94 protein-coding genes, 1 pseudogene and 1 riboswitch are annotated in these 98,611 nt (G+C 67.8%); of the genes and pseudogenes, 49 read left to right on the top strand and 46 right to left on the bottom strand.

Annotated features, from left to right (window positions below; translation table 11 throughout):
• The 6 genes and pseudogenes from pqqE to GRF61_RS03570 form a co-directional block, all read right to left on the bottom strand.
• Positions 1-1,123, bottom strand: a pseudogene (gene pqqE, locus GRF61_RS03595) (pyrroloquinoline quinone biosynthesis protein PqqE); the annotation flags it as partial.
• Positions 1,124-1,302: 179 nt separating this feature from the next.
• Positions 1,303-1,557, bottom strand: coding sequence for a pyrroloquinoline quinone biosynthesis peptide chaperone PqqD (pqqD, locus tag GRF61_RS24715; protein ID WP_248281094.1), 255 nt, complete (start codon positions 1,555-1,557; stop codon positions 1,303-1,305).
• A 176-nt stretch (positions 1,558-1,733) separates the two neighbouring features.
• Positions 1,734-2,498 (bottom strand): pyrroloquinoline-quinone synthase PqqC, encoded by a 765-nt coding sequence (pqqC, locus tag GRF61_RS03585; protein ID WP_211165720.1) that lies wholly within the window; start codon positions 2,496-2,498, stop codon positions 1,734-1,736.
• A 64-nt stretch (positions 2,499-2,562) separates the two neighbouring features.
• On the bottom strand, positions 2,563-3,474 hold the full coding sequence (gene pqqB / locus GRF61_RS03580) for a pyrroloquinoline quinone biosynthesis protein PqqB (protein WP_169149340.1): 912 nt from the start codon (positions 3,472-3,474) through the stop codon (positions 2,563-2,565).
• Between the two features lie 57 nt (positions 3,475-3,531).
• Complete coding sequence (pqqA, locus tag GRF61_RS03575) at positions 3,532-3,606, bottom strand: pyrroloquinoline quinone precursor peptide PqqA (RefSeq protein ID WP_133592210.1); 75 nt, start codon at positions 3,604-3,606, stop codon at positions 3,532-3,534.
• 233 nt (positions 3,607-3,839) lie between these two features.
• Positions 3,840-4,742, bottom strand: coding sequence for a LysR family transcriptional regulator (locus GRF61_RS03570; protein ID WP_169149348.1), 903 nt, complete (start codon positions 4,740-4,742; stop codon positions 3,840-3,842).
• Between the two features lie 211 nt (positions 4,743-4,953).
• On the opposite strand from GRF61_RS03570, the gene GRF61_RS03565 reads away from it, so the two are divergent.
• The 3 genes from GRF61_RS03565 (at position 4,954) to GRF61_RS03555 (ending at position 7,969) form a co-directional block, all read left to right on the top strand.
• A complete protein-coding gene (locus tag GRF61_RS03565; RefSeq protein WP_169149339.1) occupies positions 4,954-5,649 on the top strand; it encodes a haloacid dehalogenase type II in 696 nt (231 codons plus the stop codon).
• Between the two features lie 91 nt (positions 5,650-5,740).
• Entirely contained in the window at positions 5,741-7,345 is a 1,605-nt protein-coding gene (gene aceB, locus GRF61_RS03560; protein WP_169149338.1) for a malate synthase A, read from the top strand.
• Positions 7,346-7,648: 303 nt separating this feature from the next.
• The gene (locus tag GRF61_RS03555) at positions 7,649-7,969 is read left to right on the top strand and encodes a hypothetical protein (RefSeq protein WP_169149337.1); all 321 of its coding nucleotides are present in this window, start codon (positions 7,649-7,651) and stop codon (positions 7,967-7,969) included.
• Between the two features lie 82 nt (positions 7,970-8,051).
• Here the strand turns inward: GRF61_RS03555 and GRF61_RS03550 are convergent, their stop codons facing one another.
• Positions 8,052-9,611 carry a hypothetical protein gene (locus GRF61_RS03550; RefSeq protein ID WP_169149336.1) on the bottom strand — a complete coding sequence of 520 codons (1,560 nt, stop codon included), beginning with the start codon at positions 9,609-9,611 and terminating at the stop codon, positions 8,052-8,054.
• A gap of 442 nt (positions 9,612-10,053) precedes the next feature.
• On the opposite strand from GRF61_RS03550, the gene GRF61_RS03545 reads away from it, so the two are divergent.
• The 9 genes from GRF61_RS03545 (at position 10,054) to GRF61_RS03505 (ending at position 19,009) form a co-directional block, all read left to right on the top strand.
• Positions 10,054-10,254: a hypothetical protein gene (locus GRF61_RS03545; RefSeq protein WP_169149335.1), complete on the top strand. Its 201-nt coding sequence runs from the start codon at positions 10,054-10,056 to the stop codon at positions 10,252-10,254.
• Positions 10,255-10,406: 152 nt separating this feature from the next.
• A complete protein-coding gene (locus GRF61_RS03540; RefSeq protein WP_169149334.1) occupies positions 10,407-11,345 on the top strand; it encodes a nucleoside recognition family protein in 939 nt (312 codons plus the stop codon).
• 175 nt (positions 11,346-11,520) lie between these two features.
• Positions 11,521-11,892: a CidA/LrgA family protein gene (locus tag GRF61_RS03535; protein ID WP_169149333.1), complete on the top strand. Its 372-nt coding sequence runs from the start codon at positions 11,521-11,523 to the stop codon at positions 11,890-11,892.
• Positions 11,889-12,623: an LrgB family protein gene (locus GRF61_RS03530; RefSeq protein ID WP_169149332.1), complete on the top strand. Its 735-nt coding sequence runs from the start codon at positions 11,889-11,891 to the stop codon at positions 12,621-12,623. The genes GRF61_RS03535 and GRF61_RS03530 overlap by 4 nt, the downstream gene beginning before the upstream one ends.
• A gap of 113 nt (positions 12,624-12,736) precedes the next feature.
• Positions 12,737-14,302 carry a hypothetical protein gene (locus GRF61_RS03525; RefSeq protein WP_169149347.1) on the top strand — a complete coding sequence of 522 codons (1,566 nt, stop codon included), beginning with the start codon at positions 12,737-12,739 and terminating at the stop codon, positions 14,300-14,302.
• 162 nt (positions 14,303-14,464) lie between these two features.
• Positions 14,465-16,513: an elongation factor G gene (gene fusA / locus GRF61_RS03520; RefSeq protein WP_169149331.1), complete on the top strand. Its 2,049-nt coding sequence runs from the start codon at positions 14,465-14,467 to the stop codon at positions 16,511-16,513.
• 5 nt (positions 16,514-16,518) lie between these two features.
• Positions 16,519-16,782 carry a DUF4212 domain-containing protein gene (locus GRF61_RS03515; RefSeq protein ID WP_169149330.1) on the top strand — a complete coding sequence of 88 codons (264 nt, stop codon included), beginning with the start codon at positions 16,519-16,521 and terminating at the stop codon, positions 16,780-16,782.
• Positions 16,783-16,949: 167 nt separating this feature from the next.
• On the top strand, positions 16,950-17,210 hold the full coding sequence (locus GRF61_RS03510; protein WP_169149329.1) for a DUF4212 domain-containing protein: 261 nt from the start codon (positions 16,950-16,952) through the stop codon (positions 17,208-17,210).
• A gap of 11 nt (positions 17,211-17,221) precedes the next feature.
• Positions 17,222-19,009, top strand: coding sequence for a sodium:solute symporter family protein (locus tag GRF61_RS03505; protein WP_169149328.1), 1,788 nt, complete (start codon positions 17,222-17,224; stop codon positions 19,007-19,009).
• A gap of 125 nt (positions 19,010-19,134) precedes the next feature.
• Here GRF61_RS03505 and icd read toward each other — a convergent pair whose 3' ends face one another.
• Together icd and GRF61_RS03495 are read right to left on the bottom strand one after the other, a co-directional pair.
• Positions 19,135-20,379: an NADP-dependent isocitrate dehydrogenase gene (gene icd, locus GRF61_RS03500; protein WP_169149327.1), complete on the bottom strand. Its 1,245-nt coding sequence runs from the start codon at positions 20,377-20,379 to the stop codon at positions 19,135-19,137.
• A gap of 292 nt (positions 20,380-20,671) precedes the next feature.
• The gene (locus GRF61_RS03495) at positions 20,672-22,906 is read right to left on the bottom strand and encodes an NADP-dependent isocitrate dehydrogenase (protein ID WP_169149326.1); all 2,235 of its coding nucleotides are present in this window, start codon (positions 22,904-22,906) and stop codon (positions 20,672-20,674) included.
• Positions 22,907-23,453: 547 nt separating this feature from the next.
• Here GRF61_RS03495 and aceK point away from each other — a divergent pair.
• Positions 23,454-25,223 carry a bifunctional isocitrate dehydrogenase kinase/phosphatase gene (gene aceK / locus GRF61_RS03490; protein ID WP_169149325.1) on the top strand — a complete coding sequence of 590 codons (1,770 nt, stop codon included), beginning with the start codon at positions 23,454-23,456 and terminating at the stop codon, positions 25,221-25,223.
• A gap of 28 nt (positions 25,224-25,251) precedes the next feature.
• Here aceK and soxB read toward each other — a convergent pair whose 3' ends face one another.
• From soxB to soxY, 5 genes are all read right to left on the bottom strand, one after another.
• Positions 25,252-26,973, bottom strand: a complete 1,722-nt coding sequence (gene soxB, locus GRF61_RS03485; protein ID WP_169149324.1) for a thiosulfohydrolase SoxB — start codon at positions 26,971-26,973, stop codon at positions 25,252-25,254.
• 102 nt (positions 26,974-27,075) lie between these two features.
• Positions 27,076-27,693: a sulfur oxidation c-type cytochrome SoxX gene (soxX, locus tag GRF61_RS03480; protein ID WP_211165716.1), complete on the bottom strand. Its 618-nt coding sequence runs from the start codon at positions 27,691-27,693 to the stop codon at positions 27,076-27,078.
• Between the two features lie 10 nt (positions 27,694-27,703).
• Positions 27,704-28,498: a sulfur oxidation c-type cytochrome SoxA gene (soxA, locus tag GRF61_RS03475; RefSeq protein WP_169149322.1), complete on the bottom strand. Its 795-nt coding sequence runs from the start codon at positions 28,496-28,498 to the stop codon at positions 27,704-27,706.
• A gap of 91 nt (positions 28,499-28,589) precedes the next feature.
• Entirely contained in the window at positions 28,590-28,901 is a 312-nt protein-coding gene (gene soxZ, locus GRF61_RS03470) for a thiosulfate oxidation carrier complex protein SoxZ (protein ID WP_169149321.1), read from the bottom strand.
• Positions 28,902-28,922: 21 nt separating this feature from the next.
• Entirely contained in the window at positions 28,923-29,390 is a 468-nt protein-coding gene (gene soxY, locus GRF61_RS03465; RefSeq protein WP_169149320.1) for a thiosulfate oxidation carrier protein SoxY, read from the bottom strand.
• A 370-nt stretch (positions 29,391-29,760) separates the two neighbouring features.
• On the opposite strand from soxY, the gene GRF61_RS03460 reads away from it, so the two are divergent.
• A complete protein-coding gene (locus tag GRF61_RS03460) occupies positions 29,761-30,060 on the top strand; it encodes a c-type cytochrome (protein ID WP_169149319.1) in 300 nt (99 codons plus the stop codon).
• 14 nt (positions 30,061-30,074) lie between these two features.
• Entirely contained in the window at positions 30,075-31,349 is a 1,275-nt protein-coding gene (locus tag GRF61_RS03455) for an NAD(P)/FAD-dependent oxidoreductase (RefSeq protein WP_169149318.1), read from the top strand.
• Between the two features lie 85 nt (positions 31,350-31,434).
• On the opposite strand, the gene GRF61_RS03450 is transcribed toward GRF61_RS03455, so the two are convergent.
• The 3 genes from GRF61_RS03450 to coaBC are packed head-to-tail and all read right to left on the bottom strand — an operon-like array spanning position 31,435 to position 33,544.
• Complete coding sequence (locus GRF61_RS03450) at positions 31,435-31,863, bottom strand: NUDIX domain-containing protein (RefSeq protein WP_348982336.1); 429 nt, start codon at positions 31,861-31,863, stop codon at positions 31,435-31,437.
• Position 31,864: 1 nt separating this feature from the next.
• Positions 31,865-32,314, bottom strand: coding sequence for a dUTP diphosphatase (gene dut, locus GRF61_RS03445; RefSeq protein ID WP_133591984.1), 450 nt, complete (start codon positions 32,312-32,314; stop codon positions 31,865-31,867).
• Positions 32,315-32,332: 18 nt separating this feature from the next.
• A complete protein-coding gene (coaBC, locus tag GRF61_RS03440; protein WP_169149317.1) occupies positions 32,333-33,544 on the bottom strand; it encodes a bifunctional phosphopantothenoylcysteine decarboxylase/phosphopantothenate--cysteine ligase CoaBC in 1,212 nt (403 codons plus the stop codon).
• Positions 33,545-33,589: 45 nt separating this feature from the next.
• Here coaBC and radC point away from each other — a divergent pair, with 45 nt between their 5' ends.
• The 3 genes from radC to rpmG all read left to right on the top strand — a co-directional run bounded on the left by radC (position 33,590) and on the right by rpmG (position 34,839).
• Positions 33,590-34,273 carry a DNA repair protein RadC gene (gene radC / locus GRF61_RS03435; protein ID WP_169149316.1) on the top strand — a complete coding sequence of 228 codons (684 nt, stop codon included), beginning with the start codon at positions 33,590-33,592 and terminating at the stop codon, positions 34,271-34,273.
• A 119-nt stretch (positions 34,274-34,392) separates the two neighbouring features.
• A complete protein-coding gene (gene rpmB / locus GRF61_RS03430) occupies positions 34,393-34,629 on the top strand; it encodes a 50S ribosomal protein L28 (RefSeq protein WP_133591978.1) in 237 nt (78 codons plus the stop codon).
• 42 nt (positions 34,630-34,671) lie between these two features.
• Positions 34,672-34,839, top strand: coding sequence for a 50S ribosomal protein L33 (gene rpmG / locus GRF61_RS03425; protein ID WP_004335521.1), 168 nt, complete (start codon positions 34,672-34,674; stop codon positions 34,837-34,839).
• Positions 34,840-34,987: 148 nt separating this feature from the next.
• Here the strand turns inward: rpmG and GRF61_RS03420 are convergent, their stop codons facing one another.
• Positions 34,988-35,191, bottom strand: a complete 204-nt coding sequence (locus GRF61_RS03420; RefSeq protein ID WP_107493706.1) for a cold-shock protein — start codon at positions 35,189-35,191, stop codon at positions 34,988-34,990.
• 395 nt (positions 35,192-35,586) lie between these two features.
• Between GRF61_RS03420 and clpS the strand changes: the two genes are divergently transcribed.
• From clpS to rraA, 4 genes are all read left to right on the top strand, one after another.
• Complete coding sequence (clpS, locus tag GRF61_RS03415) at positions 35,587-35,895, top strand: ATP-dependent Clp protease adapter ClpS (protein WP_133591977.1); 309 nt, start codon at positions 35,587-35,589, stop codon at positions 35,893-35,895.
• Positions 35,896-38,172 carry an ATP-dependent Clp protease ATP-binding subunit ClpA gene (gene clpA, locus GRF61_RS03410; protein ID WP_169149315.1) on the top strand — a complete coding sequence of 759 codons (2,277 nt, stop codon included), beginning with the start codon at positions 35,896-35,898 and terminating at the stop codon, positions 38,170-38,172.
• 172 nt (positions 38,173-38,344) lie between these two features.
• Positions 38,345-38,908, top strand: a complete 564-nt coding sequence (locus GRF61_RS03405) for a hypothetical protein (RefSeq protein ID WP_169149314.1) — start codon at positions 38,345-38,347, stop codon at positions 38,906-38,908.
• A gap of 162 nt (positions 38,909-39,070) precedes the next feature.
• On the top strand, positions 39,071-39,556 hold the full coding sequence (rraA, locus tag GRF61_RS03400; protein WP_169149313.1) for a ribonuclease E activity regulator RraA: 486 nt from the start codon (positions 39,071-39,073) through the stop codon (positions 39,554-39,556).
• A 93-nt stretch (positions 39,557-39,649) separates the two neighbouring features.
• Here rraA and GRF61_RS03395 read toward each other — a convergent pair whose 3' ends face one another.
• The 5 genes from GRF61_RS03395 to GRF61_RS03375 all read right to left on the bottom strand — a co-directional run bounded on the left by GRF61_RS03395 (position 39,650) and on the right by GRF61_RS03375 (position 44,321).
• Positions 39,650-40,831 (bottom strand): ABC transporter substrate-binding protein, encoded by a 1,182-nt coding sequence (locus GRF61_RS03395; RefSeq protein WP_169149312.1) that lies wholly within the window; start codon positions 40,829-40,831, stop codon positions 39,650-39,652.
• A gap of 106 nt (positions 40,832-40,937) precedes the next feature.
• Positions 40,938-41,654, bottom strand: coding sequence for an ABC transporter ATP-binding protein (locus GRF61_RS03390; protein WP_169149311.1), 717 nt, complete (start codon positions 41,652-41,654; stop codon positions 40,938-40,940).
• Positions 41,651-42,400 (bottom strand): ABC transporter ATP-binding protein, encoded by a 750-nt coding sequence (locus GRF61_RS03385; protein ID WP_169149310.1) that lies wholly within the window; start codon positions 42,398-42,400, stop codon positions 41,651-41,653. Before GRF61_RS03385 ends, GRF61_RS03390 begins: the two co-directional genes overlap by 4 nt.
• A complete protein-coding gene (locus GRF61_RS03380; RefSeq protein ID WP_282447112.1) occupies positions 42,397-43,398 on the bottom strand; it encodes a branched-chain amino acid ABC transporter permease in 1,002 nt (333 codons plus the stop codon). Before GRF61_RS03380 ends, GRF61_RS03385 begins: the two co-directional genes overlap by 4 nt.
• Positions 43,399-43,400: 2 nt before the next feature.
• Positions 43,401-44,321 carry a branched-chain amino acid ABC transporter permease gene (locus GRF61_RS03375; protein ID WP_169149308.1) on the bottom strand — a complete coding sequence of 307 codons (921 nt, stop codon included), beginning with the start codon at positions 44,319-44,321 and terminating at the stop codon, positions 43,401-43,403.
• Between the two features lie 575 nt (positions 44,322-44,896).
• Between GRF61_RS03375 and GRF61_RS03370 the strand changes: the two genes are divergently transcribed.
• From GRF61_RS03370 to GRF61_RS03350, 5 genes are read left to right on the top strand one after another with little or no spacing between them, the layout of a single operon-like run.
• Positions 44,897-45,844, top strand: coding sequence for a PDR/VanB family oxidoreductase (locus GRF61_RS03370; protein ID WP_169149307.1), 948 nt, complete (start codon positions 44,897-44,899; stop codon positions 45,842-45,844).
• 29 nt (positions 45,845-45,873) lie between these two features.
• Positions 45,874-47,226 carry an aromatic ring-hydroxylating dioxygenase subunit alpha gene (locus tag GRF61_RS03365; RefSeq protein WP_169149306.1) on the top strand — a complete coding sequence of 451 codons (1,353 nt, stop codon included), beginning with the start codon at positions 45,874-45,876 and terminating at the stop codon, positions 47,224-47,226.
• Positions 47,213-47,749 (top strand): aromatic-ring-hydroxylating dioxygenase subunit beta, encoded by a 537-nt coding sequence (locus GRF61_RS03360; protein WP_169149305.1) that lies wholly within the window; start codon positions 47,213-47,215, stop codon positions 47,747-47,749. Before GRF61_RS03365 ends, GRF61_RS03360 begins: the two co-directional genes overlap by 14 nt.
• Positions 47,750-48,364, top strand: a complete 615-nt coding sequence (locus tag GRF61_RS03355) for a cysteine hydrolase (RefSeq protein WP_169149304.1) — start codon at positions 47,750-47,752, stop codon at positions 48,362-48,364. It abuts the gene before it with no gap.
• Positions 48,361-49,194 carry an SDR family oxidoreductase gene (locus GRF61_RS03350; RefSeq protein WP_169149303.1) on the top strand — a complete coding sequence of 278 codons (834 nt, stop codon included), beginning with the start codon at positions 48,361-48,363 and terminating at the stop codon, positions 49,192-49,194. Before GRF61_RS03355 ends, GRF61_RS03350 begins: the two co-directional genes overlap by 4 nt.
• A gap of 79 nt (positions 49,195-49,273) precedes the next feature.
• On the opposite strand, the gene GRF61_RS03345 is transcribed toward GRF61_RS03350, so the two are convergent.
• The 5 genes from GRF61_RS03345 to GRF61_RS03325 all read right to left on the bottom strand — a co-directional run bounded on the left by GRF61_RS03345 (position 49,274) and on the right by GRF61_RS03325 (position 53,320).
• On the bottom strand, positions 49,274-49,654 hold the full coding sequence (locus GRF61_RS03345; RefSeq protein ID WP_169149302.1) for a type II toxin-antitoxin system RelE/ParE family toxin: 381 nt from the start codon (positions 49,652-49,654) through the stop codon (positions 49,274-49,276).
• The gene (locus GRF61_RS03340) at positions 49,651-49,941 is read right to left on the bottom strand and encodes a type II toxin-antitoxin system Phd/YefM family antitoxin (protein WP_169149301.1); all 291 of its coding nucleotides are present in this window, start codon (positions 49,939-49,941) and stop codon (positions 49,651-49,653) included. Before GRF61_RS03340 ends, GRF61_RS03345 begins: the two co-directional genes overlap by 4 nt.
• A gap of 113 nt (positions 49,942-50,054) precedes the next feature.
• Positions 50,055-51,629 carry an NAD(P)/FAD-dependent oxidoreductase gene (locus GRF61_RS03335; RefSeq protein WP_169149300.1) on the bottom strand — a complete coding sequence of 525 codons (1,575 nt, stop codon included), beginning with the start codon at positions 51,627-51,629 and terminating at the stop codon, positions 50,055-50,057.
• A gap of 237 nt (positions 51,630-51,866) precedes the next feature.
• On the bottom strand, positions 51,867-52,238 hold the full coding sequence (locus tag GRF61_RS03330; protein WP_211165714.1) for a hypothetical protein: 372 nt from the start codon (positions 52,236-52,238) through the stop codon (positions 51,867-51,869).
• Positions 52,239-52,288: 50 nt separating this feature from the next.
• Entirely contained in the window at positions 52,289-53,320 is a 1,032-nt protein-coding gene (locus GRF61_RS03325; protein ID WP_169149298.1) for an AraC family transcriptional regulator, read from the bottom strand.
• Positions 53,321-53,901: 581 nt separating this feature from the next.
• Between GRF61_RS03325 and aceA the strand changes: the two genes are divergently transcribed.
• Both aceA and GRF61_RS03315 read left to right on the top strand, forming a co-directional pair.
• Complete coding sequence (gene aceA, locus GRF61_RS03320; protein ID WP_169149297.1) at positions 53,902-55,203, top strand: isocitrate lyase; 1,302 nt, start codon at positions 53,902-53,904, stop codon at positions 55,201-55,203.
• A 164-nt stretch (positions 55,204-55,367) separates the two neighbouring features.
• A riboswitch (glycine riboswitch) is annotated at positions 55,368-55,463 on the top strand.
• A gap of 228 nt (positions 55,464-55,691) precedes the next feature.
• On the top strand, positions 55,692-56,306 hold the full coding sequence (locus GRF61_RS03315; RefSeq protein WP_169149296.1) for a trimeric intracellular cation channel family protein: 615 nt from the start codon (positions 55,692-55,694) through the stop codon (positions 56,304-56,306).
• A 42-nt stretch (positions 56,307-56,348) separates the two neighbouring features.
• Here the strand turns inward: GRF61_RS03315 and GRF61_RS03310 are convergent, their stop codons facing one another.
• Entirely contained in the window at positions 56,349-56,744 is a 396-nt protein-coding gene (locus GRF61_RS03310; RefSeq protein WP_211165713.1) for a hypothetical protein, read from the bottom strand.
• A 277-nt stretch (positions 56,745-57,021) separates the two neighbouring features.
• On the opposite strand from GRF61_RS03310, the gene GRF61_RS03305 reads away from it, so the two are divergent.
• The 3 genes from GRF61_RS03305 to GRF61_RS03295 all read left to right on the top strand — a co-directional run bounded on the left by GRF61_RS03305 (position 57,022) and on the right by GRF61_RS03295 (position 63,956).
• On the top strand, positions 57,022-59,565 hold the full coding sequence (locus tag GRF61_RS03305) for an EAL domain-containing protein (RefSeq protein WP_169149295.1): 2,544 nt from the start codon (positions 57,022-57,024) through the stop codon (positions 59,563-59,565).
• A 142-nt stretch (positions 59,566-59,707) separates the two neighbouring features.
• Positions 59,708-62,356, top strand: a complete 2,649-nt coding sequence (locus GRF61_RS03300) for an EAL domain-containing protein (protein ID WP_211165712.1) — start codon at positions 59,708-59,710, stop codon at positions 62,354-62,356.
• Between the two features lie 55 nt (positions 62,357-62,411).
• The gene (locus GRF61_RS03295) at positions 62,412-63,956 is read left to right on the top strand and encodes a diguanylate cyclase (RefSeq protein WP_169149294.1); all 1,545 of its coding nucleotides are present in this window, start codon (positions 62,412-62,414) and stop codon (positions 63,954-63,956) included.
• Positions 63,957-64,149: 193 nt separating this feature from the next.
• On the opposite strand, the gene GRF61_RS03290 is transcribed toward GRF61_RS03295, so the two are convergent.
• Positions 64,150-64,677 (bottom strand): Spy/CpxP family protein refolding chaperone, encoded by a 528-nt coding sequence (locus GRF61_RS03290; RefSeq protein ID WP_133591931.1) that lies wholly within the window; start codon positions 64,675-64,677, stop codon positions 64,150-64,152.
• Between the two features lie 190 nt (positions 64,678-64,867).
• On the opposite strand from GRF61_RS03290, the gene GRF61_RS03285 reads away from it, so the two are divergent.
• From GRF61_RS03285 to GRF61_RS03275, 3 genes are all read left to right on the top strand, one after another.
• Complete coding sequence (locus GRF61_RS03285) at positions 64,868-65,635, top strand: response regulator (RefSeq protein WP_133591929.1); 768 nt, start codon at positions 64,868-64,870, stop codon at positions 65,633-65,635.
• Positions 65,632-66,963: an ATP-binding protein gene (locus GRF61_RS03280; RefSeq protein ID WP_133591927.1), complete on the top strand. Its 1,332-nt coding sequence runs from the start codon at positions 65,632-65,634 to the stop codon at positions 66,961-66,963. Before GRF61_RS03285 ends, GRF61_RS03280 begins: the two co-directional genes overlap by 4 nt.
• Before the next feature lie 238 nt (positions 66,964-67,201).
• The gene (locus tag GRF61_RS03275) at positions 67,202-68,074 is read left to right on the top strand and encodes a LysR substrate-binding domain-containing protein (protein WP_169149293.1); all 873 of its coding nucleotides are present in this window, start codon (positions 67,202-67,204) and stop codon (positions 68,072-68,074) included.
• 248 nt (positions 68,075-68,322) lie between these two features.
• Here the strand turns inward: GRF61_RS03275 and GRF61_RS03270 are convergent, their stop codons facing one another.
• Together GRF61_RS03270 and glpK are read right to left on the bottom strand one after the other, a co-directional pair.
• Entirely contained in the window at positions 68,323-69,885 is a 1,563-nt protein-coding gene (locus tag GRF61_RS03270) for a glycerol-3-phosphate dehydrogenase/oxidase (protein WP_169149292.1), read from the bottom strand.
• Between the two features lie 220 nt (positions 69,886-70,105).
• A complete protein-coding gene (gene glpK / locus GRF61_RS03265; protein ID WP_169149291.1) occupies positions 70,106-71,599 on the bottom strand; it encodes a glycerol kinase GlpK in 1,494 nt (497 codons plus the stop codon).
• Between the two features lie 285 nt (positions 71,600-71,884).
• On the opposite strand from glpK, the gene GRF61_RS03260 reads away from it, so the two are divergent.
• From GRF61_RS03260 to GRF61_RS03245, 4 genes are all read left to right on the top strand, one after another.
• On the top strand, positions 71,885-72,820 hold the full coding sequence (locus GRF61_RS03260) for a branched-chain amino acid transaminase (protein ID WP_246034744.1): 936 nt from the start codon (positions 71,885-71,887) through the stop codon (positions 72,818-72,820).
• 97 nt (positions 72,821-72,917) lie between these two features.
• Positions 72,918-73,826, top strand: coding sequence for a DMT family transporter (locus GRF61_RS03255; protein WP_169149290.1), 909 nt, complete (start codon positions 72,918-72,920; stop codon positions 73,824-73,826).
• Between the two features lie 59 nt (positions 73,827-73,885).
• A complete protein-coding gene (locus tag GRF61_RS03250; RefSeq protein WP_133591919.1) occupies positions 73,886-74,248 on the top strand; it encodes an STAS/SEC14 domain-containing protein in 363 nt (120 codons plus the stop codon).
• Positions 74,245-75,099: a sulfurtransferase gene (locus GRF61_RS03245; RefSeq protein WP_169149289.1), complete on the top strand. Its 855-nt coding sequence runs from the start codon at positions 74,245-74,247 to the stop codon at positions 75,097-75,099. Before GRF61_RS03250 ends, GRF61_RS03245 begins: the two co-directional genes overlap by 4 nt.
• 117 nt (positions 75,100-75,216) lie before the next feature.
• On the opposite strand, the gene murI is transcribed toward GRF61_RS03245, so the two are convergent.
• Both murI and tyrS read right to left on the bottom strand, forming a co-directional pair.
• Positions 75,217-76,026: a glutamate racemase gene (murI, locus tag GRF61_RS03240; protein WP_169149288.1), complete on the bottom strand. Its 810-nt coding sequence runs from the start codon at positions 76,024-76,026 to the stop codon at positions 75,217-75,219.
• The gene (tyrS, locus tag GRF61_RS03235) at positions 76,023-77,222 is read right to left on the bottom strand and encodes a tyrosine--tRNA ligase (RefSeq protein WP_169149287.1); all 1,200 of its coding nucleotides are present in this window, start codon (positions 77,220-77,222) and stop codon (positions 76,023-76,025) included. The genes murI and tyrS overlap by 4 nt, the downstream gene beginning before the upstream one ends.
• Positions 77,223-77,301: 79 nt before the next feature.
• Between tyrS and GRF61_RS03230 the strand changes: the two genes are divergently transcribed.
• Positions 77,302-78,636 (top strand): M23 family metallopeptidase, encoded by a 1,335-nt coding sequence (locus GRF61_RS03230; RefSeq protein ID WP_169149286.1) that lies wholly within the window; start codon positions 77,302-77,304, stop codon positions 78,634-78,636.
• A 70-nt stretch (positions 78,637-78,706) separates the two neighbouring features.
• On the opposite strand, the gene erpA is transcribed toward GRF61_RS03230, so the two are convergent.
• From erpA to rplM, 3 genes are all read right to left on the bottom strand, one after another.
• Positions 78,707-79,057, bottom strand: a complete 351-nt coding sequence (gene erpA / locus GRF61_RS03225) for an iron-sulfur cluster insertion protein ErpA (protein WP_169149285.1) — start codon at positions 79,055-79,057, stop codon at positions 78,707-78,709.
• Positions 79,058-79,297: 240 nt separating this feature from the next.
• Positions 79,298-79,690, bottom strand: a complete 393-nt coding sequence (rpsI, locus tag GRF61_RS03220; RefSeq protein ID WP_133591907.1) for a 30S ribosomal protein S9 — start codon at positions 79,688-79,690, stop codon at positions 79,298-79,300.
• A 14-nt stretch (positions 79,691-79,704) separates the two neighbouring features.
• A complete protein-coding gene (gene rplM / locus GRF61_RS03215; protein WP_169149284.1) occupies positions 79,705-80,133 on the bottom strand; it encodes a 50S ribosomal protein L13 in 429 nt (142 codons plus the stop codon).
• Positions 80,134-80,670: 537 nt separating this feature from the next.
• Here rplM and GRF61_RS03210 point away from each other — a divergent pair.
• Entirely contained in the window at positions 80,671-81,090 is a 420-nt protein-coding gene (locus GRF61_RS03210) for an OsmC family protein (protein WP_169149283.1), read from the top strand.
• A gap of 40 nt (positions 81,091-81,130) precedes the next feature.
• On the opposite strand, the gene coq7 is transcribed toward GRF61_RS03210, so the two are convergent.
• The 4 genes from coq7 to GRF61_RS03190 all read right to left on the bottom strand — a co-directional run bounded on the left by coq7 (position 81,131) and on the right by GRF61_RS03190 (position 83,840).
• The gene (gene coq7, locus GRF61_RS03205) at positions 81,131-81,751 is read right to left on the bottom strand and encodes a 2-polyprenyl-3-methyl-6-methoxy-1,4-benzoquinone monooxygenase (protein ID WP_169149282.1); all 621 of its coding nucleotides are present in this window, start codon (positions 81,749-81,751) and stop codon (positions 81,131-81,133) included.
• Positions 81,748-82,314 carry a CNP1-like family protein gene (locus tag GRF61_RS03200; RefSeq protein ID WP_248281088.1) on the bottom strand — a complete coding sequence of 189 codons (567 nt, stop codon included), beginning with the start codon at positions 82,312-82,314 and terminating at the stop codon, positions 81,748-81,750. The genes coq7 and GRF61_RS03200 overlap by 4 nt, the downstream gene beginning before the upstream one ends.
• A 101-nt stretch (positions 82,315-82,415) precedes the next feature.
• Positions 82,416-82,964, bottom strand: a complete 549-nt coding sequence (locus GRF61_RS03195) for a CBS domain-containing protein (RefSeq protein ID WP_248281087.1) — start codon at positions 82,962-82,964, stop codon at positions 82,416-82,418.
• A 312-nt stretch (positions 82,965-83,276) separates the two neighbouring features.
• Positions 83,277-83,840 carry an RNA pyrophosphohydrolase gene (locus tag GRF61_RS03190; protein ID WP_169149281.1) on the bottom strand — a complete coding sequence of 188 codons (564 nt, stop codon included), beginning with the start codon at positions 83,838-83,840 and terminating at the stop codon, positions 83,277-83,279.
• A 163-nt stretch (positions 83,841-84,003) separates the two neighbouring features.
• Between GRF61_RS03190 and GRF61_RS03185 the strand changes: the two genes are divergently transcribed.
• The 3 genes from GRF61_RS03185 (at position 84,004) to GRF61_RS03175 (ending at position 86,898) form a co-directional block, all read left to right on the top strand.
• Positions 84,004-85,749, top strand: a complete 1,746-nt coding sequence (locus GRF61_RS03185) for a proline--tRNA ligase (RefSeq protein ID WP_169149280.1) — start codon at positions 84,004-84,006, stop codon at positions 85,747-85,749.
• A gap of 23 nt (positions 85,750-85,772) precedes the next feature.
• Entirely contained in the window at positions 85,773-86,411 is a 639-nt protein-coding gene (locus tag GRF61_RS03180; RefSeq protein WP_169149279.1) for a lytic transglycosylase domain-containing protein, read from the top strand.
• 124 nt (positions 86,412-86,535) lie between these two features.
• Positions 86,536-86,898 carry a PilZ domain-containing protein gene (locus GRF61_RS03175; RefSeq protein WP_169149278.1) on the top strand — a complete coding sequence of 121 codons (363 nt, stop codon included), beginning with the start codon at positions 86,536-86,538 and terminating at the stop codon, positions 86,896-86,898.
• Positions 86,899-87,053: 155 nt separating this feature from the next.
• Here GRF61_RS03175 and GRF61_RS03170 read toward each other — a convergent pair whose 3' ends face one another.
• Complete coding sequence (locus tag GRF61_RS03170) at positions 87,054-87,518, bottom strand: Lrp/AsnC family transcriptional regulator (protein WP_248281089.1); 465 nt, start codon at positions 87,516-87,518, stop codon at positions 87,054-87,056.
• A 157-nt stretch (positions 87,519-87,675) separates the two neighbouring features.
• Here GRF61_RS03170 and GRF61_RS03165 point away from each other — a divergent pair, with 157 nt between their 5' ends.
• On the top strand, positions 87,676-91,335 hold the full coding sequence (locus GRF61_RS03165) for an indolepyruvate ferredoxin oxidoreductase family protein (RefSeq protein ID WP_169149276.1): 3,660 nt from the start codon (positions 87,676-87,678) through the stop codon (positions 91,333-91,335).
• Between the two features lie 105 nt (positions 91,336-91,440).
• Here GRF61_RS03165 and GRF61_RS03160 read toward each other — a convergent pair whose 3' ends face one another.
• From GRF61_RS03160 to GRF61_RS03150, 3 genes are all read right to left on the bottom strand, one after another.
• The gene (locus GRF61_RS03160; RefSeq protein ID WP_169149275.1) at positions 91,441-91,722 is read right to left on the bottom strand and encodes a pentapeptide MXKDX repeat protein; all 282 of its coding nucleotides are present in this window, start codon (positions 91,720-91,722) and stop codon (positions 91,441-91,443) included.
• Between the two features lie 73 nt (positions 91,723-91,795).
• Positions 91,796-92,605, bottom strand: coding sequence for a molybdopterin-dependent oxidoreductase (locus tag GRF61_RS03155; RefSeq protein WP_169149274.1), 810 nt, complete (start codon positions 92,603-92,605; stop codon positions 91,796-91,798).
• Between the two features lie 19 nt (positions 92,606-92,624).
• The gene (locus GRF61_RS03150; RefSeq protein ID WP_169149273.1) at positions 92,625-93,242 is read right to left on the bottom strand and encodes a cytochrome b/b6 domain-containing protein; all 618 of its coding nucleotides are present in this window, start codon (positions 93,240-93,242) and stop codon (positions 92,625-92,627) included.
• 152 nt (positions 93,243-93,394) lie between these two features.
• Between GRF61_RS03150 and GRF61_RS03145 the strand changes: the two genes are divergently transcribed.
• Entirely contained in the window at positions 93,395-94,120 is a 726-nt protein-coding gene (locus GRF61_RS03145; protein WP_169149272.1) for a response regulator transcription factor, read from the top strand.
• Positions 94,117-95,577, top strand: coding sequence for a HAMP domain-containing sensor histidine kinase (locus GRF61_RS03140; protein WP_169149271.1), 1,461 nt, complete (start codon positions 94,117-94,119; stop codon positions 95,575-95,577). The genes GRF61_RS03145 and GRF61_RS03140 overlap by 4 nt, the downstream gene beginning before the upstream one ends.
• 191 nt (positions 95,578-95,768) lie before the next feature.
• Here the strand turns inward: GRF61_RS03140 and GRF61_RS03135 are convergent, their stop codons facing one another.
• Positions 95,769-96,410: a polymer-forming cytoskeletal protein gene (locus GRF61_RS03135; RefSeq protein WP_248281086.1), complete on the bottom strand. Its 642-nt coding sequence runs from the start codon at positions 96,408-96,410 to the stop codon at positions 95,769-95,771.
• A 352-nt stretch (positions 96,411-96,762) separates the two neighbouring features.
• On the opposite strand from GRF61_RS03135, the gene GRF61_RS03130 reads away from it, so the two are divergent.
• Both GRF61_RS03130 and GRF61_RS03125 read left to right on the top strand, forming a co-directional pair.
• The gene (locus GRF61_RS03130; RefSeq protein ID WP_169149270.1) at positions 96,763-98,214 is read left to right on the top strand and encodes an ATP-binding protein; all 1,452 of its coding nucleotides are present in this window, start codon (positions 96,763-96,765) and stop codon (positions 98,212-98,214) included.
• Positions 98,204-98,584 (top strand): hypothetical protein, encoded by a 381-nt coding sequence (locus GRF61_RS03125; protein WP_169149269.1) that lies wholly within the window; start codon positions 98,204-98,206, stop codon positions 98,582-98,584. The genes GRF61_RS03130 and GRF61_RS03125 overlap by 11 nt, the downstream gene beginning before the upstream one ends.
• Positions 98,585-98,611: the final 27 nt, after the last annotated feature.

Genomic DNA, 98,611 nt, shown 5'->3' with positions numbered 1-98,611 from the left:
CTGCGGGAGCGGGCGGGGTCGCGGAACAGCAGCGGCGCAACGGCTGGCGGCCGGGGATGGTTGGCCTGCGCCACCGCTTCCAGCACGAGACCATGATCTGGCGAGCGGGCGCAGGCGGGATCGGCGGCGGCGGGGTCGCCGGCGAGTTGCCAGGCCTGGCAGCGGCAGCCGCCAAGGTCCTTCTCCTTGTCCGGGCAGCGACGGCAGGGATCACGCATCCAGCCATCGCCACGGTAGCGATTGAAGCCTTCGGAGCGGTACCAGATGTCGGCCACCGCCTGCTCGCGCACATTGGGAAAGGCCAGGCCGGGCAGCATGCGGGCGGTATGGCAGGGCAGGGCAGCGCGGTGCCGTCGGGCGTGACGGTGAGGAAGACCTTGCCCCAGCCGTTCATGCACTTCTTCGGCCGCCCTTCGTAATAGTCCGGCACGACGAAGAACAGCCGCATGCGCTCGCCCAGGCGGGCGCGGTAGTCGGCGACGGTGCGTTCGGCGCGCTCCAGCTGGGCGCGGCTGGGCAGCAGGTGGTCGCGGTTGTGCAGGGCCCAGGCGTAGTACTGGCTGTTCGCCAGCTCCAGGTACTCGGCCTCGACTTCGATGGCGAGCTCGATGATGCGATCCAGATGGTCGATGTTGAGGCGGTGGATGACGCAGTTCATCACCATCGGCCAGCCCTGGGCCTTGATCAGCGCGGCGACACGGCGCTTGAGGTCGAAAGTGCGGGTGTGGGAGAGGAAGTCGTTCACCTCGCGGCTGGCGTCCTGGAAGGAGAGCTGGACATGGTCCAGCCCGGCGGCGCGCAGCGCCCGCGCCCTGGCCTCGGTGAAGCCGACGCCGGAGGTCAGCAGATTGGTGTAGTAGCCCAGCCGATGGGCCTCGGCGACCAGGATTTCGAGGTCATCGCGCAGCAGCGGTTCGCCGCCGGAAAAGCCGCATTGCACGCTGCCAGCGGCGCGCGCCTCGCGCAGCACCCGCAGCCAGTCCTCGGTGCCCAGCTCGGCGCCGGTGTGGGCAAAATCCACCGGGTTGTAGCAGAAGGCGCAGTGCAGCGGGCAGCGGTAGGTGAGCTCGGCGAGCAGCCATAGCGGCGGGCCGGGCTGCGCGGGGGGCGGAATCATGTCCATCTGCTGGGGCTCCTGTTCTGCGATGTCGGAATAGTGGAAGAGCAGCTGCCCGCCGACTCCGGGTGCCTTTCAGCGCTCGAACTTCGACAGGCTCATCTCGAATGGGGCTGGCTCAGTTCCAAGCCACAGGCGGCCAAAGCGGATTGCGCCCCGTGGCGCCAGCCGCCCTGCCCCGCGCCTCATCCGCCCTGCACCCAGCCGCGCTCGCGGGCGTGGCCGAGGAAGACCGCCACCTCCGCCTGCAGGCCGGTGGTGTCGAAGGCGGCTTCGAGGTCGGCGGTCAGCGCGGCGGAGTCGCGGCTGCCGTCGCAGCGGAGCAGGATCTCTCCCGCGCTGCGGTTGAGCTTCACCATGCCTTCCGGGTAGAGCAGCACCCAGGCCTGCTGCGCCTCTTCCCATTGCAGGCGGAAGCGGGGCGACAGGCGGGGAGCCAGGCCCCTTGCCGGAGAAGGCGCGGCGACAGCCGGTTGGCCGGCGAAGCCCGCGGCGGACAGGGCCACATCGCCGCTGCCCGGCGCGCCCTCCCGCGCCGGCACCGCCTCGCCGGCGGCTACCTTCAGCGCAGCGCCTTCGCGCGCCGCCTCCCGGTCAGCCGGAAAACCCGCCGCGCTCATGCCTTCGCTCCCTTGATCTCGATCTCGCACTGGTCGAGCAGGATGGCGTCGGCCAGCGCCCACAGCACGTCCAGCTTGAAGCGCAGGATGTCCACCGCCCGCTCCTGCAGCGCGCGGCTCTGGCCGAAGTAGTCCAGCGTGAAGGCGAGGCCGTGGTCCACATCCCGGCGCGCCTGCTGCAGGCGCTTGCGGAAATAGGCCAGGCCTTCCGGCTTCACCCAGGGGTAGTGCGCCGGCCAGAGGTCGATGCGCTGCTGGTGGATGTGGGGCGCGAACAGCTCGGTGAGGCTGCTCGCCACCGCCTCCTGCCAGGGCTGGCGGCGGGCGAATTCGACATAGGCATCCACCGCGAAGCGCGCCGCCGGCACCACCCGGCGCAGCGACAGCAGTTCCTCGCGGACTATGCCCACCGCTTCGGCCAGCGCGATCCAGGCCTCGATGCCGCCGGGGTCGTCGCCGCGGCCGTCGTGGTCCAGGATGCGCTGCACCCACTCCCGGCGGATCTCGCGGTCCGGGCAGTTGGCGAGGATGGCGGCATCCTTGCGCGGGATGGCGAGCTGGTAATAGAAGCGGTTCGCCACCCAGCCCTGCAGCTGGGCGCGGCTCAGCCGACCCTCGGCCATCAAGCGGTGGAAGGGGTGATGGATGTGGTAGCGGGATTCATGGCCGCGGAGGCGGGCCTCGAAGGCGGCCCGGCTCAAGGGCGGTTCATTAGCGCTGCCCTGATGCAGCGCGGGTGCGGCCAGCGTGGCGGTGTCCATCATCTGCGTTCTCCCTGGCGGTAATCGCGCCGACCGGCTCCGTGGGACGCCGCCCTGCTCCGGCTCACAGCGTGATCTCCATGCCGTCCCAGGCCAGCTCCACCCCGCGGGCGGCGAGTTCGGCATGTTCCGGGCTGTCTTCGTCCAGCACCGGGTTGGTGTTGTTGATGTGGATGAGCACCTTGCGCGTGCTGTCCGGCAGCCGCGCCAGCCACGCCAGCATGCCGCCGGCGCCGGACAGCGGGAGATGGCCCATCTCCCGCGCGCGACGGCTGGAGACGCCAAGGCGGATGAGCTCATCGTCGGTCCACAGCGTGCCGTCCACCAGCACGCAGTCGGCCTCGCGCATCGCGCCCCACACTGCCGGCGTCATCTCCCCCAGGCCGGGGGCGTAGAACAGCCGGCGGCCATTGGCGGCAATGAGGCTGATGCCGACGTTGTCGCCCTCGCGCGGGCGGTCGCGGTAAGGCGAATACGGCGGCGCATTGCTGTGCAGCGCCAGCGCGGACAGCGTCAGCCCCGGTACGCCGTCCACCGCCACCTCGCGCGCCAGCGGCAACTCGTGCCAGTCCAGCCCGCAATAGGCGGAGAGCAGGGGGAACAGCGGATAGGCGCCGCTCAGATCCTCATGCACCGCGGCGGTACACCACAGCGCGTGCGGTTGCAGGTGCTCGCGCAGCATCAGCAGGCCGGTGCTGTGGTCGATCTGGGCGTCGATCAGCAGGATGGCGGCGATGGCGCTGTCGCGCAGCGCACGCCCCGGCTGCAGCGCGGGAAAGCCGCGCAGTTGCTGCAGCACGTCCGGCGAGGCGTTGAACAGCAGCCAGTGCTCGCCATCGCCGCTGGCGGCGATCGAGGACTGGCTGCGCGCCCTGGCCCGCAGCGTGCCGCCGCGCAGGCCGCTGCAGTTGCGGCAGTTGCAGTTCCACTGCGGAAAACCGCCGCCGGCGGCGGCACCGAGGATGCGTATCTTCATCGCGGATGGATTCCGGATGCCCCGGCGCCGCGTTGGCCGCGCCGCCGGGGCGCTCGCTCAACGGGTGGCGATGTACATGGTGATTTCGAAGCCGAAGCGGAAATCGACTGCGCTCGGGGTTTCCCATTTCATGGCGGTTCTCCTGTCGGTGGATGGCGGACCTGGGCGGTCCGGCGGCGGCCCGGTTGAGCCGACGCGAACAGAAGCATGCGCGCCAGCCCGGCAGGCTGGCGTCCGCAAAAACCTGAAGCTGGGATCGTGATTTTCGGGAACGAGGGGGCCTGATCTTCGCCACGCCGGAGAGCAGCGATAAGGCCGGGGGCGCTCCCTGGCTCAGCGCCGCCACTGCCCGGCAGCTCGGCGCCTCAACCTGCCTGCCGCCAGTAATCCGCCCTGCCGTAGCGGTTCTTGAAATGGTCGATCAGCAGCCTCACCCGCAGCGCCAGCTGGCGGCGCTGGGGAAAGACGGCGTAGATGCCGGTGACCGGCGCGGCAAATTGGTCCAGCACCGACACCAGCCGGCCGGCGCGCAGGTCGGCTTCCACCTCCCACAACGAGCGCCAGGCCAGGCCCTCGCCGGCCAGCGCGGCGTCGTGCAGCACCGCGCCGTCGTTGCACTCCAGGCGGCCGCTCACCCGCACCGCCACCACGTCACCGTCGCCGGTGCGGAACAGCCAGCCGCGCTGCTGGCCGAGCGACAGGCAGGTGTGGCGGATGAGGTCATCCGGCGTCACCGGCACGCCGCGGCGGGCGAGGTAGTCGGGGCTGGCGACCACGACCCGGCGGTTTTCCGCCAGCCGTACCGACACCAGGCTGGAATCCGCCAGGCCGCCGATGCGGATAGCGCAGTCTATGCCCTCGTTGGCGAGGTCCACCAGGCGGTCGGTGAGGTCCAGCGTGCAGCTCACCTCCGGGTTGGCTTCCAGGAATTCCCGCACGAGCGGCGCCACATGGCGGCGGCCGAAACCGGCCGGCGCCGAGATGCGCACATGGCCGCTGGCCTTGACGCCGCCCAGCGTCACCGAGGCTTCGGCGTTGGCAAGGTCGTGCAGGATGCGCTGGCAATCTTCGAGGAAGGCGCTGCCCTCGAAGGTGAGGGCAATGCTGCGGGTGGTACGCACCATCAGCTTCACGCCCAGGCGCTGTTCCAGCGCGTCCAGCCGGCGGCCGATCACCGCCGGCGTCACCCCTTCCAGCCGGGCGGCGGCGGAGAGGCTGCCGCGGGTGGCGACGTTCACGAAGCTCTCGATCTGCTTGAGATGGTCCATCTTGTACCAGAAGTAAAAGATCAATTGATCTTAGCGCATCTTCTGTATCGAACGCGTGCGCAATAGACTTGGCCTCAATACGGGGTGAGAGGAGACGCTACCCCCAGACGAGCGGACCGCCGCGGGACGATCTCCCGCCGCCGGCGCCGCCCCCAACAAGAACGAACCGGCGGGCCCACGAGGCCCGGCATTGCAAAGCTCGGACATCGCCATGACTGCTGCGCCCCGCCTGAAAGCCGTTGTCTTCGACGCCTTCGGCACCCTGTTCGACGTCTATTCCGTCGGACTGCTGGCGGAGCAGCTCTTCCCCGGCAAGGGCGAGGCGCTGGCGGCGCTGTGGCGGCAGAAGCAGATCGAGTACTCGCAGCTGCGCACCCTGGCCGGACGCCACCGTCCGTTCTGGGAGCTGACGCGCGACGCCCTCGATTTCGCCGCCCGCAAGCTGGGCCTGGCGATGTCCGAAGCAGCCGGTACCCAGCTGCTGAACCAGTATTCCTGCCTGTCGCCCTTCCCGGAGAACGCGGCGGCGCTGCGCGAGCTGAAGGCCATGGGCGTACCCACCGCCATCCTCTCCAACGGCACGCCGCAGATGCTGGAGGTGTCGGTGCGCAGCGCCGGGCTGGCAGGCCTGTTCGACCATGTTTTGTCGGTGGAGAAGGTGGAGCGCTACAAGCCGCATCCGGACGCCTACGCGATGGGCCCGGCGGCGCTGGGCTGCGAGGCACGGGAGATCCTGTTCGTTTCCGCCAATGGCTGGGATGCGGCCGGCGCCACCTGGTTCGGCTATACCACCTTCTGGATCAACCGCGGCGGCCAGCCGGCCGAGGCGCTGGACGTAAGCCCCCACGGCAGCGGCGACAGCCTGGGCGACGTCGTCGAATTCGTACGCAAGCGGCGGCCCGGCTGAGCCCGCCGCCCTGAAACAGCAAAGCGGCACCGGCGGCCACCGCCGGCGCCACCCGAACATCGAATCAACCGGAACGACAAGGAGCATGACCATGAGCCAGACCCTGGACCTGCCGCAAGGCCTGCAGATCAACGCCCCGCTGCATCCCCGCTTCGACCAGATCCTGAGCCGCGACGCGCTGGAACTCGTCGCCAAGCTGCACCGCGCCTTCGAGCCGCGCCGCCAGGAACTGCTGAAGGCCCGCGTCGCCCGCCAGGCCCGCATCGATGCCGGCGAGTTGCCGGATTTCCTGCCGGAGACCAAGCACATCCGCGAAGGCGACTGGAAGGTGGCGCCGCTGCCCAAGGCGCTGGAGTGCCGCCGGGTGGAGATCACCGGCCCGGTCGAGCGCAAGATGATCATCAACGCCTACAACTCGGGCGCTGATTCCTACATGACCGACTTCGAGGACTCCAACAGCCCGAACTGGTACAACCAGATCCAGGGCCAGGTGAACCTCTACGACGCCATCCGCCGCGAGATCAGCTACACCAACGAAGCCGGCAAGGTCTACAAGCTCAACGACAAGATCGCCACCCTGCAGATCCGCCCGCGCGGCTGGCATCTCGACGAAAAGCACGTGCTGGTCGACGGCCAGCGCGTCTCCGGCGGCATCTTCGACTTCGCGCTGGTGTTCTTCCATAACGCCAAGGAACAGATCACCCGCGGCGCCGGCCCCTTCTACTACCTGCCGAAGATGGAGTCGCACCTCGAAGCCCGGCTGTGGAACGACATCTTCGTGATGGCGCAGGACCACATCGGCCTGCCGCAGGGCACCATCAAGGCCACCGTGCTGGTCGAGACCATCCTCGCCACCTTCGAGATGGAAGAGATCCTGTACGAACTGCGCAACCACTCCGCCGGGCTGAATGCCGGGCGCTGGGACTACATCTTCTCCTGCATCAAGAAGTTCAAGAACAACAAGGACTTCTGCCTGGCCAACCGCGGCGCCATCACCATGGAAGTGCCCTTCATGCGCTCCTACGCGCTGGCCCTGGTGCAGGCCTGCCACAAGCGCGGCGCCCCGGCCATGGGCGGCATGAGCGCGCTGATCCCGATCAAGAGCGACCCGGTCGCCAACGAAAAGGCGCTGGCCGGCATCCGCCACGACAAGACCCGCGACGCCAACGACGGCTACGACGGCGGCTGGGTGGCGCACCCGGGCCTGGTGCCCATCGCCATGGAAGAGTTCGTGAAGGTGCTGGGCGACAAGCCCAACCAGTGGGAAAAGCAGGTGAGCGGCAACTACGGCCCGAAGGACTGGATGAACTTCCAGCCGGAACAGCCCATCACCGAAGCCGGCGTGCGCAACAACATCAACGTCGGCATCCACTACCTCGGCAGCTGGCTGGCCGGCAACGGCTGCGTGCCCATCCACAACCTGATGGAGGACGCCGCCACCGCCGAGATCAGCCGCTCGCAGATCTGGCAGTGGGTGGTGAGCCCCAAGGGCAAGCTGGATGACGGCCGCAAGGTCACCGCCGAGATGGTGCGGGCGATGATCCCGGAAGAGCTGGCCAAGGTGAAGGCCACCGTGACCGCCGCTGGCGAGAAGACGGAAACCTACGAGCAGGCGGCGGCGATCTTCGAGGAAATGAGCCTGTCGGCCAACTTCCCCGAGTTCCTCACCCTGCCGCTGTACGAAGCGATGGAGTAATAGCCTCGCCCGGCCCACGCGAGCGGGCCGGCTTGGAACAATGGGCGCACCCGCAATGGGTGCGCCCTTTTTTTGCGCCCGCGCGCCACCGCCCGTCTTGCCCCCGGGGTGAGCGACAGGCACAAAGCCGGCGATTCGGCGTCATCCGGCATTTCCGGGGGTGCGCGGCGGGAAAAGGCCTGCGGCATTTGTCGCGAATGGCACAGGCGCGTTGCGCCCCGTCCTGAAGAATCAGCGGCTTACGGACTGGCGCGGAAATTGATTCAGGCGCCCATCCTGTTTACATGAAGACCGGAGGCACCCATGTCCGAAGTCATCCAGTTCCCCCTCCAGAATCAACAGAAGCGTTCGGACCTCGAAGCCGTCATCGACACGGCCCTGAGCACCATCCCGGAAAAGGAGCGGGAGAAGCTCCGGTTCGAGCTCATCAAGACGGTGGACAGCTATGACGCCTTCTTCACCGAGTGGTCGCTCAGCCTGCCGAGCGACGGCAACGAGACGTTGAAGAAGCAGATCTACGACATCGCGCATCAGGAACATGAAAGGAAGATGCGCCTGCTCGCGGACATCATCCGGCTCAAGATCCAGGTTCTGGTCGCCCAGTACCATCGGCGACGGCCTTGAACGCCGGGGTCCAGTACCCCGGCGCTGGCCATGCGCGGAGCAGCCGCGGCCGCAGCCTTGGCTCGGCCCGGCCGCGCGCGCCTCAGGGGCAGACCTTGGTCGTCGGCCGGTTGTTACGGTCCACCACCGTGTCCTGTGCCAGCGAGAAGTAAGGATCGCAGGCCGGCGCCGTCTGCCCGGTGGTCAGCGTCACCGTGGCGGAGGGGCTGCCCTCGGCACCACTGCCATCCACCGGCCGCAGCTGGTAGCGATAGCTGGACTGCGGCGCCAGACCGCCATCCACCCAGGAGGGCCCGTCCACCGGCGTGGCCGTCAGCGGCTGCAGCGGGCCATCCATTCCGGTGCCACGGTAGAGCCGGTAGCCAGTGGCGCCCTCCACCGGCGACCACGCCAGCGCGACCTGGCTGGCGGAGGCATCCAGCACCTGCAGCGTCGGCACCGTGGTGGGGCTGACGCCCACCGTTCCGCTGCCGCCGCTCGCCAGCCGCTGCACCATGCGCCAGATGGCGGCGATCTGGGTGCCGTCCTTGGTCGCATAGTGGCCGGCGGCCTGGTAGCCGAAGTCGCCGTAGCCCCACCAGTCCCAGCAGCCCTGCGGATTGAAGGGCGTGAGCGGCACCGCGGTGGTGGCCGCCGTCTGCGGGTAGAGCACCACGATGCGGTTGGCGTCCGCCCATTCGTTGAAGCCTGCGCCGGTGACGAAGGCGGTGCCGATGTTGCCGGACTGCTGCTGGCAGCCGTGGAAGGCGACATGCAGCCGGCAGGGCTGGCCGGCGGCGCAGGCAGCCGGCAGGTAGAGGTAACCGCCATCGGCCATCGAGGCGCGGATGGCCGGCAGCGAGCCGCCGTCGCGCTGGATGTAGGGCCGCTGGTCGAAAGCCAGCACCTGCCCGCCCAGGCTGCCGCTGGCGGTGCGCTGCAGCGGGCCGTAGAAGAGTTGCAGCGCCACGCCGGCGGCGTCGTAGGCGGCACTGCCGGATGCGCTGGCGGCCGGGCACTGGTTGATGAAATTGCCGCCGGTGATGGCGCAGGGGTTGCAGCTGGCCCCCTCGGCCACCGCCGCACCACTGCCACCCGCCGCGCAACTGGCGGAAATCTGCGCATGGGCCGCGCGCAACTCGTCCTTGTAGAAGATCTGCCCCGCCGGCACGAAACCGCCATACCAGCTCTGCAGCGCGTCGCTCACCGGCCGCTTGACGATGCCATCGTTATAGCCGTGGAAGATCCACACCCGCTGCTGCGCCAGGTTGGCGCTGTCGTCTATCAGCCCGCGGGCGCCCCAGGCGCGCACCGCGGCGCTCATCTGCGACAGGTCGGTAGCGGTGATGGGCACCGCCGGATAGCTGGGATCGCCCTGCATGCAACGGGCGATGGCACGGCTCACCCCTGCCCCCGCCCAGGAATCCTGCCCGGCGCAGAAATAGGGCCCGCCTGCGGTGGCGGCCACGCCGGTGACGGTCGCCGAATGCGCGGTACCGAACTGCACCGCCATGAAAGCGCCGGAAGAAATGCCGGACACGGTGGTCTGGCCCAGGTCCAGATTCAAGGCCGGCAGCGGCTCCGCCGCGGTGGCGGCGGCGCTACCCAGCAGCCATATCAGGGCCAGCCCGGAAAGCGCCCGGGCATGCGGATTGGTCTTCATTCCACGTCTCCTTGTTGCACCGCAAAAGATGCTGGAAACATAGTTTGAGGACCCGCGGGGAGCAAGGCACTTCATCCATTCGTATTGATTTCGCCACCCGTTTTGGGGAATGCGATTGGGCTGAAGAACGAAAGTTCTACGCCGTCGGTGCAACACCGGGGCGCTTTCACAGTCACTCATCCTTTGGCCTTGCGCCGCCTGGGAGCGGGCAAGGGCGCAAGCCGCCCCCGCTACGCCGGGCAGGCCGCTTGCAGGAAGAAGCGGTAGGGCTGCCGCTCGCCGCTACGCCTTATTGTGGAATTCCACACGGGCGCGCAGCGGGCAGGAGGTCTAAGCTAGAGCTGAATTTGTGCATTGCACAAAGCCCCTCGGGCGGCCGGCGGCGACTGCCGGAAAGTCATAGAGGGGCATAAGAAGACAAGATCCCGACAGGAGAACCGTTATGGACCGCTGGAGCAAAATTACCGAATTCCTGGCCTGTGGCGTGCTCGTGCTGCCCCTGGTCATCGGTTTCGGCATGCGCAGCTTCGAAGCCTTCGCGCTTACCCTCGCGCCGATGCTGCTGATGCTGATCACGGTGACGCTGGGCGCCCCGGCGGTGCCCGCTCCGGTGGACGACGACGAGCACCGCAAGGACGACTGAGCCCGCACCCCGTCGCCTCACAGCGGTACGCCGCCAACGGCGCCGGATTCCGGGCGCCCCGGCACCAGCCTTCCCCGCGGCCGCCCACCGGCTCGCGTTGAGGCCGCCCTGCGGTTAGCATCTGCTGCCCCGCAAAAGAACAACAAGGCCGCATGGACCTGCTGACCGACATCATCCTGCGCGCCGGCCGCTCGGCCATCGAACTCTCCCTCTTCGTGTTGCTGCCGGTGATGGTGGTGATGCTGTCGCTGATGCGGCTGCTGGAAGCGAAGGGCGTGCTCGACTGGCTGGTCGCCCGCGTTGCCCCCCTGCTGCGCCCCGCCGGCCTCACCGGGCTGGGCGTATTCGCCGCGCTGCAGATCAACTTCGTCAGCTTCGCCGCGCCGGTGGCCACGCTGACCATGATGGAAAGCCGCGGCGCCTCCGACCGCCACCTCGCCGCCACGTTGGCGATGGTCATGGCGATGGCGCAAGCCAACGTCACCTTCCCGATGGCCGCCATGGGCCTGCAGTTCGGCCTCACCCTGCTGCTGTCGGTGCTCGGCGGGCTGGTGGCCGCGGCCGCCACCTACCACGGCTTCGGCCGCCGCCTGTCCACCGCCGAGGGCACGGTGGACGAAACCCTGCACCACCACGTGGCGGACAGCGCCAAGGGCGTGCTGGACGTGATCAACCGCGCCGGCGCCGAGGCCTTCAAGATCGCGGTGGGTGCCATTCCCATGTTGGTGCTGGCGCTGGTCGCGGTGATGGCGCTGCGCGCCACCGGCGCCATCGATGCCCTCAAGGATGTATTGACGCCGCTGCTGGCGCTGCTGGGCATCGACCCGGCGCTGATCCTGCTCAGCCTCACCAAGTACATTGCCGGCGGCACCGCGATGATGGGCGTGATGGACGAGATGCTGAAGAGCGGCACCACCACCGTCGCCACGCTGAACCACAGCGCCGGCTTCCTCACCCACCCGCTGGACGTGGCCGGCGTGGCCATCATGATGTCCGCCGGCCCGCGGGTGGCGGCGGTGTGGAAACCGGCCGCGCTGGGCGCGGTGGTGGGCATCGTGGTGCGCACCGCTGGGCATGTGCTGCTGACCTGATCCGCGACCTGGCCGCTGCCTGGGGCAGCCTGCCTGGCGCCACCAGGCCGAGGCTGCAGGCAGCGCCAACAACCGCGCAGCGCCGATGCCGTACTGCAGCATTGGCCGCCGCATCGGCTATGCTCGCTTACCCCCGGCGAACCTCCCCGCGCCGGGCCGACAAGCGAGATAGACCATGCTAGGCGCTCTCACCCTGCTGCTGTTGTTCCAATTGATAGGCGAAGTGATCGCCCGCGCGCTGGCGCTGCCCATTCCCGGCCCGGTGATCGGCATGGGCCTGCTCTTCCTCGCCTTGCTGCTACGCGGCGGGCCGAGCGAGGAATTGCGCACCACCTCCGGCACGCTGCTGATGCACCTCTCCCTGCTGTTCGTGCCCGCCGGCACCGGCATCGTGCTCTACGGCGACCGTCTGGCCGCCGAATGGCTGCCGCTGACCGCCGCGCTACTGGGCAGCACCGCCCTCGCCATCGCCGTTACCGCGCTGGTGCTGCGCGCGCTGATGCGCCGCCGGGAAACGCCGCGCGCCAGTGGGGAGGCCCGGCCATGAGCCACAGCCTCAGCGAAATCTGGGTCTATCTCTCCGCCACGCCGCTGCTCGGGCTCACCCTCACCCTGCTCGCCTACCAGGCCGCCTTCTGGCTCTACCGCCGCGCCGGCTTTCATCCGCTGGCCAACCCGGTGCTGCTGTCGGTCAGCTTCATCGCCGTACTGCTGCTGGTCACCGGCATGCCGTACAAAACCTATTTCGACGGCGCGCAATTCGTGCACTTCCTGCTCGGCCCGGCCACGGTGGCGCTGGCGATTCCGCTCCATGCCCAGTGGCCGAAGCTGAAGGCGATGGCCGGGCCGCTGGTGATCGCGCTGGTGGCCGGCTCGCTCACCGCCGCGCTGTCGGCCTACGCCATCGGCGCGCTGCTTGGCGCCAGCCGGGAATCGCTGATGTCGCTGGCGCCCAAGAGCGTCACCACGCCGATCGCGATGGCGGTGGCCGAAAGCCTGGGCGGCCTGCCCTCGCTCACCGCGGTGCTGGTGATCACCACCGGCATCCTGGGCGCGGTCGGCGCGCGCTACCTCTACCGTCTGCTGCGCATCGACGACCATGCGGTGCGCGGCTTCGCCATCGGCATCGCCTCCCACGGCATAGGCACCGCCCGCGCCTTCCAGGTGAGCGAACAGGCCGGCGCCTTCGCCGCGCTGGCGATGGGATTGAACGGCCTGCTCACCGCCGTGTCCCTGCCCTGGCTACTGCCCTGGCTGGAAAGACTGCTGGGCCGCTGAGCCCCTCCCCGCCGACCGACCGCTACCCAAGGAGCCTCCGCGTGGCCACTGCCCAGCACCGCAACACCCTCTTCCGCTGGTTCGACCGCAACATCCTGGAACTGGGCCGCGAAATGCGGCTGTCCTACCTGCCGCCGCTGATGGTGTATTGCGCCTACGGCATCTCCACCCTCACCGGCATCGTCGGCACCTTCTTCATCAAGGACTACCTGGACCTCTCCGCCGCCTTCATCGCCGCCCTCGGCTTCTGGGCGGTGATCCCCTGGGCGCTGAAGATGCCCATCGGCCACCTGGTGGATCTGCTGTGGCGCTACAAGGCGGGGCTGGTCTACCTGGGCGCGCTGCTGATCGCCGCCAGCCTGCTGATCATGATCGGCCTGCTCGGCCAGCCTGAGGCAATGACGGCAGTGATGCCGGCCAGCGCCTGGTTCGTGCTCTCCACCCTGCTGGCGCCGGTGGGCTACGTGATGCAGGACGCGGTGGCCGACGCGATGACGGTGGAAGCGGTGCCGCGGCTGGATGAGCGTGGCCAGCCGCTGCCGGCCGAGGACATCCGCCTCATGCACACCACCATGCAGATGCTGGGCCGGGTCGCCATCATCGGCGGCAGCGTGCTGGTGTCCCTCGCCAACGTCGTCATGTTCCAGGGCGCGGCCGGGCTGGGTGAAGCGGAGAAGGTAGCGATCTACCTGCGCATCTACGAGTTCGCGCTGGCGATTCCGCTGCTGTCCATCAGCGGCGTGCTGCTCGCAGGCTGGCTCAAGCGCAGAGAGGCCCAGCGGCTACGGGCGCTGGGCCGCAGCGAGGCGGAGATCGCCCGCGCAGTGCACGAGCCGGAAGAAACCACCTCGCCCAACTGGTGGGTACTGGGCGGCAGCGCGGTCTTCGTCACCCTCACGCTGAGCCTGGGCCTGTCAGACTTCGAATACAGCCAGGAAGCCATCTTCCTCGGCTCCTTCGCCGTCATCGCCTTCCTCATGCGCCGCCTGCTGGGCGAGCTGGAACCGGCGGCGCGGCGCACCCTGCTGGGCACCGCCATCGTCATCTTCGTGTTCCGCGCCATGCCGCTGCCGGGCGCCGGCGCCACCTGGTGGATGATAGACGTGCTCGGCTTCGACCAGTCCTTCCTCTCCCGCCTGGACCTCATCACCAGCGGCCTCACCCTGGCCGGCCTGTTCCTGTTCCGCCGCTTCATGGCGGAGCGCTCCATCGCCTACATCGTCGTCTTCCTCACGCTGGCGACTACGCTGCTGTCGGTGCCCATCATCGGCATGTTCCATGGCCTGCACGAATGGACCGCCGCCCACACCGGCGGCGTGGTGGATGCACGCTTCATCGCCATCGCCAACACCGCGCTGGAATCGCCGCTGGGCCAGGTTTCCATGGTGCCGATGCTGGCCTGGATCGCGAATTCCGCACCGCAGCACCTGAAGGCCACCTTCTTCGCGGTGATGGCCTCCTTCACCAACCTGGCGCTGTCTGCCTCCCAGCTCGCCACCGAGCACCTCAACCGCATCTACATGGTCACCCGCGAGGTGAAAGATACCGCCGGCACCGTCACCACCCCGGCGGATTACAGCGAACTCGGCGGCCTGCTGCTCACCATCGCGGTGCTCACCCTGCTGCTGCCCCTGGCTGCGATCTGGCTCACCCGCCGGGCCGGCCTGAAGAGCGCCTGAGCAGCCAGCCGCTGCCGGCAGCGGCTGCCGCAGCGCAACACGCCGCCGCCCGGCGGCCGGAACTTTGATCCCGCGCATTGCCTGCGCAGGGGCGTCGGACGGACACTGCGCGCATAAACAAGAAGACTCACAAGAAAACACGCGCACGTCGGGAGACCAGCCATGACGCCCAATTCCGTCCACGACATCCGCAACATCGCCTTGCTCGGCCCCGCCGGCGGCGGCAAGACCAGCCTGCTGGAAGCCCTGCTCGCCGCCGGTGGCGAGATCGGCAGCGCCGGCAGCGTGGAGCGCGGCGACACCGTGTCCGACCATGACGTACAGGAGAAGGCGCTGGGCCACTCGCTCAACGCCACCCTGGCCCACCTGGAATGGGCCGGCCACTGGATCAACCTGGTGGACGCCCCCGGCCTGCCCGACCTCGCCGGCCGCGCGCTGGCGGTGCTGCCGGCGGTGGAGACCGCCGCCATCGTCATCAGCGCCAGCGCCGGGGTGGACAGCGCCAGCCGCCGGCTGATGGCCGCCGCCGCGGACAAGTGCCGCCTCATCATCGTCAGCAAGATGGACACCGCCGGCGCCGACTGCGCCGCCACCCTGGGCGAGATCGTCGCCGCCTTCGGGCCCGAGTGCCTGCCGCTCAACCTGCCGGCGGCCGACGGCCAGGACGTGGTGGACTGCTTCTTCGCCCCGGACGCCGCCGCGGCCACCGCCTTCTCCAGCGTCAGCGCCGCCCACGAAGCCATCGTCGATCAGGTGGTGGAGCTGGACGAGGCGCTGATGGCCGCCTACCTGGAGCAGGGCGAGAGCCTGACGCCGGACCAGCTGCACGCCCCCTTCGAACAGGCCCTGCGCGAAGGCCACCTGGTGCCGGTGTGCTTCGTCTCCGCCCGCAGCGGCGCCGGCGTGCGCGAACTGCTGGACATCCTCGGCCGGCTGATGCCCGACCCCACCGAAGGCAATCCGCCGCGCTTCCTCAAGGGGGAAGGCGTGGCGGCAACGCCGGTGGTGGTCGCGGCCAGCGCCGAGGGCCACGTGCTGGCCCATGTGTTCCAGATCGCCAACGACCCCTACCGCGGCAAGCTGGCGCTGTTCCGCATCCACCAGGGCCGCATCACGCCCAACTCTCAGCTCTTCATCGGCGACGGCCGCAAGCCCTTCAAGGTCGCCCACCTGCTGCGCCTGCAAGGCCGCAACGCGGTGGAAACGCCGCTGGGCGTGGCCGGTGACCTGTGCGCCGTGGCGCGGGTGGACGAGATCCACCACGACACAGTGCTGCACGATTCCCATGACGAGGACGCCTTCCACCTCGCCGCGCCACCCTACCCGCAGCCGGTGCACGGCCTGGCGCTGATCGCGCGCAAGCCGGCGGACGAGCAAAAGCTGGCCGAGGCGCTGGCCCGGCTGGTGGACGAAGATCCCTGCCTGGAAGTGAGCTTCGACCCGCGCAGCCGCCATACCGTGGTGCGCGGCCTGGGCCGCCAGCACCTGCAGATCGTGCTGGAGCAGCTCGCCAGCCGGTGGAACCTGCAACTGGACACCGCGCCGCCGGCGGTGCCCTACCGCGAAACCATCAGCATCAGCGCCGAGGCCCGCTACCGCCACAAGAAGCAGAGCGGCGGCGCCGGCCAGTTCGGCGAAGTGGCGCTGCGAGTGGAGCCGCTGGCACGCGGCGCCGGCCTGGAACTGGCGGACGAGGTGAAGGGCGGCACCATTCCCACCCACTTCATGCCGGCGGTGGAGAAAGGCGTGCGCCAGGCACTGGCCGAAGGCGCCCACGCCGGCTTCCCGCTGCAGGATCTCAGGGTGGTGGTGACCGACGGCAAGCACCATGCGGTGGACTCCAACGAAGTCTCCTTCGTCACCGCCGCCCGCCATGCGCTGATCGAGGCGGTGCGCGCCGCCCGGCCGCAGGTGCTGGAGCCGCTGCTGGAGTTGACGGTGAAGATCGCCGACGCCCAGTTCGGCGAGGTGAGCGCCGAGCTCGCCGGCCGCCGCGGCCGCCTCACCGCCACCGACAGCCCCGCGCCCGGCTGGACCACGCTCTCCGCCCGGGTGCCGATGGCCGAGCTGGACGGCTTCGAGGCCAGGCTGAAGGCCATCTGCGGCGGCGAGAGCGAGTTCGCCCTCAGCGCCGCCGGCTACGAGGCCGCCCCCGCCGAGATCCAGGACCGCCTGGCCCAGGCCCACAAGGGCGCCAGCCCGCAACACTGACCGCCATGACGCTGACCGCCAGACACCGCGCCTACTGGCGCCGCAACCTCACCCTGACGCTGAGCCTGCTCGCCCTGTGGTTCCTCGTGTCCTTCGTGCCCGGCTACTACGCCACCGCGTTGAACGACATCGTCTTCCTCGGCTTTCCGCTGGGCTTCTATGTCTTCGCGCAAGGCACGCCGCTGGTTTATCTGCTGATCATCGGCGTCTACGTACTGGCCATGAACCGCCTGGATAAGCACTACGGCGTAGGCGAACACCGGCGTTAATCAAATAGAAAAATTAAATAAAACAATCAGATTTTTATAAGGAACTTGTAAGCTTTCTCTTCCAATACTGCGCAAGTCCGTCCGCTGCGACCGGTTCAACAGGATTCCACGCCCTTCGTTGCGGCACGGGCCTTCCACACCGAAGAACGCATAAGAGGAGACAAGCAATGGAAAAGCCCAATGGAGGGGAAGCTTACTGGCGGGCAACGCTGGGTTTGCTGACCACCGTACTGGTCCTGTGGTTCATCGTGTCCTACGGCTTCGGCATTCTGCTGCGGCCGATTCTCGATGGCATCCACCTCGGCGGTTATCCGCTCGGCTTCTGGTTCGCCCAGCAGGGCTCGATCTACGCCTTCCTGGCGCTGATCTTCTGGTACGCGGCGCGCATGAACAAGATCGACCGCGAACACGACGTCCACGAAGACTGAGGGATAGGCACATGGACCTGAAACTGCTCACTTACATCATCGTCGGCCTGTCCTTCGTCCTCTACATCGGCGTTGCCATCTGGGCCCGCGCGGCCAGTACCGGCGAGTTCTACGTCGCTGGCGGCGGGGTGCACCCGGTGGTGAATGGCATGGCGACGGCGGCCGACTGGATGTCCGCCGCGTCCTTCATCTCGATGGCCGGCCTCATCGCCTTCCTCGGCTACGGCGGGTCGGTCTACCTGATGGGCTGGACCGGCGGCTACGTGTTGCTGGCGGTGCTGCTTGCGCCCTACCTGCGCAAGTTCGGCAAATTCACCGTGCCGGAATTCATCGGCGACCGCTATTACTCCCGCACCGCCCGCATCGTCGCCGTGGTCTGCCTGATCTTCATCTCCTTCACCTATGTGGCGGGGCAGATGCGCGGCGTTGGCATCGTGTTCTCCCGCTTCCTGGAGGTGGACATCACCACCGGCCTGATCACCGGCATGGGCCTGGTGTTCTTCTACGCGGTGCTCGGCGGCATGAAGGGCATCACCTACACCCAGGTGGCGCAATACGTGGTGCTGATCTTCGCCTACACCATCCCGGCGGTGTTCATCGCCCTGCAGATCACCGGCAACCCTCTGCCACAGCTGGGCCTGGGCGGTACGGTGGAAAGCGGCGAACCCTTCCTGCACAAGCTGGACACGGTGGTGCAGGAGCTGGGCTTTGCCGCCTACACCTCGTCCAGCATGTCGACGATCAACATCTTCGCCATCACCTTCGCCCTGATGGCGGGCACCGCGGGCCTGCCCCACGTGATCGTGCGCTTCTTCACCGTGCCCAAGGTGAAGGACGCGCGCTCGTCCGCCGGCTGGGCGCTGGTCTTCATCGCCATCCTCTACACCACTGCGCCGGCGGTGGGCGCCATGGCCAGGTACAACGTCCATGCCACGGTGAACAGTGCGGTCACCGCCAGCGGGGGCGACCTGTTCGCCACCGATTCGGCGCTGCTCTATGAGGCCCGGCCAGAATGGATGCGGCGCTGGGAGCAGACCGGCCTGCTGAAGTTCGAGGACAAGAACGGCGATGGCCGCATCCAGTACTACAACGACAAGAACACCAGCGCCGGCTTCACCGCCCGGGCGGAGGCCGCAGGCTGGAAGGGCAACGAGCTCACCGTGGATAACGACATCATGGTGCTCGCCAACCCCGAGGTCGCGGGCCTGCCGAACTGGGTGATCGCGCTGGTGGCGGCAGGCGGCATCGCCGCCGCGCTGTCCACCGCGGCGGGGTTGCTGCTGGTGATCTCGGCGGCTATCTCCCACGACCTGCTGAAAGGGGTGTTCATGCCGCACATCTCGGAGAAATCCGAGTTGCTGGCGGGCCGCCTGGCGGCTGCAGTGGCTGTGATGATCGCCGGCTACCTCGGCTACAACCCGCCAGGGTTCGTCGCCCAGGTGGTGGCCTTCGCCTTCGGCCTTGCCTGCGCCTCGCTCTTCCCCACCATCCTGCTGGGCATCTTCAGCAAGACGATGAACAAGGAAGGCGCGATCAGCGGCATGCTCGTCGGCCTGGGCTTCACCTTCGGCTACATCCTCTACTTCAAGGGCATCTTCATCACGCCGATGGCGGAAAACATTCCGGCCAACTGGCTGTTCGGCATCTCGCCCGAAGGGATAGGCATGGTGGGCGCCATCCTCAACGTGGTCGTCGCCCTGGTGGTGTCCAAGCTCACCGCGCCATGCCCGGACCACATCCAGCATATGGTGGAGGACATCCGCACGCCGCGCGGCTCCGGGCTCGCCCACAGCCACTGATACCCGCAGGCTTGCCCTGAGCACAGCCCCGCCGGCCACCGGCGGGGCTTTTCACTTTCCACCGGCGCAATGAAGAAGGCCGCCCTGGGCGGCGGCCTTGCCGGTTTGCGCCACCCAGGCGCGTTCTACATGCGCGCGATCATCGCGTCACCGAAGGTGGAGCAGCTGACTTCGGTGGCACCTTCCATCAGGCGGGCGAAGTCGTAGGTGACCACCTTGTCGCCGATGGCGTCTTCCATGGACTTGATGACCAGGTCCGCTGCCTCCTTCCAGCCCAGGTGGCGCAGCATCATCTCGGCGGAGAGGATGAGCGAGCCGGGATTCACCTTGTCCTGCCCGGCGTACTTGGGCGCAGTGCCGTGGGTGGCCTCGAAGCAGGCGTACTTGTCGGAGATGTTGGCGCCCGGTGCGATGCCGATGCCGCCCACCTGGGCGGCGAGCGCGTCGGAGATGTAGTCGCCGTTGAGGTTGCAGCAGGCGATCACGTCGTACTCCGCCGGCCGCAGCAGGATCTGCTGCAGGAAGGCATCGGCGATGGCGTCCTTGACGATGATCTCCCGCCCGCTCTTCGGATTCTTGAAGCGGCACCACGGCCCGCCGTCGATCGGCTCGGCGCCAAACTCCTGCTGCGCCACCTCGTAGGCCCAGTCGCGGAAGGCCCCTTCGGTGAACTTCATGATGTTGCCCTTGTGCACGATGGTGACGTTGCGGCGGTCGTTGTCGATCGCGTACTGCATCGCGGCGCGGAACAGGCGGGAGGTGCCTTCGCGCGACACCGGCTTGATGCCAATGCCGGAGGTGGCGGGGAAGCGGATCTTCTTCACCCCCATCTCTTCCTGCAGGAAGCGGATAACCTTCTTCGCCCCATCCGACTCCGCCGCCCACTCGATGCCAGCGTAGATGTCCTCGGTGTTCTCGCGGAAGATCACCATGTCCACCTTGCTCGGGTCGCGCAGCGGCGAGGGCACGCCGTTGAAGTAGCGCACCGGGCGCACGCACTGGTACAGGTCCAGTTCCTGGCGCAGGGCGACGTTGAGGGAGCGGATGCCGCCGCCCACTGGCGTGGTCATCGGCCCCTTGATCGAGACGGCGTATTCCTTCAGCGCGTCGAAGGTCTCCTTCGGCAGCCACTCGTCCGGGCCGTAGAGCCGGGTGGCTTTCTCGCCGGCGAACACTTCCATCCAGTGGATTTTCTTGCTGCCGCCGTAGGCCTTGGCCACCGCCGCGTCGATGACCTTGAGCATCACCGGCGTGATGTCCACGCCGATGCCGTCGCCTTCGATGTACGGGATGATGGGTTCGTCGGGTATCGGCTGTCCGGGGACGATCTTGCTGCCAGCCGCCGGAACCTTGACATGAGATGCACTCATTGCTGCCCCTCCTGGTGTGCGCGTTGGACAAACGGATTTGCCTTTGCGACCGTCGGCCGGCGATGTCCATCCCTGTACGGGATTTTTCTTGCTGATCGGCCGGAGCCGCCTTGACCGGACTGCGTTTCGATTATCCATGAAACGCCGGCAGGGCCAACGCAGGGGGAAACCCGGGCAAGGCCAGGGGAAGCGGAAAAGAAAAACGCCGGGACCAGCCCGGCGTTCTCCCTTTCACGGCAGGAGGCGCGCCTAGGTCAGCGCGCTTCCAAGCCGTTGATTGCTGTGCAGCGTATCAGGCACCCACCGTTGCCAGCGCGGCGTTGAAGGTAGTGCTGGGGCACATCACCGCCTTGCACTTGGCCACATCCACCTGGTAGTAGCCGCCGATGTCCACCGGCTTGCCCTGCACCGCCTTCAGTTCGGCGACGATGTTCTGCTCGCCTTCTTCCAGTGCCTTCGCCAGCGGGGCAAAGTGGGCGGCCAGCGCGGCATCCTCCGTCTGCGCGGCCAGCGCCTGGGCCCAGTACAGGGTCAGGTAGAACTGGCTGCCGCGGTTGTCCAGCTCGCCGGTACGGCGCGAGGGGGACTTGTCCAGGTCCAGCAGCTTGCCGGTGGCCTCATCCAGCGTCTTGGCCAGGATCTTGGCCTTGGCGTTGTCGTTCTTGATGCCGAGGTCTTCCAGCGATACCGCCAGCGCCAGGAACTCGCCCAGCGAATCCCAGCGCAGGTGGTTCTCTTCCACCAGTTGCTGCACATGCTTGGGCGCGGAGCCGCCGGCGCCGGTCTCGTACATGCCGCCACCGGCCATCAGCGGCACGATGGAGAGCATCTTGGCCGAGGTCCCCAGTTCCATGATGGGGAACAGGTCGGTGAGGTAGTCGCGCAGGATGTTGCCGGTGACCGAGATGGTGTCCAGCCCGCGGGCGACGCGTTCCAGGGTGAAGCGCATGGCACGCACCTGGGACAGGATCTTGATCTCCAGGCCCTTGGTGTCGTAGTCCTTCAGGTAGGTCTCGACCTTCTTGATCAGCTCGTTCTCGTGCGGACGGTAGGGGTCCAGCCAGAACACCGCCGGCATGCCGGAGTTGCGGGCGCGGGTGACGGCCAGCTTGACCCAGTCGCGGATGGGTGCGTCCTTCACCTGGCACATGCGCCAGATGTCGCCGGCCTCCACGTTCTGCGTCAGCAGCACTTCGCCGGTGGCGAGATCGGTGATGTTGGCGATGCCGTCTTCCGGGATCTCGAAGGTCTTGTCGTGGGAGCCATACTCCTCGGCCTTCTGCGCCATCAGGCCGACGTTGGGCACGGTGCCCATGGTCTTCGGATCGAAGTTGCCGTGCCATTTGCAGAAGTTGATCATCTCCTGGTAGATGCGGGCGAAGGTCGACTCCGGCATCACCGCCTTGCAGTCGTAAGGCTTGCCGTCGGCACCCCACATCTTGCCGCCCTGACGGATCATGGCCGGCATGGAGGCATCGACGATGACGTCGTTGGGCGAATGGAAGTTGGTGATGCCCTTGGCGGAGTCCACCATGGCCAGCTCGGGGCGATGCTCCTGGCAGGCATGCAGGTCGCGGATGATCTCGTCGCGCTTGGACTCGGGCAGGGTCTTGATCTTCTCGTAGAGGTCGACCATGCCGTTGTTGACGTTGATGCCCAGCTCGTCGAACAGCTTGCCGTGCTTCTCGAAGGCTTCCTTGTAGTAGATCTTGACGCAGTGGCCGAAGACGATGGGGTGTGAGACCTTCATCATCGTCGCCTTCACGTGCAGCGAGAACAGGATGCCGGCTTCGCGGCAATCCTCGAGTTCCTTCTCGTAGAACTCGCACAGCGCCTTCTTGCTCATGAACATCGAGTCGATGATCTCGCCGGCCAGCAGCGCGACCTTGGGCTTGAGCACGATGGTTTTGCCGGAGGCGGTGATCAGCTCCATCTTCACGTCGCGCGCCTTGTCCAGCGTCATCGACTTTTCGCCGTGGTAGAAGTCGCCGTGGTGCATGTGGGAGACGTGGGTCTGCGACCACTGCTTCCATTCACCCATGGAGTGCGGGTGCTTCTTGGCGTAGTTCTTAACCGCCAGCGGCGCGCGGCGGTCGGAGTTGCCTTCGCGCAGCACCGGGTTCACCGCGGAACCCAGGCACTTGGAGTAGCGCGTCTTGATGGCCTTGTCTTCGTCGGTCTTCGGGTCTTCCGGAAAGTCCGGCACCTTGTAGCCCTTGGTCTGCAGCTCCTTGACCGCAGCCTTGAGCTGGGCCACCGAAGCGGAGATGTTGGGCAGCTTGATGATGTTCGCATCCGGCTGCAGCGTCAGCGCGCCCAGTTCAGCCAGGGTGTTGGGCACCTTCTGTTCGTCGGTCAGGAATTCGGGAAACTCCGCCAGGATGCGGCTGGCCAGCGAGATGTCGGCTTCCTCGACGTTGATGCCGGCGGGAGCGGTGAAAGCGCGGATCACCGGCAGGAAAGCGGCGGTCGCCAGCATCGGCGCTTCGTCGGTGATGGTGTAGAAGATGGTCGGCTGCTGCGACATTGCTTGTTTCTCCCTCATGGTCTGGGTGCGCTGATCGAACGATGGCGCGGACGGGCGGTGGCCCGGGGGCGCCAGCGCGTCGAAAGACATGGGGAACGCGGGCCCGGCATGGAGAGCGCGCTCACCCGCGACTGTCTCCCGCCCTGTGCGCAGCCACTTCCGGCACGCCCGCGGCTTGTCTGCCTCCGCGGTGCCTCGCGACTCCCAACCGACTTTTCGAGCGCCGCATTATAGCGCCGCGACCCGGCGTGCACGCCAGAAGTAAAACAGGCTTTCACAATATGAAAAAATACAGAAGATAAAAGATATAAGACTTCCCGGACCAAGTATCAAAAAATGCACCGACCGGAGCCATCAAGTCCTTGTTTTTCCTCTGCTAAGCGGCCTCCGCCCAGCCCCGCCACGCACCGGCCGGGCCGCGCCCTCCGTTCGTCCCCCCGGCCTTTCAAGCACGCCTGCGGGCCAGCGAACAGGGCCTCTTGCGCCGGCTGTTGCCAGCGCCTCGCGGCTGCGTATCCTGTGCGCATTGCCCCAGGGGAAAGCCGAGATGGACGCGCCCTACAGGAATAGCCCGGTGTCGCTCGCGATCGCCCAGGCCCTCATCGAAGGCTTCAACAAGCACTACCGCATCTTTCGCGAGACCTCGCGGCGAGCCAAGGAATTCTTCGAGGCCGCCGAATGGCAGGCCCAGCTGGACGCGGTGCGCGACCGGGTGCAGTTCTACGACGACCGGGTGGACGAGACGGTGCAGCGCCTGCACCGCGAGTTCCATGCCGACTCGGTGGACGACGCCACCTGGCAGCAGGTGAAGCACCATTTCATCGCCATGCTGATCAAGCACAAACAGCCGGAGCTGGCGGAGAGCTTCTTCAACTCGGTGTGCTGCCGCATCCTGCACCGCACCTATTTCAACAACGACTACCTGTTCGCCCGCCCGGCCGCCTCCACCGAGTACATCGAGTCCTACCCGCCGGTGTATTCCAGCTACTACCCGCGCGACCGCGGCCTGGCCGGCACGCTGCGGGACATCATCGAGGACTTCGACTGGCAGCGCCCCTTCGAGAACCTGGAGCGGGACATCCGCTACATCCTGCGCACCGCCCACCAGCACCTGGGCCACTGGCCGAAGATGGAGGTGAATTGCCAGCTGCAGGTGCTGTACGCCGCCTTCTACCGCAACAAGACGGCCTACATCATCGGCAAGGCCATCAACGGCTACCAGGAATACCCCTTCACCCTGGCGGTACGGCACAACGCCCAGGGCCTGCTCTACATTGACACGGTGCTGCTGGACGCCTGGCGCATATCGGTGCTGTTCTCGCTGTCGCGCGCCTACTTCATGGTGGACATGGAGGTGCCTTCCGGCTACGTGCAGTTCCTGCGTTCCATCATGCCCAACAAGCCGCGCAGCGAGCTCTACACCATGCTGGGCCTGGGCAAGCAGGGCAAGACCATGTTCTTCCGCGACCTGCTTGCCCACCTGCGCCATTCCAACGATCAGTTCATCGTCGCGCCCGGCATACGCGGGCTGGTGATGCTGGTGTTCACGCTGCCGTCCTACCCCTATGTGTTCAAGGTGATCAAGGATGTGTTCGGCAGCACCAAGAACGTCGACCGCGCCACGGTGAAGCGCAAGTACCTGCTAGTGAAGCAGGTGGACCGGGTGGGCCGCATGGCGGACACGCTGGAGTTCTCCTACGCGGCGCTGCCGCTGTCGCGCTTCCATCCGGAGCTGCTGGAGGAGTTGCGCCAGCTGGCGCCTTCCTGCTTCGAGATCGAGGGCGACAGCCTGGTCATCAAGCACCTCTACATCGAGCGCCGGATGACGCCGCTCAACCTCTACCTGGAGCAGGCCAACGACGAGGAGGTGGAGCATGCGGTGCGCGAGTATGGCAACGCCATCCGCGAACTGGCCATCGCCAACATCTTCCCCGGCGACATGCTGTGGAAGAACTTTGGCGTCACCCGCTACGGCCGCGTCGTGTTCTACGACTACGACGAGATCGAGTACATGACCAGCATGCACTTCCGCCGCATTCCGCCGGCGCCCTACGAGGAGATGGAATTGTCCGGCGAGCCCTGGTACACCGCCGGGCCGATGGACGTGTTCCCGGAGGAATTCGCCACCTTCTTGCTCGGCCAGCCGCGGGTGCGCAAGGCCTTCCTCAAGCACCACGCCGACCTGCTGCAGCCGGACTTCTGGCGCGCGGCGCAAGACAAGATACGCAGCGGTTATGTGGAGGACTTTTTCCCCTACCCGGTGGAGCTGCGCTTCTGCAATCTCTTTCCGCGCCGGCGGCCGCTTCCGGCGGACTGAGCCCGCCAGCTCATCTGGCCGGCCATTCTCAGATCAAGCCGGGATTGCCCGCCACGCCCTTCAGTACCGGCTGGGTCGGCGTGACCAGCGGCACCACCCCGCGGCCGCGCAGGTAGCGCGCCACCACCTCCCACACCGGCTCGCCGGCCTCCCGCGCCTCTTCCGCCACCGGCGCCCAGCCGGCCACGGTGTAAAGCTTGTCCGCCTCCAGCGGCTTGCCGTCCAGGCGCATGTCGCTGATGCGCCGGCCCATGGCCGCGCCCGGTTCGCAGGCGTACTGCAGCCCGCCCACCCGCACCATGTCGCCGCCCTGCTGATAGTAGGGATCGGGGTTGAAGAGGTTGTCGCAGACGTCTTCCAGCACCGTCTTGATCATCGCGCCGGTCATGCGCGTCACCGTGGTCCAGGGATAGGTGATGGCGGTCTGGTCCATCAGTTGCTCCATGGTCAGGGTCTCGCCCGGCAGCAGCGTGGTGCCCCAGCGGAAGCCGGGGGAAAAGGCGATCTCCGCCTCCTTCTCCGCCATCAGCGCGTCCAGCAGCAACTGATCCCAGGAGCCGTTGAAGTTGCCGCGGCGGTAGAGCAGGCCCTCGGTATGCGCCAGCGGCTCGGCCAGGCGCCCGGCGAAGGGCGCGCGCACCCGCTGGATGAAGGCGGCCATCTCGGCATCCGCCGGCAGCAGGTCGGCGAACACCGGCAGCAGGCGGTAGCGGAAGTCGGCCACCCGGCCGTCCTTCACCTCGAAGTCCATCACGCCGAGGAACTTGCCGTTGGAGCCGGCGTTGGTCACCAGCGTGCGGCCGCCGGGGTTGGCCACCACCACCGGCGCCGGCACGCCGTCATGGGTGTGGCCGCCGAAGATGGCGTCGATGCCGCTGACGCGCGAGGCCAGCTTGAGGTCCACATCCATGCCATTGTGCGACAGCAGCACGACCACCTGGGCGCCCTCGGCGCGCGCCTGCTCCACCGCCTGCTGCAGGCTCTGTTCCTGGATGCCGAAGCTCCACTCCGGCGTCAGCCAGCGCGGGTTGGCGATGGGCGTATAGGGAAAGGCTTGGCCGATGATGGCCACCGGCACCCGGTTGATCTCGCGGATCACATAGGGTTTGAACACCGGGTCTTCGAAATCGGTGGTGCGCACGTTCTGCGCCACGATGTCGATGCGGCCGGCGAAGTCCTTCTCCTCCACTTCCTTGACACGCTCGGCACCGTAGGTGGATTCCCAGTGCAGCGTCATCACGTCCACTCCCAGCAGCTTGGCGGCGTCCACCATGTCTTGGGCGCGGGTCCACAGCGCGGTGGCGGAACCCTGCCAGGTATCGCCGCCATCCAGCAGCAGCGCGCCCGGGCGACTCGCCTTCAAGCGCTTGACCAGGGTAGCGAGCTGGGCGAAGCCGCCGACCTTGCCGTAGTTACGCGCCGCCTCGGTGAAATCCAGGCAGGTGAAGGCGTGAGCCTCGGCGCTGCCGGGCGGAATGCCGAAGCGCTTGAGCAGGTGCTCGCCCACCAGGTGCGGCGCCTGCCCGGCCATGGCACCGACGCCCAGGTTCACCGAGGGCTCGCGGAAGCGCAGCGGCAACAGCTGGGCGTGGCAGTCCGTCATGTGCAGCAGGCTGACGTTGCCGAAGCGCGGCAGGTCGTAGAAGGCCTCGCCGGCCCGCGCCGCCTCCGCCCCGCCGTTGTGCAAGGCCAGCCCGCCGGCGGCGGCCACCGCCAGCAGTTGCAGGAATTCTCGGCGATGCATGGACATGGGCGGGCTCCGCGGGCCTGCGGCCTGCATCGGCCACAGCAGAAGAACGGGAATGAAAAAAGGCGGCGCTCCGCGAGAAGCACCGCCGCTGGCCGGGCTAGCTTACTGGTTGACCGGCGAAGCCGGGTCGAACAGGTAGGCCATCACATGCTTGATCTGGGCTTCGCTGAGGATGTGGGCGTCGCCCATGCGCGGCATCTGCGAGCAGGCGTTGTAGGCCTTGGCGTTCCACAGCTTGCCCCAGGTGTACTTGACCATGCCTTCGTCGCTGCCGCGCAGCTTGCCGTAGCGGTGCAGGCTGGGGCCTATGGTGCCGAAGGAGAGTTCCTGCGGCGCCAGCTGGTGGCAGTTGTAGCAGCCGCCGCCGTTGCTCTCGCCGGCCTTGTCTGTCCAGGTGAGGCCGCGGCCGCTCTGGGCGATCTTCTCGCCCTCCTTCCAGTCGCCGAAGAACTTGCCGTCGTCCGGCCAGCGCACCGTCTGCATCTGCTCGGCCTCGATCTGCTTCATGGCCGCGGCCGAGGGCGGCACCAGGGCGGAACAGGCTTTCTGGAAGTCCAGCTGGAGCTGGCGGTATTTGCTGGCGATGCCGTTCTCCTTGAAGGAGGACTGCATCATCTCGCGCGTCTGCGCGTCGTAGTCTTCGCCGGCGGCGGCGCTCAGGCCGGCGGTGGCGGCCAGCAGGGCGGCAAGCGCCGGCCGCAGGATGGAAACAGCTTTCATCGTGGGCACCTCAACGCTTGAGTCCGGGGGTTTGCAGCACGCCGCCCTGGGCGGTCGCCGCCATGTACACCGACAGCGCCACCGTCACTTCGGAGGCGAACTCCGGCTCGGCGGTGCGCTGCTGGCGGAAGCAGTCGTTGAGGCGGTGCTGCATGGTCCAGAACTGGCTGTTGGACACCCGGTAGGCCGGCCAGCTGCCCCAGGCGGCAATGGCACCTTCCTTGTGGGTGAGGTTGGGCAGGTCCTGCAGGCGGATGCGCTTGCCGTCCTCGCCATGGCAGGTGGAACAGGAGAAGTCCATCGGTCCGCTGCGGTAGTAGAAGGCGCGCTTGCCCAGCTCGTACATGCGGCGGGTCTGCGGGTTGGCGAGATCCAGCTGGATCTTCTGGCCACGAGAATGGGTGACGACGTAGGCGGCCAGCGCATCCATGGTCTTGCGCTCGCCCTTGTTCCAGTCGCCGTCCACCACCGCGGAGGCGGGAATGCCCTGCAGGGTTTCCATGCAGGTGAGGAGGCGGGATTCGAGGTCCTGCACCCGGCCGGTATCAGCGAAATAGCGCGGCATGCGGGCGAAAGCGCCGTCCACCACGCCCGGCCCCTGGCCGAGGTCGCATTGCTCCAGCGTGGCCTTCTTCGGCCCGCGCGGCGTCTTCCACAGGCTTTCGCCTTCCATCTCGAACAGTTCGGCGGGATTGCCGTCGGCGATCATCTCGCGGTACTTGGCGATCTCGTCGGCGGTGGATTGCGCCTGTGCGCCGCCCGCCAGCACCGCCGCCAGCGCGGCCATGCCCAGGGTCTTTCTCATCGTGCTTATCTCCGGGGACGGATTGATCTAGTTTTGAGCGGACCGGCAAGAGTCCGCGGCGCTGCCGGCCTGCCGCCGGCGCGCGGTCCCGTCAGGCGATCAGGGCTTCGTCGCTACGGCTGTCGCCCTTGTTGTCCACCCAGCTGACGACGATCTTGTCACCCTTGGCCCCGCCCTGGAACTTGAAGGACAGGTAAGGGTTGGTGGACACGGACGGGCCGAACTGGGCCAACAGCACCACCTTGTCGTTGTGCTTGGCCGTGAGCTCGGTAATGAAGTGGGCCGGCACCAGGGCGCCGGACGAATCCTTGCGCTGGCCGGTTTCCATGACGTGGGACATGAGCACGCGCACTTCGGTAAAACCGTCCTTCACCGCGGCGCGGATACGCATCGGGTTTGCCATTCTCTTTCTCCTGTGCCCGGTTCAGCCGCCGCAGCCGCCGAGGGTGACCTTCACTTCCTTCTTGGTCACGTAGAACTTGCCGTCCGCCTTCACTACCGCGTAGATGTCGGAGGTCTGGCCCATCTTCACCCGCGTCTGCACTTCGGCCGCGGTACCGGCGGGAATCTCGAACTTGGCCGCCAGCAGGTTGGGGTTCTTTTCGATCAGGATGGCGATCTGCTCGGTGTTGGGCAGTTTGCTGACCACGCCCACCGGCACCACCGCGCCGTTCTCGGCGATGTCCGGCGTGTTCAGCTGCACCTCGGCGCTGTCGCCCGGCTTGCCGGCACCCAGTGCCGCCAGCGCGCTTTCCAGGTTCTTGGCCTCGAAGGCGCTCTTGTTCCAGGCCGCTTCGGCCAGTTCCGGCTTGATCAGGCCGGCCGCCACCAGCAGGCCGAAAATGCCCAGCCCGCCGCCCGCCTTCAGGGTGTCCCTGCGCTTATGGTCCATCTGCTTCTCCTGTTCATGGGCACGTTTTCCCTTCGGCCGCCAGGGCCCCGGCCAGTGCCGGCAGGAAACGTCAAACGCAGCATTTTACCTTAGCGTCGCAAGCAGTTTTCCCGTCCTCCCCGCTCGCGTTCCGCGCAGGGAGGCGAGCGGGTTCGGAAAAGCCGGCAATCAATGCCTTTCGCATAGCAAAAGCATGCCACTCGCCCGTCGGCAGCATGGCCCTGGCCTTCCCCACTCGGCGGCGGAGAACGCCTGCGCGCCGGGCTTGTCGGAGCCAGGCCGGCGCACAGCCGGCCCGACCGGGCCATACCGCCGGGATATACTCGCAGCCCACCGTTGCGCCCCGATTCAGGAGAACCAGGAGAAACCGATGAAGCTCCACACCATGCTGGGCGCCGCACTCTGCGCCCTGGCCGCCGCATCAGTCCAGGCGCAGGACCCGCAGCTGGCGCGCAACCTGGCGGCCACCTGTGCCGGCTGCCACGGCACCGAAGGCGCCAGCACCGGCGCGATGCCGCGGCTGGCGGGTCAGTCCCGCGCGGAGCTGCTGCAGAAAATGCAGGACTTCAAGGCGGGCAAACGGCCGGCGACCATCATGCACCAGATCGCCAAGGGCTACTCCGACGAGCAGATCGCACTGATCGTCGATTACCTGTCCATCCGTAACTGAGCCGGAGCACAGCCATGTCGAGCAGACGCAACTTCATCAAGTCCGCCGCCGCGCTGGCCGGAAGCACCACCCTTGCCAGCCTCTCGGCCTGCGCTGGCGGCGGAGCCCGCAATGCCGGCCATGTGGTCATCGTCGGCGGCGGCTATGGCGGCGCCACCGCCGCCAAGTACCTGCGCATGTGGAGCCAGGGCAGCGTCGCCGTCACCCTGGTGGAGCGCAACCCGGTGTTCATCTCCTGCCCCATCTCCAACCTGGTGGTGGGCGGCGTGAAGCAGATGGGCGATATCACCGTCGGTTACGAGGCCCTGCGCAACCGCTGGGGTGTGCGGGTAGTGCAGGACGAGGTCACTCACGTCGACGCCGCCCGCCGCCAGGTGCACACCGCTGCCAACGGCACGCTGAGCTATGACCGCCTGGTGCTCTCCCCGGGGGTCGACTTCATCCCCGACGCGGTCGCCGGCCTGGACGGCCAGCAGGAGCGCATTCCCCACGCCTGGAAGGCCGGCCGGCAGACGGTGCTGCTGCGCCAGCAGCTGGAGGCGATGAAGGATGGCGGGGTGTTCGCCATGCACATTCCCAAGGCGCCCTACCGCTGCCCGCCCGGCCCCTACGAGCGCGCCAGCGTGGTGGCCGACTATCTGCGCCGCAACAAGCCGAAGTCCAAGGTGCTGGTGTTCGACGCCAACCCGGAAATCCAGTCCAAGAAAGCGCTGTTCACCACCGCTTTCGCCGAGTACGGCGCACTGCTGGAGTATCACCCCAACAGCGAGCTGCGCAGCGTAGACGCCGCCAGCCTCAGCGCCGAGCTGGAGTTCGACAGGATCCGCGCCGATGTCCTGAACGTGATTCCGCCGATGCGCGCCGGCGACATCGCCCGCAACGCCGGCCTGCCGTTGCTCAATGAGCGCTGGGTGGAGATCGACTGGCTGAGCTACGAGGCCAAGGGCGTTCCCGGCGTGCATGTGCTGGGCGACGCGCTGTTCCCCGGCCCCGCAATGCCGAAGTCCGGCCACATGGCCAACCAGCACGCCAAGGTCGCCGCCGCCGCCATCCTCAACCTGCTCGCCGGCGAAGCGCCCAACCCGGCGCCGGTGGTAATGAACACCTGCTACAGCTTCGTCGATGCCAAACGGGTGATCCACATCGCCTCGGTACACCAATACGACGCAGAGAAGAAGCAGCCGGTGCCGGTTGCCGGCGCTGGCGGGGTGTCGACCGCGGCCAGCGAACTGGAAGGGGAATACGCGCTGTCCTGGGCACGCAACATCTGGGCAGACATGCTGGGCTGACCGGCAGACTGCTCCAGGCGCGCTACACGCGTGGAAAGGGCCGGCAGTGCCGGCCCTTCTGCTTCATCCCGCCGCCGGGCCGCGCCTACCAGCCCAGTTCCAGCATCCACGGCGCCTGCGGCTGGCTCAGCGCAACGCGCACGTAAGACACGGTTTCCGCCGGCAATGCGGCCGCGTCGCACCAGACCAAGCAGTCGCACTTGTCCGGTTCCAGGATCTGCGGCTCGCCCTGCCATACGCGGGCGCGCAGGAAGAAATCGATGCGGTTGCTGTCGGAGCGGCGATGCACCACGCCCACCCACTCCAGCGCTTCGGCCTGCACCCTCAGGCCGGTCTCCTCGGCAAGCTCCCGCGCCGCCGCGGCGCGCACCGACTCGCCCTCCTCCACATGCCCGCCCGGCAGGCTGTAGAGGCCATCGAAGAAGCCTGTACCGGCGCGGCGCATCAGCAACACCCGGCCGCCGCGCTCACAGGCGACATGGACGCCGGTCGGGATCCCGGCATGCCGCCGCACCTCAGTGCTTGCCGGTACTGCCGAAACCACCAGCCCCCCGGTCGCTCGCCGCGAAATCGTCCACCACGTTGAATCCCACCTGCAGCACCGGTACCACCACCAATTGAGCGATGCGCTCCATCGGCTGGATGGTGAAGGCGTCCCGGCCGCGGTTCCACACCGAAACGAAGATCTGGCCCTGGTAGTCCGAATCGATCAGCCCGACGAGGTTGCCGAGCACGATGCCGTGCTTGTGGCCCAGGCCGGAACGCGGCAACACCATCGCCGCCAGCCCGGGATCGGCCAGGTGGATGGCCAGGCCGCTGGGGACCAGCGTGGTCTCGCCCGGATGCAGCACCACCGGCGCATCCAGGCAGGCCCTCAGGTCCAGGCCGGCGGAACCGGCTGTGGCGTAGGCCGGCGGATGCGACTTGAGGCGGGGGTCGAGAAGCTTGACGTCGATGCGATGCATTTGGGTTCCTTGGTTGCGTCAGACCACCTTGCCGGACGCGCCGCGCGCATCCAGCAAGGCAGCGAGATGGGTGACGATGTGCTGCGCCAGCTCGGCCTTGGGCGCCCGCGGCAGCGGATGGCGGCCGGCATCGTCGTACAGGATGATGGTGTTGTCGTCGCCGCCCAGCCCATCGCCCACCAGGTTGCCGACCAGCAGCGGCAGCTTCTTGTTGCGGCGCTTGCCTTCGGCATAAGTATCAAGATCGCGGCTCTCGGCGGCAAAGCCGACGCAGAAAGGCGCGTCCGGCAGCGCAGCTACCTCGGCCAGGATGTCCGGATTCGGCGTCAGCGCCAGGCTGCGGTCGGCCGCGGATTTCTTGATCTTGTGCTCGGCCGATTCCGCCGGCCGGTAATCCGCCACCGCGGCCACACCGATGAAAACGTCGGCACCCGGCAGGGCAGCCAGCACCGCGTCGCGCATCTGCAGCGCGCTGGCCACCGGCAACCGCCGCGCACCTTGCGGCACGGGCAGGGCCACCGGGCCGCTGACCAGCACCACCTCCGCCCCGGCGCGGGCACAGGCGCCAGCCAGCGCATAACCCATCTTGCCGGAGCTGCTGTTGGTGATGCCCCGCACCGGGTCTATTGCCTCGAAGGTGGGGCCGGCGGTGAGCACCACCTTGCGCCCCGCCAGCTGCTTGGGCGTGAAGAAGGCTAGTGTGCGTTCCAGCAGCTCCTCCGGCTCTTCCATGCGGCCCATGCCGATCTCCCCGCAGGCTTGGTCGCCGGCAGCCGGGCCGAACAACACTGCGCCGTCGGCGACGACGGTGGCGGCATTGCGGCGGGTTGCCGGGTGCTCCCACATCTGCCGGTTCATCGCCGGCGCCAGGAGCAGCGGACAGTCGCGCGCCAGACACAGCGTCGAAAGCAGATCGTCCGCCCGCCCCTGCGCCAGCTTGGCGATGAAGTCGGCCGTCGCCGGCGCCACCAGGATCGCGTCGGCGTCCCGGCTGAGGTCGATGTGCGCCATGCCGTTGTCCATGCGGGAGTCCCACAGGTCGGACCACACCGGATTCCCGGACAGGGCCTGGAAGGTCGGCGCACCGACGAAGTGCGTACCAGCCTCGGTCAGCACCACATGCACCTCGGCGCCAGCCTTGCCCAGCAAGCGCACCAACTCCGCCGCCTTGTAGGCCGCCACGCCGCCGGTCACTCCCAGAACCAGTTTCTTGCCTTGCAGATCAATCATGACATTCAGCTAAAATCGGCAGTTATACCCAAACAGGATAAGTCGATGGCGATCACGGACTGGCCCGAAGCGGAAAGACCGCGGGAAAAGCTGCTCAGCCGCGGCTCAGATGCCCTCTCGGATGCGGAGCTGCTCGCGCTCTTCCTGCGCGTCGGAGTGAAAGGCCGCAGCGCGGTGGACCTGGCCCGCGACCTCATCGCCCATTTCGGCACGCTTACGCGCCTCTGCGCAGCAGGCGCCGAGGAGTTCTCCGCCATCCCCGGCATGGGGCTGGCGAAGTATGCCCAACTGCAGGCGGTCATGGAACTGGCCCGCCGCGCCCTCAACGAACGCCTCAGCGAGCGGGACATCTTCGATTCGCCCTCCGCCGTGCGCGAGTGGCTGCAGCTGCGGCTGGGCCACCTCCCTCACGAAACCTTCTGCGTGCTCCTGCTGGACGCCCGTCACACATTGATCGAGGCGGTGGATCTATTCCGGGGAACGCTCACCCAGACCAGCGTCTATCCGCGTGAGGTGGTGAAGCTAGCCCTGTCGCGCAACGCCGCCTCAGTCATTCTCGCCCACAACCACCCCTCGGGCTCCGCCGAACCCAGCACCGCCGACCAGGTACTCACCCGCACACTCACCGAGGCGCTTGGCCTGGTGGATGTGCGGGTCCTGGACCATTTCATTATCCCGGCCCACGGCCGCCCCTACTCTTTTGCCGAGCACGGGCTGCTGCGCAACTGAGTTCAGGTGCGGAAAACAGGCGCCGGACATGAGGCATGTCGTTCGAGGACTTGCCTTTCCCTGATGACCTACGGTATATTCGAACGCTTTTCGCAATCCGAATTCCCCTGGAGCATCGTATGGCTCGCGTCTGCCAAGTGACCGGTAAAGCACCGATGGTGGGAAATCACGTTTCCCACGCCAACAACAAAACCAAGCGCCGTTTCCTGCCCAACCTGCAAAACCGCCGGTTCTGGAGCGAGAGCGAAAACCGCTGGATCCGCCTGCGCGTTTCCAATGCGGGTCTGCGCACCATCGACAAGAAGGGCATCGACGTCGTCGTTGCCGAGCTTCGCGCCCGCGGCGAGAAGCTGTAACCGCGGGCCCGCCCCGCCGTACCGAACAGAACGGAGAAAGCCATGGCCAAAGGCATCCGCGAAAAGATCAAGCTGGAATCCACCGCCGGCACCGGTCATTTCTACACGACCTCGAAGAACAAGCGCACCACCCCGGGTAAGCTCGAGTTCAACAAGTACGACCCGGTTGCGCGCAAGCACGTGCCGTACAAGGAAGTCAAGCTGAAGTAAGCCGCACCCGGCGGGCACTGCCCGCCCAGCAGCACCTACGGCATACGCCGTACGCACTCCAGAAAAAGAAGAAGGCCGCCGGTTCCCCGGCGGCCTTCTTCTTTTTCTGGCAGACCGTTGCCTGTAGGCGACGGCCCCGCCGAGACGGTCAGGCCTTCTGGATGTTGGAAGCCTGCTTGCCCTTGGGCCCCTGCGTGACCTCGAAGGAAACCTTCTCGCCTTCCTTCAGGGTCTTGAAGCCACTCATGTTGATGGCCGAGAAGTGCGCGAACAGGTCTTCGCTGCCATCGTCAGGGGTAATGAAGCCGAAACCCTTGGAATCATTGAACCACTTAACAGTGCCAGTTGCCATATTGCCCTAATCCTTAAAGTTACTTGGTACAAGACCGGGTCCCTCCCGGCCGATGCTTCATGTCAAGTCAAGCGCAACCAGCACTGCCGATTCGGACCGAAGGGACGGCCACAACAAACAGAACCAGCGCATTACGTCTTGAACGATGCACCGGCTAGCTTTTACGCACTTGTCAGCACACCGTCAACGATTTCTTTCCAGTCTCATAATTCTGCGCTGCACCAATACGGCGGCTGGATTCACGCCGTTTTGATGGCACGTTTCTGGCTTTGAAAAGAGCGGCAGAACCTCGCTGCGGCACCGCATTCAGGGGTGTTGCAAATTGCCGGAATACCCCCAAATAGGTCCCGTGGCGGCGTGTTGCACTCTGCTTCGACTTGATTAGAATGGTCCGCATGGCCACGCATAAACAAGACGATTTCGTGTTGGAAGCGCAACGGACGCGCACCCGTCCGCCGCCGATGTACAAGGTGCTTCTGTTGAACGATGACTTCACACCCATGGATTTCGTGATCGTCGTCCTCCAGAAATATTTCGGCATGGACCGCGAACGTGCCACGCGGGTCATGCTCCAAGTCCACAGAGAGGGCATGGGGGTGTGCGGTGTCTTCCCCCGGGACATCGCCTCGACCAAGGTTGAACAGGTCGTCTCCTATGCCCGCCAGCACCAGCATCCGCTGGCATGCGTGATGGAGGAAAACTGAATGATCGCGCAAGAGCTTGAAGTCAGTCTGCATATGGCCTTCGTGGAGGCTCGGCAGAAGCGCCACGAGTTCATTACCGTGGAGCATCTGCTGCTCGCCCTGCTCGACAATCCTTCCGCCGCCGAGGTTCTGCGCGCCTGCGCAGCCAACCTGGACGAACTGCGGCGCGAGTTGACCAACTTCATCAACGAGCACACGCCGAAGGTCGAGGGTAGCGAGGAAATCGATACCCAGCCGACCCTTGGCTTCCAACGTGTAATCCAACGCGCGATCCTCCATGTGCAGTCCTCGGGCAAGAAGGAAGTGACCGGCGCCAATGTGCTGGTCGCGATCTTCGGCGAGAAGGATTCGCACGCGGTCTATTTCCTGCAGCGCCAGAACATCTCCCGCCTCGACGTGGTGAATTTCATCTCTCACGGCATCGCCAAGACGCCCCAGCACGGTGCGGGCACGCCTTCCGGACGCAGCGAGTCCGAGCAGGGCGAGCAGGAGCATGAAGAGAAGGCCCCGGGGGGGGCGCTGGAGAACTACACCCAGAACCTCAACCAGCAAGCGCTGGTGGGCAAGATCGATCCGCTGATCGGCCGCGAGAAGGAAGTCGAGCGCGTCATCCAGACCTTGTGCCGTCGGCGCAAGAACAACCCGCTGCTGGTCGGCGAGGCCGGCGTCGGCAAGACGGCGATCGCGGAAGGCCTGGCCCGCCGCATCGTCGAAGGCCGCGTGCCGGAGATCCTGGAAAATGCGCAGGTCTACTCCCTGGACATGGGCGCCCTGCTGGCTGGCACCAAATATCGCGGCGACTTCGAGCAACGTCTCAAGGCGGTGCTGAAGCAACTGGTCGAGAACCAGGATGCCATCCTGTTCATCGACGAGATCCATACGCTGATCGGTGCTGGCGCCGCCTCCGGCGGTACGCTGGATGCCTCCAACCTCCTGAAGCCGGCGCTGTCCTCCGGCCAGTTGAAGTGCATCGGTGCGACGACCTATACCGAGTTCCGCCAGATCTTCGAGAAGGATCACGCGCTGTCGCGGCGTTTCCAGAAGGTCGACGTGGTCGAGCCCTCGGTGAATGAGACGGTGGAAATCCTGAAGGGGTTGAAGAGCCGCTTCGAGGAGCACCATGGCGTCAAGTACTCCAGTTCGGCGCTGTCCAGCGCTGCGGAGTTGTCGGCCAAGTACATCAACGATCGTCATCTTCCCGACAAGGCCATCGATGTGATCGACGAGGCGGGCGCGGCCCAGCGCATCCTGCCGAAGTCCAAGCAGAAGAAGACCATCGGCAAGAACGAGATCGAGGAGATCGTCGCCAAGATCGCCCGCATCCCGCCGCGCACCGTGTCCAACGACGACAAGGCCGCGCTGAAGACGCTGGACCGCGACCTGAAGAACGTGGTGTTCGGCCAGAACAACGCCATCGATGCGCTCGCCAAGGCGATCAAGATGTCTCGCTCCGGCCTGGGCAACCCGCAGAAGCCGATCGGCTCCTTCCTGTTCTCCGGCCCCACCGGGGTTGGCAAGACGGAAGTGGCCCGCCAGCTTGCCTATACGCTGGGCATCGAGTTGGTGCGCTTCGACATGTCGGAATACATGGAGCGCCACGCGGTGAGCCGGTTGATCGGCGCGCCTCCGGGCTACGTCGGTTTCGACCAGGGCGGCCTGCTGACCGAGCAGATCACCAAGAAGCCGCACTGCGTGCTGCTGCTGGACGAGATCGAGAAGGCGCATCCGGACATCTACAACATCCTGCTGCAGGTCATGGACCACGGCACACTGACCGACAACAACGGCCGGCAGGCGGATTTCCGCAACGTGATCGTGATCATGACCACCAATGCCGGTGCGGACGTGATGCAGAAGTCGGTGATCGGCTTCTCCGCCAAGCGCGAGGTCGGCGACGAGATGTCGGAGATCAAGCGGATGTTCTCGCCGGAGTTCCGCAACCGGCTGGATGCCATCATCCCGTTCAAGGCGCTGGACAACGAGGTCATCCTGCGGGTGGTGGACAAGTTCCTGATGCAGTTGGAGGCCCAGCTTCACGAGAAGAAGGTCGAGGCCCACTTCTCCGAGGAGCTGAAGACTTGGCTGGCAGAGCGAGGCTTCGACCCTTTGATGGGCGCCCGGCCGATGGCCCGCCTGATCCAGGACACCATCCGGTCGGCACTAGCGGACGAGCTGCTGTTCGGCCGGCTGGTCAATGGCGGCAGGGTCACCATCGATCTGGACGACGAGCAGAAGGTCAAGCTGGTATTCGACGAGACCGAGGCGGTCACTGCCTGATCCCGCGTCGAAGTTCTGGCACAGCGAACGACACAGCCCCCCTCCGGGGCTGTGTTTTTTTGTGCCCTATTCTTTCCCATCACCTCCCCTGCCCGGCCCATTCCCTTTCCCCTGGCGCGGTTATTGCAGGAACGCTTGGTATTTCTTAACCCAAACCAAGCAGGAGTGTCAGATGCTGTTCGACCGCTATGAGCAACAAGGGCTGCTGTTCAACATGAACTTCAAGGAAGCCACCAGCGAGGCTGGCAAGGCCGCCTACCGGGGCGAGCTTGTCCTGGTCGAAGGCGAGGTTGGTGACGCTGCGGGCCGCCGCAAGCCGCCCACGGTAGTGATGCGTGGCGCGGTGCTGCTGTCCGATGGCGACAAGGTCATCATGGCCGGCGGCATGCTGAACGACATCGATGAAGTGCCGCTCTTCTTCCAAAAGTACGGTGCCGATCTCACCCCCAGCAGCAAGCTGCTGTTCTTCGTGGTGAACGTCGCGAAGCCGCTGTTCACCGAGTTCAACGGTAGCTCCGCCACGCTGATCCCGCTGCAGGACGGCATGGTGTGGAATGAGCTGATCGACGAGCTGAAGCTGGAAAAGGGCGACTTCAAGGGCCAGTCCGCCGCCGACAAGGTGCTGACCGTGGCTGCCGCTTTTGGCGACTACGCGCCCAAGTACCCGACGGTGGGCTGGGACGAAGTGGTGGCCACCAAGACCGACGCGGTGCGCGAGGCGCGCGGTCCGGTCTGAGTCCTGCGCGCGACTTGTCGCGTTCGGCCCTGTCGGCTGTCCTACAACGGACGGCCGGCAGGCCGCACGAAGCTCCCGCAGCATCCGTTATGATGCGGACGCCCCGGCGCCGCCGGGTCCGGAGCCGCTTCCGGTTTGTCCCCGCCTCATCACGGAGCCAGCATGTCCCTCGCCATTCAGACCGCAGATCTGTGCGACGCCAACGAAGACAAGGTCAGCGTCGTCGCCCCCATGTTCCGCAGCTTCGGCGGCCGCAGCGCCTTCTGCGGCCCCATTTCCACCCTCAAGCTGTTCGAGGATAACGCCCTCGTCCGCACCGCCCTCGCCTCGCCCGGCAACGGCCGCGTGCTGGTGATCGATGGCGGCGGCTCCCAGCGCTGCGCCCTGGTCGGCGACCAGCTTGGCGAACTGGGCGTGAAGAACGGCTGGGCCGGTGTGGTGGTGTATGGCTGCATCCGCGATTCCAAGATGCTGGGCGGCATGGACCTGGGCGTCTTCGCCCTCGGCACCCACCCGCGCAAGTCCATCAAGCGCAAAGTCGGCGAGGTCGACATACCTGTCACCTTCGGTGGCGTCACCTTCGTGCCCGGCCACTACCTGTACGCGGACGAGGACGGCGTCATCGTTTCCGCCGAAGCCCTGCTGTAAGAAGGACGAAGGACGCGGAGCCTTGCGGCCACCGCGCCCATCTTGCGAAAAACACCGGCGCGGCAGTGCGGCCGCGCCATCTCCCTGCAGGGATCAGCCGCCCATCTTGCACTCGCCGGCGAAGGGGTCCTTGTAGCCCTGCACCACAGTGCCCACCGTCTTGTTGGTGATCTTGCCGTCCGCGGTCTTGTAGACCTCACGCATGTACAGATCGTGGATGGGGTACTGGTTGTTGTTGAAGCTGAACTTGCCGCGTACCGACTGGAAGTCCGCCGCCTTCAGCGCCTTCTGGAAGGCCGCATGGTCTTCGATCTTGCCGCCGACCTTCTTCACCGCGCTGTCGATCAGCAGGGCGGTGTCATAGGCCTGGGCGGCATACATGGTCGGCGTGCGGCCGTAGGTCTTCACGAAGTCGGCGACGAAGCGCTTGTTCGCCGGGTTGTCCAGGTCGGCCGCCCACTGGGAGGAGTTGTACAGGCCGACGATGGACTCACCCACCGCCTTGATGGTGTCTTCGTCTGCCGAGAAGCCGGGGGCGAGCAGCGCCATCTGCTTGTTGAGGCCGGCGCCGTCGAACTGCTTGATGAAGTTCACGCCCATGCCGCCCGGCAGGAAGAAAAACACCGCATCCGGCTTGGCGACGCGGATGGTCGCCAGCTCGGCGGCATAGTCCAGCTGGCCGAGCTTGGTGTAGATCTCTTCGACGATCTCGCCCTTGTAGAGGCGCTTGAAGCCATCCAGGGACTCGCGGCCGCCGGGGTAGTTGGGTGCGATCATGGCGACGCGCTTGTAACCCTTGTCGGTGGCGAACTTGCCCATGGCCGCCGGAATGTCTTCGTTCTGCCAGGCCACGGCGAAGAAGTTGGGGTCACACTTTTCCCCGGCGTAATCGCGCGGACCAGTGTTCACCGACAGGTAGGGCACATTGGCCTGCAGGATGCCCGGCAGCACCGGCAGCAGCACGTTGGAGAAGACCACGCCGGTCACCAGGTCCACCTTGTCGCGCTTGAGGAAGCGCTCCACCGTCTGGCGGCCGGTCTGCGGGTTCTGCTGGTCATCGACCACGTCCAGCTTCACCGGCAGGCCACCCAGCTTGTCGCCGGAATGGGTCAACGCCAGCTTGAAGCCGTCGCGCACGTCGGAGCCAAGGGAGGCCCCGGGGCCGGACAGGGTGGTGAGGAAGCCGATCTTGATCTCGTCGGCCGCCAGCGCCGGGGCGCAGGTCAGGCCAAGCGCCAGCAAGGCGGCGGCGGTACGGGTAAGCGTGCCTTTCATCGTGAATCTCCGTGGGGGGTTTGGGATGCGGAACGGCGGATGAAGAACGGCATGGCAGCGCGTCTCGTGGATCGCGCCGTCCCTGCCACCAAAGCCGGGCGCGTGTTCATACGCCCATGTAGCGGTGCCACAGGCTGCGGTCCGCAGCCAGTTCTGCAGACGAACCCGACCACACGATGCGGCCGCGCTCGACGATGAGGTGGCGGTCGGCCAGCTGCACCAGCCGATCCACATACTTGTCCACCACCAGCGTGGTTTGCCCCTGCTCCTTGAGCAGCGCCAGGCAGCGCCAGATCTCGTCGCGGATCACCGGCGCCAGGCCTTCGGTGGCCTCGTCCAGGATCAGCAGCCGGGGGTTGGTCGACAGCGCCCGGCCTATGGCCAGCATCTGCTGCTCGCCGCCGGAGAGCTGGTTGCCGAGGTTCTCTGCGCGCTCCTTCAGGCGCGGAAAGAGGGCGTAGATGCGCTCCAGCGTCCAGCCGTCGCGCAGGTCGTTGCGGTTGTCGGCGAAGGCCACCAGGTGTTCCCGCACCGTGAGGTTGGGGAAGCAGTGGCGGCCTTCCGGCACGATGGCCACGCCCATGCGGGCGATGGCATCCGGCCGCTGGCCGCCGATGGGCTTGCCGAGGAAGCGGATGTCGCCACGGCTGGGCGCGAGCAGGCCGACGATGCTCTTGATCGTGGTGCTCTTGCCCATGCCGTTGCGGCCCAGCAGGCCGACGACCTCGCCCGGCTGGATCTCGAAATCCAGCCCGAACAGCACCTGGCTGCCACCGTAGCCGGCCTGCAGGCCGGAACAGGAAAGAAGGGCTTCGTGCTTCATGCCTCCACCTCCGAACCGAGATACACCGCCTGCACTTCCGGATGAGACTTGATCTGCTCGGCATTGCCGCTGGCCAGCACCTTGCCGTACACCAGCACCGAGATGCGGTCGGCCAGCTTGAACACCGCGTCCATGTCGTGCTCGATCAGCAGGATGGCCATGTCGCGGCGCAGGAGCTGGATCAGCTCCACCATGCGCGCGGATTCATCCGGCCCCATGCCGGCCATCGGCTCGTCCAGCAGCAGCAGCTTGGGATCGGCCGCCAGCGCCAGCGCCACGTCCAGCTGGCGCTGCGCGCCGTGCGGCAGGCTGCCGGCGATGCGGTCCAGCTCGCCGCCCAGGCCGACACGGCCGGCCAGTTCCACCGCGCGCTCGGCCAGCGCCGTCTCGCCATCCCGCCGCCCCAGCGGCAGGAAGCTGCTGCCGCGATGCGACTGCACCGCCAGCATCAGGTTGCTGAGCACGGTGGCCTTCTTGAACAGATTGGTGACCTGGAAGCAGCGCGACAGCCCCGCCCGCACCCGCTTGTGCGGCGGCATGCCGGTGAGATCGACGCCATCCAGCACGATGCTGCCGCCATCGGCCGGCAGCATGCCGGAGATGAGGTTCACCAGCGTGCTCTTGCCGGCGCCGTTGGGGCCGATCAGCGCGTGCACCTCATTGGGCGCGACGTCGATGGACACATTGTCGGTAGCGCGCAGGCTGCCGAACTGCTTGACCAGGCCACGAGTGGAAAACAGCGTCATGCCGACCTCCGCAGCAGGTAGAAGATGCCGCCGCGGCCTTCGCCCTTGCCCGCCGGCGAACGGTGGAACAAGGTGCCCAGCCCTTCCGGCGCGAACAGGATGATGGCGATCAGCAGCGCGCCCAGCGGCCAGTGCCAGTACTCGGTGCTCATGCGCAGGGTCTCTTCCAGCGACACCCACACCGCGGCGCCGATGACGCCGCCCCAGCGATGCCCCAGCCCGCCGAGCACGACGATGACGATGAGCACCGCCGACTGCGACCAGTGCATGCTGCTCGGGCTGATGAAGCTGTTCTGCGTCACCATCAGCGCGCCGCCCAGCCCGGCCACCGCCGCGGCGATGACGAAGGCCTGGAGCTTGAGCAGGAATACCGGATAGCCCAGCGCCATCATGCGCGACTCGTTGTCGCGGATGCCGACCAGCGCCTGGCCGAAGCGCGAACCCACGCTGCGGTGGAAGAACAGGAAGCAGGCCGCGCACACCGCCAGCACCACCCAGTACAGCGTGGCATCGTCCGCCGCATCCAGTCCGAAGCCCAGCACCGGCCGGGAGTACAGGTTGTAGCCGTCGTCGCCGCCATACACCCGCAGCGACACCGCCAGGTAATAGAGCATCTGGGCGAAAGCCAGGGTGATCATGATGAAATACACCCCCTTGGTGCGCAGCGACACCGCGCCGATCAGCAGCGCAGCCACCGCCGCCGCCAGCATCGCCCCGCCCCACAGCGCCCAGGCGTTGGTGATGCCGGCCTCGGTCATTGCCACCAGCGCATAGGCGCCGACGCCGACGAAGCCGGCATGGCCCAGCGCCACCATGCCGCCGTAGCCCATCAGGTAGTTCAGGCTGGTCGCGATCAGCATCACGATCAGCATGCGCATCACGAAGCCGGTGTAGTAGTCCAGGCCGAAGTGCGGCGCCACCGCCGGGAACACCGCCAGGCCCAGCAGCACCAGCGCCGGTCCGGCGACGGCCATGGGATTCTTCTCTGTCGTCGTCATGCTCATCCCCTGGCCGGGAACAGGCCGCCCGGCTTGAAGCAAAGAACCACTGCCATCAACACATACATGGCGATGCCGGCCAGCGCGGGGCCGACGTCGGCGGCCAGCGCCGGCGCCATCACCTCGCGCAGCAGCGGCGGCACGAAGGCGCGGCCGGCGGTATCCACCACGCCAACCAGCATGGCGGCGACGAAGGAGCCGCGCACCGAGCCGATGCCGCCGATCACGATCACCACCAGCGCCGGAATCAGAATGCCCTCGCCCATGCCGATCTGCACCGAAGTCAGCGGCCCCATCAAAGCTCCGGCCACGCCGGCCAGCGCGGCGCCGATCACGAACACCAGGGTGAATACCGACTGCACCCGCACGCCCATCAGCTCGGCCATCGGCCGGTCCGAAGCGCCGGCGCGCACCAGCATGCCCAGCCGGGTGTGGTTCACCACGAAGTACAGCGCCAGCGCCGCCACCACGCCCGCCACCAGGATCAGCAGGCGGTAGGAGGGATAGGGCAGATCCGGCAGCAGCTGCACCGGGCCAGCCAGCGCGGCCGGGGTGGAGGCCATGATGGGCGAGGCGCCCCACATCCACTTGACGAAGTCATCGGCGAGCAGGATCACGCCGAAGGTGGCCACCACCTGGTTGAGGTGGTTGCGCTTGTAGAGGCGGCGCATCAGCGTCACCTCCAGCAGCGCGCCGATCAGCATGGTGACCACCACGCCGCACAGCACCGCCGCCACGAAGGAGTGGCTGGCCTCATGCACGGTGGCGGCAATGTAGGCACCGAACATGAAGAGGGTGCCGTGCGCCAGGTTCATCGTATCCATGACCCCGAACACCAGGGTCAGGCCCGCCGCGAGCAGGAACAGCATCAGGCCGTAGCCGATGCCGTTGATCAACTGCTCGATAATGAAAATGCTGTCCATACCGTTCTCCGCCGCGCCCGCCGTCAGGCTGTCCGCATGCGGAAACAGCGGCTACAGGAAGAGGCCGGCGCAAGGCTGCCGCGGCGGTTCTCCGCAATCGATGCTTCTGCTTTCAAGTTGATCTCTCCGTTGGGAGCGGCCCGCTGCGCGGCCTCTTTGCCGGGCGAGCCCGGCGTCGGGGGGATTGCTATCCCGCCAGCCTGAAAACGATTCTTGGGGAATTTCCCGGCAGGGACTATCCGGAATAGGCAAGCCGCAAAAATGGCTTTGTCCGAATCAGGCAAGCACCAAATCAGCGCTGCAGCGCACACCAGCCGCATCCGGTCACTGACGCCACCCTCGCCCGCAAGCGGCAAATCCATGCGCCGTCTGGCGCCACGCCGCGCGGGCGCCCCTCGTTCACCACGCCGCCAGTAGCCGATTTCGGCCGCTGCACAAGCCAGCCGCCCGGCGGCCCGCACCGCCGCGGTGCAATAAGCGGACAAGTGCTGCCAATCGCGGCTATTCCCCTACCGCCGGGACGAATAAATTTTTCCTCGCTGGCACAGCCGGCGGCATTTCACGGAGCTTTGTTCATGACCCCGCTTTCCCTGCGCGTCGATCAGATCGACACGCTCACCCCGCTGATCCGCAGGCTCATCCTGCGCACCACCGACGGCACGCCGGCGCCGGACTACACCGCTGGCGCCCATATCGAACTGCATGTGCCGGGCGAGCGCCCGCTGCGCCGCGCCTACTCGCTGGTCACCCCGGCGAGCGGCAGCGATGCGCTGGAAATCGCGGTGCAGCTGGAAGCCGAAGGCACGGGCGGCTCACGCTGGGTACACAGCCTGAACGTGGGCGCAGTGGTGGAAGTGTCGCCACCGAAGAACCTCTTCCCGCTGGAAGAGGCCGCCGAGGAACACCTGCTGTTCGCCGGCGGCATCGGCATCACCCCCATTCTCTGTATGGCGCGGGCGCTGTCCGCCGCCGGCAAGCGCTACGCCATGCACTACGCCGCCCGCGACCGCGACCGCGCCGCCTACTGCGCCGAGGTCGAGGCGCTGGAGCACGCGCGCTGCTGGTTCGACGGTGGCGATCCCGCCAAGGGCATGCCGCTGGCCGAAGTCATCGGCGCCCCCGCCGCCGGCCGCCACCTTTACGTCTGCGGCCCCAAGGGCTTCATCGCCGCGGTGCTGGACACCGGCCGCCAGCTCGGCTGGGCGGAAGCCAACCTGCACTGCGAACTCTTCACCGGCGCGCTGGATGAAGCCGGCGACCGCCCCTTCACCGTGGAACTCAGCACCAGCGGCGTCACCCTGGAAGTGCCGGTGGGCAAGACGGTGATGGACGTGATGGAGGAAGCCGGACTCGACCCGATGTTCGACTGCCGCCGCGGCGAATGCGGCATCTGCGTCGCCAAGGTGCTGGACGGCGAGGCTGACCACCGCGACATCTGCCTGTCCGAGCGCGAGCGCAAGGAAGGCGGCTTTTGTACCTGTGTTTCCCGTGCCCGGTCCGAGCGGCTGGTGCTCGAGCTTTAACCAACAACCTTGTCATCAGGAGAGCAGCCATGAGTCTGACCACCGAAGCGCTCGCCGCCATGGTGCGCGAAGACAGCGTGCATAAGCACGTGTACACCGACCCCGAGATCTTTGCCCTGGAGATGGAACGCATCTACGGTCAGGCCTGGATCTACGTCGGCCACGAAAGCCAGGTCAAGAAGACCGGCGACTACCACACCACCCGCATCGGCGATCAGGACGTCATCATGGTCCGCGCCGCCGACGGCAAGGTGCACGTGGTGTACAACCGCTGCCCGCACAAGGGCGCCAAGGTCGTGCCCGATGGCGACGGCTGTACCGGCAAGTTCTTCCGCTGCCCCTACCACGCCTGGACCTTCAAGCTGGACGGCTCCCACCTCTCGCTGCCGCTGAAGAACGGCCTGGAAGGCACCTGCTACGACCCCGCCAACCCCGACTTCTCGATGAAGGCGGTGGCCCGCGTCGACAGCTACCGCGGCTTCGTCTTCGCCAGCCAATCGGCCGAAGGCCCGGACCTGCTCACCTTCCTCGGCGGCGTCGCCTCCTCCATCGACAACCTGTGCGAGCGCTCGCCGGTGGGCGAGGTGGAAGTGGCCGGCGGCACCTTCCGCGTCATGCAGAAATCGAACTGGAAGGTGTTCTACGAGAACCTGCACGACACCATGCACGCCCGCGTCACCCATGAGTCCTCCTTCGTCGCCGCGCGCGAGGAAGCCAAGGAAATCGGCGAGATGCCCTTCGAGCTGCTGATCATGGACGGCAACGGCGAGCCCTACGAGTTCTGGGAGAAGCTGGAGCTGCGCGCCTACCACAACGGCCACGGCTACATGGAAGCCATCTTCGACCCGGCCGCCGCCACCCGCGATCCGGTCTCGCGCGAGCACTTCGCCGTGCTCACCGAAGCCTACGGCGAAGAGAAGGCGCGCCAGATCCTGGGCATGAACCGCCACAACACCATCATCTACGGCAGCGGCTCGCCGCACACGGTGTTCCAGCAGTTCCGCGTGATCCGCCCGGTGAGCGTGGACCGCACCATGATCGAGATCCAGACCTTCCGCCTGAAGGGCGCGCCGGACGCGGTGTTCGACCGCGCACTGACCTACGCCAACCTGATCAACTCGCCCTCCTCCAACGTCATGCCGGACGACGTCGAGGTCTACAAGCGCTGCCAGGAAGGCAACCAGACCCGCGGCGGCGACTGGGTCAGCCTGCACCGCTACCTCGGCACCGACAAGGAAACGCCGGACGGCATGGTGTCCACCAACGGCACCAGCGAACTGCCGATGCGCAACCAGTTCGCCGCCTGGAAGCAGTACATGCTGAACCCCGCCAAGACCCCCACCCAGGCTGACAAGAAGGAGGCCGACCGTGCAGCTGCTTGATCGTAGTTTCGACGTCTCCACCACGCCGGTTGCCGGCGCCACCCTGTCGCTGGAAGCCATCCGCGGCGTCGAGCAGTTCCTGTTCCGCGAAGCCCGCCTGCTGGACGAACGCAAGTTCGCAGAATGGCTGGCGCTGTGGACCGAAGACGGCCGCTACTGGGTGCCCCGCTTCCACGACCAAGCCAACCCCTTCGAGCAGATCTCGCTGTTCTGGGAAGACAAGATGCTGCGCGAAGTGCGCGTGCGCCGCGTCGAGAACGCCCGCAACTGGTCGCAGCAGCCGCTCACCCGCAGCGCCCACCTCGTCGGCAACATCACCATCGAGGGCCTGGACGCCGCAGGTCACCTCATTGTGCGCTCCACGCTGCAGCTCACCGAATGGCGCATCGACCAGCGCCAACTCGCCGGCGCGGTGTTCCACAAGCTGGCGGCCACCGAGGACGGCGGCTGGAAGATCGTGCTCAAGCGGGTGAACCTGGTGAACTGCGACGACGTGTTCGCCAACCTCGAGGTGTTCATCTAAATGAGCCCAGCGCCGGTTGTCCTCGCCCTGCACTACCAGAACGACCAGCTGCACCCCGAGGGCCGCATCCGTGTGGGCCTCTCCGAGGACGACCCGGCGCGCGCCCGCCTCATCGCCGCCGCCGGGCGGCTGCTGGCGGGCGCCCGCGAACGCGGGTGGCCCGTCATCCATGTGCGCATGGCATTTCGCCCGGACTATGCGGACCTCGCCCGCAACACCCCCATCTTCCGCAAGACGGCGGAGATCGGCGCCGTGCGCGACGGCCACTGGGGTTCCGAATTCTTCGCCGAGCTCGCGCCGCTGCAAGACAGCCCACGCGAGTTCGCCTTCAAGCACAACCGCATCAGCGCCTTCTACGGCACCGAGCTGGAATCGCTGCTGCGCCTGCTCGGCGCCACCCAGTTGGTGATAGGCGGCATCGCCACCCACTCGGTGGTGGAAAGCACGGTGCGCGACGCCGCCGACCGCGGCTTCGAAGTCACCGTGGCCGCCGATGCCTGCGCCGCCGCCGGCGCCGCCCATGACAACGCGCTCGCCAGCATGAAGCTGATCGCCGAGGTCGGCGATGTGGATGGCATCCTCGCCGCGCTGAGCCCGCAAGGAAAATCCGCATGAGCACCGAAACCACGAGACTGGCCGGCAAGGTCGCCATCGTCACCGGCGCCACCCAGGGCCTGGGCGCCGACATCGCCCGCGTGCTGGCCAGCGCGGGCGCCACCGTGTACCTCGTTGGCCGCGGCCGCGAAGCCGGCGAGGCGGTCGCCGCCAGCATCGTCGAGAGTGGAGTCGCAGCCGTCGGCGGCAGCGCCCGCTACCTGGAAGCCGACATCACCGACGATGCCGCCATCGAACGCTGCATCCGCACGGTGATGGACGACTGCGGCCGGCTGGACCTGCTGGTGAACAACGCCTGCAGCTACAACGACCGCGGCCTGGCCTCCTCCCGCGCCGAATGGCTGGCGACGCTGAACGTGAACCTGGTGTCCGGCGCCATCTTCACCCAGCAGGCCGCGGCGGTGATGCGGCCCGGCAGCGTGGTCATCAACCTCGGCAGTACCGGCGGCAAGTTCGGCGCGGATGGCCGCGCCGTATATCCCGCCTCCAAGGCCGCCATCATCCAGATCACCAAGAACTTCGCCGTCAGCCTTGCGCCGCTGGGCATCCGGGTGGTGTCGGTATCGCCAGCCTGGACCTGGTCGCCCTCGGTGGAAAGCATGAGCGGCGGCGACATCGCCAAGGCCGACGCCGTCGGCGCCCACTTCCACCCGCTGGGCCGCGTCGGCCGCGGCGAGGAAATCGGCCGCGCCATCGCCTTCGCCGCGAGTTCGGATGCGTCGTGGATCACCGGCATCGACATCCCGGTGGACGGCGGCTTCTCCATCCTCGGCCCGGACCAGGGGCGGTCGCCGCGGGAGTGGTTCGGCAAGCTGTTGCCGGAAAGCTGAAGCAAAGCTGCAGGCCGTAATCGAAAAGAAACGGGCGCCACATCGGCGCCCGTTTTCCATCCACCGGCCAAGCTGCACCTCACGGCAGCAGATAATTCAGCTGCCGCTGATGTTTGATCGCCAGTAGCACCACCTCATCCGCCGAGTGTGCGTACAGCACCACATGGCGCCCGAACACATATTCACGCAGCCCCGGCAAACCCAGCTCAGCCGCCATGGCCTGCACCCGCTCGCTGCGCAATCGGGCCTGAACCGAACGCCCGGCGAGGAAACGCGCCGGCCGCCCGCCAGCCGGTGCCCAGGCGAGCACCGCCAGCATTTCCCGCAACTGCGCACGCATCGCAGCGAACTGCGTTGCCGCCGTCGCCGCATCCTGCACCAACAGTAACTGACGAACCGCCTCCAGGTTGGTGAGGAAGTTCGGCGCGGCCTCTACCCGTGCCCGCCGCGGCAGGCTCACGCTTCGTCCGGCCCCAGCGCCCGCAGCAGCGCATCCGCGGAAACCCGCTCGCCAGCGAGCAACTGCCGCAAGCCGGCCTCGGCTTCGTCCAGCAGCACCAGCCCGGCATGCTCCGCCTCCAGCGCGTGGTAGTAATCCAGCTTACGTGCGTCGACCAGGGCAACGAAGCTCGCCCCGTTCTTGGTCAGCACCTTTTCCGCACCCCCTCCTACCACTTCCTCCGCCAGCTCGGTCAGGCGGGCGCGGGCCTCGCTGATCGGCACGACATCATGGCTGCGCAGGCTCATTACCGTATCCGTTAACGAATATGTGAATACCGATTGTAGCCTGCGCCTGCCCAGAGTCCATTCCGCTGATCCAGACCCGCCCCAGCCGTGCAGCCGGCTGGAGCTTCAGCGCCTTACGCCAGCGCGTTGGCCACATGGAAGCCCGACACCCCGCCCAGCCCCGGCCCCGGATGGGTGGAGGCGCCGATGTGGTACAGGCCCTTCACCGGCGTGGCGTGGTTCTTCGCCCCGGCGAGCGGGCGCCAGAACAGGTACTGGCTCAGCGAGCATTCGCCGGAGTAGGGGTCGCCGCCGACCAGGTTGATGTTCATGCTCGCCAGGTCGCCCGGCGAGATCACCTTGCGGCCGACGATGCTGCTCATGAGGTTGGGCACGTGCCTGGCGATGCGGGCGAGGATGCGGTCGGCGTAGCGCTCGCGCACTTCCTCCGTCCAGCGGCCGTCGGCCGGCGCGGCGATTTCGCCGGCGGCGTCGCCGCGGATTTCGCGCGGGCATTCGGGCAGCTGTATCCACATCACCCAGCCGCCGGCGGGCGCCCGCGAGGGGTCCAGCGCGGTGGGCTGGGAGACGCAGATGGTGCCTTCGGCCGGCAGCAGGCCGCGTTCGGCTTCGTTCACCGCGCGCGACACGCCGTCCAGGCCGGCGGTGAGGTGCAGGTAGATGATCTCGCGCAGCGCCGGGTCGGCCCACTGCGGCGGCTCGGACAGGGCGAGGTGGATCTGCATGTTGCCTTTGCCGTAGCGGTATTCCGCCGCCTGCCGGCGCAGCGGCTCCGGGGCGTGCGCCGGCGCCAGCAGGCGGCCGTAGAGCTGGGTGGGGGTGACGTTGCACACCACCTGCGCGGCCTCGAAGATGCGGCCGTCGCTGGTGCGCACGCCGCGGGCGCGGCCGTTCTGCACCAGCACTTCGGCGACGTCGGCACCGGTTTCGAGACGGCCGCCGCCAGCCTCGATGATGGCGCGAAAGGCGTCCACCGTGCGCGCGTTGCCGCCCTTCACCAGCGGCACGCCCACCGCCTCGATGGAGAAGGCGATGACCTGCGCCATCAGCGCCGACATGGCGCTCTCCGGCCCCAGCCCGGTGTGCAGGATCCACGGCGCCAGCAGCGCATGCACCAGCTCCGATTTGAAGCGCGCTTCCAGCCAGGCACGGCCGCTCTGCATCGCCGGGCCGAAGAAGGCCAGGGTTTCGTGCGCGCCCTGCTTCCACACCCGCCCCGCCACCGTCTTGGCGATGTCCTTGCTCCACAGCTCACTGCCCAGCATGGCGAAGATGAAGGGCGCGTTCTGCTCGATGAAGGCCATCGCCTCGGCGTAGCTGTCGCCGTCGCCGCTGGCCAGCGCGTTCATCGCCGCGATGTTGGCGGCGCGGTCGCGGCGCAGGATCAGCGAGCGGCCGTCCGGCAGCAGTACGCCGGTGGGCGTGTCGTTGTTGCAGTAGTCCAGGCCGTTGGCGTGCAGCCCGTCCTTCAGCTCGGCATAGCCGGGCGAGGTCACGAACAGCGGATGCGCGGCGGACAGGGTGTCGTGCAGATAGCCGGGGGCGGTCAGCGCTTCGCTGCGGATGCAGCCGCCCAGCACGGCCTCCCGCTCCAGCACCAGCACCTTCTTGCCGCGCTTGGCCAGCACGCCGGCGCACACCAGCGAGTTGATGCCGCTGCCGACGACGATGACGTCATGGGCGCTCATGCGCGCACCTCCGCCATCTCGGCTTCAGCCGGCGTTGCGAACGGCATGCGGGGGAAGAGCGTGTTCATGTTTTCTGGCTCCAGGCAGTTGGGGGGAATTTGCCCCCTCAGGGTGCCTGTCGCCGAAAGGATGCGACTAGCCGATTCGCGCACACCGGCTATCCGCTTTGAGCAGGGCTTCGCGGGCTGACGGGGGAGCGCTCAACGCAGCGGGAAAACGCGCAGCGCGGGAGTCCGCTCAGCCCTCGTCCCACTGGGCCAGGTGCAGCAGCACGCCCGCCGGATCCCATACATAAGTGACCAGCGCGCCGTACGGCTCACGCTTCGGCGCCGTCACCCGCACAGTGGGAAAGCGGCCAGACTCCACCAGTGCGGAAATGTCGGCGCAGCAGCCCGCCGCATCCTGCACCGAGATGTGCAGCGCGCAGTTCTCCGCCCATTCCTTCAGGTAGTAGCGCTGCAGGTAGAAGCGCGACGCCCCCACCCTGAACAGCGCCAGGCTGTCGTCCGACCATTCCAGCTCGCAGCCCAGCGCCGAATAGAAAGCCTGGGACAGCGCGAAGTCCTGCGCCGGCACGAAGGTACGCAGCTCACCGGCGCCGAGATCCATCAACGCCCTTCCTCATACATATAGATATAGGCAAGGCTCACCCGCACACCTCAATGGCGCAGGAAACAGGTTTCCCGCGGCAGCTCGCCGAAACGCTCGCGGTAATAGGCGGAGAAGCGCCCCAGGTGGCCGAAGCCGTATTCCAGCGCCACCTCGGTCACGCTCACTGCCGGGTTGGTGAGCAGCTTGGCCCGCGCCGCCTCCAGCCGCATGTTGCGCAGCAGGACCATGGGCGCCACGCCACGATGGCGATGGCACAGGATGTTGAGCGTGCGGGCGCTGACACCGGCGGCCTTGGCCAGGTCGGCGAGGGAGATGGGGGCGAACAGCCGGCCGCGCATGTACTCTTCCACCGCCTCCAGCTTGCGCGCCGCCAGGCGGGCGGACGAGGACATCTCGATGACTTCCTCCTCGCTGCCGCGCAGGTCACGCTCCAGGGCAGCGGGTTGATGGGCGAGCAGGAACATCGCCACGGTCTGTTCGAACTGGTTGAGCCAGCCAGGGTGCAAGGCGACGTCGCCCGGCGCCGGCAGCAGGTTCAGCAACTGCTGCACCAGCGCCTGCCATTGCCCCAACAGGCCGGAATTGAGGATGAAGGCAGACTCCAGCTGCACCCCGCAGTCCGGCACGCCGGGCGGGCAGTGGCTGCGCGGGCAGGTGTAACAGGAGACCTGCTTCAGCAGATCAAAGGGCACTTTCAGGATCAGCTGCTCGCAACCCGGCTGCCACACCAGGCGGATATTCCGTCGCGGCGCCACGATCGCCGTCTCGCCCTGCTGCACCGTGAGGCGCACCCCGTCGCACTCGATCTCGGCCGCACCACGAAGGGGCATCTGCACCAAAGCGAAGTCTTTGAACGGCTCCGGGCGCACCTCCACCTCCGGCCCGTAGCGCAGCACGAAGAAGCTCATGCGGTTGATGGCCGCGCGAAAGAGCGCGGTATCCACGCTGCCACGGCGCCATTCCAGGTCGTGCTCGGAGAACTCATGGCTGAGTTGAGCATGGGAAGTGACCGCCGAACGGGACTGGAAAACGCAGTTCCGATAGACCTTGGTCAGGTCCAGATTGGACGAAAGACTCATGGTGTGTCCGCCTCTCCGTTGGCTTTCCGGCCCGTGCCCCATCTCATGTGAATAAGGGAGGCAGCGTCGGCAAGAAAGTCCTTTTATGTACTTATAAGCTGAATTTACACGCCCTGGGGGTCTCCCGCAAACCTGGCGAGGGGCGGATACCCTCGCCGCGGCTCGCGGCCCGCAGGCGCATTCTCCAGCTTCCTTCAAGCAAGCAGCGGACCAGTTACCTATCACCAAAGGCAGACCCCAGGCCGGCCCACGCCCGCCCGCCTGGCAATCGCCCGGATGTGCGCCGCAACAGCGCCTGGGAGCCCTTTCGTTTCACCACGCTGATTGGCTTTTCATAATGCGGATCTAATTTTTCAAGCATATGATTTTAAATACAAACATTTTTTCTTATATCTTATATAAGACATATTGCTGCTGCGCGGGATGCTCCCTATACTGCCCTTCAACCGACGCGGCTTTTCTCCCTCGGAAACGCGGCGGTAGCGCAGTCGAAACCGGCGGGCCTCACCACCCGCCGGCCTGCCGGACAGCCCCCGGATACACGCCGGACATCAAATCCAACCTTTCGACAAGGAAGCATCATGACCCTGACCCGCGAACAGCAAATTGCCGCCATCGAGAAAGACTGGGCCGAAAACCCGCGCTGGAAAGGCATCAAGCGTGGCTACACCGCTGCCGACGTCGTCCGCCTGCGTGGCTCCTTCCAGGTCGAACACACCCTGGCCCGCCGCGGTGCCGAGAAGCTGTGGAACCTGGTGAACACCGAACCTTATGTGAACTGTCTGGGTGCCCTCACCGGCGGCCAGGCGGTGCAGCAAGCCAAGGCCGGCATCAAGGCCATCTACCTGTCCGGCTGGCAGGTCGCCGCCGACAACAACGAATACGCCGCCATGTACCCGGACCAGTCCCTGTACCCGGTGGACTCCGTGCCGAAGGTGGTGGAGCGCATCAACAACGCCTTCAACCGCGCCGACGAAATCCAGTGGTCCAAGAACATCAACCCGGGTGATGCCGGCCATGTGGAATACCACCTGCCCATCGTTGCCGACGCTGAAGCCGGCTTCGGCGGCGTGCTGAACGCCTACGAGCTGATGAAGGCCATGATTCGCGCCGGTGCCGCTGGCGTGCATTGGGAAGACCAGCTGGCTTCCGTGAAGAAGTGCGGCCACATGGGCGGCAAGGTGCTGGTTCCGACCACCGAAGCGGTGCAGAAGCTGATCGCCGCCCGCATGGCTGCCGACGTCTATGGCGTGCCGACGCTGGTGATCGCCCGTACCGACGCGGAAGCGGCCGACCTGATCACCTCCGACTACGACGAGAACGACAAGCCCTTCCTCACCGGCGAGCGCACCGCCGAAGGCTTCTACAAGACCAAGAAGGGCCTGGAGCAGGCCATCTCCCGCGCCGTCGCCTACGCCGACTACGCCGACCTGGTGTGGTGCGAAACCGGCACGCCGGATCTGGAGTTCGCCCGCAAGTTCGCTGAGGCGGTGCATGCCAAGCACCCGGGCAAGCTGCTGGCCTACAACTGCTCGCCCTCCTTCAACTGGAAGAAGAACCTGGACGATGCCACCATCGCCAAGTTCCAGCGCGAGCTGGGCGCCATGGGCTACAAGTACCAGTTCATCACCCTCGCTGGCATCCACTCCATGTGGTACAACATGTTCGATCTGGCCCAGGACTACGCCAAGCGCGGCATGTCGGCCTACGTCGAGAAGGTGCAGGAGCCGGAATTCGCCGCCCGCGACCGTGGCTACACCTTCGTGTCGCACCAGCAGGAAGTCGGCACCGGCTACTTCGACGACATCACCACCGTGATCCAGGGCGGCAAGTCCAGCGTCACCGCCCTCACCGGTTCCACCGAAGAAGAGCAGTTCCACTGATCGCGGGTCGGGCTGGCAACGCCGCCCTGCCCTTGATGTTCCCTGCGCCCTTGTAATGCGCATTCGCCTCCGCCCCGCAAGGGGCGGGGGCTTTTTTGCGTCCTGGCTCCGCCCCGACTTGGTGCGACAGGGTTTGACCCGGCGGCGGACGGCCGGGATAATCCGCCGCTTCCGTGGGAGAGCGAAGCCGGCACCCGCCCGCTTCCGCCGAAGGCGCAGACTCCCGTAATCGCTCAGGCAGCAAGGACCGCGGAAACATTCGCCGACTGGAGAGCGATCGGCGCAGTCCACTGAGACTGCGCAGCCGATCCGCCGAAGACGCAAGCCCGCAACGGGCGAAACGCTCAGGCACAAAGGACAGGGGGAGCGGCGTTACGCAGCATTGCAGCAGGCGCGAGCAACAGGCTCGGCTTGCCGGTGCCGCGTTTCGTGGAGCTTCCCATGCGCTGCCTCGCCGTCCGGCGCGCCCCCCTGCGCGGGGGCCTGCCATGCTGACCACTATCTATCTCATCGCCATCGTCGCCGAAGCCATGTCCGGCGCGCTGGCTGCCGGCCGCCGCAACATGGACGCCTTCGGCGTGGCGGTGATCGCCTTCGTCACCGCGCTGGGCGGCGGCACCGTGCGCGACCTGGTGCTCGGCCACTTCCCGCTGTCGTGGACGCAGCATCCGGAATACATCTACCTGGTGATAGGCGCCGGCCTGGCGACCATCCTGCTGGCGCGCCACCTGCACCACCTGAAGCGGATCTTCCTGGTGCTGGACGCGCTGGGGCTGGTCGCCTTCTCGGTCATCGGCTGCCAGGTGGCGCTGGCGATGGACTACGCGCTGCCGGTGGTGGTGATGGCCGGCATGATCACCGGCATCTGCGGCGGCGTGCTGCGGGATGTGCTGTGCAACCAGGTGCCGGTGGTGTTCCGCCGCGAGCTGTATGCCAGCGTGTCGCTCGCCGTCTGCGCGCTCTACCTGGGCCTGCAGGCCGTTGGCGTGGGGCAGCAGATCGCACTGCCGGCGGCCTTCGGCCTGGGCCTCAGCCTGCGCATGGCGGCGCTGTGGCGGGGCTGGAAGCTACCGACCTTTTCCTATCGGGAACGCTGGGAATGAAGGAGCGGGCGCCGCTGCTTTAACGCCCGCGGCGGCGGGAAGTCAGTCCTTGCCGCCTTCCGCGCGCCGCAGTGCGCGCACCATCTCCCGCACCACTTCGCGATGCGGCGCCGACAGCGCCGCGATCTCGCGGGCGAGCTGGAAATCGACTTCTGGTTGCGGCTCGTCGCTGGCCGTCACACTCATCGCACCCTCGCCGAAGCGCAGCCACTCGGCACTCACGCCCAGCCAGCGTGCAAGCACCCGCAGCCGCGCCTGCGCCGGTATGGATTCGCCCAGCAACCATTTGCGCGTCGCATGCGGGGTTACCGGCATGCCGGGATAGCGGCGGTTGAACTCCCGCGCCAGGTCGGTCGCGCCGGGCTCCGCCATGCCAGCCCGCTCCAGCGTCTGCCGCAGGCGGGTACTGAAGGCCTCTCGTTCGATGCTCGATTGCATGCGCGGAAACTAACAACCCGGTAACCGCCAATCAGCCGCTCATAGCCAATTGACCAACTGTCGACTTTCGCGCACAATCAATTTGACTAACGGTCGACTTTAAATGAATAACCAGATGACACAAACCGCCAACAGGAAAGGAACTCCGCGCTGCTCCCGGCAGCCCCCACCGTTCCCGCCGGGCTGCATGCGGGTCGCCCCCATGAGCCCCGCCTGCCTGCGGACGCACACCCCTGCGCCCTCAAGCGGGCCGGCATGATAACCGGCGGCCGATCCGGTGCATGCCACCCTGCCCCGCGACAGCTACCCCGCGCCGCCATGCTGCAGGGCCGGCGCTAGCACGCTGATCGCCGCCGAACCGGATCCTGGTGGAGATTCAGCCGCCCACCCGCCTCCGCCGGGCGCGGCGGGCGCCGCCGCCATCCCGGCCGCCAACGCTTACGGCCCCGGCCCGGACACCGCTGCTGCACCGGCTGCCGCAAGCTCCCCGGCCACCGCGCCTTCCGTTCCTCTCGCCACCCTATCTGCGCCGCCGCCCCCGCTGTGGCCGGCCATCCCGGCCGGAAGCGACACCTCCCCTGCGTCCCTGGGCAAGGCGACGCACCCGGGTCGCGCCGCCGACCTCACCGACGCCGCCGCCGCGCAGCTGACCGCCCTCGGGTTGCAGCGGGCCGGCCAGGCCGTCCTCATCCTCGACGCCACGCTGCGCATCGCCCACGCCAGCGCCGGCTTCGAGCAAACCTTCGGTTACCCGCCGGCGGAAAGCCTGGGCCGCTGGCCGACCGAACTGCTCAGCGGCCCGCATTCCGATCCCGCCACGCTCGCCAGCCTGCGCCGGCTTCTCCGCCATCCGCAGCAGTGGCAGGGGGAAGAACTGCTCTACGACCGCAGCGGCCGGCCGCGCTGGGCCAGCATCACGCTCACCCCCCTGCGTGATAGCCCGCACCGCCGCCTGCTCTGCCTGCTGACCGACGTCACCCGGCGCAAGGCGCCCGAAATCCTGCGCCAGCACGCGCTCGACGCCCTTGCCCAGGACCTCCCCCTGCCCGCGCTGCTGGACGTCCTCTGCCGCGAGACGGGGCGCATTGCGCCGGATGCGGCGCTTGCAATCTTCGGCCCGGCCAACCCCGACGTGCAGGGCGAGGCATCCGGCAGAGGCCCGGCTCCGCTCAAGCTACTGGCCGCGCCCGCGCTGTCCACTTCGGCAGCCCTCGCCGCCGCCAGCGCCCCGCCAGCCAGCACCCTGTCCGGGCTGACCGCCCCCTTCACCCGCAGCCGCGAGCTGACAGGCTGGCGCGAATACCACGCCCGCCTCGCCGCCGCCGGTTACTCCGCCAGCTGGGTAGGCCCCCTCAGCGGCAGCGGCGGCGAACCCTTGGGCGCGCTGGTCTTCCACTACGCGGACGCCGATGCCGCGCCGGACGAACTGCAGCACAGCCTCGGCGAGGTCTGCGCCTCGCTCTGCACCCTGGCGCTGGAACGCGAACAGGCGCGCCTGCACATCCACCGCCTCGCCTTCTACAACCCGCTCACCCGCCTGCCCAACCGCAGGCTGCTCGCCGCCCAGGCTGGCCGGTTGATCGCCCAGGCCGTGCGGGCACGCACCCCGCTGGCGGTCCTTTACCTCAACCTGGACCGCTTCAAGCAGGTGAACGACACCCTGGGCCGCGCCGCGGGCGACGCCCTGCTGCGCGAAGCCGCCCGGCGCCTGCGGGAAAGCGCCCGCGGCGGCGATCTGCTGGGCCACCTCGGCGGCGACGAGTTCGCCCTCGTCCTGCCCCAAGCCGATGCGCTGCGCGCCGCCGCCAGCGCCGAGCGGCTGCTCGCCGCCCTGGCCCGCCACTACCCGCTGGATGGCATCACCCTGACGCCGTCGGCCCGCATCGGCATAAGCCTCTTCCCGGAGGACGGCCAGGAACTGGACACCCTGCTGCACCAAGCCGACCTCGCGATGCATCAGGCCAAGGACAGCCAGCGCCCCGCCATCCACGCCGTCCACTTCTTCCGCGCCGAAATGAACCGGCTGGCGCGCGAACGCCTGGCACTGGAGATCGCCTTGCGCGAGGCCCTGGCTCAGCCCGACGGCCTGCAGCTGCATTACCAGCCACAGCTGCGGCTGGCCAGCGGGGTGCTGCGCGGCGTGGAGGCCCTGGCCCGCTGGCGCCACCCGCAATACGGCGACATCGAGCCCGCCCGCTTCATCGCCCTGGCCGAGCAGTGCGGCCTCATCGACCGCCTCGGCCTGCACATGCTGGACGGCGCCTGCCGCCAACTCGCCGACTGGCGCCGGCGCGGCCTGGCGGTGCCGGCGGTGGCGGTCAACCTCTCCGCCCACCACTTCCGCGATCCGGCACTGCCGGCGCAGATCGCCCTCCTGCTGCAACAGCACGGCCTGCAGCCGGCCGACCTCATCATCGAGGCCACCGAGAGCGTGATGATGGACAGCGACGGCGGCACGCTGGACATCCTGCACACCCTGCACCGCGCCGGGCTGCGCATCGCCATGGACGATTTCGGCACCGGCTACTCCAGCCTGGGCGACCTCTGCCGCCTGCCGATCAGCGAGCTGAAGCTGGACCGCCGCTTTGTCGCCGACCTGGCGGGCGACGACCGCGCCCTTGCGCTCACCGACACGGTGATCCGCATGGGCGAGAGCCTGGGCCTCTCGGTGCTGGCCGAAGGCGTGGAAACCGACGCCCAGCGGCGCCGGCTGCAGGCTCTGGGCTGCCAACTGGCGCAGGGCTTCCTGTTCGCCCGACCGATGGCCGCCGCCGAGTTCGAGCACTGGCTGGGCCAGCAGGCGGAAAAACGCCCGCGCTGAGCCATTGCCGCCGGGCTAAGCCAAAGGCGGTATCGAACTTGCTTGAATGAAAAAGCCGTTGCGGCCGCACTCCGAGCCGGGCGCGCAGCCGCCGCTGCGCACCCGGAAATACAACGACTTGCCTAGCTGAGCCTGCTCGACGATGCCGCCACCCCCGACCATGCTGACGCCCGCCGATGTCGTTAAGCCGACACACGCCACGGAAAAACACCCGCCCCTGCCGGAGTTGCCGCTGCTGCGCCACACCGCGCTCACCGGCGCAAGCAATGCCGGCGAGATCCTGGTGCAGACGCTGGCGCAGGCAATAGACGCGGTGGTGGTCATCGACGAGCACAACCGGGTGGTGTTTTTCAATGCGGCGGCGGAGCGGCTGTGGGGCTGGGAAAACCGGGAAGTCATCGGCCGCAGCGTCACCATGCTGGTGCCCGCCGACATCCAGCCGCGCCATGACGATCTCATCGCGCGCAACCGCCGCACCAACGAGAGCCGCATCGTCGGCTCTAGCCGCAAGGTGAGGCTGGAGCGCAAGGATGGCCGCGCCCTGTGGGCCACGCTGTCGCTGTCGCGCATCACGGTGGACACCCGGGTGATGTACACCGCCTTCTTGCGCGACGTCACCCGCGAGCATGAAGACCAGGAGCAGCTGCGGCTGCTGTCGCTGGGCACCGACGCCACCGGCAACGCCGTCATCATCACCGACGACGAGCACCGCATCGTCTTCGTCAACGCCGGCTTCCGCCGCCTGTTCGGCCACGACGCCGAGGAAACACGCGGCCGCAAGCCCGGAGAACTGCTGGCCGGCGCCCACACCGAGGCTGCCAGCCTCGCCCGCCTGGATGGCCGGCTGCACCGCGGCGAAACCTTCCGCGCCGACGAGATCGTCTATCGCAAGGATGGCCGGCCGCTGTGGGCCTCTGTGGTCATGGACCCGATACACCGCGAGGACGGCAGCCTGCGCAACTGCGTGATCGCCCTCACCGAGATCACCCGCAGCAAGATGTACGAGCTGCTCCAGCGCAGCGTGCTCGAAACCATGATCCAGGACCGCCCGGTGCGGGAGGTGATGGACACCGTCTGCCGCAAGGTGGAGAGCATCGCCCCCGAGCTGCGGGTCGCCATCCTGGTCGCTTCGGACGACAGCAAATACCTGCGCCTGCTCGCCGCCCCCAGCGTGCCGGAGGTGTTCATGCCGGTGCTGCACCAGCTGCCGATCGCGCCGGATTCCGCCTCCAGCGGCACCGCCGCCTGGTACGGCACGCCGGTGGAGGCCAGCTCGGTGGCCACCTCGACGGCCTGGGCGCCCTACCGCGAGCTGGCGGCGGCCGCCGGCATCGCCGCCTGCTGGGCGCACCCGATCAAGGCCCGCAACGGCCGGGTGCTGGGCACGCTGGCCTGTTATTTCGTGGACCAACGCCGGCCGGACGATCTGCACCGCCAGCTGGTGGAGCTGTGTGCGCCGCTCTGTGCGGTGGCGATAGAGCGCGAAGCGGCCAAGATCCACATCGAGCGCCTCGCCTTCTACGACGCCCTCACCGGCCTGCCCAACCGCCGCCTGCTGCTCGCCCAGGCCAGCCGCGCCATTGCCCTGTGCGCCCGCCACGGCACACCGCTGGCGATGCTGTTCATCGACCTCGACCGCTTCAAGCAGGTAAACGACACCCTGGGCCACGACAGTGGCGACGCCCTGCTGCGCGAGATCGCCCAGCGCCTGCAGGAATGCGTGCGCGACGCCGACCTGGTCGGCCGCCTGTCCGGCGACGAGTTCGCCATCGTGCTGCCGCAAACCAACGCCGAGCAGGCCTGCGTGGCGGTTGAGCGGCTGCTCGCCAGCCTCGCCCGGCCGCTGCAGGTGGCCGGCGCCCGCCTCAATCCCTCCGCCAGCATCGGCGTCAGCCTGTTCCCGGACAACGGTTGCGATGTAGACACCCTGCTGCGCCACGCCGATGTCGCCATGTACCAGGCCAAGGCCGCCGGCCGCAACGCCTACGAGTTCTTCAGCCCGGAGATGAACCGCTACGCGCACGAGCGCATGGCGCTGGAGGCAGCGCTGCGCGACGCCCTCAGCGGCGGCGGCCTGTGCCTGCACTACCAGCCCCAGCTGCGGCTGGACGACAACCGCCTGTACGGCGTGGAAGCGCTGGCGCGCTGGCGCGATCCGCATTTCGGCGATGTGCCGCCCTCCCACTTCATTCCGCTGGCGGAAGAATGCGGCCTCATCGTCGAGCTCGGCCGGGTGGTGCTGGACGAAGCCTGTCGCCAACTCGCCCACTGGCGCCGCCTGGGCGTGCCGATTCCGTCGGTGTCTCTCAACCTCTCTTCGCCCCACTTCCGCGACCCCACGCTGCCGGCGCTGATCGCCGACACCCTGGCCCGCCACCGCCTCACCCCGCGCGACATCACCCTGGAAGCCACCGAAAGCATGGTGATGGATGCCCACCCCATCACCCAGGAAAACGTCGCCGCCATCCACGCCGCCGGCGTGCATCTGGCGCTGGACGACTTCGGCACCGGCTACTCCAGCCTCGGCTACCTGCGCAGCCTGCCGGTGAGCGAGCTGAAGCTGGACCGCAGCTTCATCCGCGACCTCGGCCGCGACGACAAGACCGGCGCGCTGGTGGACGCGGTCATCCGCATGGGCGAAAGCCTCAACCTCACCGTTGTCGCCGAAGGCATAGAGCGGGAAGAGCAGGCCCGCTTCCTCGCCCGCCACGGCTGCCACATCGGGCAGGGTTATCTCTATGCCCGTCCGCTAGCCCCGGACGCGCTGGAACAGTGGCTGGCAGAGCGATAAGGCGGCTGCCAAGAATCACACGGGTAAGACTTTCGGCGCATGGCATGCTAGCCCCATGCTCACCACCAACGAACCCGGCCTCCATGTCGCCCAGCTCGGCTTCGCCCGCAAGTCCTACTTGCCGCGCGTGCTGGGGCTGGCCGCCGGTTCGCCGCTGGTTCTCACCGTTTTCCATCACACCGGCGCGCCGCTGCTGGAATGGATCGGCCTGCTTCTCTACTGCTTCGTCTGGCCGCACCTGGCCTGGGCCTGGGCGCGGCGGGCCGGCAACCCCTTCCGTGCCGAACAGCGCAACCTGCTGATCGACCAGTTCGTCGGCGGCTTCTGGATTGCGCAGATCGGCTTCAACGCCCTGCCCAGCGTGCTCACCGTCACCCTGCTGTGCATGAGCAGCCTGACCGCTGGCGGCATGCAGTTGCTCGGCCGCGGCCTTGCCTGGCAGGCCGCCGGGCTGGTGCTGGGACTGCTCCTCGGCGGCTTCCACTGGATGCCGGAATCCACCACGGCCAATGTGCTGTCCTGCCTGCCGTTGCTGCTCACCCATCCGCTGCTGGTGGCGCACACCGCCCACCAGGCCATCACCAAGCTGCGCAACAAGCGCGCCGAGCTGGAGCACCAGACGCGCCACGACGGCCTCTCCGGCCTCTACAACCGCAGCCACTGGGAAGCCCAGGTGCGTAACGAATTCGCCCGCTACCGCCGCGCCGGCCTGCCGGCCACCCTGGTGCTGACGGACATCGACCACTTCAAGCGCATCAACGACGATCACGGCCATGAAGCTGGCGACGACGCCATACGCCGCTTCGCCGGCCTGCTGCGCGAGTGCCTGCGCACCACCGACATCGCCGGCCGCTACGGCGGCGAGGAATTCGGCATGCTGCTGCCGCAGACCCGCGCCAGGGAAGCCCGCGTGCTGATCGAGCGCCTGCGCGCCCGCCTGCATGAAACCCCGCTGCTGGAAGACACCCTGGTCACCGCCAGCTTCGGCGTCGCCGAGCTCAGCCCCGACCTGGCCAGCCACGAAGCCTGGATGCGGCTGGCCGACCAGATGCTGTACCGCGCCAAGCACCAAGGGCGGGACCGCGTCGCCGGCCTGGACTTCGGCGAGCCGCCAGCCGCCGCCACGCCGCCCCTGCCGCCGGCACGGCAGTTCGGCAGCGCGCGCGAGAACGGCTTCGCCCTCAACGCCCTGCTCGGCGGGCTGGACAGCATGCGCCAGCCAATGGCGCTGCTGGATGCGTCCGACCGGCTGGTGCTCACCAACGACGCCTTCCGCGAGCTGCACCAGCTGCCGCCCACCGTCAGCACCTACGCCGGGCTGATCCGCCACTGCCACAGCAAGCAGGTCGGCCCCCGCATCGGCGATGCCGAGCTGGACACCTGGCTGCGCCTCACCGAGCGCAAGCGCCACAGCCACCCCAACCATGTATTCGACGTTCACATGGTCGATGGCCGCCGCTTCCGCGTCACCGAAAGCACCTGTGCCGGCTGGATCCTGATGGTGCTCACACAGGTGAACGAAGACGTGCCCACCGCCGCGGTGCTGCCTTACCTGCCGCGGCAGGCGGTTTCCGCCGCACCGCTGAGCCAGGCGGGCTAAAGCCGGCGTAAAACAAGGAGCGCTGGCCAGCGGCCGCGTGCTCTCCCGTCCCATCCGCGCGGTAAGCCACCTTTCGCCCAGGCCCGGCCCTTCCCTGGGGTGGCACCCGGCGTAAACGGCAGAACGGCCCGTCACCGGGCCGTTCTGCCGCCCCGCATCGCCGTCGATGCCGGGCCTGGGCTACCGCCGAAGCTCAGTGGCCCTGCTGCGGGCCAGCATCGCGGCCCGGGCCCTTGCCCGGACCACGGTGGTCGCCACGCGGGTCGGGGCCCTTCATGAACTCGGCGTCGAACACCTTCTTCTGCGCGTCGCTCAGCCGCGGGTAGAGCGTATCCACCGCCTTGCGGGTCTCGGCCAGCTCGGCCAGGCGCAGCTGGCTCATTTCCTCCATCTTCGCCAGACGCTCGCTGGCGGTACGGGGCGCCTCCGCCTTGTCCTTGCGTGCGGCGAAGCGTTCGCCAGCCTTGGCCTGCTGGGCGGCGATGCTGGTCTTGAACTGATCCCACGCGGCTTGCTGTTCCGGCTTGATCGCCAGCGCCAGCTCCAGCCTGGCGAGGCGCAGCTCGGCGTGCTGCTGGGCCTTCTCCGGCGAGGTCTGGGTCCAGCCCGGCCCACGGCCCGGGCCGCGGTGGTCGTCGTCCCGGGCGAATGCAGCGGTGGTGCCCAGCGCATGAACGGCGATGACGGCGGCGGCAATCGAGGTCTTCATCCAGGTCTTCATGTGTCTCTCCTTGCGTTGATGTGCCCGTTCGTTCGGGCGACGGAGCCATTTGAACAGCGCCGTGTAAGCCGCATTTGTCTCGCAAGGGCTGCTTTTGCATGAACATGTCTCCCGGCCCGCTCCGGATACGCAGGGATACAAAGCCACCACAGCCGGACCTTAAGATGCGTCCCACGGAGAGATCACGACCATGAGCAATCAGCAAGACCACATCCTGATCGTCGATGACGACCGCGACATCCGCGGCCTGCTGGCCGACTACCTCGAAAAGCAGGGCCTGCGCTGCACCACCGCCGCCGACGGCCGCGAGATGAAGGCAGCGCTGGAGAAACACCGGGTGGACCTCATCGTGCTCGACCTGATGATGCCCGGCGAGGACGGCCTCACCCTGTGCCGCAACCTGCGCGCCACCCACGCCCACGCCAACACGCCCATCCTGATGCTGACCGCCCGCGGCGAAGACATGGACCGCATCATCGGCCTGGAGATGGGCGCCGACGATTACCTGCCCAAGCCCTTCGTGCCGCGCGAGCTGTACGCCCGCATCCGCGCCATCCTGCGCCGTGCCCGCGCGCTGCCGCCCAACCTGGAAGCCTCCCCGCCCGGGCAGGCGCGCGAGCTGCACTTCGCCGGCTGGCGGCTGGATACGGTGAACCGCCACCTCATCGACGGGGCCGGCACGGTGGTGCCGCTGTCCGGCGCCGAATACCGCATGCTGGGCGTGTTCCTCGCCCATCCGCAGCGGGTGCTGTCGCGCGACCAGCTGATGGAATTCACCCAGGGCCGCGAGGCGGACGTGTTCGACCGCTCCATCGATCTGCTGGTGAGCCGGCTGCGCCAGCGCCTGGGCGACAACGCCCGCGAGCCGGCCATCATCAAGACGGTGCGCAATGAAGGCTATGTGCTGAGCAGCGAGGTGCACAGCGTCGGCCAACTCGGCGGCGAGGGCGCGCAATGAGGCTGCCGCTGCCGCGCAGCCTGTTCGCCCGCCTGATGCTGATCTGGCTGCTGGGCATGGCAGTGGTGCTGGCGGTGAGCTTCGCCCTCTTCGTCGGCGAGCGCGACCGCGTCGGCCGCAACGTGCTGTTCGAGGGCATCGCCCAGGAAATCGCCGCCACCGTGCAGGTGCTGGAGCGCCTGCCGCCCCAGGAGCGCGCCGGCTGGATAGACGACCTCGGCCGCCGCCGCCTGCGCCTGGCCCTGCGCCCGCCGCCGGACAACGCCCAGCCGGTGCGCGACCACGCCCTGCTGCGCGCGCTCGGCACCGCCCTGCCGGACCACAAGGCCAGCCTCACCGTCGTCCAGCGGCCGGACAACCATCCCTTCTACCTGGTCACCATCCCGCTGCGCGACGGCACGCCCTTGAGCGTGCGCCTGCCCGGCATCGGCCCGGAACCCGGCCCGCCGCTGGCCCCGCCGGATCGCCTCATCGCCGCGCTGGCGGCGCTGGTCATCGGCGTCGCCCTGCTCACCTGGCTGGCGGTGCGCATCGCCACCCGGCCGCTGTCGCGGCTGGCCGCCGCCGCCCGCGCCCTGGGCGAAGACCCGGAGCGCGCGCCGATGAGCTCCAGCGGCCCCACCGAGGTAGCCCAGGCCGCCGCCGCCTTCAACCAGATGCAGCAGCGCATCCGCGAGCATGTGGCCGAGCGCACCCGCATCCTCGCCGCCATCTCCCACGATCTGCAGACGCCCATCACCCGGCTGCGCCTGCGTGCCGAGATGGTGGACGAGGAGAACCTGCGCGACCGCATCCAGGCCGACCTCGACGCCATGCAATCGCTGGTCAAGGAAGGACTGGCCTACGCCCGCAGCATGGACGCCTCCAGCCCGCCGCAGCCGGTGAGCCTGGAAAGCCTGGCCGACGTGCTGCGCGCCGACGCCGCCGACCTCGGCTGGACGGTCACCGTCAGCGGCAGCGCGCCCACGCCCTGCCCCAGCCGCCCTACGGCGCTGCGCCGGGCGCTGTGGAACCTGGTGGAGAACGGGGTGAAGTTCGGCGGCGAGGTCAACATCACGCTGGCCGAGTTGCCGGACCGCTACGAGATCCGCATCCGCGACCACGGCCCCGGCCTGCCGGCGGATGAGTTGGAGAAGGTGTTCGAGCCGTTCTACCGCACCGAGTCCTCCCGCAACCGCGAAACCGGTGGCACCGGCCTGGGCCTGGCGATCGCCCGCAACCTGCTGCGCGCCCAGCGTGGCGAGGTGGCGCTGGGCAACCATCCCGAGGGCGGGCTGGAAGCGCGGGTGACGCTGCCGCGGGCAGTTAGTGACCCAGCAAGCAGGTAAGCACTGCCATTCGCCCTGAGCCCCGCGGCGGGTGCAGGGCGCTGCAGGATGCGGGCCTGCCCCGGAGCCTGCCGAAGAAGGCGGGGTGGAGGGCCACCGGCTATTGAGTTGCCGGCTTGCCTGCTGATGCGGCTGGCGCCCCCGAACAGCCAATTGCAGCCTTTCGCAGCGCCGCCAACGCTTCGCCGCCTCCCGCCCGCGGCGGTAGTATCGCTACCATGCCCGCCGCCACCCAGCCATGATCCGCCTGCCGCCCCTGCCCGCCCTGGTCGCCTTCGAGGCCGCCGCCCGCAGCGGCAGCTTCCTGGCTGCGGCCGAGGCGCTGCACCTCACGCCCTCCGCCATCAGCCACCGCATCCGCGCGCTGGAAGACTGGCTGGGCCTGCCGCTGTTCGAACGCCACAACCGGCTGGTGACCCTGACCGCCGCCGGCCAGGATTACCTGGTCGAAGTCCGCGCCGCCCTGCGCCGGCTGGAAACCGCCAGCACCCGTCTGCGCCGCCTGGAAGCACGGCCGCTGCGCCTGTCGGTGGCGCCAGCAATCGGCGCCAAATGGCTGGTCGGCCAGCTCGCCGACTACCCGCAGGAAGACCCGCGCATCGACTTCGTGCTCTCCACCTCCACCAGCCTGGCGCCGCTCACCGCCGGCGAGGCCGACGTCGGCCTGCGCTACGGCGATCCGCCCTGGCCGGGGCTGGAGGCCTACGAGCTGCGGCGCGAAACCGTCTTCCCGGTGTGCAGCCCGGCGCTCGCCGACCGCCTCGCCCGGCCCGCCGACCTGGACGGCCAGCGCCTGCTGCGCCATCCGCTGCTCGCCTGGTCGCCCTGGTTCGCTGCCGCCGGCCTGGCCCGTGGCGAGCCGGCCGAAGGCCCGCTGTTCGAGGATTCGATGATGATGCTGGAGGCCGCCGCCGCCGGCGCCGGCATCGCCCTCACCGTCGGCCTGCTGGCCAAGCCTTATCTCGCCGCCGGCACGCTGGTGAGGCCATTCGACATCGAGGTGGCGGACAAGGGTTTCTATGCCGTCGTCTCGCCCGCCGCGCAGACCCTACCCTGGGTGCGGCACTTCGTGCGCTGGCTGCAGGCGCGGGCACGCAGCAGCCCGGCCTGAGCCGGCATTGACCCACCGATTGATCCGCTACCACCGCCAAGCCGGGCCCTCCGGCAGAGACGGCCGACGACCGCTGCTGCGTGGCCCTCCGACCTGGCCCGGGGCGAACGATCTCTCCCTCCCGAGCGCCTACGCCGCTGCAGTTCGGGCACCCGCCAAGGAAGAGGAAGCGGGCGGCGGAATCTGCGGCGTGGCCGATTCATCTGACCCCACGGACGTCTCCGGTCCCAATTTCTGGCCCATTGCCGCTACCTGGCTCCATAGCCCTGCGCCAACGCCGCGAAGACCCGCAACTGCGCCGCCACCCAGTCGCCATCCCTGCCCAGTTCTTCCGCCAGCAGGGCCGCCACCGCCGGCGCGGCCTGCAGGGCCAGGCGGGCGTCGATGAACAGGGCGCGGTGCCGTCGCGCCAGCACATCCTCCACGCTCAGCGCGTATTCCGCCCGCGCGGCGTGGCGCACCTCGGCCTCGGTCAGCGTCAGGCCCTCCAGCAGGCGGCGGCCGGCGCCGGGCAGGGCTTCCACCGCCTCGCGGTCGCTGCCGTAGGGGTCGTCGCCCTCCCGCGCGCCATGCAGCCTCAAGGTGGCGGTCGCCGCGGCCCGCCGTGGCAGGCCAGCCACCGCCAGGGCGCGGTCCACCGCCTCTTCGGCCATATGGCGATAGGTGGTCCACTTGCCGCCCAGCACGCTGACCAGGCCGGTGGCGGAAACCTCGATCAGATGCTCCCGCGACAGGCCGCCGGTGGCACCTGCCTCCTTGCCCATGCCACCGCCGATCAAGGGCCGCAGGCCGGCGAACTGGCTGAGCACGTCCTGCCGCCGTGGCGGGCGTTCGAGGTAGGCGGCGGCGGTGTCGAGCACGAAATCCACCTCGCCCGGCAAAGCTTGCGGCTCAAGCGGCAGGTCGGCGCGCAGGCTGTCGGTGGTGCCCAACAGCAGCCGGCCCTGCCAGGGAATCATGAACAGCACCCGGCCGTCGGCGGTGCGCGGCACCAGCAGGGCGTCCGTGCCGGGCAGGAAACCGCGGTCTACCATCAGGTGGATGCCCTGGCTGGGCCGCAGCAGCGGCGGCGTCGCCGGCTGGGCGAGGCGGCGCACGCTGTCCGCCCACACGCCGGTGGCGTTGATGACCACCCGGGCCGCCACCCGGAACACGCGCCCGCCCGCCTCCTGCAACACCGCGCCGCGCAGCCGGCCGCCCTCCACCAGCAGATCGGCAAGCGCGCAGTAGTTGAGGGCGAGGCCGCCCAGGTCTTCCACCGTGCGCGCCAGGGCCAGCGCCAGGCGGGCGTCGTCGAACTGCGCGTCCCAGTAGGCGATGCCGCCCCGCAGGCCGGCGGTCTTCACCGTCGGCAGGGCGGCGCGCGTCTGCGCCACGTCCAGCACCCGGCTGCGGGCGATGCCGCCCTGACTGCCGAAGCCGCCGAGGAGATCGTAGGCGCCGAGGCCTACGGCCAGCAGGGCGGTGTCGCGCCGGCGGTAGCTGGGCACGACGAAGCGCAGCGGATGCACCAGATGGGGCGCGTTGGCGAGCAGGCGGGCGCGCTCGGCCAGCGCCTCGCGCACCAGCGGCAGATTGCCCTGGGCGAGGTAGCGCACGCCGCCGTGTACCAGCTTGGTGGCGCGCGAACTGGTGCCCTTGGCGAAGTCCTGCGCTTCCACCAGCAGCACCTTGTAGCCGCGGGCGGCGGCATCCACCGCGCAGCCCAGGCCGGTGGCGCCGCCGCCGATGACGAGCATGTCCCACTCCGGCGTTTCCGCCAGCCGGGCGAGCGCGGCGGCGCGGCTTGCGGCGGCGGGCGTCAGCGCCATCCCGCCTCCCCTGCCTCCGGCCCCGGCCGGCGCGGAACACGCAGGCCGCCGCGGAACCGCCGGCTTGCACGGCGCCCGCGCCGGCAACGCCCGCAGCCGCCGGCTGGCGAGGCAAGCACCGCTTCAACATCGGCCGGAGCAGCTGCCCGCCCGCTTGCCTCCACCGCGCCGGCCGGCAGCACGGCGGGCCGCATGCGCTCCCTTCCCATGGCCAGCCGCCTCATTCCTCCTCCGCCCAGTCTTTGGCGCGCTCCACCGCCCGTGCCCAGCGGGCGATCACCGCCGCGCGGCGGTCGTCGCTCCAGCTCGGCTCGAAGCGGCGATCCAGCCGCCATTGGGTCGCCAACGCATCGGTATCGCGCCACAGGCCAACGCCCAGCCCGGCCAGCCAGGCGGCGCCCAGCGCGGTGGTCTCCAGCATGCGCGGGCGCAGCACCGGCACGCCCAGCAGGTCGGCCTGCAGCTGCATCAGCAGATCGTTGGCGGCGGCACCGCCATCCACCCGCAGCTCGGTGAGCGACTGGGCGCCGTCGCGGCGCATGGCGGCGACCAAGTCCACCGTCTGCAGGGCGATGGCTTCCAGCGCGGCGCGGGCGATGTGGCCGGGGCCGGCGCCGCGGGTGAGGCCGAGCAGGGTGCCACGGGCACGGGCATCCCAGTGCGGCGCGCCCAGGCCGGTGAAGGCGGGCACGAAGACCACGCCGGCGCTGTCTTCCACGCTGGCGGCCAGGGCTTCGATGTCGCTGGCGTTGCGGATCAGGCCCAGGCTGTCGCGCAGCCACTGCACGATGGCGCCGGCCATGAACACGCTGCCTTCCAGCGCGTAGGCGTGGCGGCCGCCGCCGGTCCAGCCGACGGTGGAGAGCAGGCGGTTGTGCGAGGCGACGGGCGCTTCGCCGGTGTTCATCAGCAGGAAGCAGCCGGTGCCGTAGGTGTTCTTGGCCATGCCGGGGGCAAAGCAGGCCTGGCCGAAGGTGGCGGCCTGCTGGTCGCCGGCGATGCCGGCGATGGGCACCGCGGCGCCCAGCACTTCGGGCGCGGTTTCGCCGCAAACGCCCAGGCTGTCCACCAGCCGCGGCAGCACCGCCGCCGGGATGCGGAAGCGGGCGAGCAGATCGGCGTCCCACTCGCGGGCGTGCACGTCCAGCAGCAGGGTGCGGGAGGCGTTGCCGCGGTCGGTGAGGTGCAGCTGACCACCGCTCAGATGCCACAGCAGCCAGCTATCCACCGTGCCGAAGGCAAGTTCGCCGGCCTCGGCGCGCTCGCGGGCGCCGGGCACATGGTCCAGCAGCCAGGCGAGCTTGGTGGCGGAGAAGTAGGGGTCCAGCTCCAGCCCGGTGCGTTCGCGCAGGGCCGCGCTCCAGTCCTGGCTGCGCAGGCGTTCGCAGTCGGCGGCGGTGCGGCGGTCCTGCCAGACGATGGCCGGCGCCACCGCGCGGCCGCTGGCGCGCTCCCACAGCACGGTGGTTTCGCGCTGGTTGGCGATGCCCACCGCCGCCAGCTGGCCGGCGCGCAGGCCGGCATCCGCCAGCGCCGCGCGGGCGCATTCCAGCTGGCTGCGCAGAATGTCGGCGGGGTCGTGCTCCACCCAGCCGGGCCGCGGGAAATGCTGCGGGAAGTCGCGCCGGGCGACACTGCGCACCCGGCCGTCGGCATCGAACACCATGGCACGCGAACTGGTGGTGCCCTGGTCCAGCGCCAGCACGTAGGACATCGGCCTCTCCTCGCTTGGACATGACCCTAGCCTAGCCCCAGCGGCTGCGGCTGACCACCCAAGTCGGACCATTCGGATGAATCAGGCTCATCCGACGCCACGCCGCTTTCGTTTGAAAGCCGCTGCTGCAGCGCGCAATCTGGACCTCCTCTTCGGCACCTCCAGCGCCGCCCCACCCCGGCGGCGTTGCCCGGCAAAGCGCACCCCGTTTTCCTCCGCCGATCGAAGCCGCTCCCACCGCCCGCGGCCTTTTCCCCTTCGATCCGACACCAGGAGTGCGACCTCATGAGCATCACCCCCACCACGATGGAAGACCGCGACGGCTGGATCTGGCTGGACGGCCAATGGCTGCCCTGGCGCGAAGCCAGGGTGCACGCGCTGACCCACACCCTGCACTACGGCCTCGGCTGCTTCGAGGGCCTGCGCGCCTATGCGACGCCGCGCGGCGCCGCCATCTTCCGGCTGGACGACCATGTCGAGCGGCTGTTCGAATCCGCCCACATCCTCGGCCTGGACATGCCCTTCGACCGCGACGCCCTGCGCCAGGCCTGCCGCGACGCCATCCGCCGCAACGCACTTGCCGGCGGCTACATCCGCCCGCTGGTTTTCCTCGGCGCCGAGAAGGTCGGCGTCGATCCGCTGGGCGCGGCGGTGCATGTGATGGTGGCGGCCTGGGCCTGGGGCGCCTACTTGGGCGACAACGGGCTGGAGCGCGGCATCCGCGTCAAGGTGGCGAGCTTCGCCCGGCACCATGTGAACGTGCAGATGTGCCGCGCCAAGGCGGTGTCTACCTACACCAACTCCATCCTCGCCTGCCGCGAGGCGCGCCAGGAGGGCTATGACGAAGCGCTGCTGCTGGATACCGACGGCTTCGTCGCCGAAGGGCCGGGCGAGAACGTCTTCCTGGTGAAGCGCGGCGTGATCTACGAGCCGGAGATCACCTCGGCGCTGGACGGCATCACCCGCCGCACGCTGCACACGCTGGCGCGCGAGGCTGGCTACGAGATCGTCGCCCGCCGCATCACCCGCGACGAGCTCTACATCGCCGATGAAGTGTTCTTCACCGGCACTGCGGCGGAGATCACCCCGGTGGTGGAGGTGGACAGGCGCCGCGTCGGCAGCGGCCAGCCCGGCGCCATCACCCGCGAGCTGCAACGGCGCTTCTTCGCCTGCGTGCGCGGCGAGGACGAACGCCATGCGGACTGGCTGACGCTGGCCTAAAGGCGCCGCGAAGCGCTGCCGCGACCGCCGCGCCGGACTGTCGCCGGTGCGGCGGCTGTGGTCCAATGCCGGCCTTCCGTTCCTTTTGCAGCGCACCATGCCTTCCCTGTGGATGATCGTCGCCAGCTTCCTGTTCGCCTGCATGGGCGTGTGCGTGAAACTGGGGTCGGACGAGTTTTCTACCGGCGAGCTGGTGTTCTACCGCGGCGCGGTCGGCGTGCTGATGATGTGGATCGTCGCCCGCCTCGGCGGCATTCCGCTGCGCACGCCGCACTGGCGGCTGCAGCTCTCCCGCGGCTTTTCCGGCTCGCTGGCGCTGATGTGCTACTTCTTCGCTCTCGGCATCCTGCCGCTGGCCAGCGCCGTCACCCTGAGCTACACCTCGCCCATCTTCGTCGCCCTGCTGCTGGTGCTGTGGTTCGGCGAGCGCCTGCGCTGGCCGGCGCTGGCCTCGGTGGCGATGGGCTTCGTCGGCGTCGCCCTGCTGCTGCGCCCCACGGTGCAGCCGGAGCAATGGCCGGGCGCGGTGGCCGGCTTGTGCGGCGGCCTGCTCGCCAGCCTGGCCTACGTCAGCGTGCGCGAATTGGGCCGCGCCGGCGAGCCGGAAGTGCGCACTGTGTTCTGGTTCTCCGCCCTCACCGCCGCGCTCGGCCTGCCCTGGGCGCTGGCGCGCGGCCTGCACCTGCCAGACCTGCACGGCTTCGCCCTGCTCGCTGGCGCCGGCCTGTTCGGCGGCTGCGCGCAACTGGCGATGACACACTCCTACCGCTACGGCCGCACCGTGGTGTCCGCCAACCTCAGCTACACCACCGTGCTGTTCTCCAGCCTGTTCGGCGTGCTGCTGTGGAACGAAGTGCTGCCGCTGGCGGCCTGGCTCGCCATCGCCCTCATCGTCGCCAGCGGCATCGCCACTTCGCTGGCCACCCGGCCGCGGCCACCCTCGGCACAAGCCGGAGGAAAGCGCCCCGCGCCCGCTGGAAACGCCGCCAGCCAGACCCCGGATTGAGCGCTTTCCAGCCTGGGGCTATAGTGGCAGACACCATTTAACGCCCTCAGGAGGCCACCATGATCAGCACCGAGCACAGCGACAGCCTGGTTGCCGTCAGCGTTTTCGGCGAGTTCACCCTGGCCGACTACAAGGAGTTCGAGGAGCTCGTCAGCTACAAGATCCGCTTCGAGGGTCCGGTGGACCTGCTCTTCGATCTGCGCGAGATGCTGGGCTTCACGCTGGACGTTGCCTGGGAGGAGATCAAGTTCTCCCGCGCCCACGCCCGCGACTTCCGCCGCATCGCGCTGCTGACCAACGACCAGTGGATCACCTGGAGCGCCTGGGTTTCCCAACTCTTCGTCGATGCCGACGTGCAGGTGTTCGAGGACGAAGCCTCCGCCCGTGCCTGGCTGGAGGAGACCGCGGAGGAAGCGCGGTGAGCGCCTCCTATGCGACGCTGATCGGCGCCAACGAGCTCGCCCAGCATCTGCATGATCCCGACTGGGTGCTGTTCGACTGCCGCTTCGACCTCACCAACCCGGACTTCGGTTTCGATGCCTACAGCGTCGGCCACCTGCCTGGCGCCTTCTACCTCGACCTGGATGACGACCTCTCCGGCCCCAAGAACGGCCAAAATGGCCGCCATCCGCTGCCGGACCCCGCCCACCTGGCGGCCCGGCTCGCCGAGTGCGGCGTCGGCAACCACACCCAGGTCGTCGCCTATGACGACGCCGGTGGCATGTTCGCCGCCCGCCTGTGGTGGCTGCTGCGCTGGCTGGGCCACCACCGCGTCGCGGTGCTGGACGGCGGCTTCCAGGCCTGGGGCCGCGCCAGCCAGGCGCTGTCCACCGAAACACCGGAGGCCCGCCCCGCCACCTACACGCTGGCGCTGCAGCCCTCGCGGGTGGACGCGGACTACGTGTCCGCCCACCTGAACCGCCCGGACATGCTGTTGCTGGACGCCCGCAGCCCGGACCGCTTCCGCGGCGAGAACGAGACGCTGGACCCGGTCGGCGGCCACATTCCCGGCGCCACCAACCGCTTCTTCAAGGACAATCTCGGCGGCGACGGCTGCTTCAAACAGGCCTCGGTATTGCGCGAGGAGTTCGGCGCGCTGTTGAAAGGCCACGACATCCACAAGGTGGTGCATCAGTGCGGCTCCGGCGTCACCGCCTGCCACAACCTGCTGGCAATGGAGGCCGCCGGCCTGAGCGGCTCACGGCTGTACGCGGGCTCGTGGAGCGAATGGTGCGCCGACCCCAAGCGGCCGGTGGCGACCGGGCCGGGCTGAGCGGGAGAGCATCAAGGAACGCGTCAACCAGACTAGATGCACGGATAAGAAAAACGGCAGGTGGCGCATCGCCCCTGCCGTTTTTCTTGTCCGTTGCTCCCGCCCCGAACCGGAGCACTACCAGTCGACTTTCTCCACCCTGCCCAGCGAGCGGCCAAGAAAACGCTCGCCTATGGTCTGGAAGCGCAGCGGCACATCGGTGACCACGTAGCGATAGCGCGCCGGCAGCTCGCTGACATGCGCCAGGCCGGCGGCCTGCAGGCTGGCGGCGGCGAATTCGGCGGTGGTGGAGGCGGAGTCGATCAACTTCACCCCCGGCCCCACCACATCGCGCAGCAGCGGCTTCAACAGCGGATAGTGGGTGCAGCCCAGCACCAGCCCATCCACCTCTTCCGCCAGCACCGGGCGCAGATATTCCTGCGCGGTCAGCCGCGTCACCTCGTGATCCAGCCAGCCTTCCTCGACCAGCGGCACGAATAGCGGGCAGGCACGGGAATACACCCGCACCGCGGGATCCAGCGCATGGATGCGGCGGGCATAGGCATTGCTGTTGATGGTGGTGGGGGTGCCGATGACGCCCATACGCCCGCCAGGCGCCTCGGCCACCGCGGCGCGCGCGCCGGCCTCGATCACATCCAGCACCGGGATATCGCCGGCGCGCTGGCGCACCACCTCGGCGGCGACCGCCGCCATGGTGTTGCAGGCGACGATCAACATCTTCACATCTTGCTGCAGCAGGAAGTCGGTGATCTGGGCAGTGAACTGGCCGATGGTGGCCACCGACTTGACGCCGTAGGGCACCCGGGCGGTATCGCCGAAATACACGATGTCTTCCATCGGCAGACGCTCCATCAGCGCCCGCACCACGGTAAGGCCGCCGATGCCCGAATCGAAGACGCCGATCGGGCGGCCGGCGCCGCCGCTCACTCCAGCACCACGGAAGCGAACTTGCGCTTGCCCACCTGCAGCACCACGGTTTCCCCCGCCGGCAACAACCGCGCCTTGTCCTCCACCCGCTCGCCGTTCAGCTTCACCGCACCCTGGTCGATCATGCGCATCGCCTCCGAGGTGCTGCCGGTGAGGCCGGCCTGCTTGATCACCTGGAACACCGGCATGCCCTCGCCGACCACGACCCGCACTTCCGGGATGTCGTCGGGAATGGCATTGCGCTGGAAACGGGCCTCGAAATCCGCCAGTGCTTCATCAGCGGCGGCGGCGCCATGGAAGCGGGCCACCAACTCCTGCGCCAGCATCACCTTCACGTCGCGCGGGTTGCGGCCTTCCTGCTCGATGCCACGGCGCAGCCCGGCGATCTCCTCCAGGCTGCGGAAGGAGAGCAACTCGAAGTAGCGCCACATCAGCGTGTCGGAAACCGACATCACCTTACCGAAGATCTCCTTCGCCGGCTCGGCGATGCCGATGTAATTTCCCAGCGACTTGGACATCTTGTTTACGCCGTCCAGGCCTTCCAGCAGCGGCATCATCAGCACGCACTGCGGCGTCTGGCCGTAGTGCTTCTGCAGCTCGCGGCCCATCAGCAGGTTGAAGCGCTGGTCGGTACCGCCCAGTTCGACGTCCGCCTTCATCGCCACCGAGTCGTAGCCCTGGCACAACGGGTAGAGGAATTCGTGGATGGAGATCGGCTGCTGGCCGGCGTAGCGCTTGGCGAAATCGTCGCGCTCCAGCATGCGCGCCACCGTCTGCAGGGAAGCGAGGCGGATCATGTCCGCCGCGTTCATGTCCTGCATCCAGGTGGAGTTGAAGCAGATCTCGGTCTTTTCCGGGTCCAGGATCTTGAACACCTGTTCCTGGTAGGTGCGGGCATTCTCCAGCACCTGCTCGCGCGACAAGGGCGGGCGGGTGGCGTTCTTGCCACTGGGGTCGCCGATCATCCCGGTGAAGTCGCCGATCAGGAACTGCACCTGGTGGCCCAGGTCCTGGAAATGGCGCAGCTTGTTGATCAATACCGTATGACCGAAATGCAGGTCGGGCGCGGTGGGATCGAAGCCCGCCTTCACCCGCAGCGGCCGTCCGCTCTCCAGTTTCTGCACCAGCTCGGACTCGATCAGCAGCCCGTCTGCACCACGCTTGATCAGCGCCAGCGCGGCCTGGACGTCACTCATTTCCTCTCTCCAGAATTCGTACAGCGAGGCCTGCAAAAACTTTGATAGACTCCACGAAGTTTTTTGTCCGTGAAAGCCAATGCAGGCCAGAAAAAGCAGGATTCTAGCCGAACTGCCGGCGCATCTCTTCAGTCGCAAGCGGCCCTGGCTGCTGGCAGGCGTCTTCGGCACCTCCCTTCTCGGTGTGGTTGCAGCCACCGCAGTCGTCCCCAATGAGCCCGGTCCGGTAAACCTGACCTCGGTGGTCGAAACCTTGGCCATGCCTCAGGTCACCACGCTGGACGGTGCCGGTGAACTGCCTTATGTCCATGACGACAGGGTAATGCCGGGCGATACGGTGAACTCCATCTTCCGCCGCCTCGGCATCGCCGACCAAGAAGCGCTGGACTTCCTGCTATCGGCGCCGGAAGGCAAGCTGGCGCTGCGGCAATTGCGTGCCGGCCTCTCCGTCACCGCGCTGGTCCACGGCAATGGCCGCCTCGCCACCCTCAGCCTGCCGACCTCGCAAAGCGGTGACCGGCTGACCATAGAGCGGGACAGCAGCGGCAGCATCCGGGTGCGCAAGGAAGCCGCCGCGCCGGCGATGACCGTCGTCGAGATGCGCTCGGCCACCATCCGCCACTCGCTCTTCGGCGCCACCGACTCGGTCGGCCTCCCCGACAGCATCGCCACCAAACTGGCGGACCTCTTCGGCACCGAAATCGACTTCCACACCGATCTGCGCAGCGGCGACCAGTTCAGCGTCGTCTATGAAACCATCTACGACCACGGCGTGCCGGTGCGCACCGGCCGCGTCCTCGCTGCCGAATTCGTCAACCAGGGCAAGCGCCATGTCGTCGTGCTCTACAAGGGCGCCAGCGGCAAGGAGCAGTATTACACCGCCGAGGGCCGTAGCCTGCGCCAGGGCTTCCTGCGCTCACCGCTGGCCTTTACCCGGATATCCTCTGGCTTCGGCCGCCGCTTCCACCCCATCCACAAGAACTGGCGCACCCATGCCGGCGTGGACTTCGCCGCCCCCACCGGCACTCCTGTAAAGGCAAGTTCAGACGGCGTGGTGGAATTCGTCGGCACCCAGAACGGCTACGGCAACATCGTCGTCCTGCGCCACAGCAACCGCTACGCCACCGCCTATGCCCACCTCAGCCGCTTCGCCACCGGGCTGAAGAAAGGCATGTCGGTGAGCCAGGGGGATCTCATCGCCTTCGTTGGCTCCACCGGCTGGGCCACAGGCCCGCATCTGCACTATGAAGTCCGGGTGAACAACGTCGCCCAGGATCCGATGAAGATCGCCCTGCCGACCGCCGACCCGCTGACTTCCCAGGAGCTGGGTCAGTTCCGTGCGGCCAGCGCGCCCCTGCTGAACCGCCTCAGCCTGCTGAACAACGCCCCGGCACCGGTCGCCAGCAAGAACTAATTCTTTCTCGACCTCCCAAAGCAAACGGGGCGCCTAAGCGCCCCGTTTTCATTTGCAGCCAACCCGCCGCTCAGGCCGAGAAGGAAGAACCGCAACCGCAGGTGCTGGTGGCGTTCGGATTGCGAATCACGAATTGCGAGCCTTCCAGCCCCTCGCTGTAGTCGATTTCCGCACCAACCAGATACTGGTAGCTCATCGGATCGATCAGCAGCATCACGCCGTTCTTCTCGTAGGTGGTGTCGTCTTCATTCACTTCTTCATCGAAGGTGAAGCCGTACTGGAAGCCGGAACAACCACCGCCAGTCACGAATACACGCAGCTTCAACTCGGGGTTGCCTTCCTCGTCGATCAACTCGCGGACCTTATTGGCGGCACTGTCGGTGAAGACCAGGATCTCGGGGGTATCGATCACTTCGCTCATATTCTCTCCTTGTCAGGGGCTGAAGCGGATGATGCGCTTTCCCGCCCTCAGTCGTCAAAATCGGATCCTACAACAATCGGTAAAGTTCCTCAGCGGCAGAACGGCACGAACCATCCCCTAGCAGCTAGATCAATATGCGGGCTCGCCCTGGCAGGCACAAGAGCAGCGGAACCGATCGCCCATGCCGGAATGCAAAAAGCCGCCCAGAGGCGGCTTTTTGGCACAGCTCCTGCGCCAGGATCAGCGCTTGGAGAATTGCTTCCGGCGGCGTGCCTTGCGCAGACCGACCTTCTTACGCTCGACTTCACGCGCATCGCGGGTCACGAAACCGGCGGTGCGCAGTTCGCCCTTGAGCTCGGCGCTGTAATCGATCAGCGCCCGGGTAATGCCGTGGCGCACAGCGCCAGCCTGGCCGGATTCACCCCCGCCAGTTACATTCACCATGATGTCGAAACGGCCTTCGTTGCCGGTCAGAACCAGCGGCTGACGCACGATCATGCGGCCAGTTTCGCGGGAGAAGAACTCGTCGACCGGCTTGCCGTTGACAACGATGTTGCCGGAGCCCGGCTTGATGAACACACGGGCGACCGCGGTCTTGCGGCGACCGGTTCCGTAGTTGTAAGTCACAGCCATTATCTAGGCTCCTGTCAGATCTCGAGAACTTGGGGCTGCTGAGCGGTGTGCGGATGAGCGGGACCCGCATAGCACTTCAGCTTCTTCAGCATGGCATAGCCCAGCGGACCCTTCGGCAGCATGCCCTTCACCGCCTTCTCCAGCACGCGCTCCGGGAAGCGTTGCTGCAGCTTGGTGAAGTTGGTCTCGTAGATCCCGCCCGGATAGCCGGTGTGACGGTAATACTTCTTGTCCAGCGCCTTGTTGCCGGTCACACGCAGCTTTTCGACGTTGACGACGATGATGTAGTCACCGGTATCCACATGCGGCGTGTAGATGGCTTTGTGCTTGCCGCGCAGGCGGCGAGCAACCTCGGCGGCCAGACGGCCAAGCACCTTGTCCGTGCCGTCGACAACGAACCAGTCGCGCTGAACCTCGTGCGGCTTGGCAGAAAACGTTTTCATTCGAATCCTCGATCTTTGTCAGGCCTGGCGAGCCGGCCACCAAACGGAAAGCTCGCAATCCTAAAGCGAAACCGCCCGCTGTGTCAATTTACTAATTGAACACGCATCGGGGCGTAGAAAAAAAAAAACGCAGTCCTCTTGGGACTGCGTTAAATCCACACCAAAGGAGGAGGGTGGAGGAGACATCTTTGGATCAGCGCCGCATTGCTTTTGCTCTGATTGCTGCACTTTCGATCCGACTGAGACGAATTATCCGAAAAGGCCAAAGACGACGCAAGCGGTTTTTGTGCATTGCAGTATAAAAGTTTTGATCTGAGCATAAGCCACCCTTATTCCCGTATCGCCCTGCTCCTGTCTGCAGAAATTGCCCAATGCCCTGGCCTCGGCACCCCAAACGAAAAACGCCAAGGTCATTTTCCCGTAGCGGGAATTTGCACTGCATGAAACTCGTCGCCGGTCCTGAGTGGCGCCGACCTCCGGTAGAATCCGCCGCCATTGCGCCGGCGGAAACACGCCAGCCCCTCAGGGAGTCGGAAAATGGAATGCACCATCAAGTGGGTTGACGGCATGAGCTTCATGGCGGAGACAGGAAGCGGCCATCTGGTAACGATGGATGGCGCCCCCGAGGGAGGAGGCCGCGACCTTGCTCCTCGCCCAATGGAGTTGATGCTAGCGGGAGCGGGCGGATGCACCGCCTACGACGTGGTGCTCATCCTGAAACGCGGACGGCAAGAGGTGACGGGCTGCCAAGTGAAGCTGGAGGCCGAGCGCGCGGAGACCGACCCCAAGGTATTCACCCGCATCCGATTCATTTACATGGTAACTGGCCGCAATCTGAAGCCTGAAACGGTGGAGCGTGCGATCCACCTCTCAGCGGAAAAGTACTGCTCCGCCTCCATCATGCTGGGCAAGACCGCCGAAATAATCCACGAGTGGAAGATCGTCGAGGCGACCTGAGTCTAGGATGACTCCCTCCACCGGAAGGGAGTCATGAGGCTTACAGATAGTAAGCGGTGCGAGTCATCACTTTGGACGCCATCTTCATGGCGACCTTCACCGGCGCGGGCAACTCATGGGCACCCAGATGAACCGCAGTGTCGGCATGTCCGGCCTCATCCACCTTCATCTGGTCGAGAATCGCCCGCGACTTGCGATCTTCATCCGGCAGCTTGTCCAGGTGCCCCTTCAGGTGCGCCTCGACCTGCCGCTCGGTTTCCGCCAGGAAGCCAAGGTTCCAGCGATCCCCGAAACGCCCCGCCAGCAACCCGATCGCCAGCGCGCCGCTATACCAGAGCGGATTCAGCAGGCTCTTACGGCTGCCCAGTTCGCCCAGCCGCTGCTCCGTCCATGCCAGATGCTCGGTTTCTTCGCGGGAGGCCTGCTCCAGCGCCTCGCGGGTAGCCGGATCCTGCGACATGATCGCCTGCCCCTGATAGAGCGCCTGGGCGCAGATTTCGCCGCAGTGGTTGATCCGCATCAGCCCCGCCACATGCCTGCGCTGCGCGTCTTCCATGACGGCATCCGGCATGTCACCCCCCGGAACCGGCCTGACGGAGCGAGCCGGCGCAAAGACTGCCCTCAGCGCCCTGTCGAACTGCAGGATGGCGTTGTCTATCATGGCATCCTGTTCCTCGGATCAGTGTATTCCGCGCCCCCTTCGAGGCGAATCAGGGCAGCTTTCCTGTCACGCGGCGGCGCATTGCCATCGCAGAAATAATCTTCCGCGAGTACTGCACGCGGACGGTTGTAGGCGCTCTGCCCCATGCGTTGCCAGTTACTGTTCTTCAGCGGAGCCCAACCACCCTTGGCATGCCAGCTTGCATAGAGGCGCCGCTCGCGGGTATCGCAGCGTATGCCCTCGAAGGTGGCGCTTTCGGCACCCGACGGCGAGCGCACGATCAGCACATAGCGCACGATTCCATCCTCACCGATACTCAGATGGCTACGGTCGATGAAGAACTCTCCGGTGGAGGTCGCATTGACGAAAAATCCAACATAACTTGCCGGATCGGGAGCGCCGGGCATCTCATAGCCCTGCTCCTTCCAGACCTCGTCGTCTGGATCCACGTTCAACGTATTCTCCCGCCGGTCATCCAACGGGCCAGCGGCAAGCGCTTGCGACACCACCCCCACCATCACCACTGCCCCCAGGCAGCGCAGCAAATTCGGCAAACGATTCAAACCAGTTGCTCTCCACTATGAAGCCGAAGCAGCCCGGCAGCGCCGGGCCTCTGGCCGCATTGTATGCGCTCGCGCCGCATCCTGCCGTTGAGCCGCGGCGGCTAGGCGGCGATGGCGGCCTCGATCTCGGCGAAGCTCCGCGCCACCTCCGCCCCTTCGGGCAAGGCGACGCCCAACTGACGGGCAATCTGCGTGCGCGAGAAGATGCCGCGGATGCACACCCTGCCATCCTGCGCATTCTCTATCACCAAGGCATGCTGACGGCCGGAGCGTCCCAGCGTGGCGATGACGTGCCCCACGTCCGCCCGCAGCACGTCCTCGTGACGCACCGCGTCCATCGCCGACAGCGGCGTCATCACGCGCGCCACCGTCACCTCCCCGCGCCGCAGGCCCTGCTCCCTGGCAGCGCGCAGCGGACGTTCGCCGAGTAGGTCCGCCGCGGTAACGACACCGATGACCAAGCCGCTTCCATCCACCACCAGCAGCAGCCGCACCCCGCGCATCTGCATCACCCGCAGCGCCTCCTCGTGCGGCTCCGCCGCCGGCACGCTGGCGGCGGGGATGCGCTTGAGGTCCGTCATCACATCAATTGCCGGCGAGTCGAGGTGGACGCGGCGCTCTTCGATCACGTCCGCGATACTGCAACTCATTCCGGCCAGTTCCACCCTGCGCATGGGCTCGAAACGTTCCCTCAACATGGCACACCTCCCGAACGGCACGACAACACTCCGCCCGGTCATTGCCGGGCAACCCAGCCGGGGATGCATCCGAACAACCGGGAACACCCCGGCATACGCGCAAGGACCGGCTGACCTCAATGGAGTTCGCTGCGCACTGCTTGCAATGGGGAAGCCGGGCGTGCTTTCGGGGAGAGGTTTCGAAAAGAGGGCGGCCTAAAGCGAATCCCCCGGTCAGCGGCCTCAGCCACCCACCGGGGGATTCGTTCATACCGAAAACGCGGCTCAGGGACGCTGCGTGATTGCCGCCTGCGCCTGCACCGGCGGCTGGGCGGCCGCCAATTGCTGGTAACTCTCCGGCAGCTCGCAGGGCCGCGAGCGAAACAGGATGCGGGATAGTTCAGTCAACGCCTGCTGATAAACCTGGCGCTTGAACTCGATCACCGCATCCAGCGGCACCCAGTAGTCGCTCCAGCGCCAGGCGTCGAATTCCGGATGCGAACTGGCCCGCAGGCACACATCCGAATCCCGCCCCACCAGCCGCAGCAGGAACCAGATCTGCTTCTGGCCGCGGTAGGTATTACGCCATTCGCGCTTGATCCAGTGCTTGGGGACGTCGTAACGCAACCAGCCCCGGGTACGGCCGAGGATTTTCACGTGCTCGGGGCGCAGACCCACTTCCTCGTGAAGCTCCCGGTACATCGCCTGCTCCGGCGTTTCGCCGTGCTTGATGCCACCTTGCGGGAACTGCCAGGAATGTTCACGGATGCGTTTGCCCCAGAAAACCTCGTTGCGCGTATTGACCAGGAGGATGCCGACGTTCGGGCGATAGCCTTCACGATCGAGCATGATGGAACCTTCTGAATTTGATGGACTGTCTCGATTCTTCCACACTTGCCCGGGGTTGGAAAGCTTGCGCCCGGTGCGGTTTTGGGCATCGGCCGAAGGGCGCCGGCGAGCCTGCCATGCGCTAGAATCCGCCGATTCCACCTACCAAGAATTCCGACCCAGCATGCGCGCGAGCCAGTTCCATATTTCCACCCTGAAGGAAGCCCCCTCCGACGCCGAGGTGATCAGCCAGAAGCTGATGCTGCGCGCCGGGATGATCCGCAAGGTCGCCGCCGGCATCTACAACTACATGCCGATGGGTCTGCGCAGCATCCGCAAGGTGGAAGCCATCATCCGCGAAGAACTTAACCGCGCCGGCGCCATCGAGCTGGTGATGCCGCTGGTGCAGCCTGCCGAGCTGTGGCAGGAGACCGGCCGCTGGGACAAGATGGGCCCCGAGCTGCTGCGCTTGAAAGACCGCCATGAACGCGACTTCGCGCTGCAGCCCACCTCCGAGGAAGTGGTGACCGACATCGCCCGCCAGGAGCTGAAGAGCTACCGCCAGCTGCCGAAAAACTTCTACCAGATCCAGACCAAGTTCCGCGACGAACGCCGCCCCCGCTTCGGCGTCATGCGCGGCCGCGAGTTCGTGATGAAGGACGGCTATTCCTTCGACCGCGACGAAGCCGCCGCCGGCGTGAGCTACGACCGCATGTACGCCGCCTACGGCCGCATCTTCGAGCGCCTGGGCCTCACCTACCGCGCGGTGGCGGCCGACACCGGCGCCATCGGCGGCGACCGCTCGCACGAATTCCAGGTGATCGCCGACACCGGCGAAGACGCGCTGGTCTACTGCCCCACCTCCGACTACGCCGCCAATATCGAGTTGGCCGAAGCGGTGTCGCTGCTGCCGGGCCGCGTCTCCCCCACCGCCGCGCTGGAGAAGGCACCGACGCCGGGCAAGGAGCGCTGCGAGGACGTGGCCGAACTGCTCGGCCTGCCGCTGGCGCAGACGGTGAAGTCCCTGGTGCTGGCCACCGAGGAAACGGACGAGGCCGGCCGCGTGGTCAAGACCACCGTCTGGCTGCTGCTGGTGCGCGGCGACCACGAACTGAATGAAGTGAAGGCAGGCAAGGTGGAAGGGCTGAAGGCCGGCTTCCGCTTCGCCACCGAAGCCGAAATCCTGGAGCACTTCGGCTGCAAGCCCGGCTACCTCGGCCCCATCGGCCTGAAGAAGCCGGTGCGCATCGTCGCCGACCGCACCGTTGCCGACATGGGCAACTTCGTCTGCGGCGCCAACGAGGCGGACTTCCACTACACCGGGGTGAACTGGGGCCGCGACCTGCCGGAACCGGAACTGGTCGCCGATCTGCGCAACGTGGTCGAAGGCGATCCCTCGCCGGACGGCAAGGGCGTGCTCGCCATCCAACGCGGCATCGAAGTCGGCCACGTGTTCTACCTCGGCACCAAGTACTCCAAGGCGATGAACGCCACCTTCCTCGCCGAGGACGGCAAGCCGCGCCACTTCGAGATGGGCTGCTACGGCATCGGCGTCACCCGCATCGTCGGCGCCGCCATCGAACAGAACAACGACGAGCGCGGCATCATCTGGCCGAACGCCATCGCCCCCTTCGAAGTCGTGCTCTGCCCGGTGGGCTGGAGCAAGTCCGAAGCGGTGCGCGCCGAGGCGGAGAAGCTTTACGAAGCGCTGCTGGCCGCCGGCATCGACGTCATCCTCGACGACCGCGACGAGCGCCCCGGCGTGATGTTCGCCGACTGGGAACTCATCGGCGTCCCTCACCGCGTCACCATCGGCGACCGCGGCCTCAAGGACGGCGTGGTGGAGTACCAGGGCCGGCGCGACGCTGCAGCCAGCAAGCTGGCGCCGGCCGACATCGCCGCCCACGTCATCGCCCGTTGCCGCGGCTGATCCGCCTCGACTATAACGTCGGCATGCACGCCCTCCGCCTCCTGCGCCCGCTCGCCTTCGCGCTGCTCACCGCCACCAGCGGCTTCGCCCTGGCCGGTGCGCAGCAGTACGAACCGCTGGCGGCCAGCGTGCAGGCGGCGCTGCATGCGGCGGTGAGCGATTCGGCCGCGCCGACGCTGCCGATTCCGGACGCCGGCGAACGCGCCCGCTGGCTGGCGGAAATGTCGCGCCGACTGGAGAGACGCATCCCGGATGCAGCCTACCGCAGCGAACTGCTGGTCAGCGTGCATTACGAAGCCACCCGCGCCGGGCTGGACCCGCAGCTGGTGCTGGGCCTGATCCAGGTCGAGAGCAATTTCCGCAAGTACGCCATCTCCAGTGCCGGCGCGCGCGGCTTCATGCAGGTCATGCCCTTCTGGCTCAACGTGCTCGGCCGGCCGAACGACAACCTCTTCCATCTGCGCACCAACCTGCGCTACGGCTGCACCATCCTGCGCCACTACCTGGACATCGAGAAGGGCGACCTCTTCCGCGCCCTGGGCCGCTACAACGGCAGCCTGGGCAAGCCCGAGTATCCCAACCTGGTCCGCACCGCCTGGGAAAAGCAATGGAGCTGGGCGCCGGCCCGCCTCGCCGTCGGCGACGCGGCCCCGGTGAACTGAGCAAGACCGGCCACGGTGCAGCCATCACCGGGCCCACCAACAAGAACAGACGCCTCGAGGAGGAGACCGATGGACCAAGCCGCCACCCAGCCGCTGCAGCAAGCGGCCCACTGAGAGCGCCATCATGGACAGACGCCTCTACCGCCGCCGCGCCATCTCCCTCAACTTCCGCGTGCACGATGCCGACAGCGATGCCCTGCTCGGCCGCATCGGCGACATCTCGCCCGGCGGTTTCCTGCTCTACGGCGAAAAGCCGCTGCCCGCAGGCCCGGTGCACAAGCTGCGGGTCGATTATCCGGATGCCAACGGCAAGACCCGCTCGGTAGTGTTCGAAGCCCTGGCCCAATGGAGCGGCCCGGACGCCCAGCCCGACCTGCAGATCACCGGCCTGCGCCTGGTGAACCTGGACAAGCCCGCCATAGCCAAGGCCCTGGAAACCCTGCTGGAACGCTTCACCGTCGGCGAGAACCCGGAAATCGAAGAGTAAGAAGCGCGGCCGTCGGCGGACTCATGCAACCGACGGCCCTCCTCTCCCTAGCAGAAATGGGGAAGGGCTGAGGAGGAAAGAGGAAGCTTCGTCGAGTTGAAACGCAGCCGAGCCTCTACGCCCCTTTTCCCTGCCGAAGTGGGCCGCAGCGCTCCTCACTCGGTATCGATCGGCAGCAAGGTGTCGTACTTCACCTCCCGCAGCACCACCGCGGTGCGCACGTTGGCCACGCCGGGAATGCTGAAGATGCGCTTGTGCAGGAAAGCGTCGTAGGCCTTCATGTCCGGCACCACGATCTTCAGGATGTAGTCCGCATCACCGGTGGTGCTGTAGCACTCGATCACCTCCGGATGGGTGAGTACCGCACGCTCGAACTCCTCCACCGTGTTGCCGGCGTGACGCAGCAGCGTCACATGCGCCATCAGGCACTCCTTCAGCCCCAGCGCCTCGCGGTCCAGCAGCACCGTGTGCCGCCGCACCACGCCGGATTTCTCGATCTCCTTCAGCCGCCGCCAGCACGGCGTGGCGGACAGGCCGACCGCCGCCGCCAGGTCCTGCACCGACAGCCGGGCGTCGCGCTGCAGCGCGTCCAGGATGCGGCGCGTCATTCGGTCGAACATCTTCATTCCTCCATCCCGCCAATTCAGAGCACAAATCTACTCGATTGCCCCCTATTCCGGCGAATTGAAGAACGCATCATCCACCTGAGCCCCCTAAGCTCTCTCCAATGACGACAAAGAGCAGCCGCCCGACGGCCGCCCGCCAGTGGAGAGACCGATGCACACCCCCAGCCCCAAGCACGTCCCTGAAAAAGACGCCTGTAGCAGCCCAGGCACGGCCCCGGAGCCGGCTGCGGCCCCCACCCAATCTGCCGCGCCGCCTGCACCCGCCACCCCGCTGGCTCGCCCCGATTACCAACTCGCCGACAATCTGCGCGCCACCGCCGGCACCGTCTTCCTCACCGGCATCCAGGCGCTGGTGCGGCTGCCGCTGATGCAGGCGGCGCTGGACCGCGCCCGCGGGCTGGAGACCGCCGGCTTCGTCTCCGGCTACCGCGGCTCGCCGCTGGGCGGGCTGGACCAGGCGATGTGGAAGGCGAAGAAGATGCTGGACGCTGCCCGCGTCGAGTTCCTGCCCGCCATCAACGAGGAACTGGGCGGCACCGCGGTGCTCGGCAGCCAGCAGGTGCAGAGCGACCCGGAGCGCACCGTCGATGGCGTGTTCGCCATGTGGTACGGCAAGGGTCCGGGCGTGGACCGCGCCGGCGACGCCCTCAAGCACGGCAACGCCTACGGCGCTTCGCCGCGCGGCGGCGTGCTGGTGGTGGCGGGCGACGACCACGGCTGCGTCTCCTCCTCCATGCCGCACCAGAGCGACCTCGCCATGCAGGCCTGGAGCATGCCGGTGATCCATCCCGGCAACGTCGCCGAATACCTGGAGTTCGGCCTGTGGGGCTGGGCCCTGTCGCGCTTCTCCGGCAACTGGGTGGGCTTCAAGGCCATCTCGGAGGTGGTCGAGTCCGGCATGACGGTAGACCTCTCCCGGGTGCGCACCGAATTCCCGCCGCCAGCCGAGTTCATCGTTCCCGCCGGCGGCCTGCACTACCGTTGGCCGGATCTGCCCAGCCTCACCATCGAACAGCGCCTGGCGGCCAAGCTGGACGCGGTGCGCGCCTTCGCCCGCGCCAATCCGCTGGACCGCCTGGTGTGCACCACGCCAGGCGCGGACCTCGGCATCGTCACCGTCGGCAAGGCCCACTACGACTTCCTCGAAGTGCTGCGCCGGCTGGACCTCACGCCTGCCGACCTGGAAGCCGCCGGCATCCGCGTCTACAAGGTCGGCCTGGTGTTCCCGCTGGAAACGGTGGGCATGGAAGCTTTCGTCGACGGCCTCGCCGAAGTGCTGGTGATCGAAGAGAAAGCGCCGGTGGTCGAACGCCAGCTGAAGGAGCTACTGTTCAACCGCTCCGCCGACGCCCGCCCACGCATCATCGGCAAGCAGGACGTAAGCGGCTGCGCGCTGCTCTCGGCGCTGGGCGAGCTGCGCCCCTCGCGCATCATGCCGGCCTTCGCCGACTGGCTGGCGCGGCACAAGCCGGCGCTGGACCGCCGCGACCGGGTGCGCCACTTCACCGCCCCCGAACTGCTCTCCAACGCCGCCGACGCGGTGCGCCGCCTGCCCTACTTCTGCTCCGGCTGTCCGCACAACACCTCCACCCGGGTGCCGGAAGGCTCCATCGCCCAGGCCGGCATCGGCTGCCACTTCATGGCCTCGTGGATGGAGCGCGACACCACCGGCCTGATCCAGATGGGCGGCGAAGGCGTGGACTGGGCTGCCCACGGCCGCTTCACCAAGCGCCCGCACGTGTTCCAGAACCTGGGCGACGGCACCTACTTCCACTCCGGCCTGCTCGCCATCCGCCAGGCCATCGCCGCCCGCGCCAACCTCACCTACAAGATCCTCTACAACGACGCGGTGGCGATGACGGGCGGCCAGCCGGTGGATGGCGTCATCGGCGTCGAGCGCATCGCCCGCCAGGTCGAGGCCGAAGGCGTGAAGAAGCTGGCGGTGGTGTCCGACGAGCCGGAGAAGTACCAGGGCCAGGAGAACCTGTTCCCGCCCGGCACCACCTTCCACCACCGCAGCGAGCTGGACGCGGTGCAACGCACGCTGCGCGGCATCGCGGGCGTCACCTGCCTCATCTACGACCAGACCTGCGCCGCCGAGAAGCGCCGCCGGCGCAAGAAAGGCGCCTTCCCCGACCCCGACCGCCGCATCTTCATCAACGCCGAAGTGTGCGAAGGCTGCGGCGACTGCGGCCAGCAGTCCAACTGCCTGTCGGTGCTGCCGCTGGAGACGCCGCTGGGGCGCAAGCGCCAGATCGAGCAATCCTCCTGCAACAAGGACTACTCCTGCGTGCAGGGCTTCTGCCCCAGCTTCGTCTCGGTGGAAGGCGCCAGGCTGAAGAAGCGCGTCGCCAGGCTGTCCGGCGCCCGCCTGGACGAACTCATCGCCCACCTGCCGCAGCCGGCCACCGGGCTGGACGAAGCACCCTACGACATGCTGATCACCGGCGTCGGCGGCACCGGCGTCGTCACCGTCGGCGCGCTGGTGAGCATGGCCGCCCACCTGGACGGCATGGCCAGCTCCCAGCTGGACTTCATGGGCTTCGCCCAGAAGGGCGGCGCGGTGCTCGCCTTCATCCGCTGGGCCAAGCGGCCGGAGTTGCTCAACCAGGTGCGCATCGACACCCAGCAGGCCGACCTGCTGCTGGCCTGCGACCTGGTGGTCGGCGCCTCCGCCGACGCCCTGCAGACGGTGCGCCGCGGCCGCACCCGCATCGTCGCCAGCAGCCACCAGAACCCCACCGACAAGTTCGTGCGCGATCCCGACGCCAGCCTCCATGCCGACGCCCTGATCGACAAGCTGCGCCACGCCGCCGGCATCGCCGACGACCCCGCCGCGCTGGAAACGGTGGATGCCTACGACCTCGCGCTGCGCCTGCTGGGCGACTCCATCGGCGCCAACCTGCTGCTGCTCGGCTACGCCTGGCAGCGCGGCCGGGTGCCGGTATCGCTGGCGGCGCTGGAACGCGCCATCCAGCTCAACGGCGTGGCGGTGGAGATGAACCGCATGGCCTTCCACCTCGGCCGCCTCGCCGCCGACGCGCCGGACACCGTGCTGGAGCTGGCCGAAGAACCGGCGCCCAAGGCGATGACGCTGGACGCCCTGATCGCCCACCGCAGCGAACTCCTCACCGGCTACCAGAACGCCGCCTACGCCGCGCGCTACCGCAAGCTGGTGGACGCGGTGCGCGCCGCCGAAAGCCGGCTCGCCCCCGCCGGCGAACTCGCGCTCACCCGCACCGTCGCCCAAGGCTACGCCAAGCTGCTGGCCTACAAAGACGAATACGAAGTCGCCCGCCTCTACACCGACGGCCGCTTCACCAAGGCGCTGGAAGAAACCTTCGAGGGCGAGCTCAAGCTCTCCTTCCACATGGCGCCGCCGCTGCTGGCGCGGGCCAAGGACGGCGGCGCGCCGCGCAAGCTGCGCTACGGCGGCTGGATGCACAAAGCCATGGGCTGGCTGGCCAAGGGCAAGTTCCTGCGCGGCAGCTGGCTGGACCCCTTCGGCCACACGGCCGAACGCCGCATGGAACGCGAGCTGGCCGCGCGCTACGCCGAGATGATGGAAGCCCTGCTGCCGCGGCTCACCGCCGACAACCTCGCCAGCGCGGTGGAACTCGCCGCCCTGCCGGAGCGCATCCGCGGCTACGGCCACATCAAGCTCGCCAGCCTGCGCGGCGTGCTGGCGCAGGAAGCCCGGCTGGCGCCCCGCCTCGGCCTGTCGCCCTACCTCGCGCGCGCGGTGCCGGAAGACGCGCTGCCGCCCGCCGGCGCCCGCCTCAAGGGCATCCCGGTGGTCACCGCGCGCTGAGCCCGGCCCGGCCTGCGGCCGGACCGCGGTGAACACGGCAAAGCGGGGGGCGGCCTCATGCCTGCTCCCCCGCTGCGCTGTGGCCCTATGGCCCTTGCGGCCGGCTTACTTCTTCATCATTTCGTCTGCCGCCGGCTTGCCCATGGTGTCATGCCCCATGGCGTCTTTCTTCATGCCGTCCTTGGTCATCCCATCCTTCTTCATCGTCTCGGGTTTCTTCATCCCATCATGGCCCATGGCGTCCTTCTTCATGCCGTCGGCCGGCATGGCGTCCTTCTTCATTGTCTCCGGCGTGGTCTTGTTGTCCATGCCCATATCCGCAGCCAGTGCGGCAGAGGCGGCAAGCATCAGGGACAGAACGAGGGTCGCTGCGATCGGCTTCTTCATGGTGTGCTCCTGCTAGGAAGGGAACTGCGAAGGAAGCGACCGGCCGTTGCCGGACGCGGAAAATGCCTGCGGCTCACAGGCCGCCGAACCAGTTGTAGCCCTGGTCCTCCCAATAGCCGCCGGGGCGGCGGTCGGTCACGAACAGCGCCCGTACATGCTTCGGGTTCTTGTAGCCAAGCTTGGTGGGGATGCGCAGCTTCATCGGAAAGCCATAGCTGCGCGGCAGCACCTGGCCGTCATAGCTCAGCGCCATCAGGGTCTGGGGGTGCAGCGCGGTCGGCATGTCGATGGCGGTGTAGTAACCATCGGCGCATTCGAAGCCCACGTAGCGCGCGCCGAGGTCGGCGCCCACACGGCGCAGGAACTCGGCAAAGGGCACGCCGCCCCAGCGCCCGATGGCGCTCCAGCCTTCAACGCAGATGTGCCGGGTGATCTGTTCCTGCTGCGGCAGCGCCCACAGCTGCGCCAGCCGCCACGGCCGGTGGTCGGCCACCCGGCCGCGCACTTCCAGCTGGTAGTCGGCCTCATCCACCACCGGCGCCAGCGCTTCCGGGTAGAAGCCATTGAACGGAAAAGGCCGGGTGATCATGCTGCCCGGGTAGGTCGGCGCCAGCGCCGCCGGATCGAACAGCCAGCCCTGCGCGGCGTCGTTGAAGCGCGAAATCGCCATCAGCGCCTGCTCCACGCTGTCGCCGCCATCGTCGCCGCGCAGCGAACAGCCCGACAGCAGGGCGACCCCGCCCAGGGTGAGCTGGCGCAGGAAGCCGCGGCGCGACGAAGGCAGCCGCGCCGCGAGCAGCGCGCGCGCCGCCTTCAGCGCGGCCGCCTCCTCTGCGGGCGCCAGCGGCGCGGGGCGCGGGCGGGAGAAGAAGCCGTTTTCCATGTGTCCCTGTCCTTTTCGCTCAGCGTCCGCGAACCATCGCCACCAGCGTGCGCGGCACCAGCAAGGCCAGTGCGGCGTGGCCGAGAACAAACGCCAGCAGCGCCGCCATGGCGAAGAAATGCACCCGGCGGGCAGCCTCGTAACCCCCCAGCAAGCCACGCAACAGTTCGAACTGCACCGGCTTCCACAACACCAGCCCGGACATCACCAGCGCCGCCAGCACCGCCAGCGCGAACAAGTAGGCCGCGCGCTGCAGCTGGTTGTAGCGGCCGGCCTGCGGGTGCTGCAGCCGTCCGCGCAGGGCGGCGCGGAGGTCGTGCCCCAACCCCGCCGGCGACAGCGGCAGCAGGCGCCGGCGCAAGCCGCCCCCGGCGATGCCCGCGGCCAGATAGACCAGGCCGTTGGCCACCAGCAGCCACATCGCGGCGAAGTGCCACTGCAGCGCGCCGCCCAGCCAGCCACCCAGGGTCCATCCCGGGGGGAAGGTGAAACCGAACAGCGGCGAAGCGTTGTAGATGCGCCAGCCGCTCGCCATCATGAGCACCACCGCCAGGGCGTTCGCCCAGTGGCATAGCCGCAGCCAGGCCGCATGAACGGGCGCGGCTGGCACGGCCGGGGAAGCAGCGAGAGCGGACATGACGTAACTCCGGTTGGCGGCACGGCGGCCTCGATGCGGCGCATTGTTCCGCCGCCGCGGTCGCGGAGTCCTCACGCAGAGTTAAACAATCCGTGATACCTGGCCGGCGCCGATTCGGCGAAGATGCACGCAGACAGGCCTACGGAATCACCATGGACAAGCCGCCGCGGCTGCTCGTCGTCGAGGACGACGCCCACATCGCCGACCTGCTGCGCATGCACCTCGGCGACGAGGGCTATGCGGTCGAACACGCCGCCGACGGCGACCGCGGCCTGCGCCTGGTGGAAGCACAGGCCTGGGACCTGCTGGTGCTGGACCTGATGCTGCCGGGGGTGGACGGGCTGGAGATCTGCAAGCGCGCCCGCGGCCTCGCCCGCTACCTGCCCATCATCATCATCAGCGCCCGCTCCAGCGAGATGCACCGCATCCTCGGGCTGGAGCTGGGCGCGGACGACTACCTCGCCAAGCCCTTCTCCATGCTCGAACTGGTCGCCCGGGTGAAGGCCCTGCTGCGCCGCGCCGACGCGCTCGCCCGCAACGCCCGCCTGGACGCCGGCGCGCTGGCCTGCCACGGCATCGCCATCGACCCGGTGGCGCGCACCGCCGCCGCCGACGGCGCCGTGCTGGATCTGACCCCGCGCGAGTTCGACCTGCTGCACTTCTTCGCCCGCCATCCAGACAGGGTGTTCTCCCGCCTGGAGCTGCTGGACAAGGTATGGGGCTACGCCCATGAGGGCTACGAACACACGGTAAACACCCATATCAACCGCCTGCGCGCCAAGATCGAGGCCGACCCGGCGGCGCCGCGCCGCATCCTCACCGTATGGGGCAAGGGCTACAAGTTCGCCGCCCGGCCGGCGGCGGGGGAGGCGCAATGACCGCCTCCATCAGCCGCCGCCTGTTCCTCGTTTTCGCCAGCCTGCTGCTGGCCTGCAGCGGCATCTCGGTGTGGCTGCAGATGCGCACCGCCGAGCGCCACGAGCAAGCCGCCATCCAGCAGCTTTCCAGTGGCCTGGCCGCGCACATCGCCACCAACGCCCAGCTCGCCGACGCCGCCGGCTGGCGCTCGGCCGCGGTGCGCGAGCTGTTCGACAAGCTGATGGCGGTCAATCCCTCGGTGGAGGTCTACCTGCTCGACCAGGACGGCCTCATCGTCGCCCACGCCGCGCCGCCGGGCCACCTGCGCCGCCAGCGCGTGACCCTCGCCCCGCTGCGCAGCCTGCAGGCCGGCGCGGCCCTGCCGGTGATGGGCGACGACCCGCGCAGCACGCATGCGCGCAAGGTCTTCAGCGCCGCCCCGGTGGAGGTGGCCGGGCAAGCGGCGGGCTGGGTCTACGTGATCCTGCAGGGCGAGGAGCTGGAGGCGGTTTCCACCCCGCTGGCGCGCGACACCGCCCTGCGCATGGCGCTATGGACCACCGCGCTGGCTGCGCTGCTGGCGCTGCTGATGGGTCTGCTCGCCTTCCGCCTCATCACCCGCCCTCTGCGCGCCCTCACCGACGCGGTGAGCCGCTTCGACGGCGACGGCGAACGCGCCGCTGCCCTCGCCAGCGTCGGCGAGCCAGCCGGCGGCGACGAGATCGCCGTGCTGCGCCGGGCCTTCGCCCAGATGGGCGAGCGCATCGCCCAGCAGTGGGCCGAGCTGGGCCGGCAGGACCAATGCCGGCGCGAACTCATCGCCAACATCTCGCATGACCTGCGCACACCGCTGACCGCGCTGCACGGCTACCTGGAAACCCTGCGCCTGAAAGACGCCACGCTGGCCCCCGAGGCGCGCCAGCGCTATCTCGACATCGCCCTCGACCAGAGCCGCAAGGTGGGCCGCCTGGCGCAGGAGCTGTTCGACCTCGCCCGCCTGGAGTCCGGCCTGGTGCAGGCGGCCCCCGAGCCCTTCGCCCTGCCCGAACTGCTGCAGGACGTGGCGCAGAAGTTCGAGCTCGCCGCACAGACACGGCAACAATCCCTCGCGGTGGACCTCGAAACCCCGCTGCCGCCGGTCCACGCCGATCTCGGCATGGTCGAGCGCGTGCTGACCAACCTGCTGGACAACGCCATCCGCCACACCCCGGCCGGCACCCGCATCACCGTCCGCCTGCGCGCCGCCGGCGGGCGGGTGCAGGTACGCATCAGCGACAACGGCCCCGGCATCCCGGCCGCCACCCGCGACAATCTCTTCATCCGCGCAATGGCGCGGCGTACGGACAGCAGCCATAGCGGCGGACTGGGCCTGATCATCGTCCATCGGCTGCTGCAGCTGCACGGCAGCGACATCGTCCTCGCCGACAGCGGCGCCGGCGGCACCGCCTTCGACTTCAGCCTGCCGGCCGCCGGCTGAGGCGGGCGCCCCGGGCACGGCGAAAAAAAACCGCCGGATGCCTCTCGGTCCGGCGGCCAACGCCTGCTGCTGCATTCAGTGGGGTGGGGCGTCCCCTGCTGCCATCCCCTCGCGCAAACCGGCGGACCACGGAAACCGCCGGTCAAAGACGGCAGGAACGGGCGGCCCCCCGACCGCCCGTCTGTTTCAGCTCACCCCGCCAATGCGGCCAGCGGCTTGCTCTCGGTCAGGTTATTGTCGCTCTCCGGCCGCAGCTCGGTCGGACGCCGCACCGGCGAGGATGAGGCGGAGGAAGACGCCGCCAGCGACTGCACGTCGCCGGAAATCTCGCCGCCTTCCTCGATGAAGATCTTGCCGTAGCGGATCTTGCCGCTGACCCGGCCGGTGGCATGGATGATGAGCTGCTTGCGCGCGGTGAGTTCGCCGTCGAAGCGGCCGTGGATCTCCGCCACGTCTATGCCCACCGTGCCGGCGTAGGCGCCCTTCTCGGCGATGCGGATCACGCGGCTGTCCATGGTCGCCTCCACCCGGCCTTCCACCACCAGGGTGTCGCAATCCAGGATCTCCGCCCCCTTCAGCTTCACATCCGGGCCAACGATCAGCCGGCTCCCGCCGCTGGCGTTGTCCTCTTCCGCGACCGGGCTCGCGCCCTGCTCCAGCCGTTCTTCCACCTTCTCCTCGGCCGGCTCCCGCGTCGGCGTCATCGGCGGGCTGCCGGCGGCGGAAGACGAACCGGGCGCCGCCGCGCTCACGCTGGCGCCCATGCCGGGGCGTAGCGGCCGGGCACCGGCGGGTTCGGCGGTTTTGGGGAACATGGCGGGTTTGTTGAACATGGTTTCTCCTCGGAACTGTTGCGGGCCCGCCGACGCGGCCCCTCCGCCGGAGATGGCAAGCACCGTGCCCGAAGAAAAAAACAAACATCATCAGTCACTTGCAATTCAGAAGCTCGATTTCGCTTGAATCGAAGCATGGAAACCGTCGCCTGCTGGCGACACCCTTTCCCGTCAAAGCGGCCAAACCCTTGCCCCGCCAGCCTTCAGGGCTGTCACATCCAGGCGACACCCGGCCGGGAAACATGAATTTGCACTTGCTTACCCCGGCCGCCGCGGGCCGCTGCCTAAACTCGCGGATCGTCCGCAGCCGAGCCGGTGCTCCTTCCCTCCTGCGACCTCCATCCGCCTGCCCATGCCCCGTCTCTCCTTCCGCGCCACACTGCTGGCGAGCTTCCTGCTGATCGCCGGCATCCTCGGCGCCGCGGCGGTAAGCGGCTGGCTGGCGCTGGAGGACTTCGCCCGGCGCAGCCGCGACAGCAGCGCCACCGCCCTCGGCCTTACCACCGCCGTGCAGCAACTGGGCGAACGCACGGTGGACATGGAACGCAGCGCCCGCCAGTTCGTGGTGCTGGAAGACCCGGCGCTGCGCCAGCGCTTCGCCGTCGCCCACACCGAAGCGGTGGCCGCGCTGGACCGGCTGGAGAGTGCCGCCACCTCCGGTTTCCTCTCCCTGCCGGAGGCCGGTTTCAAGGCGGAACTGGCGAGCTGGCGCCAGGCGGCGGACGCCGCCCATGGCGCCCTCGAAGACAAGCCGGACACTGGACGCCTGCAGCCGGCGCTGGCGCGGCTGGCCGAACTCAACGGCCACCTGGCCGGCGCGGTGCGCAGCCGCATCGAGGAAGACAACCGCCGCCAGCTCGACGCCCTGGACCATCGCCGCGAACGCCTCGCCCAGCAGGTGCTGGCCGCCATCGCCGCCGCCTTCGTGCTCGCCGGCCTCACCGGCTGGTGGGTGGTACGGCCGCTGCGGCGCATCGGCCGCGGCATTGCCGCGCTGGGCGAAGGCCGCTTCGACCGCCGCATGAACGTCGGCGGCCCGGCCGACCTGCGCGAGATCGGCCACCGGCTGGACTGGCTGCGCCTGCGCCTGGCAGACCTGGAAGCCAACCGCGCCCGGGTGCTGCGCCACGTCTCCCATGAACTCAAGACGCCGCTCGCCTCCTTGCGCGAAGGCGTGGCCCTGCTGCAGGACGAGGTGGCCGGCCCCACCTCGCCGCGCCAGCAAGAAGTCATCCGCATCCTGGATCACAACGCCCGCACCCTGCAGGAGCGCATCGAACACCTGCTGGACTACAACGCCACCCTGTTCGACGCCCGCCGCCTGTCGCGCCGCCGCGTCGCCCTGGCGCCGCTGGTGGCCGCGGTGGTGGAGGAACAGCGCCTGCAGGCCGAGGCGCGGCGGGTCACGATCAAGGTGGAAACCCTGCCCGGCCAGGACAACGCGGCGGTGCTCGCCGACGAGGGCAAGCTCAAGCTGGTGCTGGGCAACCTGCTCGCCAACGCGCTGGCCTATGCGCCGCCCGGCAGCACCGTCCGCTTCCGCCTCGGCGCAGGCCCGCAGGGCGTGGCCATAGACTGCCTGGACGAAGGCCCCGGCGTGGCCGCCGAGGAAGTCGAACGCATCTTCGACCCCTTCTTCCAGGGCAGCCGGCGCCCCGCCGAGCCGCTGCGCGGCAAGGCCGGCGGCAGCGGCCTCGGCCTTGCCATCGTGCGCGAATTCATCGTCGCCCACGGCGGCCGCGTCGCCGTGCTGCCCACGCCCCAGGGCGCCCATTTCCGGATCGATCTGCCCCATGCACGCTGAAACCCCTAGCTCCGCCCGCCGCCGGCTGCTGCCAGCGCTGGCCGCCGTCCTCCTGCTGGCCCCGCTCGCCGGCTGCATCGGCCGGCCGCCCCCGGCCGAGCGCGACCCCGCCATCCTCGCCCACCAGTTGCAGGAGCAGACCGCCGAGCGCCAGCGCCTGGAAACCGTGGTCCAGCGCCTCACCCAGCAGCTGGAACGCAGCAACCAGCAGTTGAAGGACAGCCAGCGCCAGGCGGAGCTGCTGCAACAGAAACTGGAGGCCCTGGCCGAAATCGAACGCAGCCTGCCCGCCGGCCGATGCAGCCGGCGAGCGGGGCCAGCAGGAGGACGGCGGCCAGCGCTGGCAGCAGCCGGCGGCGGGCGGAGCTAGGGGTTTCAGCGTGCATGGGGCAGATCG

This window comes from Azoarcus sp. TTM-91, assembly GCF_012911025.1.
GTDB lineage: Bacteria > Pseudomonadota > Gammaproteobacteria > Burkholderiales > Rhodocyclaceae > Azoarcus.
This window is presented reverse-complemented; position numbering and strand designations above follow the sequence as displayed.

Coding starts and splice junctions, on each gene's coding strand:
- pqqC (WP_211165720.1), bottom strand. CDS start 2,498: ATGGACACCGCCACGCTGGCCGCACCCGCGCTGCATCAGGGCAGCGCT.
- pqqB (WP_169149340.1), bottom strand. CDS start 3,474: ATGAAGATACGCATCCTCGGTGCCGCCGCCGGCGGCGGTTTTCCGCAG.
- GRF61_RS03570 (WP_169149348.1), bottom strand. CDS start 4,742: ATGGACCATCTCAAGCAGATCGAGAGCTTCGTGAACGTCGCCACCCGC.
- GRF61_RS03565 (WP_169149339.1), top strand. CDS start 4,954: ATGACTGCTGCGCCCCGCCTGAAAGCCGTTGTCTTCGACGCCTTCGGC.
- aceB (WP_169149338.1), top strand. CDS start 5,741: ATGAGCCAGACCCTGGACCTGCCGCAAGGCCTGCAGATCAACGCCCCG.
- GRF61_RS03555 (WP_169149337.1), top strand. CDS start 7,649: ATGTCCGAAGTCATCCAGTTCCCCCTCCAGAATCAACAGAAGCGTTCG.
- GRF61_RS03550 (WP_169149336.1), bottom strand. CDS start 9,611: ATGAAGACCAATCCGCATGCCCGGGCGCTTTCCGGGCTGGCCCTGATA.
- GRF61_RS03545 (WP_169149335.1), top strand. CDS start 10,054: ATGGACCGCTGGAGCAAAATTACCGAATTCCTGGCCTGTGGCGTGCTC.
- GRF61_RS03540 (WP_169149334.1), top strand. CDS start 10,407: ATGGACCTGCTGACCGACATCATCCTGCGCGCCGGCCGCTCGGCCATC.
- GRF61_RS03535 (WP_169149333.1), top strand. CDS start 11,521: ATGCTAGGCGCTCTCACCCTGCTGCTGTTGTTCCAATTGATAGGCGAA.
- GRF61_RS03530 (WP_169149332.1), top strand. CDS start 11,889: ATGAGCCACAGCCTCAGCGAAATCTGGGTCTATCTCTCCGCCACGCCG.
- GRF61_RS03525 (WP_169149347.1), top strand. CDS start 12,737: ATGCGGCTGTCCTACCTGCCGCCGCTGATGGTGTATTGCGCCTACGGC.
- fusA (WP_169149331.1), top strand. CDS start 14,465: ATGACGCCCAATTCCGTCCACGACATCCGCAACATCGCCTTGCTCGGC.
- GRF61_RS03515 (WP_169149330.1), top strand. CDS start 16,519: ATGACGCTGACCGCCAGACACCGCGCCTACTGGCGCCGCAACCTCACC.
- GRF61_RS03510 (WP_169149329.1), top strand. CDS start 16,950: ATGGAAAAGCCCAATGGAGGGGAAGCTTACTGGCGGGCAACGCTGGGT.
- GRF61_RS03505 (WP_169149328.1), top strand. CDS start 17,222: ATGGACCTGAAACTGCTCACTTACATCATCGTCGGCCTGTCCTTCGTC.
- icd (WP_169149327.1), bottom strand. CDS start 20,379: ATGAGTGCATCTCATGTCAAGGTTCCGGCGGCTGGCAGCAAGATCGTC.
- GRF61_RS03495 (WP_169149326.1), bottom strand. CDS start 22,906: ATGTCGCAGCAGCCGACCATCTTCTACACCATCACCGACGAAGCGCCG.
- aceK (WP_169149325.1), top strand. CDS start 23,454: ATGGACGCGCCCTACAGGAATAGCCCGGTGTCGCTCGCGATCGCCCAG.
- soxB (WP_169149324.1), bottom strand. CDS start 26,973: ATGTCCATGCATCGCCGAGAATTCCTGCAACTGCTGGCGGTGGCCGCC.
- soxX (WP_211165716.1), bottom strand. CDS start 27,693: ATGAAAGCTGTTTCCATCCTGCGGCCGGCGCTTGCCGCCCTGCTGGCC.
- soxA (WP_169149322.1), bottom strand. CDS start 28,498: ATGAGAAAGACCCTGGGCATGGCCGCGCTGGCGGCGGTGCTGGCGGGC.
- soxZ (WP_169149321.1), bottom strand. CDS start 28,901: ATGGCAAACCCGATGCGTATCCGCGCCGCGGTGAAGGACGGTTTTACC.
- soxY (WP_169149320.1), bottom strand. CDS start 29,390: ATGGACCATAAGCGCAGGGACACCCTGAAGGCGGGCGGCGGGCTGGGC.
- GRF61_RS03460 (WP_169149319.1), top strand. CDS start 29,761: ATGAAGCTCCACACCATGCTGGGCGCCGCACTCTGCGCCCTGGCCGCC.
- GRF61_RS03455 (WP_169149318.1), top strand. CDS start 30,075: ATGTCGAGCAGACGCAACTTCATCAAGTCCGCCGCCGCGCTGGCCGGA.
- dut (WP_133591984.1), bottom strand. CDS start 32,314: ATGCATCGCATCGACGTCAAGCTTCTCGACCCCCGCCTCAAGTCGCAT.
- coaBC (WP_169149317.1), bottom strand. CDS start 33,544: ATGATTGATCTGCAAGGCAAGAAACTGGTTCTGGGAGTGACCGGCGGC.
- radC (WP_169149316.1), top strand. CDS start 33,590: ATGGCGATCACGGACTGGCCCGAAGCGGAAAGACCGCGGGAAAAGCTG.
- rpmB (WP_133591978.1), top strand. CDS start 34,393: ATGGCTCGCGTCTGCCAAGTGACCGGTAAAGCACCGATGGTGGGAAAT.
- rpmG (WP_004335521.1), top strand. CDS start 34,672: ATGGCCAAAGGCATCCGCGAAAAGATCAAGCTGGAATCCACCGCCGGC.
- GRF61_RS03420 (WP_107493706.1), bottom strand. CDS start 35,191: ATGGCAACTGGCACTGTTAAGTGGTTCAATGATTCCAAGGGTTTCGGC.
- clpS (WP_133591977.1), top strand. CDS start 35,587: ATGGCCACGCATAAACAAGACGATTTCGTGTTGGAAGCGCAACGGACG.
- clpA (WP_169149315.1), top strand. CDS start 35,896: ATGATCGCGCAAGAGCTTGAAGTCAGTCTGCATATGGCCTTCGTGGAG.
- GRF61_RS03405 (WP_169149314.1), top strand. CDS start 38,345: ATGCTGTTCGACCGCTATGAGCAACAAGGGCTGCTGTTCAACATGAAC.
- rraA (WP_169149313.1), top strand. CDS start 39,071: ATGTCCCTCGCCATTCAGACCGCAGATCTGTGCGACGCCAACGAAGAC.
- GRF61_RS03395 (WP_169149312.1), bottom strand. CDS start 40,831: ATGAAAGGCACGCTTACCCGTACCGCCGCCGCCTTGCTGGCGCTTGGC.
- GRF61_RS03390 (WP_169149311.1), bottom strand. CDS start 41,654: ATGAAGCACGAAGCCCTTCTTTCCTGTTCCGGCCTGCAGGCCGGCTAC.
- GRF61_RS03385 (WP_169149310.1), bottom strand. CDS start 42,400: ATGACGCTGTTTTCCACTCGTGGCCTGGTCAAGCAGTTCGGCAGCCTG.
- GRF61_RS03380 (WP_282447112.1), bottom strand. CDS start 43,398: ATGACGACGACAGAGAAGAATCCCATGGCCGTCGCCGGACCGGCGCTG.
- GRF61_RS03375 (WP_169149308.1), bottom strand. CDS start 44,321: ATGGACAGCATTTTCATTATCGAGCAGTTGATCAACGGCATCGGCTAC.
- GRF61_RS03370 (WP_169149307.1), top strand. CDS start 44,897: ATGACCCCGCTTTCCCTGCGCGTCGATCAGATCGACACGCTCACCCCG.
- GRF61_RS03365 (WP_169149306.1), top strand. CDS start 45,874: ATGAGTCTGACCACCGAAGCGCTCGCCGCCATGGTGCGCGAAGACAGC.
- GRF61_RS03355 (WP_169149304.1), top strand. CDS start 47,750: ATGAGCCCAGCGCCGGTTGTCCTCGCCCTGCACTACCAGAACGACCAG.
- GRF61_RS03350 (WP_169149303.1), top strand. CDS start 48,361: ATGAGCACCGAAACCACGAGACTGGCCGGCAAGGTCGCCATCGTCACC.
- GRF61_RS03340 (WP_169149301.1), bottom strand. CDS start 49,941: ATGAGCCTGCGCAGCCATGATGTCGTGCCGATCAGCGAGGCCCGCGCC.
- GRF61_RS03335 (WP_169149300.1), bottom strand. CDS start 51,629: ATGAGCGCCCATGACGTCATCGTCGTCGGCAGCGGCATCAACTCGCTG.
- GRF61_RS03330 (WP_211165714.1), bottom strand. CDS start 52,238: ATGGATCTCGGCGCCGGTGAGCTGCGTACCTTCGTGCCGGCGCAGGAC.
- GRF61_RS03325 (WP_169149298.1), bottom strand. CDS start 53,320: ATGAGTCTTTCGTCCAATCTGGACCTGACCAAGGTCTATCGGAACTGC.
- aceA (WP_169149297.1), top strand. CDS start 53,902: ATGACCCTGACCCGCGAACAGCAAATTGCCGCCATCGAGAAAGACTGG.
- GRF61_RS03315 (WP_169149296.1), top strand. CDS start 55,692: ATGCTGACCACTATCTATCTCATCGCCATCGTCGCCGAAGCCATGTCC.
- GRF61_RS03310 (WP_211165713.1), bottom strand. CDS start 56,744: ATGCAATCGAGCATCGAACGAGAGGCCTTCAGTACCCGCCTGCGGCAG.
- GRF61_RS03300 (WP_211165712.1), top strand. CDS start 59,708: ATGCCGCCACCCCCGACCATGCTGACGCCCGCCGATGTCGTTAAGCCG.
- GRF61_RS03295 (WP_169149294.1), top strand. CDS start 62,412: ATGCTCACCACCAACGAACCCGGCCTCCATGTCGCCCAGCTCGGCTTC.
- GRF61_RS03290 (WP_133591931.1), bottom strand. CDS start 64,677: ATGAAGACCTGGATGAAGACCTCGATTGCCGCCGCCGTCATCGCCGTT.
- GRF61_RS03285 (WP_133591929.1), top strand. CDS start 64,868: ATGAGCAATCAGCAAGACCACATCCTGATCGTCGATGACGACCGCGAC.
- GRF61_RS03280 (WP_133591927.1), top strand. CDS start 65,632: ATGAGGCTGCCGCTGCCGCGCAGCCTGTTCGCCCGCCTGATGCTGATC.
- GRF61_RS03275 (WP_169149293.1), top strand. CDS start 67,202: ATGATCCGCCTGCCGCCCCTGCCCGCCCTGGTCGCCTTCGAGGCCGCC.
- GRF61_RS03270 (WP_169149292.1), bottom strand. CDS start 69,885: ATGGCGCTGACGCCCGCCGCCGCAAGCCGCGCCGCCGCGCTCGCCCGG.
- glpK (WP_169149291.1), bottom strand. CDS start 71,599: ATGTCCTACGTGCTGGCGCTGGACCAGGGCACCACCAGTTCGCGTGCC.
- GRF61_RS03260 (WP_246034744.1), top strand. CDS start 71,885: ATGAGCATCACCCCCACCACGATGGAAGACCGCGACGGCTGGATCTGG.
- GRF61_RS03255 (WP_169149290.1), top strand. CDS start 72,918: ATGCCTTCCCTGTGGATGATCGTCGCCAGCTTCCTGTTCGCCTGCATG.
- GRF61_RS03250 (WP_133591919.1), top strand. CDS start 73,886: ATGATCAGCACCGAGCACAGCGACAGCCTGGTTGCCGTCAGCGTTTTC.
- tyrS (WP_169149287.1), bottom strand. CDS start 77,222: ATGAGTGACGTCCAGGCCGCGCTGGCGCTGATCAAGCGTGGTGCAGAC.
- GRF61_RS03230 (WP_169149286.1), top strand. CDS start 77,302: ATGCAGGCCAGAAAAAGCAGGATTCTAGCCGAACTGCCGGCGCATCTC.
- erpA (WP_169149285.1), bottom strand. CDS start 79,057: ATGAGCGAAGTGATCGATACCCCCGAGATCCTGGTCTTCACCGACAGT.
- rpsI (WP_133591907.1), bottom strand. CDS start 79,690: ATGGCTGTGACTTACAACTACGGAACCGGTCGCCGCAAGACCGCGGTC.
- rplM (WP_169149284.1), bottom strand. CDS start 80,133: ATGAAAACGTTTTCTGCCAAGCCGCACGAGGTTCAGCGCGACTGGTTC.
- GRF61_RS03210 (WP_169149283.1), top strand. CDS start 80,671: ATGGAATGCACCATCAAGTGGGTTGACGGCATGAGCTTCATGGCGGAG.
- coq7 (WP_169149282.1), bottom strand. CDS start 81,751: ATGATAGACAACGCCATCCTGCAGTTCGACAGGGCGCTGAGGGCAGTC.
- GRF61_RS03195 (WP_248281087.1), bottom strand. CDS start 82,964: ATGAGTTGCAGTATCGCGGACGTGATCGAAGAGCGCCGCGTCCACCTC.
- GRF61_RS03190 (WP_169149281.1), bottom strand. CDS start 83,840: ATGCTCGATCGTGAAGGCTATCGCCCGAACGTCGGCATCCTCCTGGTC.
- GRF61_RS03185 (WP_169149280.1), top strand. CDS start 84,004: ATGCGCGCGAGCCAGTTCCATATTTCCACCCTGAAGGAAGCCCCCTCC.
- GRF61_RS03180 (WP_169149279.1), top strand. CDS start 85,773: ATGCACGCCCTCCGCCTCCTGCGCCCGCTCGCCTTCGCGCTGCTCACC.
- GRF61_RS03175 (WP_169149278.1), top strand. CDS start 86,536: ATGGACAGACGCCTCTACCGCCGCCGCGCCATCTCCCTCAACTTCCGC.
- GRF61_RS03170 (WP_248281089.1), bottom strand. CDS start 87,518: ATGTTCGACCGAATGACGCGCCGCATCCTGGACGCGCTGCAGCGCGAC.
- GRF61_RS03165 (WP_169149276.1), top strand. CDS start 87,676: ATGCACACCCCCAGCCCCAAGCACGTCCCTGAAAAAGACGCCTGTAGC.
- GRF61_RS03160 (WP_169149275.1), bottom strand. CDS start 91,722: ATGAAGAAGCCGATCGCAGCGACCCTCGTTCTGTCCCTGATGCTTGCC.
- GRF61_RS03155 (WP_169149274.1), bottom strand. CDS start 92,605: ATGGAAAACGGCTTCTTCTCCCGCCCGCGCCCCGCGCCGCTGGCGCCC.
- GRF61_RS03150 (WP_169149273.1), bottom strand. CDS start 93,242: ATGTCCGCTCTCGCTGCTTCCCCGGCCGTGCCAGCCGCGCCCGTTCAT.
- GRF61_RS03145 (WP_169149272.1), top strand. CDS start 93,395: ATGGACAAGCCGCCGCGGCTGCTCGTCGTCGAGGACGACGCCCACATC.
- GRF61_RS03140 (WP_169149271.1), top strand. CDS start 94,117: ATGACCGCCTCCATCAGCCGCCGCCTGTTCCTCGTTTTCGCCAGCCTG.
- GRF61_RS03135 (WP_248281086.1), bottom strand. CDS start 96,410: ATGTTCAACAAACCCGCCATGTTCCCCAAAACCGCCGAACCCGCCGGT.
- GRF61_RS03130 (WP_169149270.1), top strand. CDS start 96,763: ATGCCCCGTCTCTCCTTCCGCGCCACACTGCTGGCGAGCTTCCTGCTG.
- GRF61_RS03125 (WP_169149269.1), top strand. CDS start 98,204: ATGCACGCTGAAACCCCTAGCTCCGCCCGCCGCCGGCTGCTGCCAGCG.